Annotated in this window: 115 protein-coding genes and 1 tRNA gene (2 of these 116 running past the window's edge); 51 read left to right on the top strand and 65 right to left on the bottom strand. The window is 63.4% G+C overall.

Going from position 1 to position 108595, the window contains the following annotated elements:
• On the top strand, positions 1 to 490 hold the 3' portion of the coding sequence (locus tag BM269_RS09550; RefSeq protein WP_090436787.1) for a nucleotidyl transferase AbiEii/AbiGii toxin family protein. 422 nt of this gene lie to the left of the window's left edge; only the last 490 of its 912 coding nucleotides appear in the window; its start codon lies off the left edge, out of view; its stop codon occupies positions 488 to 490.
• A gap of 406 nt (positions 491 to 896) precedes the next feature.
• On the opposite strand, the gene BM269_RS09545 is transcribed toward BM269_RS09550, so the two are convergent.
• The 8 genes from BM269_RS09545 to BM269_RS09510 all read right to left on the bottom strand — a co-directional run bounded on the left by BM269_RS09545 (position 897) and on the right by BM269_RS09510 (position 8607).
• Positions 897 to 986: transfer RNA gene (locus BM269_RS09545), tRNA-Ser, on the bottom strand.
• 82 nt (positions 987 to 1068) lie between these two features.
• Positions 1069 to 2358, bottom strand: a complete 1290-nt coding sequence (serS, locus tag BM269_RS09540) for a serine--tRNA ligase (RefSeq protein ID WP_090436786.1) — start codon at positions 2356 to 2358, stop codon at positions 1069 to 1071.
• 97 nt (positions 2359 to 2455) lie between these two features.
• On the bottom strand, positions 2456 to 2653 hold the full coding sequence (locus tag BM269_RS09535; protein WP_090436785.1) for a hypothetical protein: 198 nt from the start codon (positions 2651 to 2653) through the stop codon (positions 2456 to 2458).
• A 155-nt stretch (positions 2654 to 2808) separates the two neighbouring features.
• A complete protein-coding gene (locus BM269_RS09530) occupies positions 2809 to 3327 on the bottom strand; it encodes a hypothetical protein (RefSeq protein ID WP_139232701.1) in 519 nt (172 codons plus the stop codon).
• Positions 3328 to 3404: 77 nt separating this feature from the next.
• Complete coding sequence (locus BM269_RS09525) at positions 3405 to 4145, bottom strand: alpha/beta fold hydrolase (protein ID WP_090436783.1); 741 nt, start codon at positions 4143 to 4145, stop codon at positions 3405 to 3407.
• A 128-nt stretch (positions 4146 to 4273) separates the two neighbouring features.
• On the bottom strand, positions 4274 to 5584 hold the full coding sequence (locus tag BM269_RS09520) for a replication-associated recombination protein A (RefSeq protein WP_373994386.1): 1311 nt from the start codon (positions 5582 to 5584) through the stop codon (positions 4274 to 4276).
• A gap of 3 nt (positions 5585 to 5587) precedes the next feature.
• The gene (gene lolA / locus BM269_RS09515) at positions 5588 to 6205 is read right to left on the bottom strand and encodes an outer membrane lipoprotein chaperone LolA (RefSeq protein WP_090436782.1); all 618 of its coding nucleotides are present in this window, start codon (positions 6203 to 6205) and stop codon (positions 5588 to 5590) included.
• Positions 6206 to 6213: 8 nt separating this feature from the next.
• Positions 6214 to 8607 carry a DNA translocase FtsK gene (locus BM269_RS09510; RefSeq protein ID WP_090436781.1) on the bottom strand — a complete coding sequence of 798 codons (2394 nt, stop codon included), beginning with the start codon at positions 8605 to 8607 and terminating at the stop codon, positions 6214 to 6216.
• 178 nt (positions 8608 to 8785) lie between these two features.
• Here BM269_RS09510 and trxB point away from each other — a divergent pair, with 178 nt between their 5' ends.
• From trxB to BM269_RS09485, 5 genes are all read left to right on the top strand, one after another.
• A complete protein-coding gene (gene trxB, locus BM269_RS09505; protein WP_090436780.1) occupies positions 8786 to 9736 on the top strand; it encodes a thioredoxin-disulfide reductase in 951 nt (316 codons plus the stop codon).
• Positions 9733 to 10422: a Smr/MutS family protein gene (locus BM269_RS09500; RefSeq protein WP_090436779.1), complete on the top strand. Its 690-nt coding sequence runs from the start codon at positions 9733 to 9735 to the stop codon at positions 10420 to 10422. Before trxB ends, BM269_RS09500 begins: the two co-directional genes overlap by 4 nt.
• Positions 10423 to 10498: 76 nt before the next feature.
• Complete coding sequence (locus tag BM269_RS09495) at positions 10499 to 11125, top strand: trimeric intracellular cation channel family protein (protein ID WP_090436778.1); 627 nt, start codon at positions 10499 to 10501, stop codon at positions 11123 to 11125.
• Between the two features lie 95 nt (positions 11126 to 11220).
• Positions 11221 to 12447 carry a GGDEF domain-containing protein gene (locus BM269_RS09490; RefSeq protein WP_090436777.1) on the top strand — a complete coding sequence of 409 codons (1227 nt, stop codon included), beginning with the start codon at positions 11221 to 11223 and terminating at the stop codon, positions 12445 to 12447.
• A complete protein-coding gene (locus BM269_RS09485) occupies positions 12444 to 13616 on the top strand; it encodes a GGDEF domain-containing protein (RefSeq protein WP_090436776.1) in 1173 nt (390 codons plus the stop codon). The genes BM269_RS09490 and BM269_RS09485 overlap by 4 nt, the downstream gene beginning before the upstream one ends.
• Here the strand turns inward: BM269_RS09485 and BM269_RS09480 are convergent, their stop codons facing one another.
• Positions 13617 to 13955 (bottom strand): P-II family nitrogen regulator, encoded by a 339-nt coding sequence (locus BM269_RS09480; protein WP_090436775.1) that lies wholly within the window; start codon positions 13953 to 13955, stop codon positions 13617 to 13619.
• Positions 13956 to 13975: 20 nt separating this feature from the next.
• Positions 13976 to 16030 (bottom strand): NAD(+) synthase, encoded by a 2055-nt coding sequence (locus BM269_RS09475; RefSeq protein ID WP_090436774.1) that lies wholly within the window; start codon positions 16028 to 16030, stop codon positions 13976 to 13978.
• A gap of 136 nt (positions 16031 to 16166) precedes the next feature.
• Between BM269_RS09475 and BM269_RS09470 the strand changes: the two genes are divergently transcribed.
• Positions 16167 to 17285 (top strand): GNAT family N-acetyltransferase, encoded by a 1119-nt coding sequence (locus BM269_RS09470; RefSeq protein ID WP_090436773.1) that lies wholly within the window; start codon positions 16167 to 16169, stop codon positions 17283 to 17285.
• Here the strand turns inward: BM269_RS09470 and BM269_RS09465 are convergent.
• From BM269_RS09465 to hemC, 6 genes are all read right to left on the bottom strand, one after another.
• A complete protein-coding gene (locus tag BM269_RS09465) occupies positions 17282 to 18859 on the bottom strand; it encodes an FAD-dependent oxidoreductase (RefSeq protein WP_090436772.1) in 1578 nt (525 codons plus the stop codon). The genes BM269_RS09470 and BM269_RS09465 overlap by 4 nt on opposite strands.
• Positions 18860 to 18942: 83 nt before the next feature.
• Positions 18943 to 19479 carry an inorganic diphosphatase gene (ppa, locus tag BM269_RS09460; RefSeq protein WP_090436771.1) on the bottom strand — a complete coding sequence of 179 codons (537 nt, stop codon included), beginning with the start codon at positions 19477 to 19479 and terminating at the stop codon, positions 18943 to 18945.
• 84 nt (positions 19480 to 19563) lie between these two features.
• A complete protein-coding gene (locus BM269_RS09455) occupies positions 19564 to 20760 on the bottom strand; it encodes a heme biosynthesis protein HemY (protein WP_090436770.1) in 1197 nt (398 codons plus the stop codon).
• The gene (locus BM269_RS09450; RefSeq protein WP_090436769.1) at positions 20760 to 21941 is read right to left on the bottom strand and encodes a uroporphyrinogen-III C-methyltransferase; all 1182 of its coding nucleotides are present in this window, start codon (positions 21939 to 21941) and stop codon (positions 20760 to 20762) included. The genes BM269_RS09455 and BM269_RS09450 overlap by 1 nt, the downstream gene beginning before the upstream one ends.
• The gene (locus BM269_RS09445) at positions 21938 to 22702 is read right to left on the bottom strand and encodes a uroporphyrinogen-III synthase (RefSeq protein WP_090436768.1); all 765 of its coding nucleotides are present in this window, start codon (positions 22700 to 22702) and stop codon (positions 21938 to 21940) included. The genes BM269_RS09450 and BM269_RS09445 overlap by 4 nt, the downstream gene beginning before the upstream one ends.
• Positions 22703 to 22796: 94 nt before the next feature.
• Positions 22797 to 23780 (bottom strand): hydroxymethylbilane synthase, encoded by a 984-nt coding sequence (gene hemC, locus BM269_RS09440; RefSeq protein WP_090436949.1) that lies wholly within the window; start codon positions 23778 to 23780, stop codon positions 22797 to 22799.
• Positions 23781 to 23946: 166 nt separating this feature from the next.
• On the opposite strand from hemC, the gene ppc reads away from it, so the two are divergent.
• Positions 23947 to 26775 carry a phosphoenolpyruvate carboxylase gene (gene ppc / locus BM269_RS09435; RefSeq protein WP_090436767.1) on the top strand — a complete coding sequence of 943 codons (2829 nt, stop codon included), beginning with the start codon at positions 23947 to 23949 and terminating at the stop codon, positions 26773 to 26775.
• 95 nt (positions 26776 to 26870) lie between these two features.
• The gene (locus BM269_RS09430) at positions 26871 to 27497 is read left to right on the top strand and encodes a head GIN domain-containing protein (protein WP_090436766.1); all 627 of its coding nucleotides are present in this window, start codon (positions 26871 to 26873) and stop codon (positions 27495 to 27497) included.
• Here BM269_RS09430 and BM269_RS09425 read toward each other — a convergent pair.
• Positions 27481 to 28152 (bottom strand): GNAT family N-acetyltransferase, encoded by a 672-nt coding sequence (locus BM269_RS09425; protein ID WP_090436765.1) that lies wholly within the window; start codon positions 28150 to 28152, stop codon positions 27481 to 27483. The two genes, BM269_RS09430 and BM269_RS09425, sit on opposite strands and share 17 nt — an antisense overlap.
• Before the next feature lie 10 nt (positions 28153 to 28162).
• Between BM269_RS09425 and BM269_RS09420 the strand changes: the two genes are divergently transcribed.
• From BM269_RS09420 to BM269_RS09410, 3 genes are all read left to right on the top strand, one after another.
• Complete coding sequence (locus BM269_RS09420; protein ID WP_090436764.1) at positions 28163 to 28504, top strand: zinc ribbon domain-containing protein YjdM; 342 nt, start codon at positions 28163 to 28165, stop codon at positions 28502 to 28504.
• A 73-nt stretch (positions 28505 to 28577) separates the two neighbouring features.
• Positions 28578 to 29690 (top strand): hypothetical protein, encoded by a 1113-nt coding sequence (locus tag BM269_RS09415; protein ID WP_090436763.1) that lies wholly within the window; start codon positions 28578 to 28580, stop codon positions 29688 to 29690.
• A gap of 73 nt (positions 29691 to 29763) precedes the next feature.
• Positions 29764 to 31314 carry a S10 family peptidase gene (locus BM269_RS09410; RefSeq protein ID WP_090436762.1) on the top strand — a complete coding sequence of 517 codons (1551 nt, stop codon included), beginning with the start codon at positions 29764 to 29766 and terminating at the stop codon, positions 31312 to 31314.
• 44 nt (positions 31315 to 31358) lie between these two features.
• On the opposite strand, the gene rpoD is transcribed toward BM269_RS09410, so the two are convergent.
• Positions 31359 to 33827: an RNA polymerase sigma factor RpoD gene (rpoD, locus tag BM269_RS09405; protein ID WP_090436761.1), complete on the bottom strand. Its 2469-nt coding sequence runs from the start codon at positions 33825 to 33827 to the stop codon at positions 31359 to 31361.
• Between the two features lie 350 nt (positions 33828 to 34177).
• Here rpoD and BM269_RS09400 point away from each other — a divergent pair, with 350 nt between their 5' ends.
• Together BM269_RS09400 and BM269_RS09395 are read left to right on the top strand one after the other, a co-directional pair.
• Positions 34178 to 34654: a ProQ/FINO family protein gene (locus tag BM269_RS09400; RefSeq protein ID WP_090436760.1), complete on the top strand. Its 477-nt coding sequence runs from the start codon at positions 34178 to 34180 to the stop codon at positions 34652 to 34654.
• On the top strand, positions 34654 to 35304 hold the full coding sequence (locus BM269_RS09395) for a 3'-5' exonuclease (RefSeq protein WP_090436759.1): 651 nt from the start codon (positions 34654 to 34656) through the stop codon (positions 35302 to 35304). Before BM269_RS09400 ends, BM269_RS09395 begins: the two co-directional genes overlap by 1 nt.
• On the opposite strand, the gene BM269_RS09390 is transcribed toward BM269_RS09395, so the two are convergent.
• A complete protein-coding gene (locus BM269_RS09390) occupies positions 35273 to 36682 on the bottom strand; it encodes an aminotransferase-like domain-containing protein (protein WP_090436758.1) in 1410 nt (469 codons plus the stop codon). The two genes, BM269_RS09395 and BM269_RS09390, sit on opposite strands and share 32 nt — an antisense overlap.
• 91 nt (positions 36683 to 36773) lie before the next feature.
• Between BM269_RS09390 and BM269_RS09385 the strand changes: the two genes are divergently transcribed.
• Positions 36774 to 37466 (top strand): c-type cytochrome, encoded by a 693-nt coding sequence (locus BM269_RS09385; RefSeq protein WP_090436948.1) that lies wholly within the window; start codon positions 36774 to 36776, stop codon positions 37464 to 37466.
• A 12-nt stretch (positions 37467 to 37478) separates the two neighbouring features.
• The gene (locus BM269_RS09380) at positions 37479 to 38762 is read left to right on the top strand and encodes a c-type cytochrome (RefSeq protein ID WP_090436757.1); all 1284 of its coding nucleotides are present in this window, start codon (positions 37479 to 37481) and stop codon (positions 38760 to 38762) included.
• 132 nt (positions 38763 to 38894) lie between these two features.
• Here BM269_RS09380 and BM269_RS09375 read toward each other — a convergent pair whose 3' ends face one another.
• Both BM269_RS09375 and BM269_RS09370 read right to left on the bottom strand, forming a co-directional pair.
• Positions 38895 to 40007 carry a type IV pilus twitching motility protein PilT gene (locus BM269_RS09375; RefSeq protein WP_090436756.1) on the bottom strand — a complete coding sequence of 371 codons (1113 nt, stop codon included), beginning with the start codon at positions 40005 to 40007 and terminating at the stop codon, positions 38895 to 38897.
• A gap of 78 nt (positions 40008 to 40085) precedes the next feature.
• Positions 40086 to 40721, bottom strand: coding sequence for a class I SAM-dependent rRNA methyltransferase (locus tag BM269_RS09370; protein ID WP_090436755.1), 636 nt, complete (start codon positions 40719 to 40721; stop codon positions 40086 to 40088).
• A gap of 139 nt (positions 40722 to 40860) precedes the next feature.
• On the opposite strand from BM269_RS09370, the gene BM269_RS09365 reads away from it, so the two are divergent.
• A complete protein-coding gene (locus BM269_RS09365) occupies positions 40861 to 41631 on the top strand; it encodes a head GIN domain-containing protein (RefSeq protein WP_229204566.1) in 771 nt (256 codons plus the stop codon).
• A 35-nt stretch (positions 41632 to 41666) separates the two neighbouring features.
• Here the strand turns inward: BM269_RS09365 and BM269_RS09360 are convergent, their stop codons facing one another.
• From BM269_RS09360 to purU, 8 genes are all read right to left on the bottom strand, one after another.
• Entirely contained in the window at positions 41667 to 42725 is a 1059-nt protein-coding gene (locus BM269_RS09360) for an Rpn family recombination-promoting nuclease/putative transposase (RefSeq protein WP_090436754.1), read from the bottom strand.
• A 90-nt stretch (positions 42726 to 42815) separates the two neighbouring features.
• Positions 42816 to 45050 carry a TonB-dependent receptor gene (locus BM269_RS09355; protein WP_090436753.1) on the bottom strand — a complete coding sequence of 745 codons (2235 nt, stop codon included), beginning with the start codon at positions 45048 to 45050 and terminating at the stop codon, positions 42816 to 42818.
• Positions 45051 to 45059: 9 nt separating this feature from the next.
• Entirely contained in the window at positions 45060 to 45446 is a 387-nt protein-coding gene (locus tag BM269_RS09350) for a YcnI family protein (protein WP_090436752.1), read from the bottom strand.
• 10 nt (positions 45447 to 45456) lie between these two features.
• Entirely contained in the window at positions 45457 to 45903 is a 447-nt protein-coding gene (locus tag BM269_RS09345; RefSeq protein WP_090436751.1) for a copper chaperone PCu(A)C, read from the bottom strand.
• Between the two features lie 35 nt (positions 45904 to 45938).
• The gene (locus tag BM269_RS09340) at positions 45939 to 46352 is read right to left on the bottom strand and encodes a DUF2946 domain-containing protein (protein ID WP_090436946.1); all 414 of its coding nucleotides are present in this window, start codon (positions 46350 to 46352) and stop codon (positions 45939 to 45941) included.
• Between the two features lie 21 nt (positions 46353 to 46373).
• Positions 46374 to 47093 carry a M48 family metalloprotease gene (locus tag BM269_RS09335; protein ID WP_090436750.1) on the bottom strand — a complete coding sequence of 240 codons (720 nt, stop codon included), beginning with the start codon at positions 47091 to 47093 and terminating at the stop codon, positions 46374 to 46376.
• A 31-nt stretch (positions 47094 to 47124) separates the two neighbouring features.
• A complete protein-coding gene (locus BM269_RS09330) occupies positions 47125 to 47661 on the bottom strand; it encodes a YaeQ family protein (protein WP_090436749.1) in 537 nt (178 codons plus the stop codon).
• 17 nt (positions 47662 to 47678) lie between these two features.
• Positions 47679 to 48548, bottom strand: a complete 870-nt coding sequence (gene purU / locus BM269_RS09325; protein WP_090436748.1) for a formyltetrahydrofolate deformylase — start codon at positions 48546 to 48548, stop codon at positions 47679 to 47681.
• A 104-nt stretch (positions 48549 to 48652) separates the two neighbouring features.
• On the opposite strand from purU, the gene BM269_RS09320 reads away from it, so the two are divergent.
• From BM269_RS09320 to BM269_RS09310, 3 genes are all read left to right on the top strand, one after another.
• Positions 48653 to 49663, top strand: coding sequence for an NADP-dependent oxidoreductase (locus BM269_RS09320; protein WP_090436747.1), 1011 nt, complete (start codon positions 48653 to 48655; stop codon positions 49661 to 49663).
• A gap of 55 nt (positions 49664 to 49718) precedes the next feature.
• A complete protein-coding gene (locus BM269_RS09315; protein ID WP_090436746.1) occupies positions 49719 to 50264 on the top strand; it encodes a hemerythrin domain-containing protein in 546 nt (181 codons plus the stop codon).
• Between the two features lie 120 nt (positions 50265 to 50384).
• Complete coding sequence (locus BM269_RS09310; RefSeq protein ID WP_229204565.1) at positions 50385 to 50672, top strand: KGG domain-containing protein; 288 nt, start codon at positions 50385 to 50387, stop codon at positions 50670 to 50672.
• A gap of 11 nt (positions 50673 to 50683) precedes the next feature.
• Here BM269_RS09310 and BM269_RS09305 read toward each other — a convergent pair whose 3' ends face one another.
• The 8 genes from BM269_RS09305 to modA all read right to left on the bottom strand — a co-directional run bounded on the left by BM269_RS09305 (position 50684) and on the right by modA (position 58243).
• Positions 50684 to 51688, bottom strand: coding sequence for an alpha/beta fold hydrolase (locus tag BM269_RS09305; protein ID WP_090436745.1), 1005 nt, complete (start codon positions 51686 to 51688; stop codon positions 50684 to 50686).
• Positions 51678 to 52697 carry a hypothetical protein gene (locus tag BM269_RS09300; RefSeq protein WP_090436744.1) on the bottom strand — a complete coding sequence of 340 codons (1020 nt, stop codon included), beginning with the start codon at positions 52695 to 52697 and terminating at the stop codon, positions 51678 to 51680. Before BM269_RS09300 ends, BM269_RS09305 begins: the two co-directional genes overlap by 11 nt.
• Before the next feature lies 1 nt (position 52698).
• On the bottom strand, positions 52699 to 54897 hold the full coding sequence (locus BM269_RS09295) for an FAD-binding protein (RefSeq protein ID WP_090436743.1): 2199 nt from the start codon (positions 54895 to 54897) through the stop codon (positions 52699 to 52701).
• A gap of 4 nt (positions 54898 to 54901) precedes the next feature.
• Positions 54902 to 55264 (bottom strand): DUF805 domain-containing protein, encoded by a 363-nt coding sequence (locus BM269_RS09290; RefSeq protein WP_090436742.1) that lies wholly within the window; start codon positions 55262 to 55264, stop codon positions 54902 to 54904.
• 77 nt (positions 55265 to 55341) lie between these two features.
• Positions 55342 to 56154, bottom strand: a complete 813-nt coding sequence (locus BM269_RS09285) for a TOBE domain-containing protein (protein ID WP_229204564.1) — start codon at positions 56152 to 56154, stop codon at positions 55342 to 55344.
• Complete coding sequence (locus BM269_RS09280; RefSeq protein WP_090436740.1) at positions 56147 to 56827, bottom strand: sulfate/molybdate ABC transporter ATP-binding protein; 681 nt, start codon at positions 56825 to 56827, stop codon at positions 56147 to 56149. Before BM269_RS09280 ends, BM269_RS09285 begins: the two co-directional genes overlap by 8 nt.
• Positions 56824 to 57498, bottom strand: coding sequence for a molybdate ABC transporter permease subunit (gene modB / locus BM269_RS09275; RefSeq protein ID WP_090436739.1), 675 nt, complete (start codon positions 57496 to 57498; stop codon positions 56824 to 56826). Before modB ends, BM269_RS09280 begins: the two co-directional genes overlap by 4 nt.
• Before the next feature lie 4 nt (positions 57499 to 57502).
• On the bottom strand, positions 57503 to 58243 hold the full coding sequence (modA, locus tag BM269_RS09270) for a molybdate ABC transporter substrate-binding protein (RefSeq protein ID WP_090436738.1): 741 nt from the start codon (positions 58241 to 58243) through the stop codon (positions 57503 to 57505).
• 110 nt (positions 58244 to 58353) lie between these two features.
• On the opposite strand from modA, the gene BM269_RS09265 reads away from it, so the two are divergent.
• Genes BM269_RS09265 through cydX form a run of 5 tightly spaced genes read left to right on the top strand, consistent with a single transcriptional unit; the run spans position 58354 to position 61988 of the window.
• Positions 58354 to 58938: a GbsR/MarR family transcriptional regulator gene (locus BM269_RS09265; protein WP_090436737.1), complete on the top strand. Its 585-nt coding sequence runs from the start codon at positions 58354 to 58356 to the stop codon at positions 58936 to 58938.
• The gene (gene cydP / locus BM269_RS09260; protein ID WP_090436736.1) at positions 58935 to 59144 is read left to right on the top strand and encodes a cytochrome oxidase putative small subunit CydP; all 210 of its coding nucleotides are present in this window, start codon (positions 58935 to 58937) and stop codon (positions 59142 to 59144) included. The genes BM269_RS09265 and cydP overlap by 4 nt, the downstream gene beginning before the upstream one ends.
• A complete protein-coding gene (locus BM269_RS09255) occupies positions 59128 to 60684 on the top strand; it encodes a cytochrome ubiquinol oxidase subunit I (protein WP_090436944.1) in 1557 nt (518 codons plus the stop codon). The genes cydP and BM269_RS09255 overlap by 17 nt, the downstream gene beginning before the upstream one ends.
• On the top strand, positions 60681 to 61823 hold the full coding sequence (gene cydB, locus BM269_RS09250; RefSeq protein ID WP_090436735.1) for a cytochrome d ubiquinol oxidase subunit II: 1143 nt from the start codon (positions 60681 to 60683) through the stop codon (positions 61821 to 61823). The genes BM269_RS09255 and cydB overlap by 4 nt, the downstream gene beginning before the upstream one ends.
• A 12-nt stretch (positions 61824 to 61835) precedes the next feature.
• On the top strand, positions 61836 to 61988 hold the full coding sequence (gene cydX, locus BM269_RS09245; RefSeq protein WP_090436734.1) for a cytochrome bd-I oxidase subunit CydX: 153 nt from the start codon (positions 61836 to 61838) through the stop codon (positions 61986 to 61988).
• A gap of 6 nt (positions 61989 to 61994) precedes the next feature.
• On the opposite strand, the gene BM269_RS09240 is transcribed toward cydX, so the two are convergent.
• Both BM269_RS09240 and BM269_RS09235 read right to left on the bottom strand, forming a co-directional pair.
• Positions 61995 to 62210 (bottom strand): DUF7661 family protein, encoded by a 216-nt coding sequence (locus tag BM269_RS09240; protein ID WP_090436733.1) that lies wholly within the window; start codon positions 62208 to 62210, stop codon positions 61995 to 61997.
• A complete protein-coding gene (locus BM269_RS09235; protein ID WP_090436732.1) occupies positions 62211 to 63056 on the bottom strand; it encodes a hypothetical protein in 846 nt (281 codons plus the stop codon).
• A 26-nt stretch (positions 63057 to 63082) separates the two neighbouring features.
• Here BM269_RS09235 and BM269_RS09230 point away from each other — a divergent pair, with 26 nt between their 5' ends.
• Entirely contained in the window at positions 63083 to 63583 is a 501-nt protein-coding gene (locus BM269_RS09230; RefSeq protein ID WP_090436731.1) for a YgjP-like metallopeptidase domain-containing protein, read from the top strand.
• On the opposite strand, the gene BM269_RS09225 is transcribed toward BM269_RS09230, so the two are convergent.
• The 3 genes from BM269_RS09225 to BM269_RS09215 are packed head-to-tail and all read right to left on the bottom strand — an operon-like array spanning position 63580 to position 65185.
• Positions 63580 to 64116 carry an LOG family protein gene (locus BM269_RS09225; protein WP_090436730.1) on the bottom strand — a complete coding sequence of 179 codons (537 nt, stop codon included), beginning with the start codon at positions 64114 to 64116 and terminating at the stop codon, positions 63580 to 63582. The two genes, BM269_RS09230 and BM269_RS09225, sit on opposite strands and share 4 nt — an antisense overlap.
• Entirely contained in the window at positions 64113 to 64778 is a 666-nt protein-coding gene (locus BM269_RS09220) for a TetR/AcrR family transcriptional regulator (protein WP_057263337.1), read from the bottom strand. Before BM269_RS09220 ends, BM269_RS09225 begins: the two co-directional genes overlap by 4 nt.
• Before the next feature lie 59 nt (positions 64779 to 64837).
• On the bottom strand, positions 64838 to 65185 hold the full coding sequence (locus BM269_RS09215) for a phasin family protein (protein WP_090436729.1): 348 nt from the start codon (positions 65183 to 65185) through the stop codon (positions 64838 to 64840).
• Positions 65186 to 65269: 84 nt separating this feature from the next.
• Here BM269_RS09215 and BM269_RS09210 point away from each other — a divergent pair, with 84 nt between their 5' ends.
• Positions 65270 to 67198 carry a SagB/ThcOx family dehydrogenase gene (locus tag BM269_RS09210; protein WP_090436728.1) on the top strand — a complete coding sequence of 643 codons (1929 nt, stop codon included), beginning with the start codon at positions 65270 to 65272 and terminating at the stop codon, positions 67196 to 67198.
• On the opposite strand, the gene BM269_RS09205 is transcribed toward BM269_RS09210, so the two are convergent.
• The 6 genes from BM269_RS09205 to BM269_RS09180 all read right to left on the bottom strand — a co-directional run bounded on the left by BM269_RS09205 (position 67195) and on the right by BM269_RS09180 (position 75718).
• On the bottom strand, positions 67195 to 70815 hold the full coding sequence (locus BM269_RS09205) for an EAL domain-containing protein (RefSeq protein WP_090436727.1): 3621 nt from the start codon (positions 70813 to 70815) through the stop codon (positions 67195 to 67197). The two genes, BM269_RS09210 and BM269_RS09205, sit on opposite strands and share 4 nt — an antisense overlap.
• 35 nt (positions 70816 to 70850) lie before the next feature.
• Positions 70851 to 71825, bottom strand: coding sequence for a sensor histidine kinase (locus BM269_RS09200; protein WP_090436726.1), 975 nt, complete (start codon positions 71823 to 71825; stop codon positions 70851 to 70853).
• A gap of 70 nt (positions 71826 to 71895) precedes the next feature.
• Complete coding sequence (locus BM269_RS09195; RefSeq protein ID WP_229204563.1) at positions 71896 to 72771, bottom strand: esterase/lipase family protein; 876 nt, start codon at positions 72769 to 72771, stop codon at positions 71896 to 71898.
• Positions 72772 to 72786: 15 nt separating this feature from the next.
• Positions 72787 to 74394, bottom strand: coding sequence for a GMC family oxidoreductase (locus BM269_RS09190; protein ID WP_090436724.1), 1608 nt, complete (start codon positions 74392 to 74394; stop codon positions 72787 to 72789).
• Positions 74391 to 74888 (bottom strand): hypothetical protein, encoded by a 498-nt coding sequence (locus tag BM269_RS09185; protein WP_090436723.1) that lies wholly within the window; start codon positions 74886 to 74888, stop codon positions 74391 to 74393. The genes BM269_RS09190 and BM269_RS09185 overlap by 4 nt, the downstream gene beginning before the upstream one ends.
• A gap of 68 nt (positions 74889 to 74956) precedes the next feature.
• Complete coding sequence (locus BM269_RS09180; RefSeq protein ID WP_090436722.1) at positions 74957 to 75718, bottom strand: RNA methyltransferase; 762 nt, start codon at positions 75716 to 75718, stop codon at positions 74957 to 74959.
• A 151-nt stretch (positions 75719 to 75869) separates the two neighbouring features.
• Here BM269_RS09180 and BM269_RS09175 point away from each other — a divergent pair, with 151 nt between their 5' ends.
• The 7 genes from BM269_RS09175 to BM269_RS09145 all read left to right on the top strand — a co-directional run bounded on the left by BM269_RS09175 (position 75870) and on the right by BM269_RS09145 (position 81831).
• Positions 75870 to 76652 carry an inositol monophosphatase family protein gene (locus BM269_RS09175; protein WP_090436721.1) on the top strand — a complete coding sequence of 261 codons (783 nt, stop codon included), beginning with the start codon at positions 75870 to 75872 and terminating at the stop codon, positions 76650 to 76652.
• Between the two features lie 152 nt (positions 76653 to 76804).
• Positions 76805 to 78226 carry a DEAD/DEAH box helicase gene (locus BM269_RS09170; RefSeq protein WP_090436720.1) on the top strand — a complete coding sequence of 474 codons (1422 nt, stop codon included), beginning with the start codon at positions 76805 to 76807 and terminating at the stop codon, positions 78224 to 78226.
• 111 nt (positions 78227 to 78337) lie between these two features.
• Entirely contained in the window at positions 78338 to 79120 is a 783-nt protein-coding gene (gene otnI, locus BM269_RS09165) for a 2-oxo-tetronate isomerase (protein ID WP_090436719.1), read from the top strand.
• A 71-nt stretch (positions 79121 to 79191) separates the two neighbouring features.
• Positions 79192 to 80028, top strand: a complete 837-nt coding sequence (locus tag BM269_RS29390) for a hypothetical protein (protein WP_170860330.1) — start codon at positions 79192 to 79194, stop codon at positions 80026 to 80028.
• On the top strand, positions 80025 to 80489 hold the full coding sequence (locus BM269_RS09155) for a hypothetical protein (protein WP_090436718.1): 465 nt from the start codon (positions 80025 to 80027) through the stop codon (positions 80487 to 80489). The genes BM269_RS29390 and BM269_RS09155 overlap by 4 nt, the downstream gene beginning before the upstream one ends.
• A gap of 54 nt (positions 80490 to 80543) precedes the next feature.
• Positions 80544 to 80921, top strand: a complete 378-nt coding sequence (locus BM269_RS09150; protein WP_055934865.1) for a TraR/DksA family transcriptional regulator — start codon at positions 80544 to 80546, stop codon at positions 80919 to 80921.
• Between the two features lie 10 nt (positions 80922 to 80931).
• Complete coding sequence (locus tag BM269_RS09145) at positions 80932 to 81831, top strand: universal stress protein (protein WP_090436717.1); 900 nt, start codon at positions 80932 to 80934, stop codon at positions 81829 to 81831.
• An 8-nt stretch (positions 81832 to 81839) separates the two neighbouring features.
• Here the strand turns inward: BM269_RS09145 and BM269_RS09140 are convergent, their stop codons facing one another.
• Together BM269_RS09140 and BM269_RS09135 are read right to left on the bottom strand one after the other, a co-directional pair.
• Entirely contained in the window at positions 81840 to 82199 is a 360-nt protein-coding gene (locus BM269_RS09140) for a hypothetical protein (RefSeq protein ID WP_090436716.1), read from the bottom strand.
• Positions 82200 to 82365: 166 nt separating this feature from the next.
• On the bottom strand, positions 82366 to 82896 hold the full coding sequence (locus BM269_RS09135; protein ID WP_090436715.1) for a hypothetical protein: 531 nt from the start codon (positions 82894 to 82896) through the stop codon (positions 82366 to 82368).
• A 122-nt stretch (positions 82897 to 83018) separates the two neighbouring features.
• On the opposite strand from BM269_RS09135, the gene BM269_RS09130 reads away from it, so the two are divergent.
• Both BM269_RS09130 and BM269_RS09125 read left to right on the top strand, forming a co-directional pair.
• Entirely contained in the window at positions 83019 to 84449 is a 1431-nt protein-coding gene (locus BM269_RS09130) for an ATP-binding protein (protein WP_090436714.1), read from the top strand.
• A complete protein-coding gene (locus tag BM269_RS09125; RefSeq protein WP_090436713.1) occupies positions 84446 to 85708 on the top strand; it encodes a response regulator c-di-GMP phosphodiesterase, NosR family in 1263 nt (420 codons plus the stop codon). Before BM269_RS09130 ends, BM269_RS09125 begins: the two co-directional genes overlap by 4 nt.
• Here BM269_RS09125 and BM269_RS09120 read toward each other — a convergent pair.
• The 3 genes from BM269_RS09120 to BM269_RS09110 all read right to left on the bottom strand — a co-directional run bounded on the left by BM269_RS09120 (position 85668) and on the right by BM269_RS09110 (position 88385).
• Positions 85668 to 86861 (bottom strand): ATP-binding protein, encoded by a 1194-nt coding sequence (locus BM269_RS09120; protein ID WP_090436712.1) that lies wholly within the window; start codon positions 86859 to 86861, stop codon positions 85668 to 85670. The two genes, BM269_RS09125 and BM269_RS09120, sit on opposite strands and share 41 nt — an antisense overlap.
• Before the next feature lie 18 nt (positions 86862 to 86879).
• Positions 86880 to 87776 carry a M90 family metallopeptidase gene (locus BM269_RS09115; protein ID WP_090436943.1) on the bottom strand — a complete coding sequence of 299 codons (897 nt, stop codon included), beginning with the start codon at positions 87774 to 87776 and terminating at the stop codon, positions 86880 to 86882.
• A 93-nt stretch (positions 87777 to 87869) separates the two neighbouring features.
• Entirely contained in the window at positions 87870 to 88385 is a 516-nt protein-coding gene (locus BM269_RS09110; protein ID WP_090436942.1) for a winged helix-turn-helix domain-containing protein, read from the bottom strand.
• A gap of 351 nt (positions 88386 to 88736) precedes the next feature.
• On the opposite strand from BM269_RS09110, the gene BM269_RS29385 reads away from it, so the two are divergent.
• From BM269_RS29385 to BM269_RS09095, 3 genes are all read left to right on the top strand, one after another.
• A complete protein-coding gene (locus BM269_RS29385) occupies positions 88737 to 88994 on the top strand; it encodes a hypothetical protein (protein WP_170860329.1) in 258 nt (85 codons plus the stop codon).
• A gap of 250 nt (positions 88995 to 89244) precedes the next feature.
• Positions 89245 to 90297: an OmpA family protein gene (locus BM269_RS09100; protein WP_090436711.1), complete on the top strand. Its 1053-nt coding sequence runs from the start codon at positions 89245 to 89247 to the stop codon at positions 90295 to 90297.
• 97 nt (positions 90298 to 90394) lie between these two features.
• Positions 90395 to 91270 carry a YihY/virulence factor BrkB family protein gene (locus BM269_RS09095; RefSeq protein ID WP_090436710.1) on the top strand — a complete coding sequence of 292 codons (876 nt, stop codon included), beginning with the start codon at positions 90395 to 90397 and terminating at the stop codon, positions 91268 to 91270.
• Between the two features lie 2 nt (positions 91271 to 91272).
• Here the strand turns inward: BM269_RS09095 and BM269_RS09090 are convergent, their stop codons facing one another.
• Both BM269_RS09090 and BM269_RS09085 read right to left on the bottom strand, forming a co-directional pair.
• The gene (locus BM269_RS09090; protein ID WP_090436709.1) at positions 91273 to 92343 is read right to left on the bottom strand and encodes an AI-2E family transporter; all 1071 of its coding nucleotides are present in this window, start codon (positions 92341 to 92343) and stop codon (positions 91273 to 91275) included.
• Positions 92344 to 92361: 18 nt separating this feature from the next.
• A complete protein-coding gene (locus BM269_RS09085) occupies positions 92362 to 92673 on the bottom strand; it encodes a BON domain-containing protein (RefSeq protein ID WP_090436708.1) in 312 nt (103 codons plus the stop codon).
• A gap of 156 nt (positions 92674 to 92829) precedes the next feature.
• Between BM269_RS09085 and BM269_RS09080 the strand changes: the two genes are divergently transcribed.
• From BM269_RS09080 to BM269_RS09065, 4 genes are all read left to right on the top strand, one after another.
• The gene (locus BM269_RS09080; RefSeq protein ID WP_090436707.1) at positions 92830 to 93279 is read left to right on the top strand and encodes a glycine zipper 2TM domain-containing protein; all 450 of its coding nucleotides are present in this window, start codon (positions 92830 to 92832) and stop codon (positions 93277 to 93279) included.
• Between the two features lie 12 nt (positions 93280 to 93291).
• Positions 93292 to 93444 (top strand): DUF3309 domain-containing protein, encoded by a 153-nt coding sequence (locus BM269_RS09075; RefSeq protein WP_090436706.1) that lies wholly within the window; start codon positions 93292 to 93294, stop codon positions 93442 to 93444.
• Between the two features lie 14 nt (positions 93445 to 93458).
• On the top strand, positions 93459 to 93806 hold the full coding sequence (locus BM269_RS09070) for a hypothetical protein (RefSeq protein ID WP_090436705.1): 348 nt from the start codon (positions 93459 to 93461) through the stop codon (positions 93804 to 93806).
• 66 nt (positions 93807 to 93872) lie between these two features.
• Positions 93873 to 94484: a Crp/Fnr family transcriptional regulator gene (locus BM269_RS09065; protein WP_139232700.1), complete on the top strand. Its 612-nt coding sequence runs from the start codon at positions 93873 to 93875 to the stop codon at positions 94482 to 94484.
• On the opposite strand, the gene BM269_RS09060 is transcribed toward BM269_RS09065, so the two are convergent.
• Genes BM269_RS09060 through BM269_RS09035 form a run of 6 tightly spaced genes read right to left on the bottom strand, consistent with a single transcriptional unit; the run spans position 94481 to position 97388 of the window.
• On the bottom strand, positions 94481 to 94840 hold the full coding sequence (locus BM269_RS09060) for a hypothetical protein (protein ID WP_090436703.1): 360 nt from the start codon (positions 94838 to 94840) through the stop codon (positions 94481 to 94483). The two genes, BM269_RS09065 and BM269_RS09060, sit on opposite strands and share 4 nt — an antisense overlap.
• Positions 94841 to 94850: 10 nt before the next feature.
• The gene (locus tag BM269_RS09055; RefSeq protein WP_090436702.1) at positions 94851 to 95237 is read right to left on the bottom strand and encodes a phage holin family protein; all 387 of its coding nucleotides are present in this window, start codon (positions 95235 to 95237) and stop codon (positions 94851 to 94853) included.
• A 3-nt stretch (positions 95238 to 95240) separates the two neighbouring features.
• On the bottom strand, positions 95241 to 95543 hold the full coding sequence (locus BM269_RS09050) for an ElaB/YgaM/YqjD family protein (protein ID WP_057263365.1): 303 nt from the start codon (positions 95541 to 95543) through the stop codon (positions 95241 to 95243).
• A 26-nt stretch (positions 95544 to 95569) separates the two neighbouring features.
• Entirely contained in the window at positions 95570 to 96076 is a 507-nt protein-coding gene (locus BM269_RS09045; protein ID WP_090436701.1) for a ferritin-like domain-containing protein, read from the bottom strand.
• Between the two features lie 12 nt (positions 96077 to 96088).
• The gene (locus BM269_RS09040) at positions 96089 to 96982 is read right to left on the bottom strand and encodes an OmpA family protein (protein ID WP_090436700.1); all 894 of its coding nucleotides are present in this window, start codon (positions 96980 to 96982) and stop codon (positions 96089 to 96091) included.
• A 13-nt stretch (positions 96983 to 96995) separates the two neighbouring features.
• Positions 96996 to 97388 (bottom strand): DUF4398 domain-containing protein, encoded by a 393-nt coding sequence (locus BM269_RS09035; RefSeq protein ID WP_090436699.1) that lies wholly within the window; start codon positions 97386 to 97388, stop codon positions 96996 to 96998.
• A 109-nt stretch (positions 97389 to 97497) separates the two neighbouring features.
• Between BM269_RS09035 and BM269_RS09030 the strand changes: the two genes are divergently transcribed.
• Both BM269_RS09030 and BM269_RS09025 read left to right on the top strand, forming a co-directional pair.
• Positions 97498 to 99516, top strand: a complete 2019-nt coding sequence (locus tag BM269_RS09030) for an AsmA family protein (RefSeq protein ID WP_090436698.1) — start codon at positions 97498 to 97500, stop codon at positions 99514 to 99516.
• An 89-nt stretch (positions 99517 to 99605) separates the two neighbouring features.
• Positions 99606 to 99827: an osmotically-inducible lipoprotein OsmB gene (locus tag BM269_RS09025; protein ID WP_090436697.1), complete on the top strand. Its 222-nt coding sequence runs from the start codon at positions 99606 to 99608 to the stop codon at positions 99825 to 99827.
• Here the strand turns inward: BM269_RS09025 and BM269_RS09020 are convergent.
• Positions 99824 to 100543: a Crp/Fnr family transcriptional regulator gene (locus tag BM269_RS09020; RefSeq protein ID WP_090436696.1), complete on the bottom strand. Its 720-nt coding sequence runs from the start codon at positions 100541 to 100543 to the stop codon at positions 99824 to 99826. The two genes, BM269_RS09025 and BM269_RS09020, sit on opposite strands and share 4 nt — an antisense overlap.
• A gap of 128 nt (positions 100544 to 100671) precedes the next feature.
• Here BM269_RS09020 and BM269_RS09015 point away from each other — a divergent pair, with 128 nt between their 5' ends.
• The 4 genes from BM269_RS09015 to BM269_RS09005 all read left to right on the top strand — a co-directional run bounded on the left by BM269_RS09015 (position 100672) and on the right by BM269_RS09005 (position 103010).
• The gene (locus tag BM269_RS09015; RefSeq protein WP_090436695.1) at positions 100672 to 101367 is read left to right on the top strand and encodes a glycine zipper 2TM domain-containing protein; all 696 of its coding nucleotides are present in this window, start codon (positions 100672 to 100674) and stop codon (positions 101365 to 101367) included.
• Between the two features lie 78 nt (positions 101368 to 101445).
• A complete protein-coding gene (locus BM269_RS29020) occupies positions 101446 to 101592 on the top strand; it encodes a lmo0937 family membrane protein (RefSeq protein WP_139232699.1) in 147 nt (48 codons plus the stop codon).
• A gap of 97 nt (positions 101593 to 101689) precedes the next feature.
• Positions 101690 to 102355 carry a YiaD family glycine zipper/OmpA-like lipoprotein gene (locus BM269_RS09010; RefSeq protein WP_090436694.1) on the top strand — a complete coding sequence of 222 codons (666 nt, stop codon included), beginning with the start codon at positions 101690 to 101692 and terminating at the stop codon, positions 102353 to 102355.
• Between the two features lie 61 nt (positions 102356 to 102416).
• Entirely contained in the window at positions 102417 to 103010 is a 594-nt protein-coding gene (locus tag BM269_RS09005; RefSeq protein WP_090436693.1) for a DUF3617 domain-containing protein, read from the top strand.
• Here the strand turns inward: BM269_RS09005 and BM269_RS09000 are convergent.
• Together BM269_RS09000 and BM269_RS08995 are read right to left on the bottom strand one after the other, a co-directional pair.
• Positions 102991 to 103830 carry a branched-chain amino acid aminotransferase gene (locus BM269_RS09000; protein WP_090436692.1) on the bottom strand — a complete coding sequence of 280 codons (840 nt, stop codon included), beginning with the start codon at positions 103828 to 103830 and terminating at the stop codon, positions 102991 to 102993. The two genes, BM269_RS09005 and BM269_RS09000, sit on opposite strands and share 20 nt — an antisense overlap.
• A 42-nt stretch (positions 103831 to 103872) precedes the next feature.
• The gene (locus BM269_RS08995) at positions 103873 to 104958 is read right to left on the bottom strand and encodes a porin (RefSeq protein ID WP_090436691.1); all 1086 of its coding nucleotides are present in this window, start codon (positions 104956 to 104958) and stop codon (positions 103873 to 103875) included.
• Positions 104959 to 105029: 71 nt separating this feature from the next.
• Between BM269_RS08995 and BM269_RS08990 the strand changes: the two genes are divergently transcribed.
• Together BM269_RS08990 and BM269_RS08985 are read left to right on the top strand one after the other, a co-directional pair.
• Positions 105030 to 106307, top strand: a complete 1278-nt coding sequence (locus BM269_RS08990) for an acetyl-CoA hydrolase/transferase family protein (RefSeq protein ID WP_090436690.1) — start codon at positions 105030 to 105032, stop codon at positions 106305 to 106307.
• A 64-nt stretch (positions 106308 to 106371) separates the two neighbouring features.
• The gene (locus BM269_RS08985) at positions 106372 to 107796 is read left to right on the top strand and encodes a phospholipase D-like domain-containing protein (protein ID WP_090436689.1); all 1425 of its coding nucleotides are present in this window, start codon (positions 106372 to 106374) and stop codon (positions 107794 to 107796) included.
• 19 nt (positions 107797 to 107815) lie between these two features.
• Here the strand turns inward: BM269_RS08985 and BM269_RS08980 are convergent, their stop codons facing one another.
• Positions 107816 to 108595 carry the 3' portion of a metallophosphoesterase family protein gene (locus tag BM269_RS08980; protein WP_090436688.1) on the bottom strand. Its footprint extends 30 nt past the window's final position, so 780 of the gene's 810 nt are visible here — the last part of the coding sequence; its start codon lies off the right edge, out of view; the stop codon is at positions 107816 to 107818.

The following is a 108595-nucleotide window of genomic DNA, read 5'->3' as shown; positions in this document are numbered from 1 at the left end:
CGGGTTTGGCGACGCTGTAACACCGGCGCCGGAAGATGTGTCTTTCCCAGTCATCCTGTCAGGCTTTTCTGCGCCGCAGCTTCGAGCTTATCCGCGATATACGGTAGTTGCCGAGAAATTGGAAGCGCTAGTTTCACTTGGCATGGCAAACACCAGGCTGAAAGACTTCTTCGATCTATGGGTCTTGGCTAAATACACTGCATTCGAAGGCGACACACTGTTACAAGCGATCCACGCGACGTTCTCACGCAGGGGCACAGCCTTTCCCACCTCGACGCCACTGGGACTCACGGAAACGTTTGCGACGGATTCCGCTAAACAGGCGCAATGGTCTGCCTTCCTTAGAAAGAACAAACTTGAAGCACTTCCCCTTGAGGCTGTCGTAAGCATACTGCATGATTTCCTAATGCCGCTCATCGACTCAGCACGACAACAAAAAACAAACTACTCGCAGCAATGGAATGACGGAGGACCGTGGGCTACACAGTGATCTGGCGCAGCTAGTCAGAAATCTCGCGGGCAACCAGCCGATTCAAGGCACTCTTCGGAAACGACAATTTCGAATCGAATGGAGAGACAGCTTATGCGCTTTTCGGCATTGGCCTCATAGAAGTAAAGGGACGAACGTAATTTGACGATGGCCCTAGCCAGCACGGAACGGTTCAACGGCAAACAAATAATTCCATTAGCTCGACAGTCCCGAGTATTCGCCACAGCCATGGCTATTCACCTCGAGGAACGTGGATCGATAGATCCTCGTGCATGAGCCAGAAATACTTTGGCGGAGAATCCGGAATTCGAACTGCACTACACTGCACTGAAAGGTCGATAGGCGCTCGAATCTGGAAGAAGAAAAAAGAAAAAGCCCTTGATCTACAAGGGCTTTTTCAGTGTTCTGGCGGAGAGGGTGGGATTCGAACCCACGGTACGATTTAACGTACGCCTGATTTCGAGTCAGGTACATTCGACCACTCTGCCACCTCTCCAGGTACTGCTAGCAACGGTGGTCGCCGTTGAGAGCCAAGATTATAGCAGCCCTTTTAAAAAAAGGAAGGGCTATTTTCAACTTTATGCTACGAGCTTGGTCAGGCCGCCCATATAAGGCTGCAGCGCTGCTGGAATCTCCACCGAACCGTCAGCCTGCTGGTAGTTTTCCAGCACGGCGACCAGGGTGCGGCCCACGGCCAGGCCGGAGCCGTTCAGTGTGTGCAGCAGTTCTGGCTTGCCCGCGGCATTGCGGAAGCGCGCCTGCATGCGGCGGGCCTGGAAGGCTTCACAATTCGACAGCGAAGAAATTTCGCGGTAGGTGTTCTGCGCCGGCAGCCACACTTCCAGGTCATAGGTCTTGGCAGCGCCAAAGCCCATGTCGCCGGTGCACAGTTGCATCACGCGGTATGGCAGGCCCAGCGCCTGCAGGATGGTTTCGGCGTGGCCGACCATTTCTTCCAGCGCTTCGTACGACTTCTCAGGGTGCACCACCTGGACCAGTTCAACCTTGTCGAACTGGTGCTGGCGAATCATGCCCTTGGTATCGCGGCCGGCAGAACCAGCTTCGGAACGGAAGCATGGGGTGTGCGCGGTAACCTTGATCGGCAGCGTTTCGACAGCCACGATCTCGTCGCGCACCATATTGGTCAACGACACTTCCGAAGTCGGGATCAGGTAGAAGGTCTGTCCTTCGCCTTCCGCGCCGCCCTTCTTCACCGAGAACAGGTCGGCTTCGAACTTCGGCAGCTGGCCGGTGCCCATCAGCGATTCGGCGTTGACCATGTACGGCGTGTAGCACTCGGTGTAGCCGTGCTTGTCGGTGTGGGTGTCCAGCATGAACTGCGCCAGTGCACGGTGCAGGCGTGCGATGCCGCCTTTCATGACGCTGAAGCGGGAACCGGTGAGTTTGGTGGCGGTCTCGAAATCCAGGCCCAGTGCGGCGCCTACGTCCGCATGGTCTTTTACTTCGAAGTCAAAGCTGCGCGGGGTGCCGAATTTTCGGACTTCCACGTTGCCCGTTTCATCGGCGCCTGCTGGCACGGATTCGTGCGGCAGGTTCGGCACTGCCTGCAGGAAGGTATTCATCTTCAACTGCACGTCGGCCAGCTTGATCTCGTTGGCCTTCAATTCATCGCCCAGGCCGCCTACTTCGGCCATCACGGCGGTGGTGTCTTCCCCTTTGCCCTTCATCATGCCGATCTGCTTGGACAGCGAATTGCGCTTGCTTTGCAGTTCTTCGGTACGCATCTGGATGGCTTTGCGCTCGCCTTCCAGGGCATTGAAGCCAGCCACGTCGAGCTGGAACTTGCGGGTCGCCAGTTTGGCGGCGACAGTATCAATGTCTTTACGGAGAAGTTGGATGTCAATCATGTTGTTATTGCTGCCGCTGCGAGGTTTAGTCGAAAGGAGCAATTGTACCAAGATGACAGCACAACAACCGAGTTTTACGCCCTCCGGCGTTGTGCTGTCAGATCAGTGCTGCTTTTTCAGCCGCGGTCAGGCGCTTGGCGGCGACCACCACGGTTGGAATGCTGGTATCCACTTTGGCGACGACCGGGGCGGCGGCTACGTGCAGCACTGGAGGGGTGGCGGTTGCAAAGCTGGTGACGGTGGCCAGGGCTGCTGCGATAACGAAGATCGCTTCCATGTGTTTCAGGGCTTTCATGATGTTCTCCTTCAGGTCAGTGTTGAACTACTTCCGTGCTTCCATGGTTACACTGTACCTAAAGCCTCCCTGCCCTGCCTTGCACTTGCGACGAAGCGCAAAAATCACGGGATGAAATGCAGATTTACCGACCTGCAGCCGCCGTGCGGCCCGCCTTATTCAGCCGGCTTCCGGGCGTCTTCCCCCTTGACGGGCTTGGATGGCGCGCCCTCGTTCAGCCAATCGGCCACGTCCTCGCCCAGTTCCCTGGTCACTTTATGGAACATCTCGCAGGTACCGCGGAACAAGCCGACATTCGTCGTGCGCCGGAATGTGGCGGACGACAGCGTGGCGCCGCTTTGCTTGAGCTCCGCAAGCACCTCCAACGACTTGGGACCCGACCATTTACCGCCTCCAGCGCCCCAGGCGTTGGTGATCGTGATCTTGACCACTTTGTCGTTGCCGACATCGTCGTTGGCGGTAGCCAACTCAACACGGCCGTATTCCTTGGTAATCTTGGCCGAGGCATCCTCGACCAGATGGCTCTCAAGCTCGCATTCGTTGCGCACGGCTTGAGGGACGAACGAACCGGGAGCAATCTGCACCGGTGTCTGAAGATAGAGGCGCTCGGCGGCCGAAGCACTGAAAGATGCTGCCAACGCGGACAGCAGAAGAGTGGTCTTGAAGAGTTTCATGTAAAGGTTTTATTGCGCCAACGCAAAATTGCGAACCCGGCACTATAGGGCCGAACGCGCCGTGGCGCAACCGAACTTCACAGCGGACGGATCTGCTCCAGCCACCCCTTCACGGCACTATTGAAGGCTTCCGGTTCTTCGCGCATCACCCAATGCCCGCTGCGGAAAGCAATCACCCGGCTGTCCGGCTTGGACTGCACGGCCGCCTCGAAACTGCGGGTGTGGAAGGAGAACGGCTTGCGCTTGCCGTAGATGTACAGCATGGGCCAGCGCAGCTTGAACGGCAGCGTCCCCGCGGCGGGCGTGCTGGCGCGCAGCCAGCTGACCGCGTGGGGCAATTGCAGGCGCGCGCAGGCTTCGCGCGCCGCGCGGCTGCTGCCGCTGGACGCTTTCAGGCGGCGGTGGGCAAACGCCAGGCGCAGCCGGGTTTTCCAGTCCAGCGAGGCGCGGTAAGTCATCTGGCTGGAGCCGCCAATCCCGACGCTGATCATCCGGCTCACCAAGTCCGGATAACGCAGCGCGAACTGGTAACCGAAGACGCAGCCCCAATCGCTCAGCATCAGGATAACGGGACGGCCCCCATTCACGGCATGCACGGTATCGGCGTAGAGTTTTGATACTTCGTCAATGGTATGGCTACCCTTGGCGCCTTGATTGGGGAAGCTGAACCGAACGCAGCGATAGCTTGGCGAAAAAGCGGCAACCTGGGCATCCCACAGGCTGCGGTCGTAGGGCCAGCCATGGATCATCATGATGGCTTCTTCCCCCTCGCCATCCACATGGACTGTCACCCCATCGACTGTCAGACGCTGCGCCATTCCGCCCTCCGTTAGAATATTTACAACATCGTAACGGTAGGCAATAAGAATGTAAAGTCCCGTAGGGGTTTGCACTAGTTTGCTTACAAATAATAGGAAAATTCCTACAATTGCAAGCTGATAACGACTTAAGCTTTGCGGGCTTCTTCGTCCAGTTTGCGCAGGAAGGCCAGCTTGTCCGCGATCTTGGATTCCAGGCCGCGCGGTACGGGCTGGTACCAGCCTGGTTCGGCCATGCCGTCGGGCAGATAGGTTTCGCCGGCGGCGTAGGCATCCGGCTCATCGTGGGCGTAGCGGTATTCGTGGCCGTAGCCCAGCTCTTTCATCAACTTGGTGGGGGCGTTGCGCAGGTGGACCGGCACTTCGCGCGACTTGTCGCGGCGGACGAAGGCCATGGCGGCGTTGTAAGCGTTGTAGCCGGCGTTGCTCTTGGCCGCGACCGCGAGATAGATCACGGCCTGGGCCAGCGCCAGCTCCCCTTCCGGCGACCCGAGCCGCTCATAGGTTTCGGCGGCATCGTTCACCATGGTGAGCGCGCGCGGATCGGCCAGGCCGATGTCTTCCCAGGCCATGCGCACGATGCGGCGCGCCAGGTAGCGCGGATCGGCGCCGCCATCGATCATGCGGCAGAACCAGTACAGCGCGCCGTCCGGATTGGAACCACGCACCGATTTGTGCAGTGCCGAAATCTGGTCGTAGAAATTGTCGCCGCCCTTGTCGAAGCGGCGCGCATTCAGGGTCAACGCGTTCTGCACGAATTCGCCGGTGACCTGCTTGGTGCGCGCGGTGGCGGCGGCCGTCTTGGTCTGCTCCAGCAGGTTCAGGAAACGGCGCGCGTCGCCGTCGGCATAGCCGACCAGGGTGTCGATGGCCAGTTCGTCGAAGTCCAGGTCCGGCATGGCGCGCTCCCTGGCGCGGGCCAGCAACTGGCGCATCTCCTCTTCCGTCAGCGCCTTCAGCACATAGACCTGGGCGCGCGACAACAACGCGGAGTTGACTTCGAACGAAGGGTTTTCGGTAGTGGCGCCAATCAACGTCACCAGGCCCGATTCGACGAACGGCAGCAAGGCATCCTGCTGCGCCTTGTTAAAGCGGTGGATCTCGTCGATGAACAGGATGGTCTGCTTGCCGTTGGCGACAAACTGCTCCGCCTGTTCAATCGCGGCGCGGATATCCTTCACCCCGCCCAGCACGGCCGAAATGGCAATGAACTCGCAGTCGAAGGCGCGCGCCGACAGGCGGGCCAGCGTGGTCTTGCCGACGCCCGGCGGCCCCCACAGGATCATCGAATGCGGCTTGCCGGACTTGAACAGCAGGTTCAGCGGCTTGCCTTCGCCCAGCAGGTGACTCTGGCCGATCACGTCCGCCACGCTGTGCGGGCGCATCGCTTCGGCCAGCGGCGGGGTGGGCTCGGGGGCGAACAGGTCTTGCGTCATCATGCCCTAATTGTTGATGACGTCCGCGCCCTTGGGCATGACAAATTTAAAGGACGTTGCATTCAGCGCTGGATTTTTTTCAAACTTCTTAAACGACAGGATGGAGGTCTGGCCAAAGCTGTCTTTCAGCTCCATCGCTTCCGGCACACCGTTTTTCAGGCCGATCTGGATCTGCTCGAAGCTGGCGTCCTTGGCTTTTGGTGTGGCTTTCAGCCATTCCAGGCCGTCGCGGCTACCGGCTTCGGACAGGGCAAAGTTCTTTTCCAGGTCGTTGGAGCCGAACAGGATGGCCGCCGGGGATGACCCCAGCGCGTCGCCCAGCTTGCGCACGGTAACCTGGTTCAGGTCCTTGTCGAAGATATAGAGCTGCTCGCCATCGGCCTGCAGCACCTGGTCATAGGGCTTGGTGTAAGTCCAGATGAACTTGCCCGGGCGGGCGAAGCTGAAGCTGCCGGACGACAGTTTGTCCTTGCTGCCCTGCGCCACCACCTTCTGCGTGAACTCGCCCTTGGCAGCCTTGGTGCTGCCCACGAAAGCCTTGAACTGGTCCAGCGCCGTGGCGCTGGCGGAACCTGCAAACAGCAGGCCGGCGGCCAGGGCCGCCATCAACTTGTTGTACTTCATAGAATTCCTTATTCCGCCGACGCGGTAGGTGCGATGATTTCGCGGTTGCCGTTCGACTGCATGGCCGATACCACGCCGCTGTTTTCCATCTGTTCCAGCAGGCGCGCAGCCCGGTTGTAGCCAATGCGCAGGTGGCGCTGCACCAGCGAGATCGAAGCCTTGCGATGCTTCAACACGACCTGCACGGCCTGGTCATACATCGGGTCGGACTCGCTGTCCCCGCCGCCGCCGGCGCCGGCCAGCGCATCGCCGCCGCCCTCTTCCAGCGTGCCGCCTTCCAGGATGCCCTCGATGTAATTCGGCTCACCCTGGGCCTTCAAATGTTTCACCACACGGTGCACTTCATCATCCGATACGAAGGCGCCGTGCACGCGGACCGGCAAGCCGGTGCCGGGCGGCATGTACAACATGTCGCCCATGCCAAGCAGCGCCTCCGCCCCCATCTGGTCAAGAATGGTGCGCGAGTCGATCTTGGACGATACCTGGAACGCAATACGCGTCGGGATATTGGCCTTGATCAGGCCAGTGATCACGTCTACAGATGGGCGCTGGGTCGCCAGGATCAAGTGCAGGCCGGCCGCACGGGCTTTCTGCGCGATACGGGCGATCAGTTCTTCCACCTTTTTGCCGACCACCATCATCAGGTCGGCCAGCTCGTCGATGATGATGACGATGGTTGGCAGTTTTTCCAGCGGTTCCGGCGCGTCCGGGGTAATCGAGAACGGGTTCGGAATCTTCTCTTCGCGCTTCTCCGCCTCGGCAATCTTGGCGTTGTAGCCGGCCAGGTTACGCACGCCCAGCTTGGACATCAGCTTGTAGCGGCGCTCCATCTCGTTCACCGCCCAGTTCAGGGCGTGGCCGGCCTGGCGCATATCGGTCACCACCGGCGCCAGCAGGTGCGGAATGCCTTCGTACACCGACATCTCCAGCATCTTCGGGTCGATCAGGATCATGCGCACATCGTGCGGGTCGGCCTTGTACAGCAGCGACAGGATGGTGGCGTTGATACCCACCGACTTGCCGGAGCCGGTGGTACCGGCCACCAGCAAGTGCGGCATCTTGGCCAGGTCGGCCACCACCGGCTTGCCGGCAATGTCCTTGCCCAGCGCCACGGTCAGCGGCGAGTGATTGTCGTTATAGACCTTGGAACCGAGGATCTCCGTCAGGCGCACGATCTGGCGCTTGGGATTCGGCAGCTCCAGCGCCATGTAGTTCTTGCCAGGGATGGTTTCCACCACGCGGATCGAGGTCAGCGACAGCGAACGCGCCAGGTCGCGCGCCAGGTTGACGATCTGGCTGCCCTTTACGCCGGTGGCAGGCTCGATTTCGTAGCGGGTGACGACCGGGCCCGGGTAGGCGGCCACCACCTTGGCCTCCACGCCAAAGTCGGACAGTTTCTTCTCGATCAGGCGGCTGGTGAATTCCAGCGTTTCCACGGCCACGGTTTCCTGCTGCGGCGGAGCATCGTCCAGCAGCGACAGCGGCGGCAGCGTGGTGTTCTCGATTTCCTGGAACAGGGTGCCCTGCTTTTCCTTGATCACGCGCTCGGACTGCACCACCTGGGTGATCTGCGGCTCGATCTTGACGATAGGCGCCGGCGGCGCATCCGGCGGCAGGTCGGCCGGCTTCGGATGCTTCTCTTCGTGCTTGACGCGTTCCTTGACCACCTTCTCTTCGCGCTTGACCACCGCCACGTCGCCCTGGCGACGGTCTTCGCGGTCTTCCATGCGGGCGCGGACCCAGTCGATGCCCATCTCGATGACTTCACCGATGCGTTCGGCCACCGACATCCACGACACGTGGAAGAACAGGCTGAAGCCGGTGCCGAACAACAGCAGCAACAGCAGCGTGGCACCGGTAAAGCCCAGGCCCACATGGGCGCCATGGCCGATCAATTCACCCAGCACGCCGCCCGGCACGCGCGGCAACTGCACCTTCATGCTGTACAGGCGCAGGAACTCCAGGCCCATCGAACCAACCAGCATCAGGCCGAAGCCGATCACGCGGATGATACCTTCCTGCTTATGTTCCGGGTCTTCTTCCTTCTCCAGCACGAACTTGCGGGTCAGGCGGCGATAGCCCTGCCACACCACGCGCAGCATGTAGACGCACCACCACCAGGCCGAAAAACCGAAGATGAACAGCATCAGGTCGGACAGCCAGGCGCCGCCGCGCCCGCCCAGGTTGAACACCTTGGGCACCACGTTATTGTGCGACCAGCCCGGGTCCAGTCGGTTGTAGCTGGCCAGGATCAGGATGAAATAGACGCAGACGACAAACAGCGCGAAAAAGCGCGCCTCCGACAGCAGTCGCACCAGCCGATTGGGTAAAGGCTGGCGTTCGGTGACATTGCGAGTGTAACCAGAAGTTGTCGATTGACTCTTTTGACTCTTCTTACTCATTGCTTGGAGGCAAAAATTCCATAATTGCGCTTATTCTAAGGCATATCAAGGTAAAGCGGCCCCACGGTACATGTGAAATGCACGCTTCGCATATAATTTCGGTTTGCTTGGGGCCGGACTTGTAGCATTCCTGTCCGCACCCATATTCAAGACATATTAACTAGGTAAAGAATCCGCCATGACTACTACCAAACACGCCAAAGTCCTGATTCTTGGCTCCGGTCCTGCAGGCTACAGCGCCGCGATTTACGCCGCACGCGCCAACCTGAACCCAATGCTGGTGACCGGCGTCGAGCAAGGCGGCCAATTGATGACCACCACCGACGTGGAAAACTGGCCGGCCGACCCGATGGGCGTCCAGGGTCCGGACCTGATGCAGCGCTTCCTGCAGCACGCCGAACGCTTCAAGACCGAGATCGTGTTTGACCACATCCACACCACGCACCTGAACGAAAAGCCGATCCGCCTGGTCGGCGACAGCAGCACCTACACCTGCGACACCCTGATCATCGCCACCGGCGCCTCGGCCCAGTACCTGGGCCTGCCGACCGAGCAGGAATTCATGGGCCGCGGCGTCTCCGCCTGCGCCACCTGCGACGGTTTCTTCTACCGTGGCCAGGAAGTGGCCGTGGTCGGCGGCGGCAATACCGCTGTCGAAGAAGCCCTGTACCTGTCGAACATCGCCACCAAGGTCACCCTGGTGCACCGCCGCGAGAAGTTCCGCGCCGAGCCTATCCTGGTGGACCGCCTGATGGCCAAGGTCGCCGAAGGCAAGATCGAGCTGAAACTGAACGCGACCCTGCACGAAGTGAAGGGCGACCAGTCCGGCGTCAACGCCATCACCGTCAAACACAATAACGGCGAATTGACCGACGTGGCCGTGCACGGCCTGTTCATCGCCATCGGCCACAAGCCGAACACCGGCATCTTCGAAGGCCAGCTGGAAATGAAGGACGGCTATATCAAGACCCGCACCGGCACCGAAGGCATGGCGACCGCCACCTCCGTGCCAGGAGTGTTCGCCGCCGGCGACGTGCAAGACCACATCTACCGCCAGGCCATCACCTCGGCCGGCACCGGCTGCATGGCCGCCCTGGACGCGCAACGCTACCTGGAAGCGCAAGAGTGAAAAGCTTCGCCGACCTGAAGGGACTGGGCAAGCAGCTCAAGGAGCAGGAAGAGCAGCGCGCGGCCGAGCAGAAGGAGCGCGCCAAACAGGCGACGGCCGCTGCCGCCGCTGCCAATGTGTTCCAGTCCTCCATGGCCGGCGTACAGAAGATGAAACCGTCCGACCGCTACCTGCCGCCGCCTTCCAAGGGCGCTGCAGTCACGGGCCGCCCTGCCCCGTCCGGCGCGCGCAAGCCGCAAACGGCCGAGGAGCAGGCGGCGGACGACGCGGCCGTGCTGCGCGAGTCGATGCTGTCGGATATGTTCGACGTCGACCATTACATGGAAGAAGACCCTGCGCTGAACTACAGCGCGCCCGGCATCGGCCCGGACGTGATGAAGAAAATGCGCAAGGGCCACTGGCCGGTACAGGATGAACTGGACCTGCACGGCAAGCGCCGCGACGAGGCGCGCCAGGCGGTGGACGACTTCCTGCTCAAGGCCAGGCAGCGCAACTACCGCTGCGTGTGCGTGATCTACGGCCGCGGCTTCGGTTCGCGCGGCGGCGAGCCGGTACTGAAATCCATGGTCCATTCCTGGCTGGTGCAGACCGACGGCGTGATTGCCTTCTGCCAGGCCCGCGCCGAAGAGGGCGGCGAAGGCGCCATCATGGTGCTGCTACGCTCCGCCCTGGCGCCGCAGCGCTGATCCACGCCACGGCCCCGACGCCGGCGCGACACGCCCGGCTTGCAGGTTCGGTAATCAGGATGCTAATCTGCGGCTCATGAAAATCGTCCCCGCCGTCTCCCTAATTACCATCATTGAGGTCGTCGCAATCCTGGTCGGGGCCTTCTCCGGGTTCATCGAGGCGCGCCGCAAACGGATGGACATTGTCGGCGTGTTCATCGTCGCCTTCATCACCGCATTCGGCGGCGGCACCGTGCGCGACATCCTGCTCGACAAACGCCCCCTGTTCTGGGTGGCGCACCAGGAATATACCATCCTGCTGTTCGTGGTCGCCCTGGTGGCGGCGCCCTTCGTCAGGCATATCCGCCACATCGTATCCGAGCGCCTGATCGTGATCGCCGACGCCGTCGGCCTTGGCCTGTTCGCCGTCGCCAGCGTGGCGCAAGCGTTGGCGGCCGACATGCCGATCTTCGTGGCAGTGATGATGGGGGTGGTCACCGGTATTTTCGGCGGCGTGCTGCGCGACATTATCTGCAACGAGGTGCCGATGGTGTTCCGCGACGGCAAACCGTATGCGATCTGCGCCTTCTTCGGTTGCTGGTTCTACATCGCGCTGCAATACACCCAGGTGTCGGACGACGTGGCGCTGTGGTCCAGCGCGGGGCTGATCACCGTGCTGCGCCTGCTGGCCTGGCGTTTCGACCTGAAGATCAGCCGGCCATAGGCTATCGCCAATTAACTTTCAATTGGAAAGTTAAAACTTAACATCTAGTAACAAATGATACAATGGTGCAACTTTCATGATGCGCCTGCCTGTCCGTGTTTACCTTTGATGTCGCTACTGCCACTAGCCTGGTCGGCTTCCTGTCGATCCTGATTGCCTGCGCCTTCAGGGGCTTGCGTGGCCGCGCACTGGCCGGCACACCGGGCGGGCAATGGGCCATGTCGGCCTTGACCGGCGGCGTGGCAGCCCTGCTGGTTGCCAATTCAGCCACCCTTCCTGGCTATATCGGCACCGTCGCCGACAATGCGCTTTCCGTCGTCAGCCTGGTGTTCATCCACCGCGGCACGGCAATGCTGGTCGGGGCACGCTACAGCGATCGCTATTACCTCTTGTGCATCGTTGCGGCGGTCGCGGGCTTTGCCTGGTTCAGTTACGGCCAAGCCAGCCTGCAGGCACGTATCGCCCTGGTGTCCGCCTACCGCGCCGCCTTTTACTGCGCCACCTTGTTGATGCTGGTCAAGCGCCCCGGCCTGCCCGCCGGCACCCGCTACCTGGTCGACATCCTGGCGCTGGCCGCCATCTGGAGCGTGCTGCGCCTGGGCGCCGCCGTGTTTTCCGGCGACCACGTCGACAGCTTCCTGGCCGGCGGCTCCTCCTTTGCCGTCATGGTCTCGGTGGGCGGCATCCTGCATGTGCTGGTCAACGCCTTCCAGTTCCGGCTGGAGAGCGAAAAGATTCGCGACGAACTGGCAGCCCACGCCGGCCGCCTGCAGCAAAAGCGCGACATGCTGAAGTCCGTGGTAGTCGAACGCACGGCGGAACTGACCAGGCAAGCCAGCACCGACAGCATGACGGGCATCGCCAACCGCCGCCACTTCATGGAACGCGGCAACGACGAAATCGAGCGTGCCCGCCGCTATCACCTGCCGTTGACGCTCCTGCTGCTGGACATCGACCACTTCAAGCAGATCAACGACCGCTTCGGTCATCCTGCGGGAGACAAGCTGCTGCAGGTGATCGCGCAAGCCTGCCAGTCCAATGCACGCAACGTCGACCTGCCCGGCCGGCTGGGCGGCGAAGAATTTGCCTTGCTGATGCCTGAAACCAGCGCGATTGCAGCCCGCCTGGCGGCCGAGCGCCTGCGGCGCGCCATCACCGCCATCCCGCCAGCGCTATCAGGCGTGCCGCACCAGGTCACCGCCAGCTTCGGCGTCGCCACGCTCAAATCCTACGATACCTCGATGGACAGTCTGGTTGCACGCGCCGACACGGCGCTGTATCGCGCCAAAAACGGTGGCCGCAACCGCGTGGAGGCAGCTTGACTCCCCTGCACCTCGGCACCTGCCACCTGACCCTCGGCATTGCATGCCTCGCGATCGGCATCGCCTTCATCGGCCTGCACGCGGTACGCGATGGACGTTCGGCCGGTTCGAACTGGAGCCTGGCGGCCATTTGCCAGGGCGTGGCCTGGATACTGGCTGGCATGCGCGGCAACTTGCCGGCGGCGCTTTCGATCATGCTGCCACACGTGCTGATGGCGGCAAACGCCGTACTGTTGCTGCGCGGCGCGGCGTGCTACATGCCGGCCCCGCCGCCATGCCTGCACAAGTCCCAGCCGTGGATGGGGCTGCTGCTGGCGGCGGCCCTGCTCTCCCTCATCCTCGGTGCTGCGGTTCGCGTTCCATTGCTGCTGGCCGCCGGCGTACTGCTTTTCCTCCATGCGCCGCGCAATGGCCGCGCCATCTTGTGCGCATTGTTCGGCATCGACGCCGCCTGGCATTTGCTGCCCGCCATCGCAGGCACGTCCGCCATGTCCCCGGCCGGCGAACTGCTGCGCGGCGCCCTCCCCATCCTCGTGATCGCCGCCCAATTCCGCATCGAGAGCGACAATGCGCGCGCCGCGCTCCATGCGTTGGCCGATGCGCTTGAACTGGAAAGCCTGCAGCTGGAACAAACCATCGACGACCGCAACCGCGCGCTGCACGAGATCGCGACCACCGATTTCCTGACCGGCATCGCCAACCGCCGCCAGTTCATGGCACGCACCGAAATGGAAATTGAACGCTCGCGGCGCTATGGGCACGAGCTCTCGCTGCTGATGATCGACATCGACCATTTCAAGGCGATCAACGACAGCTTTGGCCACCCCACCGGCGACCAGGCGATCGCCGCCATCGGACGCCACTGCGCCACCGCCTGCAGGCGCAGCGACCTGGCGGCACGCCTCGGCGGCGAGGAGTTTGCGGTCGTGCTGCCATCTACAGGCATCAAGGAAGCCCAGGTGGTTGCGGAGCGCCTGCGCGCCGGCACCCTGGCGCTGCAAATCAGGCATGAAGGCCGGGCCGTGCCGCTCAGCTTGAGCATCGGCATTGCCTGCCTGGGGGCGGAAGATACCGGGCCGGACACGCTGCTGGCGCGTGCCGATCGGGCGTTGTATGCGGCCAAGAATGCAGGCCGCGACTGTGTACGCGTCGCTGAAACTGCGGCCTGATCAGACCGCCTCGGCACCGGTTTCGCCGGTGCGGATGCGGATCACCTGCTCGATGTTCTGCACGAAGATCTTGCCGTCGCCGATCTTGCCGGTACGGGCCGCCTTGATGATCGCATCGACAGCGCTATCGACCACGCCGTCGTCCACCACCACTTCCACCTTCACCTTCGGCAGGAAGTCGACCACGTATTCCGCGCCGCGATACAGCTCGGTGTGGCCTTTCTGGCGGCCGAAGCCTTTCACCTCGGTCACGGTCAGGCCGGTCACGTTCACTTCGGCCAGCGATTCGCGCACTTCGTCCAGCTTGAATGGCTTGATGATGGCGGTAATTTGCTTCATTGCGTTCTCCTTATAGTGGTTTAAGCGTCAGGCACGGTCTTCAGGTTTTCCAGCCAGGCAGCTGCTTCCGAATCGCTCGGCGCGCGCCAGTCGCCGCGCGGCGACAACGAGCCGCCGGAACCGACTTTCGGCGCGTTCGGCACACAGGTGCGCTTGAACTGGGAAGTCTGGAAGAAGCGCTTCAGGAAGATGCCCAGGTTGTGTTTGATGTCTTTCAATTCGTACTGGTTGCGTGCCACGTGCTCGTCTTCCGGCCACTGGCCGACGTCGCGGTCGCGCCAGGCGTGGTGCGCCAGGAAGGCCACCTTGGCCGGCGAAAAGCCGAAGCGCAGCGTGTAGTACAGGTTGAAATCCTGCAGTTCGTACGGGCCGATGAAGTCCTGCGTCACCTGCGCCGGCGCCGTGTCGCCCGACTTGCCGGGCACCAGCTCGGGGCTGATTTCAGTATTCACCACGGCCAGCAGCACGCTCGAATTGACATCGCCGAACTGCTTGCTCTCGGCCACCCAGCGCACCAGGTGGGTGATCAGGGTCTTCGGCACGCTGGCGTTCACGTTGTAGTGCGACATATGGTCGCCCACGCCGTAGGTGCACCAGCCCAGCGCCAGTTCGCTCAGGTCGCCGGTGCCGATCACGATGCCGTTGTGGTGGTTCGCCATCCGGAACAGATGGTTGGTGCGCTCGCCTGCTTGCACGTTTTCGAACGTGATGTCGTATTGTTCCTTGCCCTCGCTGTACGGGTGGCCAAGGTCCTTCAACATCTGGATGCAGCTTGGCCGGATATCCACTTCCATCGCAGTGCAGCCGACGAACTGCATCAATGCGCGCGCCTGGTCCAGCGTGCGGGTGCTGGTGGCAAAGCCCGGCATGGTGGCCGCGATGATATTGGTGCGCGGCAGGCCGAGATGATCCATGGCCTTGGCGCAGACCAGCAGCGCATGGGTCGAATCCAGCCCGCCCGAGACCCCGATCACCACTTTCCTGATGCCGGACGAAGACAGGCGCTGCACCAGCGCGCTGACCTGGATCTGATAGACCTCGTTGCAGCGCTTGTCGCGCAGTTGCGGGTTGGACGGCACGTAAGGGAAGCGCGCCACATGGCGTTCCAGCGGCAATACCCGATGCGACGGCAGCTCGACCGGGAAACGCGCGGTCCGGAACTGCGCCACTTCGGCTTTGTGACGACGGGTGGAGTGGCCGAAGGTGGTGGTACGCATGCGTTCGCGCGACAGGCGCTCGAGGTCCACGTCGGCGAAGATGATGTGCGATTCTTCGGCGAAGCGCTCCGACTCCGCCAGCATTTCGCCGTTCTCGCAAATCAGTGCCTGGCCATCCCAGGCCAGGTCGGTGGTCGACTCGCCGCGGCCGGCCGAGGAATACAGATACGCCGCGAGGCAGCGCGCCGACTGCTGGCCGACCAGTTGGCGGCGGTAATCGGCCTTGCCGACCAGGATATTCGATGCCGACAGGTTGACCAGCACGGTCGCCCCGGCCAGCGCGGCAAAGGACGACGGCGGGATCGGCACCCAGACATCTTCGCAAATCTCGATGTGGAACTTGAACAGCGGCAGGTTCTCCAGCTCGAACAACTGGTTGGCGCCGAACGGCACCTGCTGGCCCAATAGTGAAATCTCGCTGGAAATCGCCTCATCGGCCGCGCTGAACTGGCGCGCCTCGTAGAACTCGCCGTAATTCGGCAGGTAAGACTTCGGCACCACGCCGCGAATCACGCCGCCCGACACCACGATCGCGCAATTGAACAACTGATGATCGACCCGCAGCGGCGCCCCCACCACCAGCGCCGTCGGGATACGGCTCGAAGCCTCCACCACGGACTGCAAGGCCTGCAGCACCCCGTCCAGCAACGCGCGCTGGTGGAACAGATCATCGCAGGAATACGCCGACAGCCCCAGTTCGGGGAACGCCACCAGCAGCGCGCCCTTGGCTGCCGCCTCCTCCGCCAATGCGATCGTCTGCGCCGCGTTAAACAACGGATCAGCCACCCGGCAGCGCGGCACGCCAACCGCCACGCGGGCGAAATCATGGTGGTACAAATTATGGAAGGAATGCGACATAACTCAGCGAGGCCAAAGGTGATGGCGAAGATTTTAACATTGCCCCCGCCCCTGCGTACGGCCCAGCCCGTGTCCCATTTGGGGTGTGACCCCAAGGTGGGACACGGGCTGGGCCGTAATTGGCTAGAATGGCCGGATGACATACCGTACCAGCGTCCTTTCTTCTCTCGCCGACGTCGCCTCTGCCGAATGGGACCGGCTGGCGGCGGGCAATCCCTTCCTGTCGCACGCCTTCCTGCATGCCCTGCACGAATCGGGGAGCGCGTGCGCCGATACGGGGTGGCAGCCGCAATTCCTGGCTGTATGGGAAGGCGACAGCCTGGCCGCCGCCATGCCGCTGTACGTCAAATCCCATTCCTACGGCGAATATGTGTTCGACTGGGCCTGGGCCGACGCCTATCACCGCAACGGCATCGAGTACTACCCCAAGCTGCTGTCGGCCATTCCCTTCACGCCAGTCACCGGCCCGCGCCTGCTGGCGCGCGATGCGGCGGCGCGCCGCGCCCTGCTGGCGTTCCTGCAGGAGCAGCAAGGCGTGGCCGGCATGTCCTCCACCCACATTCTCTACCCACCGGAAGACGAAGCGGAACAGTTGCGCGCGGCGGGCTTCATGCTGCGGACCGGCGTGCAATTCCACTGGCTGAACCAGGGCTACCAGAATTTCGACCAGTTCCTGGACACGCTGGAACACAGGAAGCGCAAGAACATCCGCGCCGAGCGCCGCAAGGTCAGGCAAGCCGGCATCACCATGCGCCAATTGCGCGGTCAGGAAACGGTCGAGCAAGACTGGCGCTTTTTCCACCGTTGCTACAGCAACACCTACGCCGAGCACCGCTCGTCGCCCTACCTGAACCTGGATTTCTGGCTGCGCCTGGCCCGTACCATGCCGCACAACCTGCTGCTGGTAGTGGCCGAGCGCGATGGCCAGCCGCTTGCCTCTTCACTGCTGATCCACACCGCAGACACCCTGTATGGCCGCTACTGGGGCGCGATGGAACACATCCCCTGCCTGCATTTCGAGGCCGCCTACTACCAGCCGCTCGAGTTCTGCATCGCCAACGGCATCAAGACCTTCGAGGGCGGCGCACAGGGCGAGCACAAGATGGCGCGCGGCTTCCTGCCGCAGAAAACCTGGTCCGCCCACTGGCTGGCCCACGCCGCTTTCAGCGACGCGGTGGAACGCTTCCTGGAGCGCGAGGCAGGCGGCATCGATGCCTACCTCGATGAACTGAACGAGCACACGCCCTTCCGCTAGCGCGGCGCGCGGTGGCTGCTGCCAGGCTGGCCCGGCACCGGCTGGATGCCCGCCTCGTCATCGTCCAGTTCTTCCGCCGCCAGCGCCGTATTGGCGGGGCCATGCAGCACCGCGCCTTCGGCGGAGAAGCGCGAACCATGGCACGGGCAGTCCCAGGACCGTTCGGCCGGATTCCAGTTAACCGCGCAGCCAAGGTGGGTGCAGGCAGCCGACATGGCATGCAGTCCGCCGTCGTCGTCGCGGTAGACCGCCAGCTTCCTGGCGCCGCGGTTCAGGATAGCGCCCTGCCCCGGCGCGATCTCCACTGCCGACTCCACTTCCCCGCCGCGCAGCCAATCGCCGTACTGCGCCAGGGTATTGGCCTGCTCCTGCATGAAATCGCGCATGCCCTGGATCGGCTTGCGCGCCGGGTCGTACAACTCGGCCCAGGGATTTTCCCGTCCCATCACCAAGTCGCGCACGATCATCGCGCCAAGCGTGCAGTGCGTCATGCCGGTGCCCGAATCGCCGCTGATGACGTACACCTGGCCGTTGTCCATCGGATTGCGGCCGAGGAAAGGCAGGCCGTCCGCCGGCTCCATCACTTCGCCGGACCAGCGCAAGGTCACCGCTCCGGCCATCGGGAAGCGCTGGCGCACCCAGGCTTCAAGCTGGTCATGGCGGTGGCGCGGGTCATGGTCCTGCCCGACCTTGTGGTCGCATCCGCCGACGATCAGCATTTCGTGGCCCGGGCTGGCCCCGCCCGATTCCAGCCGCACGTAGTAATAAGGGTCGCCGGTATCCCACAGCAGCATGTGCGGCAAGGAGCCGGTGGGCACTTCGACGCCGATCACATAGCTGCGGTAGCCGTTTTGCTTGGTATGCAGGACGACGCGGTTGTTGAACGGCGTATTGGTCGCGACCACCACGGCGTTCGCCAGCACGCGGCCGCTGGCCGTGTTCACATGCAGCTGGTCGCCCACCCGGTCGATGCCGATGGCGCGGCTGTTGCAGAAAATGCGGCCGTCGCGCCGGCGGATGCAGTGCGCCAGTCCGTCGAGGTATTGCAGCGGGTGGAACTGCCCCAACTGGGCGTAGCGCACGCATGAGCCGCTTTCAAACGGCAGTCCCGGCACCTGCGGCAGCAGCTCGACTTCCAGCCCGGCGCGCGTGGCCGCCTCGCTTTCGCGCCGGATCTCATTCGGGTCGCCGCTGGCGGAATACAGGTAGCCATCGAGCCGTTCGAACCCGCAGTCCAGGCCTTCGCTACCGACGATGGTCGCCACCTGGTCGATCGCCGCCATCTGGCCGGCGGCCACCAGCCTTGCGTTGACTGAGCCGAAGTCCTGCTCGATACAGTGGTACCACTCATCCGGCGGCATCAGGTGGGCCGTGGTGCGGCCGGTTTCGCCGCTGCCCAGCTCACGCGCTTCCAGCAAGATCACGCGTTGCCCTTCCAGCGACAGCAGGTAGGCGGTAGTCAGGCCGGCGATGCCGCCGCCGATGATGCAGGTATCTGCCTGCAGTTCGCCGCTCAGATGAGGCGTGGCGGCGACGGGGGCGGTTTTCGCCCAGACCGACAATGATCCTTCCATCTTGCGTCCTCCCTGTCAGGGTTCACGCAAGGACTATACAAAAAAAGCGCCCCGCGGGGCGCTTTCTTCAAACAGGCCGACAATCAGCCTTCTTGTTTGGCGGCTTGTGCTACGCCGTGCATGATTTCTTTCTTGGCTTCTTCCGGGCCGTGCCAGCCATCAACCTTGACCCATTTGCCTGGCTCCAGGTCCTTGTAGTGCTCGAAGAAGTGCTGGATCTGTTGCAGGCGCAGGTCCTGCAGGTCTTCCGGCTTCTGCCAGTGCTTATAGATCGGCAGGATCTTATCGACCGGCACCGCCAGCACTTTGGCGTCCTGGCCGGCTTCGTCGGTCATTTTCAGCACGCCGATGGCGCGGCAACGCACCACCACGCCAGGGATCAGCGGGAACGGGGTGATCACCAGCACGTCGACCGGGTCGCCGTCGTCGGACAGGGTGTTGGGGATGTAGCCGTAGTTGCACGGGTAGTGCATGGCGGTGCCCATGAAACGGTCCACGAAGATGGCGCCGGATTCCTTGTCCACTTCGTACTTGATCGGATCCGCGTTCATCGGGATCTCGATAATCACGTTGAAATCGTTCGGCAGGTCTTTGCCGGCCGGTACTTTATTCAGGCTCATGTTTTTCCTCGGGTTAATGCTTTTTTGAACAGTCTAACCTTGCAATTATAGCGAAGTGGGCGCCGCTTGTGCGGCGCAGCACCGTCACAAGATAGTTGCCAAGGCGCACTGGCGATAGTGGTTCGCCGCTTCTTCGGGCTGGGACAGCGCTTCGTGCAACTGCGCCAGCTTGAGGTGGGATTCGCGCACCATGCGCGATTCGGAGGCATCGGACAGTGCTTGCTCCAGGTAGCGCTGGGCCTTGCCCCACAGTTTTTGCTTCAGGCACAGGGAACCCAGGGTTAGCGCCAGTTCCGCGTCGTTCGGGCGCTCGCGCACCCAGCCTTCGCAATGCTCGATCTGCACCAGCAGCGCGGCGGAACCGACCGGCGCGGCCGCGTCGCGGTAAGCGCGCAGCACGCGTTCATCCCAGTTTGCCGCCAGCGATTCCTCGCACACCACGCGCGCTTCGTCGTGCAGGCCGCGTGCATTCAGGGCGGTGGCGGCGCGGCAGGCGACGTATGGCTTCAGGCGGTCGGCGGCCGGGATGGTACTCCACACGCGTTGCAGCGATTCGGCGTCGTGCGCGTTATCGGACATCAGGTCGTCGTAAGCCAGCTCGCGCAGGCGCGCCGACAGGGCCGGATGCAGGGCCTTGTGCTTGTCCAGCAGGCGCACCAGGCGCAGCACTTCAGGCCAGTTCTTGGCTTGCTGTTCGGCCTTCAACGACCATTGCAGGGCGTGGATATGGCGGGTGCCGCTGGCATTCAGTTCGCGCACGGCTTCCAGCGCAGCCTCCGGTTGATGGTCGTCGACCAGCAGTTCGGTCATGGTCATCAGGCGCGCCGTTTTCATGCCGTTGTCGCTGGCGATGCGGGCCAGCCACTGGTCGCGGCGGGCTTGCTGGCGCATGCGGTGCGCGGCGCGGGCGCCGATCAGGGCGGCGACGCCGGCATTCTCCGGCAATTCGGCAGCACGCAGCGCGGCCTTCTCGGCATGGCCGAAGCGGCCTTCGAACAGGGCTTTCAGCGCATCGCGCAGGCCCTTATTGCCATCGCGTTCACGCTTGTTCTGGCGGTAGGCCGCCACTTTGCGCGGCATGTTGACAGTGGCGTTGAAGGCGCGCACCAGGAAATGCACCAGCAGGAAGGCCGCAACCAGCAGCACCATGAAGAAGTTGAGCGACAGGTCAACGCGGTAAGGCGGATAGAACAGCACCACATTGCCCGGATTGAAGCGTGCCGTCACGGCAATACCGATGGCCGCAGCCATCATCACAACGAGCCAGATAAAGAGACGCATTATGGCTTCGCCTTGTAGTTGCGCACCGCGTTCAGGCTATCGGCCAGCGTCGGCATTTCGATCTGCAGGTTGCTGCCTTGCAGTTGGCGCAGCAGCTGCTGCGCGGTCTTGGTCTGGATGGTCTTGGTGTCGAAGTAGCGCGCCAGCGACTCCTGCGCGGCCAGCAGGTCGGCGCGGAAGGCGGCTTCGTTACGGGACAACAGGGCCATGCGCGCGTTCAGCAGGCGCAGTTTCAGGTTCTCGCGCAGGAAGTAGGCTTCTTCCGGCGCCAGCATGATGGCGTCCGGCGTTTCGACGCGGCGCACGCGGATCAGGGTCGACACTTCCGACCACATATCGCTGCTCCAGTCCTGCCATACGTTTTTCAGGCGGTCGCCCCAGCCTTCTTCGGCTTCCGCCGGCGCGGAAGCCGCGTCCTTGGCTGCCGCGCCCTTGCCTTTTGCCTTGGCCGGTGCATAGGCTTTGCGCTCGGCCGGCGCCGGCGGCGCTGGCTTGGCGTCGGACAGCATCGGCAAGCCATCGACCTGGGCGATCACGTTATCCAGGCGCACGGCCAGGCCGACGTTGTCGACGTTCGGCAGCGCCTTCAGGCGTTCGATGTCCTTGGCGATGGCGCGGCGGATGGTGATGAATTGCGGCTTGTCGGAACGGGACAGGCTGCGGTCGGCGTTTTGCAGCGCGATCAGCGCGCCTGGCACGTTGCCGGCCAGTTGCAGCTGCTGGCTGGCGGTGGACAGCACTTGTTCGATCTCGGCCAGCGCCCATTCGTCGCGGTTCTTCGACATGTCCTGGTACAGCTGCTCCAACGCGAGCTGCTGCGCCTGGGCTTCCTGCTGGCGGTTTTCCAGCACGCCTACCTTGAGCTGGATTTCCTTGGTCGTCTCCTGGACAGTTTTTGCCAACTGGCTGGTCTGCCCGTTCAGCGAATCGCCCTGCTGCAGGCGGCGCGCCATCTCTTCACGCAGGCGGAACACCTGGTTTTTCGAGTAGAAGGCTTGTGCGGCCAGCAGAATGCCAAGCACCACCACCGCGATGGTAAGCGGCTGGCGCAACGCGTCGCGCTCCTGTACCGGCGGGCTCGCTGGCGCAGTCTGGGCGGCATTTGGAGTCTCGACGGCCGGCGCAGTCTGCGGATTTGGCGGGGCGTCTTTGTTGTCTGTTTGGTTAGGCAAATCGTTCATGGACGTGATTGTAACGCGGCGAGGACCCGTTCGTCGCCTGATCCTGTGAGAGTGACATGCAGGAAACCCAAATCCCTTGCCGTTTCAGCAATGCGGGAATGCGGGACAATCAGGTGATGATGTTGCAACAATGCAACGATTGTCGACGTGTTTAATGCATTTAACAGCCCGACCAGGCCGCGCAAGGCTTCGGAACTGGTGACGATCCAGTCCGCTGGCGCGGCGGCCAGCGCGGTCAATCGCTCGGCCAGCGCCGGCGTCAGTTGCGGCACGGCGCGGCGGTAGGCTGGCAGCACCGTGACTTCGGCGCCGGCCGCGCGGAAGGCGTCGGCCATCAGTTCGCGGCCGGACTCGCCGCGCACGATCAGGACCCTGGCGCCGCGCAGGGCCGGCAGGTCGAGGGCTTGCAGCAGGTGTTCGGTGTCGCTGTGGGCGGGGTCGGCGGGGCTGGCGATATGGCTGGCAGGGATGCCTTGGGCCAGCAGGGCCTGGCGGCTGGCCTCGCCCACCACCGCGGCTTGCAGTCCTGGCGGCCATGCCGGGATGTGGCCGAAGGCTGCCTCGATCGCGTTTGGAGAAACGAAGGCGACCAGTTGGTAGCTTGTCAGGCCAGCCAGGGCATCGCGCAACGGCGCCTGGTCGGGCAAGGGGCTGATTTCCAGCAGCGGCAACACCTCGACTTCGCGGCCGAGTGCGCGGATGCGGCCGGCCAGGGGCTCGGCCTGCGCGATGGGGCGGGTGAGGATGACGCGGCGCGGCATTGGAAAACCGGTAAATAGTGTCAGACCCAAGGGCCTGACACTGGTGTGCGGAGGACGTCGGGCATGGCGGGCATGGCAGGCATCCGGGCGGCGCTTATACCGACGGTGCGGCGTTGGGGTTCATGGCGTCGGCCTGCTCCGCGGCGCAGGCGGCGAGGATGGCTTCGGCATCCTGGGCACGCAGTTGCTCGGCGACTTGGGCGCCCAGGGCTTCCGCGTCGGCGGCAAGACCTGTCACTTCGGCGCGGGCGACGCGGGTGCCATCCGGCGTAGCGACCATCGCGCGCAAGTGCATCCGGCCGCCGTCGACGGTGGCGAAGGCCGCCAGCGGCACCTGGCAGGAGCCGCCGAACACCTTGGACACCTTGCGTTCCGCCGTCACGGCTTGCGCGGTCGCCAGGTGGTTCAGGGGGGCCAGGATGGCTTTCATGTCCAGTCCATCGCCACGCTCGGCGATTTCGATCGCCATCGCGCCCTGCCCCGCGGCCGGCAGCGAATCGTCCGGCGCCAGCAGCGATTTGATGCGCTGCGGCAGGCCGAGGCGTTTCAGGCCGGCGGCGGCCAGGATGATGGCCGCATAGTCGCCGCGATCCAGCTTGCCCAGCCGGGTATCCAGGTTGCCGCGCAAAGGCTTGATCACCAGGTGCGGGTAGCGCGCCGAGATCAGCGCCTGGCGGCGCAGGCTGCTGGTGCCGACAATGGCGCCGGCCGGCAGGTCGGCCAGCGAGGAGTAGTCGTTCGAAACGAAGGCATCGCGCGGATCTTCGCGCTCCAGCACGGCCGCCAGCGCGAATCCCGCCGGCAGTTCCATCGGCACATCCTTCAGCGAATGGACCGCCAGGTCAGCGCGGCCCTCTTCCATCGCCACCTCCAGCTCCTTCACGAACAGCCCCTTGCCGCCCACCTTCGACAGCGCGCGATCGAGGATCTGGTCGCCGCGGGTGGTCATGCCCAGGATCTCGATGCTGCACTGCGGATATAATTGAGACAAGCGAGCCTGGACGTGTTCGGCCTGCCACATGGCGAGCCGGCTTTCGCGCGAAGCGATCACCAATTTGGAAGGGAGCTGTTGGGCCATTTCAGGAGTATTCAAGACCAGTTCTTTCGCTGTTGCTAGCGCCAAACCGGCGTTCACCAGTTTATTGCGCATGATTGGGACCACAAATTCTAGCATGCGCGCCCCCATGCAGAGAGCGGGCCACAAGCCTATTGCACGACCATTCTTATCTTTTGACTGATTAACTATGGCAAATCAAGTAAGTGCAACAGACGAACAAAACCAGAGCGCCGATAAAGACGCGCCGTTGAAGGAAGATATTCGCCTGCTGGGCCGCCTGTTGGGCGACGTCCTGCGCGAACAGGAAGGCGAAGAAGTCTTTGCCGTCGTCGAGACGATCCGCCAGACCGCTGTCCGCTTCCGCCGCGAAGCCGACGCCGGCGCCGCCAAGGAACTGGACGGCATGCTGAAGATCCTGACACGCGAGCAGACCATTACGGTGGTGCGCGCCTTCTCCTACTTCTCCCACCTGGCCAATATTGCGGAAGACCAGCACCACATCCGCCGCCGCCGCGCCCACCTGCTGGCCGGTTCGGCACCGCAGAAAGGCAGTATCAGCTTTGCGCTCGACAAGCTGAAAGAATCCGGCGTCGAACTGGACACCGTGACCAGCTTCTTCAAGGAAGCCCTGATCAGCCCCGTCCTGACCGCCCACCCGACCGAGGTGCAGCGCAAGTCCATCCTCGACGCGGAACACGATATCGCCCGCCTGCTGGCCCAGCGCGACCTGCCGTTGACGCCGAAGGAACGCAGCAGCAACCTGCACATGCTGCGCGCCCGCATCGCGACACTGTGGCAGACCCGCATGCTGCGCTACTCCAAGCTGACCGTGGCGGACGAAATCGACAACGCCCTGTCCTATTACCGCATCACCTTCCTGCGCGAACTGCCGGCCCTGTACGACGATATCGAAACCGAGATCGCCGAGCATTTCGGCACCGGTGCGCCTGCCATCGACGCCTCCTATGTGCAAATGGGCAGCTGGATCGGCGGTGACCGCGACGGCAACCCGAACGTCAACGCCGGCACCATGCAGCACGCGCTGGAGCGCCAGGCCACCACCATCCTCGACTTCTACCTCGACGAAACCCACGCCCTGGGCGCCGAGCTGTCAGTGTCGACCCTGATGATCGGCTGCTCGCCTGCGTTGCAAGCCCTGTCCGACGCCTCCACCGACACCTCCGACCACCGCAGCGACGAGCCTTACCGCCGCGCCCTGATCGGCATGTACGCCCGCCTGGCCAGCACCGCGCGCGCCCTGGGCGCCACCAATATCCTGCGCAAGGAAGTGGGCCACGCCGAGCCTTACCCGTGCCCGGCCGACTTCTCGGCCGACCTGCAGGTGTTGATCGCGTCGCTGGACGCCAACCACGGCTCCGTGCTGGCCCGCCCGCGCCTGACCACCCTGAAGCGCGCCGCCGACATCTTCGGCTTCCACCTGGCGTCGCTCGACATGCGCCAGTCGTCCGATATCCATGAACGCGTGCTGGCGGAGCTGTTCGCCAAGGCCGGCGTGCAGTCCGGCTACGGATCGCTCGACGAAGATGCCAAGGTCAAACTGCTGCTGGCGGAGTTAGCGCAACCACGCCTGCTGTATTCGCCGTACATCGCGTACTCGGACGAGACCACCTCCGAGCTGGCCATCCTGCGCACCGCGCACGATATCCGCCAGCGCTACGGCAAGCGCGCCATCCGCAATTACATCATCTCGCACACCGAGACCGTGTCCGACCTGCTGGAAGTGTTCGTTCTGCAGCAGGAAACCGGCCTGCTGCGCCAGGGCGCCGACGGCGAACACACCTCCGACCTGATGGTGATCCCGCTGTTCGAAACCATCCCCGACCTGCAGCGTGCCGCCGGTATCATGGAATCGCTGATGGCGGTGCCGATGGTGCAGAAGCTGATCGCCAAACAGGGCCAGACCCAGGAGGTCATGCTGGGCTACTCGGACTCCAACAAGGACGGCGGCTTCATGACCTCCAATTGGGAGCTGTACAAGGCGGAACTGGCCCTGGTGGAAATCTTCGCCAAGGCCGGCGTCAAGTTGCGCCTGTTCCATGGCCGCGGCGGCACCGTCGGCCGTGGCGGCGGCCCAAGCTACGAAGCGATCCTGGCGCAGCCGAAAGGCACCGTCAACGGCCAACTGCGCTTGACCGAACAGGGCGAGATCATCGCCTCCAAGTTCTCCAACGCCGAAATCGGCCGCCGCAACCTGGAACTGCTGGTCTGCTCGACCCTGGAAGCGAGCCTGATGCCGCCGCCGGCCGATGCCTGCCACGGTCCGCGCCTGGCCGGTTTCGAAGCGGTGATGGCCGAGATCTCCGAGCTGGCCTACAAGGCGTACCGCAACCTGGTGTATGAAACCCCGGGCTTCACCGACTACTTCTTCGCGGCCACCCCGATTGCGGAAATTGCGGAACTGAACCTCGGCTCGCGCCCGGCTTCCCGCAAATCGACGCGCCGCATCGAAGACCTGCGCGCGATTCCATGGGGCTTCAGCTGGGGCCAGTGCCGCCTGCTGCTGCCGGGCTGGTACGGTTTCGGCTCCGCCATCGGCGCCTGGATCAATGCCGGCAGCAAGGAAGAACAGGATGGACGCGTGGCGCAGCTGCGCGACATGTTCCGGCACTGGCCGTTCTTCGCCACCCTGTTGTCGAACATGGACATGGTGCTGGCCAAGACCGACCTGGCGATCGCCTCGCGCTACGCTGAACTGGTGACGGACAAGGAACTGCGTGAGCGCATCTTCAAACGCATCACCGAGGAGTACCACCAGACCCTCGATTGCCTTGAATCGATCACCGGCACCCGCGACCGCCTGGCGGGCAATCCGCTGCTGGCGCGCTCCATCACCAACCGCTTCCCTTACCTTGATCCGCTGAACCACTTGCAGGTGGAACTGATCAAGCGCCGCCGCGCGCTGGGTAATGAGGAAGAACGGGCCGATCCGCGCGTCAACCGCGGCATCCACCTGTCCATCAACGGTGTCGCCGCCGGCCTGCGCAACACCGGCTAAACGCCACTGGCGAACGGGCCCGGGGAAATCCGGGCCCGCTTAGCAAAAAAGCCATAACTACGTCATAATCATGCGCTCTGATATGAGGAGAACGTATGTTCCGTTTGACGCTGTTAGCTGCACTGCTTTTGCCCTCCCTCGCCCTGGCTGACGACCAGGTCCGCAAGTTCGACGCCTTCTACGGCATCAATGTCAAAGGCCCGATCAGCGTCTATGTCGACGTTGGCAAGGAGCAGTCCGTCAAGATCAGTGGACGCAAGGAGTACATCGACAAGGTCAGCACCGTTGTCGAAGGCGGTGTGCTGCGCGTGGTCTACGAAAACACCAACAAAGCCCCGGTGAACGTGAAGGAAGGCGACAAGATCACGGTCACCGTTCCGGCGTTGACCAGCTTCCGCGTGCTGGGCGCCGGCGAGTCGCGCGTCACCAACATCAACGGCGAGCGCATCGACATCAGCTTCGAAGGCGCCGGCGCACTGTACGCCAGCGGCAAGGTCAAGCTGCTGCGCATGAAAGGGCAAGGCGTTGGCCAGGCCGACCTCAAGGACCTGCATGCAGAACGCGCCGACGTCAATTTCACCGGCATGGGCGACATCAGCATCTACGCCAGCGACACCTTGAACCTGATCGTCGAAGGCATGGGCAACTTCACCTATTACGGCGACCCGAAGCACATCAACAAATCGGCCAAGGGAATCGGCAACGTCAGCCGGGGCAAATAAGCCGCGCATGCGGCAGCTCTCGGGTTGCCGCAAATCCCATTGAGCGGTACAAGGCCTGCGCGCGGGCATTGGCCGCTCCCACGTGGAGCATGGGGCGCACGCCTTGTTGCTGCATGCCGTGCATGATGAACTCCACCAGCTGGCGTGCATAGCCGCGCCCCGTGAAGTCGGGATGCGTGCAAACCGCGCTCACCTCGCGCAGATGGCCAAGGTCCATGCGTTCCCCGCTCAGCGCCACCAGCCGGCCCCCATCGTCGTGGATGCCGGCGTACCGGCCCATCTCCCCGGTGCGCGGCCGGAAGTAACCGGGAAAGGCGATATCGGTCAGCGCCACCATCGCCGGATCGTCGGCGGCCAGCACGCGGATCGCCTCGGCATCCGGCGCCACGAGCAGGCCACCTTCATACACCATCTGCAGCACGCCGGATAGCGGCTGCAGCGACCAGCCTTGCGGCAGCGCCGGCATGGCGCCGAGGAAGTAATAGCCTTCGCCAACGCCGTCCAGATCGGCCGCGGACAGTGCCACGCCCTGTTCCGCGACTGCGATGAACGGTGCTACGGCGGCCGGATAGCGGCGGGCAGCACCGGTCGGAATGCTAAAATGTTGCTGCGCGGAGGTCAGCGCAGCCCAGATCGGGTTTTCCAATTCCTGCATACGAGTTCCAATGTCCAATTTCCCAGCCTGCCCAACATGCCAGTCCGAGTATACCTATGAAGACGGCGATAATTACGTTTGTCCTGATTGCGCCCACGAGTGGCCCAGGCAGGCTGCCGAAGCAGCCGGCGAATCCGTACGCGTCTACAAGGATGCCGCCGGCAATATCCTGCAAGATGGCGATACCGTCACCGTGATCAAGGACCTTAAACCAAAAGGTTCGGGCGGCGTGATCAAACAAGGCACCAAGGTAAAAAACATCCGCCTGGTCGACAGCGACCATGACATCGACTGCAAGATCGACGGCTTTGGCGCCATGAGCCTGAAGTCGGAGTTCGTCCGCAAGGTGTGACAATTTGCGAATATTTATTCGCAATTTTCCCGTATAGTCTCCCGGAATAATTCTTATTTACCGGAGACTGCCTATGAAGCCTGCTTCGCTTGCCCTGACCATTGCACTGGCCCTGCCCTTCGCCACCACCCAGGCCGCCGGCCCGATGGGCGAACGAAAAACAGAGTCCAGCAGCATGACCGGCATCAACGCGGCAGGCGAATGGGTGGGCGAGATCAAGGATGAAGATGGCAAGCGCCGCGCCATCCTGATGTCTCAGGGCCGCCGCATCGAGATCGGCACCTTGGGCGGCAGCGACAGCACCGCCAACGCCATCAACAACCAGGGCATGGTCACCGGCGGCGCCCTTACCTCCGGTAACGCGTGGCATGCCTTCCGCTACGACGAATCCCAAGGCATGCGCGACCTGGGCACCCTGGGCGGCAGCAGCAGTGTGGGCACCGCCCTCAATGAAGCCGGCCACATCGTCGGCTACGCCGACACCGCAGACGGCAACTATCACGCCTTCGTCGACACCGGCATCGCCATGCTCGACCTGGGCACTTTCGGCGGCAAGAACAGTTATGCCACCGGCGTCAACGCCAATGGCTACGTGGTGGGCGCTGCGCAGCTGCCGAACGGCTACCGCCGCGCCTTCCTCTACAAGCCGGGCAGCGGCATGATCGAGCTGCCAACGCTGGGCGGCCGCGTCAGCGTCGCAACCGGCGTCAATGACCATGGCGTGGTGGTCGGCGCCTCCGAGATGGAGGACCATAGCTGGCACGCCTTCATGTACCAGAACGGTCGCATGATCGACCTGGGCGCCATGATCGCCCATGGCTCCAGCTTCGCCAACGGCATCAACAACAACGGCGACATCGTCGGCACCGTGCGCATGAAGGACCACGACGCGCCGCACACCTTCATCTACAAAAACGGCCGGATGCAGGTGCGCTCCGGCTACGAAAGCCTGTACCTGACGCGCGACATTACCGAAGACGGCAAGGTGATCGGCTCCAGCTACACAGGCCACGTCTTGAAATCGGGCGCCGTTGATTCGGTCAGGCCGGACCACGGCCTCAAGCCGGTCGACTGGTTGACCATCGGCTTCCTCGCCATCATTGCTGTCGCGGCAGGATTCAAGGCGCGCGAGCATGTCCGCAAAGGTTTCGATTTCAGCAAGCGCCTGATGCTCTCTATCGCATAGCAGCAATGTAACGGCTTGTTTCCCGTGGGCCGCCCGCTGTGGCGGCTTACTTTTTCTATGCAATACTCGCCGGATGAAAACACACATCCGAATCGTCCCAGCCCTGTTGCTGGCGGCAAGCTGCGTGCACGCGCAGGAAAAGCCGGCGGTCGAAGGCGCCGCCAAGGCGCCTGCTGCCGCCGAACGCCCGGCCGAGACCAAGGCTTTCGACCGCACGCTCAAGGCCGAGTCCTCCGTCAGCAAGAACAGCACTGTCACCATCCGGGGCAAGTCCGTACCGTACAAGGTCACGGCCGGCACCCAGCCCGTGTGGGACAAGGACGGCAAGGTGGTGGCTTCGCTGTTCTACACCTACTACCAGCGCAGCGATGTCGGCGACAAATCGCGCCGCCCGCTGGTGCTGTCCTTTAATGGCGGGCCCGGCTCGGCCTCGGTATGGATGCACATCGCCTACACCGGCCCCAAGGTGCTGAACATCGATTCCGAAGGCTACCCGGTCCAACCCTACGGAGTGAAGGACAACCCGAATTCCATTCTCGATGTGGCAGACATCATCTACATCGACCCTGTCAACACCGGCTTCTCGCGCATCCTCGACCCGAAAGCCGACCGCGCGGCATTCTTCGGCGTCAACGCCGACATCAAATACCTGGCCGACTGGCTGCAGGCGTTCGTATCGCGCGAAGGCCGCTGGACATCGCCAAAATTCCTGATCGGCGAAAGCTACGGCACCGCGCGGGTTTCCGGTCTGGCGCTGGAGCTGCAGAACTCGCACTGGATGTACCTGAACGGCGTGGTGCTGGTATCGCCGACTGGCTTGGGCCTGAAGCGTGACGGCCCGGTGGGGCAGGCGCTGTCCCTGCCCTACTACACCGCCGCCGCGTGGTACCAGAAAGCACTGCCGGCCGAACTGCAGAAAAAGGACCTGAAAGAGGTGCTGCCGGAAGCGGAATCGTTCGCGGTGAACGAGTTGATCCCGGCACTGGCCAACGGCGGTTTCCTCGACGCGCAAAGGCGCAATGCCGTCGCGGCAAAAGTGGCGCATTATTCAGGCCTGCCGGAAAAGGTGGTCGTGCAGAACAACCTGAGCGTGCCGGTCGGCACCTTCTGGAAGGAACTGCTGCGCGACAAAGGCTACACGATTGGACGCCTCGATTCGCGCTACCTCGGCATCGACAAGAAGGATGCCGGCGACAAGGTCGATTACAACGCCGAGCTGACCTCGTGGCTGCACTCCTTCACGCCAGCCATCAACTACTACCTGCGCGACGTGCTGGGCTACAAGACCGACCTTACCTATAATATGTTCGGCCCGGTGCACCCCTGGGACAACAAGGACGACAACACCGGCGAGAACCTGCGCCAGGCCATGGCGGCCAATCCCTACCTGAAGCTGCTGGTGCAATCCGGATACTTCGACGGCGCCACCACCTACTTCGACGCCAAGTACACCATGTGGCAGCTCGACCCGAGCGGCCGCATGAAGGACCGCATGCGCTTTGAAGGCTACCGCAGCGGGCACATGATGTACCTGCGCGCGGAAGACCTGGTGAAGTCGAACGACGACCTGCGCGACTTCATCCAGAAGGCGCTGCCCGGCGCAGGCGTGCCCGCCAAGTACTAAAAAAAAGGAGGCCGAGGCCTCCTTTCTTCCTTGCTGACGAGCGATTACTTCTCGGTCAGGAATGTCTTCAGCTTGTCCGAACGCGAAGGCTGGCGCAGCTTGCTCATTGCCTTGGCTTCGATCTGGCGGATACGTTCGCGGGTCACGTCGAACTGCTTGCCCACTTCTTCCAGGGTGTGGTCGTTCGACATTTCGACGCCATAGCGCATGCGCAGCACCTTGGCTTCGCGCGGGGTCAGGGAGTCCAGCACTTCCTTGATCACGTTGCGCATCGAAGCGTGCAGCGCGGCGTCCAGCGGCGCCAGCGTGGTGTTGTCTTCGATGAAATCGCCCAGCTGGGAATCGCCATCCTCGCCCATCGGGGTTTCCATGGAAATCGGCTCCTTGGCAATCTTCATGATCTCGCGCACCTTGGACTCCGGCATTTCCATCTTCTGCGCCAGGGTTGCCATATCCGGCTCGGAGCCGGTTTCCTGCATGATCTGGCGCGAAATGCGGTTCATCTTGTTGATGGTCTCGATCATGTGCACCGGCACGCGGATGGTACGGGCCATGTCCGCGATGGAACGGGTGATCGCCTGGCGGATCCACCAGGTCGCGTAGGTAGAGAACTTGTAGCCGCGGCGGTACTCGAACTTGTCGACCGCTTTCAGCAGGCCGATATTGCCTTCCTGGATCAGGTCCAGGAACTGCAGGCCGCGGTTGATGTACTTCTTCGCGATGGAAATCACCAGGCGCAGGTTGGCCACGGTCATTTCACGCTTTGCGGTACGCGCGCGCTTTTCGCCGGCAGCCATCTGCTTGTTGATCTTGCGCAGGTCGGCCAGCGGCAGCGCCACGCGCTCCTGCAGGTCGATCATCTTGTTCTGCAGTTCCTTGATGGCAGGCACGTTACGGCCCAGCACCGCGCTGTACGGATAGCCGGCTGCCACTTCGCCGTCCACCCAATCCAGATCGGTTTCATTGCCCGGGAAGACCTTGATGAAGTGCGCGCGCGGCATGCCGCAACGGTTCACGCACAGTTCCAGCACGGCGCGCTCGATCGAACGCACCTGCTCCATTTGGCCGCGCAGGGTGTCGCACAGCTTTTCCACCACTTTCGCGGTGAAGCGGATGCCCAGCAGCTCGTTGGAGATGATGTCCTGCGCCTTCACATATGCGGCATTGCCGTAAGCAGCCTTGCGCATCTTGTCGAACTGGCTCGAGATCAGGGAGAACTTGGCCAGCGCATCTTCCTTCAGTTGCGCCAGTTGCTCGGTCGAATAGCCGGCAGCGCCGCCATTGACGTCGCCGTCTTCCTCCTCCTCGTCCAGCTCTTCGTCTTCCTCGTCTTCGTCGGCAGTAGCGGCGGCGACTTTGGAAGGCGCCGGAGTCGGCGCGTCTTCGTTCAGGTCGACAAAACCGTCCACCACGTCATCCACCTTCATCTCGTCCTTTTCGATCTTCTCGGCCAGGGCCAGGATCTCGGAGATGGTGGTCGGGCAGGCGGAAATCGCCTGGATCATGTCGCGCAGGCCGCCTTCGATACGCTTGGCGATCTCGATCTCCCCTTCGCGGGTCAGCAGCGCCACGGCGCCCATTTCACGCATGTACATGCGGACCGGGTCGGTGGTGCGGCCGAAGTCGGAATCGACGGTCGACAGCGCGGTGGCGGCGGCAGCTTCCACCTCATCGTCGCTGGCGGCGGTCGGCACGTTATCGGACAGCAGCAACGCTTCCGCATCCGGCGCGCGTTCGTAGACGGCGATGCCCATGTCGTTGAAGGTCGCGATGATGCCTTCGATCGCTTCCGGATCGACGATGTTTTCCGGCAGGTGGTCGTTGATCTCGGCGTAAGTCAGGTAGCCGCGGTCCTTGCCCAGGTTGATCAGGTTCTTGAACTGGGTGCGGCGCTTTTCCAGTTCCTCCGCATTGGCGCCGTCGGTCATGCCGAAAGCGTCGATACCCTTGGCCTTGCGCTCGCGCGCCTTGGACGCTGCCTTCAGTTCGGCGCGTTCCACGGCGTTCAGTGCCGCCACTTCATCGTTTTCCGGCGTGAATTCGCTTGGTTTGCGGCCGCGACGGCCTGGTACCTTCACTTGCGGCAGCAGGTAGCCCGAGGTGTCGATCGATGCCAGCACGGCGGCGTCGCGCACTTCAGTCACGGCGGCCGGGCCGGCAGTCACGGTCACCGGCGCAGGTTCGGCAGCCTTGGGCTTGCGGCCGCGCTTTGCAGGCGCCGCGGCTGGCGCTTCCTCGGCGACGACTGCCAGCGACACCGGCTTGGCGGCAGCGGTCTTGCGCGCACGGGTCTTCACCACCGCCTCGTCGGCCACGGCTTCCAGCGGCGCTTCCTCGACCGGCACGGCGGCCAGGCGGCGGGATTTCTTTACTACGGTGACTTTGCCTGCTTCCTCTTGAGCGTTGTCGATCACATACGAAAGGCTGGTCTTTGGCACGGCCAACGAGGCGCTGGTAGTGGAGGAGCCAGTGGACTTCTTGGCGGACAACGTCAGGGTCTTAGGTTTGGTCATTCAATATCTCTCTCAGCGCACCCAAAAGTACACTTATCGAAGGCTCGCGATGGCCCGGGTTCAGGGATAATCGGGAAAAGAAAAAGCCCGCTTGACCGGGCTCGATTCCGATGATTCAGTGATTAGAGAGGGCACATGCCCTGGAACTGGACTTCACAGGGCGGCGCGGCCCCGGCCGAAAACTCTTTACCAAACTGAATTCGCACCGTACTGCATTTGGCGCGTCTGCCATTATACAAGGTTTCGGACCGGACTGCACCCATTAATTCGATATCAAAACCACATCATGAGCGAAAACACAATGCGCCCTGGACCTGCGTCGTGGTATGCTGGCGGCTCTTGAGTAACCTATGAAGTCGATGAACACTAGCACTACCCCACAGCAGCCGGCCGAAGGCCAAGCCGCCGCACCTGCCGCTCCCAATTCCGCACGCGCGCTGCTCAAGCAATTGCAGCAACAGTACGCCCCGTTCCGCGACAGCCTGCCGCTGTCGATCGGCATCGACAAACAGCTCATCGCCGCAATGCCGGAGCTGAACCGCAAGCTGATGCGCGCGGCCCTGGGCATCCACACTTCGTCGCAGCGCTACCTGCGCGTGATGGAGAAAGCCACTGTCCGCTACAACCTGGATGGCAGCTCGGGCGCCGAAGTCACCGACGAACATCGCAAGCACGCCAAGGAAACCCTGGCGGAACGCTACAAGAAAGAAGTGGATCGCCGCAAGGCCGAACGTGCCGCCGAACGCGAAGCTGCCGCCGCCGAAGAGGCCGATCGCCGCCGCACGGAGAAGCTGCAGGCGCTGACCGCCAAATTCTCCAAGAAGTAATGAGCGACGCGCCAGAAGCCATCACCGGGCTGCCTCCCTATGAAGGCATCCGGCTGGCTGACGTCAGGCTCGTGAAAACCGCCGCCGATGCGGAGGCTGCGAAAGCGGCCTTGCTGGCGGCGGACGCTATCGGATTCGACACCGAATCCAAGCCCACTTTCGTCAAGGGCGAGAGCTCGGATGGCCCGCACCTGATCCAGTTTGCCGACGACCGGAAGGCCTGGCTGTTCCAGGTAGGCGATGCATTCCCCCACCTCGCGGCGGTCAAGGCCATTCTGGAATCCGACCTGACGCTGAAAATCGGCTTCGGCCTGTCCGACGACGTCAAGCGCGTGCGCGCCAAGCTAGGGATCGAGCCGTTGAAAGTGGTTGACCTGGGCGTGGTACTGCGCGTGCCGGGACAGAAGAACGACTTGGGCGCCAAGAGCGCTGTTGCCAAGTATTTCGGGCAGGCGTTGACCAAGTCGAAGAAGATCTCGACCACCAACTGGGCCACGCCGCGGCTGAACGAAAAACAGATTCTCTACGCAGCCGACGATGCGCAAGTAGCGCTGCGCGTGTACCGCCACTGGATCGGCATCGGCAACGTGCTGCCCCCGATCAAGCCGCCCAAACGCCCTAGGATCGGCAAGCCAGCATCCCCAGCGTAGCAAGCGCGCTCGCCTGCCGCTCATCCCAGGCGTGCCCGTAATTGAGCCGGATACAATTGCGAAACGCCCGCTTCGCACTGAACATCGGCCCCGGCGCAATGCTGATCCCCAGCGCCAACGCCTGCCGGTGCAACTCCAGCGCATCAACCGACTCCGGCAACACCACCCAGAGGAAATAACCGCCCTGCGGCTGCGTCACCCGCGTCCCGTGCGGGAAGTGCGCCGCAATCGCCGCCAGCATCTGTTGCTGCTGCCCCGCCAACGCACTGCGCAGCTGCCGCAAATGCCGCTCGTATCCGCCCTGCCCCAGGTACGCCGCCAGCGCCAGCTGTGATGGCATTGCCGCCGCCAGGCTGGTGGTCAATTTGAGCCGCTCCACCTGCCGCGCAAAACGCCCCGCCGCCGCCCAACCGACACGGAATCCCGGCGCCAGGCACTTTGAAAACGAGCTGCAATGCATGACAATGCCCTTGCTGTCGAAACGCTTGGCCAGCGCCGGCCGCTGCGCACCGAAATACAGCTCGCCATACACATCGTCCTCGATCAACGGCACTTCGTGCGCCGCCAACAACTCGACCAAGGCCTGCTTTTTCTCTGGCGGCATCAGGCTGCCCAGCGGATTCTGGAAGCTCGTCATCAGCCAGCACGCAGCAGGCTTGTGCTGCGCAATCGCCATCGACAATGCGCCCAGGTCGATCCCCTCGCGCGGATGCGTCGCCACCTCGACCGCTTTCAAACCGATGCGCTCCAGCGCCTGCAAGGCCGCGTAAAAGCTCGGCGACTCCACCAGTACCGTGTCGCCCGGCCGCACCACCGCCTGCAGGCACAGGTTCAAGGCTTCCAGCGCACCATTGGTGATGACGATATCGTCCGGCGACACCTGCAGGCCATCCAGTTGGTAGCGCAAGGCGATCTGTCGCCGCAGCTCCGCATTCCCCGGCGGCAGGTCGGCAATCGTGCTCCATGGGTCGATATGGCGCATGCTGGCCGTGACCGCGCGGCCCAGCTTATCGAGCGGGAACAAGAAAGGGCTGGGGAAGGCTGATCCGAGCGGCACATTGCCCGGCGCCCGGCTGGCCTCCAGCACCTGGAACACCAGTTCACTGACGTCGACCAGCGTGGAGGCCGCATCCGGACGCGACACCTCCGGTTCCGGCGTGGCGGCAAAGCGCCGCGCGGCCACGTAATAGCCCGAGCGCGGACGCGACTCGATCAAGCCGCGCGCCTCGAGCTGGTAATACGCCTGGAACACCGTGGACGGGCTGACGCCACGGCGCTCCTGCTGCTGCCGCACCGAAGGCAGTTTCTCGCCCGGCCGCAACACGCCGGACGCCATCAACTCCGCCAATTCGTCGGCTAGCGCCTCGTAAAGCTTCAAACTGATACCCTCTTTCCGCGGCCATTCTGAGCCTGTTATTCTCTGCCTCGCAGGCGTATCCTTGACCCATCACAAGAAAAACGGATTCATCATGCGACTCTTCCTCCGCATTCTCTCATCTAGCGCGGCGCTTGTGGCCACCACCGCCCTGGCCGCGCCAGCCAGCTTGCCGGACACCGTCGAGCAGCGCGTCGCGGCCTGCATCACCTGCCACAAGGCCAATGAGCAAGGCGACGCCTTCTTCCCGCGCATCGCCGGCAAGCCCGCAGCTTACCTGTACAACCAGCTCCTGAACTTCAAGGAAGGCCGCCGCCAATACCCGATGATGACTTATATGGTCGAACAACTGCCGGACGCCTACCTGCGCGAGATCGCGCAGTACTTCTCCGAACAGCACGCCCCCTATCCGCCGCCGGCCGCCACCAGCGCCACGGCGCCAATGATCGAGCGAGGCCGCGTGCTGGCGCACCAGGGCGATCCGGCGCGCAAAGTGCCGGCCTGCGTAGCCTGCCATGGCGACGCGATGACCGGCGTCGCACCCGCCATCCCCGGCCTGATTGGCCTGCCGCGCGACTACATCAACGCGCAGTTCGGCGCCTGGCGCAACCAGAAGCGCAAGGCACACGCGCCCGACTGCATGGCCGACGTGGCCAACCGCCTGAGCGAATCCGATGTCGCAGCCGTCTCCGGTTGGCTGGCCACACAACCGGCCGACCAGAGCGCACGTCCCGCGACTTCCCTGCCCAAGCCGCTGCCGATGGAATGCGGCGGCGTCCCGAAATAACCAGAGCGGATCATGAACCGTAATACGAAAATCGCCGTCGCCGTGCCGCTTCTGCTGGTCATTGCAGTGGTAGCCTTCATCTGGCCCAAACACGATACCGGCCCGGCACCAAGCGCCGCCTCGAAAGCCATGCCGATCGCCGAGAAGGTCGCGCGTGGCGCCTACCTTGCCAGGGCGGCCGACTGCATGGCCTGCCACACTACGCGCGGCGGCGCCGCTTTTGCCGGCGGGCGCGCCCTGCAAACACCGTTCGGCAATGTGATCTCGCCCAACATCACCGCCGACCAGGAAACCGGCATCGGCAACTGGAGCGCCGACGATTTCTGGAACGCCTTGCATAACGGTAAAGCCAAGGACGGGCGCCTGCTCTACCCCGCTTTCCCGTACACCAACTACACGGCGATGACGCGCGACGACTCGGACGCGATGTACGCCTATTTCCAGACCATCGCACCGGTCAAGCAGGCCAGCGCGCCGCACACGCTGCGCTTCCCGTACAACCAGCAAGCCATGCTGGCGGTGTGGCGCGCCCTGTACTTCAAGCCCGCCGTGTACGCGCCGGATGCCGGCAAATCGGCCGAATGGAACCGCGGCGCCTACCTGGTGCAAGGCCCCGGCCATTGCATCGCTTGCCACAGCGAACGCAATGCGCTTGGCGCCAGCGACAAAGGCTTGTCAGGCGGCCTGATTCCCGTGCTGGGCTGGTACGCCCCCTCGCTCACATCCGACCGCGAGGCAGGCCTGGGTGACTGGGACGTGAAAGACATCACCGACCTGCTGAAGACCGGCATCTCGCAGCGCGCGACCGTGTTCGGCCCGATGGCGGAAGTGGTGCGCGAGAGCCTGCAGCACCTGAGCGATGAGGATGCACGCGCCATGGCCGTGTACCTGAAATCGCTGCCGAACGAAAGCGGCAAGCGCGAGCCGTATGAACGCTCGAAAGAACCCGAAGCCGCAGCCTGGCTGGCTGCCGGCGCGAAGATCTACAACAAGCAATGCCTGGACTGCCACGGCAAAAATGGGGAAGGCATCGCCCCGCATTACCCGCCCCTGGCCGGCAACCGCGCGCTGACGATGGATGAAGCGGTGAATCCGATCCGCCTTGTGCTGAATGGCGGCTTCGCCCCCGGAACGGCAGGCAACCCGCGCCCATACGGCATGCCACCGTTCAGCCATTCATTGAATGATGTGGAAGTAGCACAAGTAGTGTCCTACCTGCGCGCCGCATGGGGCAACAACGCCCCACCGGTAGAAAGCACGACGGTGAACCGCTACCGCAATGTGCCCCTGGAATAATTCCGGTTCAGCTCAGTTCGTGTCCCACCTTGGGGTCACACCCCAATCGGGACACGAGCTCATGCATGCTGCAGTCGAGGCCGTGTCTCGTTTCGGGTGTGACCCCAAGGTGGGACACGGGCTCGGCTATTCTTAAGCCATGTCGGCGAAGCCGAGGCGGTCGGTGGTGGCGTGGCGGGCGTCTTCGATGCTGACCTTTTTCTCGGCCAGCAGCTTGCGCAGGCATTCGTTCATCGTGTAGCAGCCTGGTGCGGTTTTGTGCTCCATGACATTGCGCAGGTCGGCCACGTTGCCGTTTTCGATCACGGCCGCCACTTCCGGATTGACGGTCAGGCTTTCGGTGCCCAGGTAGTAGCGGTCGCCGTCCATCGCCGGCATCAGCGCCTGGCAAAGCACGCCGCGCAGCGCGTGGGCCAGGGCCTGGCGTTGCGGTTCGGTGTTGCCCAGCAGGCGGATCATCTTTTGCAGGCCCAGTTCGGTCGAGCGTGCATGCAAGGAGGCCAGCACCAGCGGACCCGATTCGGCCAGCGCCAGCGCTTCGTGCGCGGTCTCGGCATCGCGGATCTCGCCGATCACGATCACGTCAGGACGTTCGCGCAGCGCATCTTTGGCGCCCAGGTCGAAGGTTTCGACGTCGCCGTCAAAGCCCACTTCACGCTGGGTGATCACGCATTTGCGTTGCGGGATCAGGGTCTCGACCGGGTCTTCAATGGTGATGATGTGGCCCGAACGGTTCTTATTGATATCGTCCAGCATCGATGCGATGGTGGTCGACTTGCCCTGGCAGGTATCGCCTATGATCAGCACCAGGCCGCTCGACAGCTGGGCGAACTTCTCTTCGGACGGGCGCAGGCCCAGGCCGGACAGCAGCAACGGTTCCTTCGGGAAGCGGCGAATCACGCAACCGAGGCGCTTCTTGCCCTGGAAGCTGAAGCAGTTGGCACGGATGCGTGCGGTATGCAGGTCGATGGCGCGGTCGAACGCGCGGTCCTGGATGCGTTCGCGCCAGTTCGGCTCCACCACTTCAAAGAACTCTTCCAGCTCTTCACGCGTGATGGGCGAATCCGACACGGCCACCAGACCTTTTGGCTGGCGCAGCAGCAAAGGACTGTTCTGGTGGATCAGGATGTCCGAAAAGACCAGTTTGGAATTCAGCAGGTGCAGGATTTGCTCGACGAGTGTGCCAAAGACCGGGTGGTCTTCGTTCTCGATATACGTCAGGGTGCGAATTTGCGAGTATTCCATAATGCCTGTGTTCTCCAGTTGGTACGCATGATTCTATTGCATTTGTTCCACGGAATGTAAGTGGCTGGTGAACAACATTTATTTCGGATACTCAAATCCAGTGCGAATATCGCAAGGAAAACTGCGGCCACGTTCGGTGACCATCAGCCGTTGCGGCGGTTCGTCGCCAGCCAGTGCGCGCGATTTCACGTGCAAGCCCTCGCCTTCGCGGATCAGCTTGTCAGCACGCTCGTAAACATTTTGACAACCAGTTTCCGCGATCAGGGCCTGCACGATGCCGATTTTCCAGGCCTCTACCGCAGCCGACTGGAATTGGCACACCAGGTAACCATCCTTGCCGCCATAACTCTGTACCAGCAGGCCGGACAGGCCGTCTTCATCGCCGAGCACGATTGGCACCAATTCATCGGACCGGGCCGATTGCAGGGAATGGATGCGGCGCGCGATGGCGGCGCGTACCCGGCGCTTCACCAGGGCGTGGTCGACTGGCTCGTCTTCGCGCAGGGTCCAGACGCGGGCGGCGATCTGCGATTTGGCGTTATAGGCGGCGCGGGCCAGGAATTTGCGGGAGGACGTCAGCACCGTGGCGGTAACGCCAGGCTTGTTCTTCTCAGCGGGGCGCCCATCGACGCGCTCGATGGCGGACAGGTAGATATACGGGTCGCCGGCCAGGATGGACTTTTCCTTGCCCTGTTTGATGATGATTGTAAGCATGGGCGAAATGATACAGGAGCGACGCCCTGTCCCTGACATTTGCATTCTGTTCCTGCGAGGAAGCGTCCTGTCGCAACGAGCGGGCGCAGTAGCGCCGCCTTCGATACGATGCATCTCATTCAAATTGAGGAGAAACACGATGAAAATGTCTGCTGCAGTGCGCAACGCCCTGATCGCCGCTTCCGTATTTGCTGTTGCAGCCCCAGTCGCCGTGGTATCGGCCGCTCCGCTGGGCTGGTTTGCCGGCGAACGTGTCCAGGGCAATGGCAAGATCTCCAAGCAGGCACGCGAAGCGGCCAACTTCACCGGCCTCGGCCTGGGCCTGCCAGGCAGCGTGGAAGTGCGCATCGGCAGCGCGGAAAGCGTGAGCATTGAGACGGATGACAACATCCTGCCATTGATCGAAACCGTGGTCGAAGACGGCACCCTGCAAGTTCGCCCTATCCGCCCTAACCTGCAGTTCGATACGCGCAACCTGAAGGTGGTGATCACCGCTAAGAAGCTGGAGCGCATTTCGGTCGGCGGTTCCGGCTCGGTTGATGCGGAAGGCCTGCGTGGCGGCAAGCTGTCCTTCAATGTCGGCGGCTCGGGTTCCATGAACCTGCGCAATATCGAAGGCGAATCAGTCACCGTGTCCCTGGGCGGCAGTGGCAACCTGAAGGCAACCGGCTCGACCGACAAGCTGAAAGTGTCGATTGGCGGCTCCGGCAAGGTCAGTACCGGACAACTGGCGACACGCGAAGCCGCAGTCAGCATCGGCGGCTCGGGCCAGGCGGTGGTGTGGGCCAAGCAATCGCTGTCCGTCAGCGTGGCCGGCTCGGGCGATGTCAGCTACTACGGCGAGCCGCAACTGACCAAGAGCGTCATGGGTTCCGGCAGCGTGAAACGCCTGGCTGGCGGCCCGAACTGATCAGAGTTTTGTCCCGGCCCGTGTCGCCACAAGCTTCACGGGCCACCCTCCACCAACACCTGCTCCAGCTTTTCACCCGCCATGACGCGCTGCACCCAGCGCTGCAGTTGACACGTCTCTGCATTTGCAATCATTCCCACCTGAATTGGCCGTAAGTAGCCATCTGCTTCGCACGCGCTGCCCAGCAATTCCCTCAGTACGTCGCCCCGTCCTTCTTGCCGTCCTTCTTGCCGTCCTTCTTGCCGTCCTTCTTGCCGTCCCTCTTGCCGCCCTTCTTGCCGCCCTTCTTGCCATCCTTCTTGCCGCCCTGCCTCCGCACCTTCACGCCGCGCCTCGGTCCGAGCTGCCATCAAGCGCTTGACCTCCGGTGCATCTTTCATGACGTCGATAATCATATCGGCCAACTCGGACAATTGCCTCGTTTCCTCAAGCGTCGGCACACGCACACTTTTCGCTTTCGCCCTGTCATCCATAACGCCCTCCCAGTTAGTCCTAAAAACTTCCACACGTTCGTTCGCGATCCTGCAAACTTCCTGCCGCAGCCCCTCACTCGCCATAGGCCAGGCTAGTAATGCATGAGCGGAGCGCACTACTTGTGCCACCGAATCCGCCCGCACCAGGCGAATCAGGTCTCCGATGATTAAATCGCCAGCCGTTTCCTCGTCAATGAGGAAGAAGGCCTTGCCTTCTTGAAATGGCTTAAGCCAAGAAGGGATACCAGTGCGCTGGTTGGGCCATTTCCGGCGACCTGAGTAGACTACGACAGGCAAGATATCCAAAAGTTCCCGCGTTTTATGCTGGGCGCAGAAGTCTTGAGCGAGCAATCCGGCATAAACTTTCATCCGCTGCACCATTTGCCGGTCGACTGAAGATTGAAATTCAATCAAGACATGAAACTCGGCATGCGCGCTCTTCACGCGCCACACCATGTCAGCGTAGCGCTGCCGCTCAGTGCTGCTGGTAAAGCTGCAGTTCACACGGTCGAAGCGGGTTTCAGCTGCCACTGGGCAACCAGGTACAAGTGTTAGCAGCGCGTGCACCACTTCTGGATAAGCGAACAGACGTTTGAATGCCGGATCATGAGAAAGGTGCATGCCTCGATTGTAGAAATCTGGCAGGCCAACGCTTTGGCGCAACGCAAAGGAAAACGCCCCGACGGGCGGGGCGTGGGACGCAGGGGCACGTCAGAGGTCGAATTTGAGGTCGGCGCTGACGGTACGCTGGGCGTACGGGTGGAAGGCCCAGTACTTTTCGCCGTTCAAGTTGTCGATGCCGACCGACGCCGTCCACTGGCGGTTGAAACGATAACGCAAGCGCACGTCGGCAACCAGGTAGTCGGACACGCCCATGTACGTCGAGCCATTCGGATCGCTATTATCGAGCGTGCCGTATTGCTTGCCGCTGTAGCGCACGCCGAACGTCCCGGTCCAATGCTGGCCAACATGGTAGGACGCCAGCATATTTGCGCGCCATTTGGGCACTCGCGGCTGCCGCTTGCCGACACTGGACGGCATGGCGTCGTTCGACACAATCTCCGAATCCGCGTAGGTAAGGCTGCCTTGCAGCGCTAGCCCGTGCGTAAAGACATCATCCGCCTGTTGCGAAAATTCCAGCCCGCGCGTGCGGATCTTGCCAACGTTCTGCACCGTATTGACCGTAGAAGTCAGCGGCTGCGAGTACAGCGCGTCGCGCGTGCCTTCGCTGAACAGTGTGACACGCCTGCTGCCCTTCGCCGTCATATGCTCCGCCGTCAGCTCACTGGTCCACGACTTCTCCGCGTGCAGGTTCGGATCGGTGTTGACGATCTTGTCGTCCACAATCGAGCCCTGGAACAGCTCCGCCGCAGTTGGATTGCGCACCGCGCGACCCGCCGATGCCTTAAGCGTCCAGGCTTCGTCCGCTCGCCACGCCAAAGCGGCCTTGGGTGACCACGCCTGTTCGCGGCGATCGCTGAATGGCAGCAGCTTGCCGGCCGCGCCCGAAATCTCACCGCCATACGCACGCCAGGTTTCATGCCGCAGGCCCAACGTCGCCTTCCATTCAGGCGACAGGCGCCAGGTATCCTGCGCATACAGGCTTTCGAGGCGGGTATTGCCGTTGAAGGTCGACACATGCTTGCCGCCCTCGCCTGCAACCCAATCCGCCAGGCTGGTCACATGTGTGCGCAGCTTGGCGCTCTCACGCTGCGCGCCAAACTCCACCTGATGCGCGATCCCGGCACGCCAGTTGCCGCGCAACGCCAGCGTATTCCAGCCGCTACCGCCCATATCGGTCAAGTTGCCCCGCCCGCCTCCGGTCGGCACGCGCGCCAAGTCGCGCGAGTAGTCGTAGGCACTGCCGGCGATCTCCCAATTGAAACTGCCGCGCCCATGCGTCTTCAGCGACAGCCCGTGCATTACATGCTCAAGGTCGGCGCGCGCGCCGGCAAAATCGGAAGGCAGCAGCGTGAATCGCTTGCCGCCGATATTGATCGCGCCGCTGGACACCTCATTGCCGGCGCTGTCACGCAAGTACGATTCCACGCTGCGCACGACATCGTTCTGCCACCAGCCCATCGTATAGCTGGCACGCAGCGTTGGCGAGACATCGTAAGCCAGCTTCACCTTGGCATGATCCTGCACCGTGTTCACCTGGCCTGTGCTGCCAAGGATGTACCAGTCCTTGCCGGATGGATTGCGGTCCGCGATAGCGCCAGTCACCGGCACGCCGGCCGGCTCACCCGCCTTCGGCGTGACGCCGGACGACAGCAGCTTGTTGGCGAAGCCAATCGGCTGGCCATCGCTATCGAGTCGGGACAGGTTCACCCACCATGACAGCGCTCCCGCGCGGTTGCCCAGCGAGGCGCTGTACTGGCGGCCGGTATGCCGCGAATCGGTCCCATACTGCTCGAAATCCTGGCCGGCCCACGACAGCTTGGCATGCGCCTCCAGCTTGCTCGGCATGCGCGTCTGGAAGTCCACCACGGCGCCCACCGAGTTGCCTGCATACGCCGCCGAAAACGGGCCATACAGCACATCGACGCGTTCAATCTCCTCGGGCGTTACCAGTCCCCAGCGCGGCGTATAGGTCGCGCCGTTCCCCAGCAGGTTGGACAACAGGATGCCATCGGCATACACCAGCGAACGCGCGCTATTCCCAGTGCCGGAAGCGCGGCTGGCCAGCACGGCATGGTCATAGTCGCCAATGAAGCGCTTGCGCACGTTCAGGCTTGGCAGGTATTTCAGCGCGTCCTCGCTGTCGAAGGCATTGATGCGATCTTCAACCTGCGCGCCGGTGATGCCCTCGATCGTGGTCGGGATTTGGGTAGGCAACGATGTCGGGCGGCCGCCGTTGACCGTCACCACGTGGTCCGCTAGCGCCGGGCAAGCGAAGCCCATCGCCGCCAGCATTGCTGCCAGCGGTTTGTATTGGAGTGTCATGACCGGTCCTTAACGCGTTTCGAGAATGACTTCCCAGTTCGCGCTGTCGAACTGGCAGGACTGGACGATCTTGAAGGTATGACGACCCGCTGCCGGCAACTTGCCGAACATGACGAATTCATCGTAGAAGTCGTCAAGCAATGGGCCGCCACGCCAGGTCAGGCTGTCGGGCGTGCGCTCAATGCTCCAGCCGCTCTTCAGCATTGGCCGCATCGGTGCAAATCCTTCCGGCAGGCGGATGCTGACCGCCACTGTCGGACTGCCGTTACAGCCATGGCCGACCCGGAACACCAGCTTCTGGTAGCTTCCCGCCGCGAATTCGCGCTGTTCCAGCGAAATATGGGCGTGCGCGGACGTCGCCGCAAGCAATGCCGCGGCCATCAGGTATTTTTTCATGGTTGGCTCCTTAGTGCTTGGGAGCGGTATAGGACAGGGGCTTGACCGGCACCTGCACTTCCACCGTCTCCTGCTTCTTGCCTTTACCCTGGAAGACCAGCGTCATGGGGACGGTTTCGCCCGCCTTCATCTGCCGCTTCAGGTCCATCATCATGATGTGGTAGCCGCCGGATGCCAGCGCCACGGTTTTGCCCGCTGGCAGGTCGATGCCTTCGACAGCCGACATCATCATGCGGTCGCCCTGCATCGACATCTGGTGGATTTCAATAATACCGGCGGCTGGCGAGCGCACCTCGACCAGGCGCGCGTCCTGTTTGGCGACCAGCTCCATGAAGGCACCGGTCGCCTGTGCGGCCGGCACGGTCGCGCGAATCCATGGCTCGCGCACGGTAACTTGTGCCGCGGCGGATGCGGCGAAGGCGATCGTCATTGCGAACGCGAAGACCTGCTTTTTCATTTTTCACTCCTTGATTCGTTAAATGGGGGACGAGATCAGGCGTGCGCAGGCGGTCCTCGCGGATTGGACGCCGACCACACCGGTAATGGTAGTGGCGACTGGTAGAACAGGGTTGGGCGCAGGGCCGCGCTATCGAGCGGCAGCGGCAAGACAAGGCCGGACGGCGGCAAGCCAAACCAGCCTGCATGCGGCAGGCAGTAGGAACAGTCTTCCATGTCCATCTGCGCCATCGGTTGCGCCGGGGATTGTGCCTTGGCGCGGTCGGTCACGGCGACGAAGGTCGCGTAATCGAGCTCGCCGACGCCGCTCACGCGGGTGCCGTCGTTCAGGCAGATTTCCCAGGTGTGAGGCTTGCCGTTCACTGCATGCGAAATTGCCGGCGCAAGCGCGTTCATCAGGATGGCGAAGCACGCGATCCAGATCCAACGCAGGCGGGTTGACGATTTCATACGCATGGCGGGCATTATAGCTTAGCGCGACGCGTCCATTTGCTTGGCCAGTTCCCGCGCCGCGCGCCAGCGGCTGGCGGGTGAAGGATGGTCGAAGCGATCAAAATTGGGATAGTGGCTTTGCTTTGCGAGCTTGCGGAAATAGGCCGCCAGCGCCTGCGGCGACCAGCCTGCGCGCATCGCAAACAGCAGCCCTTCGCGATCGGCTTCCATTTCCTGCCGCTGGTTGAAAGTCGCCAGCTTGCGCATCAGCGCATGATCGTGGTCGATGTCGTGCTCGAACTCCGGATATGGTTGCGTCGCCCGCGCCGGTTCGAGCCTTAAAGCTTCCTCGAATTCCTTCAGGTTGTGGCGCAACACGGCGTGCATGATTTCATGCGCCAGCAGCATTGCCAGTTCGGCATCGGTCAGCGCCAGCTCGTCGACATGGGCGCGGCTGAGCAGGATTTTGCCGCCTGCCATGGCGAAGGCGTTGGCATCACCGTCGGTCGTGGTATGCAACTCCCAGTCCCATGCGGCAGACTCGGGGAATTCACGCTTGGCCTGCTCGATCAGCGGATGCGCCAGCGCCGCCACCCGGGCGCCAAAGCGCTGGTCGTCGTCAAGGCGGTAGCCCTTGCGCAGTTCATCGATCTGCTCGCGGTATAGCTTGGCCGAGCCAGCCATGACTTCGGCCTGCGTCACCGCCTGGGCCGCGGCGCCATGGACGGTGAATAACAGTGCAATAAGGTAGCGCAGCATGATGAGCACATTCTGCCACCGGTTCGCCGGCTCAGGCCTTCCAGACCTCGCGCAGGACTTCGACGGTGGTGGCGCCGTCGGTCAGCCAGATCTGGCCGTCCTGGATCGTGCACTGCAGCTGCATGGAACGCTGCGCCATTTTCTCCAGCGCGGCGCTGGCCTCGGCATCGATGTTCACCACGCTGACGTTCCTGGCGCGGTCGACCTTGTTGGCGAGCTGCTTCCACCATACGTGCGAAGCGGAGCTGTAGGAATACACCATCACCTTGTCGGAACGGCCGGCCGCCTTCAGGATGCGACGCTCGTCCGGCTGGCCGACTTCGATCCACAGCTGGATCGCGCCGGTCAGGTCCATCTGCCACAGGTCCGGCTCTTCGGTATCGGAGATGCCCTTGGCGTTCACCAGCGCTTCATCGGCGTGGATGGCGAAGGCGACGATGCGTACCATCAGGCGTTCATCCGTTTCGGACGGATGGCGCGCCAGGGTCAGCATATGGGTGGCGTAATAATTGCGGTCCATGTCCGCGATGGACAGTTCCGCCTTGTAGATCGTAGATTTCAGTGCCATTTACTTGGTATGACTGGTTATTTGAAGATGACAGTTCGGTCGCCGTTCAGCAGGATGCGGTGCTCGACGAACCATTTCACAGCGCGCGCCAGCACCACGCACTCGACGTCGCGGCCGATCGCGGTCAGCGCATCCGAATCCATGGCGTGATCGACGCGCTCCACGTCCTGCTCGATGATCGGGCCTTCATCCAGGTCGCCGGTCACGAAGTGGGCGGTGGCGCCGATCAGCTTCACCCCGCGCTTGTGCGCCTGCGCATACGGCTTGGCGCCTTTAAAGCTGGGCAGGAAGGAATGGTGGATATTGATCGCCTTCCCTTTCAGGCGCTCGCACATCGACGGCGACAGGATTTGCATGTAGCGCGCCAGCACCACCAGGTCCACCTTGTGGTTTTCCATCAGTTCAGCGATGCGCGCTTCCTGCGCCAGCTTGGCTTGTTCCGGCGCGCCGCTTGCCAGCGGCAGGTGATGGAAAGGGATGTTGTAGCTGGCCGCCAACTGGTAAAAGTCCATGTGGTTGGACACGATGGCTGGAATCTCGACCGGCAGCAGTCCGCTCTTGTAACGGAACAGCAGGTCGTTCAGGCAGTGTCCGATCTTGGACACCATCAGCATCACCCGCGGCTTGGCGTGCGCATCATGCAGCGCCCATTCCATGCCCATCGACTGTGCGATGTTGGCGAAATCCTGGCGCAACACGGCGTCGCTGACGGCCGCATCCTCGCGCGCAAAGTGCACGCGCATGAAGAAACGTTGCGTTTCCGCGTCACCAAACTGGGCGGAATCGATGATGTTGCAGCCATGTTCAGCCAGGAATCCCGATACACGATGGACGATGCCGCGTTGGTCGTGGCAAGAGAGCGTGAGGATGTATTCTGGGTGATTCATGGCACTTTCAGGTCATGGGCGGGACGGTATTGTCGCATGAACATTGCCACGGCTGGCAAATTCCAGAATAGAATGACCGTACTATTTCTAAAAAAGGAGCAACTATGGAGAACACCCAGTTTCGCCTCGCCGCCCGCCCGGTCGGCTTGCCCAAGGACAGCGACTGGCAAATGACCAAGGAGCCGGTGCGCGAGCTGGCCGACGGTGAAGTGCTGGTCAAGACGCGCTACCTGTCGCTCGACCCCGCCATGCGCGGCTGGATGAACGACGCCAAGTCCTATATCCGCCCGGTCGGTATCGGCGAAGTGATGCGCGCCGGTGGCCTGGGTGAGGTGGTCGCCTCCAGGTCGCCGCGCTTTGCCGTGGGCGACCAGCTTGGCGGCGGCTTCGGCGTGCAGCAATACTGGATCGGCGCCGCCGACGACCGCCATGCCGGCCTGCACAAGATCGACACCCGCCTGGCCCCGCCCACCACCTGGCTCAACACGCTCGGCATGCCCGGCATGACGGCCTACTTCGGCCTGCTGGAAGTGGGCCAGCCGAAAGCCGGCGAAACCGTGGTGGTGTCCGGCGCGGCCGGTGCGGTCGGCCAGACCGTCGGCCAGCTTGCCAAGCAGCTCGGTTGCCGCGTGATCGGCATTGCCGGCGGCAAGGAAAAATGCGACTTCGTGGTCGATGAACTCGGCTTCGACGCCTGCATCGACTACAAGGGCGGCGACGTGCGTGCCGGCCTGAAGGAACACTGTCCAAATGGCGTTGACGTATACTTTGACAACGTTGGTGGCGACATCCTCGACCTCGTTCTCACGCGCATCAACCTGAAGGCCCGCATCGTGGTCTGCGGCGCAATTTCGCAGTACAACAACACGACGGCGGTCAAAGGTCCGGCCAATTACCTGTCCCTGCTGGTGAACCGCGCGCGCATGGAAGGCATGGTCGTGTTCGATTACGCAGACCGTTACCACGTAGCCGTTGCCGCGCTCGGCAAATGGCTGCAGGAAGGCAAGATCAAGAGCCGGGAAGATGTCGTGCAAGGCATCGAAAAATTCCCGCAGGCGCTGACGATGCTGTTCGAAGGCAAGAACTTCGGCAAGCTGGTGCTGCAAGTCGCCTGACGCCCTTCCTGTGGCTCCTTTGGCGCGGCCCAACCGACGCAGCGAAGGAGCCAGCATGAGCCAGCAAAACCAGAACGCCACGGCGAAAGACGCCGTGGCACTCCTCACCTCCGACCACGACAAGGTCAAGAAGCTATTTCGCGAATTTGAAAAATGCGATGCCGCGCACCAGGGCTTGAAGCATGACCTGGCGCAGCAAATTTGCATGGACCTGACCATCCACGCAACGATAGAAGAGGAAATCTTCTATCCTGCCGTGCGCGCCGAAACCGGCGAGCAACAACAAGTCGATGAAGCGCTGGAAGAACACGGCAGCATCAAGGAACTGGTCGAGCACATCCGCGGCATGGCTGCCGGCGACGGCGCGCTCGATGGCGCAGTGCAACAGCTGCGCGCATGCGTGGAACACCACGTTAGCGAAGAAGAACAGGAAATGTTCCCCCAGGTCCGCCAAAGCGATGCCGACCTGGCGGACCTGTGCGCACAGCTGCAAGAGCGCAAGGAAGAACTGGAGCATGACTTCGGCGCTACCCCCGTGCGCGGCAACGACACTGCCGAAGCCGAAGGCGAGCGTTCGGCCACTGGCCAGGCCGGCTCCTGATCGCGCAAAATAGTTTGAACTTTTACCGCAGACCTCCCCTCCAAGCCCAAGAAGCAGCCGCGACGCTGCTTCCGGCCCGGGCCCGCGCCCGGATTCCAAGGCACTGAGGGGAGGTGGATCATGGCGACACAGGACGAGCAGGTCAGGGTCGGCAATGGCAAGCGCGGCTTCGCGGCGATGGATAAGGAAACCCAGCGCATGATTGCCAGCAAGGGTGGCCAGGCCGCGCACCAGAAAGGCACGGCGCATGAATTCACCTCGGAAGAAGCGCGCCGCGCCGGCCAAAAAGGCGGCGAAGTGGTGAGCCGCAACCGCGAGCACATGGCGGAAATCGGGCGCAAAGGCGGCGAGAGCCGGCAGACCGCCCGCCACGGCAACCGGCAAGGGGGGAAAGACGAGCCTGGCTAAGCGCGGAACGCTCAGCGGCCGGGGCCGGGCTGGGCCTCCTGCAGAATGCGCGCCAGCGCTTGCTGGAACAGTTCCGGCTCTTCGATCTGCGGGATATGCCCGGCGCGCGGAATGCGCACGATCTGCGCGCCGGGGATCAGGCGTTGCAGGTTTTCCGCCTGCGACAGGGGTGTGATCGTATCGGTCTCGCCCCACAACAAGGTCACCGGCCAGGTGATCCGGCCATACGCGTCGTGGAAGTCACTGGCGGCATGGCCGCGCCGCGCCAGCAATTCCGGCAGCCAGGCCGCGACGTGCCGGTAGTTGCCTTCCAGCGCCAACGGTTGCCGGTACACCTGCTGCCAGGCAGGCGTGGCTTTCTCTTTTTCGCTGATGAAGTTTTTCAGCAGGGTCTCGGTGTATTCGGGCTTGGTCAGGAATCCGGCCGCCAGCGGCTGGCTGACCCAGCGCCAGCGCAGGATGGACTGCAGCATGCTGTCGCCCTGCTCCTGGGCCTTGTCCAGGCCCAGCGCGGCATCCACCAGCACCAGGGCTTGCACCCTGCCCTCGTCCGGCGTGGACAGCAAGGCTTCCATCAAAGGCGCGGCGCCGAAGGAATGCGCCACGAACACGGCGCGGCGGATGCCGGCATTATCCAGCGCCCTGCGCAATCGTGCCGCCTGCTGCTGCTTGTCATACTCGCCCGATTCCGGCGGAATCGAATAGCCGAACGGCGGCATGTCGAGTGCGACCGCCTGGTAGCCCAGGCTGCTGGCGGTTGCCATCGACGCCCGCCAGGTTTCGCTCCAGGAGCCCGTGCCATGCAGGAAAACCACGGCCGGCGCGTCACGGCTGCCGGAACGCTGCATGAAGATCCGCGCATCGCCGGCATCGACAAACTCGCCGCCTTTCGGAGCCAGCGCTTCGCGATTGCCGGTCTGGCGTGCCTTTGCCTGCCACACGACCAGCGTGCCCCACGCGGCCGAGCCGCCGGCCAGCGCCAGCAGCGCATAGGCCAGCAGGCGCTTAATAGTCATACACGTGTTCGACTTCCACGCCTTGGCGCGGTGCGTCGACCAGGTAGCGTGACAGTGCCGCCACGCGCATCACCAGCGCCACCCGCTTGCGCCCCGGCTCGGTCAGGATCGGCTGTTCGAACAGCACCCGGGTATCCGGCGGCGCCGCGGTGCCCTGCCCCCGCGTCAGCACCGTCACCAGGATCACATCGCTGTTGCCGGCGATATCCTGCAACTGCACGTCCTGCAAACCAAGACGCGTCGCAGCCAGGCGGAAGTCGTAGTAGCGCGGCAGCTCCAGCACCGCACGGCCATCGTCCAGCATGCGCAGCAGCTTGATGTTGGGCTGCTCCGCCAGGTCGTACGGTTCGTGGTCGGCCACCACCTGCGTCGTCATCAAGGCCGGCTCGTAAGCCGCGCGCGTGCCCAGCTTGATCAATTGGCCGTAGACGGCCTTGACCAGGTACTCGGTGGTGAGCGCATAGCGCCGTTCCAGCTTGCGCAGCATGTCGGTGCCGAACAACGGCGTATCCACCCACAGGCCTTTCAGCTTGGCGCCGAAATCGAACAGGTACCACGGTTCCTTGCGGATGAAATCGACGTAGTCCTGCGCCACCCGCGCGCCGTATTCGTCTTCCGGCGTCAGCGCCGAAGCGGTGGCCCAACTGATGCGGCCCAGCGTGTTTTCGTACAGCGAGCGCAGGCTGTACTCCACCGTGGTGCTGCCGCCGATCACGCCGATCATCACGTGATAGCCGGCGTTGCTCGGGTACTTGGCGCGCACCTGTTCCTCGGTCACGGCTGCGTAGCTGGTCCAGATCTGGCCCGCATGCCCGAGGAAGGGGAAATTATGGGCCGGATGTTTCTTCACGTAGCGGGCGTATTCGGCCGGGCTGTGCACCAGGAACCATTCCGGGAACGTCAGGAACGTCTGTTCCACGCTGCGCCGCTGTTCCGGCGCGATCGGGCTCTCGGCCGAACTGGTCAGGCAAGCGGCCAGCAGGCTCAATGCCAGCAAGAGTTTGCGCATATCAGATCCGTTTGAAGGCCATCAGGACGTTCGCCGACGGATCGCCATCCTGCACGATACGTTCACCCGTGTGCTCGAAGCCGGCGGCTTCCACCCGCTTGATCCACTCGTCGACCGATGCGAAGAAGCGCAGCTCCGTCGAATTGACGGCCCATGGCTCGCCCAGGCCGGCGTTGAACACGCAGTGCGCCAGGCTGACGAAATCGTCCATCGTGCGGTCTTTCACGTCGTGGTCGCGCACCACGAAGTAACCGCCGGGGCGCACAATGTTTGCCACCGACGCCAGGAACGGTTCCAGCTTCTGCGGTTCCATATGGTGCAGGCCGACGAAGCAGCTCACCAGGTCGGCGCTTTGTTCCGGCAGTTCGATCGGCGCATAGTCTTTCATGTGCACGAACTTGCCGACCTGCATCAGGCCGCCGCGTTCCACGATGTCCACCGGCGAATAGCCAGGCGCCTTGTCGTGCACCAGCGTCACCTTGCCCCGCAACTTGAGGTGCTTGCGCAGCGCGTTGACGTAACGGCCGGTGGTGCCGATTTCGACGTAATCCCTCAACGGCTGGTCGCCCAGCAGGCGCTTGGCCTGGGTCCCCATCTCTTCCTTCTGCACCACCAGCGAGGGCAGCGCATAGCGCAGCAGCGACAGCGGCGGCGTAATGCCCGGCAGGCCGGCCTGCAAGGCGCGGTAGATCGCTTCCTCGTCGTGGTTTTCGGTGGTCGCCTTGCGGATCAGGGTATGGAATCGGTCTTCCGGGAACAGGTTGAAGATGTTCTGCAGGAAGGCGTAGAACTTGTCCGCCTCGCGCTCGCAGCCATACACGGAATGGAACAGCGAACGGCGCGCGGCTTCGCCGCTCGGGTTCAGGTCCAGCGTCGGCGCATAGTATTTATCCCACAGGGCACCGCGCAGCCGGTAGTCGGGGTCGAGCTCGCGCTTCATTGCAAACAATTCCTTGGCGCGCGGGTAGGCACGGTGGAATTGTTCATGCGTGCCGTGCAGCTGGTATGGCAGGTAGTAGGTGCCGCCGCATTCCAGCACCGCGTCGATCAGTTCGCGCGTCCATACGCCGACACGTTCGCGCGCATTGTCGCGCGTGCGCTGCTTGTGGTACAGCACGAAGGCGAAGGTTTCACCGCGCGCCCACGACAGCAAAGTGCCTGGATCGGACAGCGCATGCCGGATCGAGATATTGATCGTATTGACGCGATGCTTGGCAAGGATGGCCGACATCTTCGGCACGAATTCGTCCATGCGCGTGCAAGGCACGAAATACTCCTGCAGCACATAAGTGCGCTCGGTGCGGCCCAAGGGTTCCAGTTCCGCCGTGTCGTAGCCAGCCTCGTAATTGCGCCAATGGACTTTCTTCTTCCGGTACAGCAGCGGGTCAAGCAGGTATTCGCGGCGCCATTTGCCGAACGGGGATTCGGATACCGACCACAGGAAATACAGTTCCGCCAGGTAGGCGCGGTTCAACGGCTGCAGGCGCGGCTTGTCGGCCGGCAGGTCGGTCACGGTCCAGGTCACGGCGCGCGCACGGTTGTACTGCGGCGGGTACAGGTCCGCATTGTGGAAAGTGATCTCTTTGCGCCCGCGCACATTGACATCGAACCAGGCCGGATAATCCTTGGTCGCCAGCTTCACGCTGCCGCGCTGCACGCGCGTATTCGGCACCAGTTCCAGCTCCGCTTCGGCGATGATGCCGATCGCGCCGTAGCCGCCGATGGCCGCGTAAAACAGTTCGCTGTTCTGCTGCGGGCTCGCTTCGCGCACTTCACCGCTGGCCAGCACCAGCGTGATCGAACGCACCGACAGCACCACCGGGCCCAGCCCCATATAGCGACCGTGGGCATTGACCGACAGCGCGCCGCCAACGGTGAAGTTGGCATAGGTTTGCATGATCTTCACCGACAGCCCGTGCGGGTCGATGAAACTCTGGATATCGCACCAGCGGATGCCGGCCTGCACGCGGATCAGGCGGTCCGCCGGCGAAAACTCGAGCACGCGGTTCATGCCGCGCAGGTCGAGGTGCAGGCTGCCCGGGCTGGCCGTATGGCCGCCCATGCTGAAGTGGCCGCCGCCGATCGAGATCGGCAGGCTGGTCTTGCGCAGTGCGTCCTGCAAATCCGCCGTGGTGCCAGGAGTCGCTACGGCGTAGACATTGATCGGATTGAGCTGGGTAACGTCGTTTACGGTTGGCATAGTCTTACTTTGCGATGTTCACTTGCAGGTAATCGTGGCGCGACAGCGGATCGTCGCCATAACGGTTCTTGCCTTCTCCGCCGCGGCGGCAAAGCAGGAGCAGCACCCAGAGCGGGCCCAGGACAGGGATCAACAGCAAAAGAAGACTCGGGCCGGAGCGGCCGATATCGTGCAGGCGCTGGGTGGAGATGGCCAGCGCGCCCCACGTGAATGCCAGCGCAAACACTGCGGCGCCGGGATCGCCCAGCATCTCGTTGGCGAGCATGCCGAAGGCCAGGCAGACCAGGCCAAGGGCGACGATGCGTGTCAGCCAGGTGCGGCGATTGATGCGCCCCTGGCATCTGAAATATTTTGCTAGCAGTTCCATTTCTTTTCCTACAAAGGACGGGGCGGGCCCGAAAATGGGCTAGCTTAGCAAATCCTCAGAAAGTTGCACAACGGAATTCATATCGGAACACCTATGATCACGCTGGACGCCTTGAACAGGGCGGTCGCCTCGATGCCGGCTTCAAGCTCCATCGACAGTTCGCTGTCGCGCGTGACGGTGGCCGCGATCGTACCGCCGCCGGGCAAGGCCAGCGTCACCTCGGAATTGACGGCCCCAGGCTGCACGCGGCATACGGTGCCGCGCAGTTGATTTCGCGCCGACAGTTTGCCGGTTGCGCCGGTTGCCAGGATGATCGAAGAAGCCTTAACTAAAGCGAAAGCTTCAGTTCCTTCTTGCAAACACAGGCTTTCTGCGCTCTCGTGTGTGATGATTGCAACAATCTCCTGCCCGCCAACAATGCGCAAGACGATTTCGTCGTTGACCGCGCCCGGTTTGATGTTCGCCACGGTTCCCGAGAACTGATTGCGTGCGCTGGTTTTCATTTTCATTGATTGCAACAGGAGGTAATCATCTGCCAACCCTTGCGATTGGCGGCTCAGGTGCTTCATGAACACATTGTGTTCGTATTCGATGCGGCGGAAATTCGCCACCAGTTGCGCGCCGCGCTGCGTGAGCCGCGTGCCGCCACCGCCTTTGCCGCCGGCCGAGCGATCCAGCAGCGGCTCGCCGGCCAGGTTGTTCATCGCATCGATCGCATCCCAGGCAGCCTTGTAGCTCATGCCGATTGCCTTTGCGCCTTGCGTAATCGAGCCATGCTCCGCAATGCTGGCCAGCAGCTCGACACGCTGGTGCCCGCCGAAGTCCTGGCCATCGAGCGTAATCCACACCTCGCCTTGCAGCGCCACCTGCTTTGTCACGGGTTTATTCACTGCTGCCCTCCCCGGCCACGCGGCCATCCGCCATCGTCAATACGTGGCCGCCGAAAGTGGCGGCGTCGTCAGGATCATGCGTAATCAGCAGCATCGGGATATCGAGCCGCCGTTGCAGGCTATCGAGTTCGGCGCGCATGCGTACGCGCAGTGCCGGGTCCAGCGCGGCGAACGGTTCGTCAAGCAGCAGCGCGCCCGGTTCCGCCACCAGTGCGCGCGCCAGCGCCACGCGCTGCCGCTGGCCACCGGACAATTCCGCCGGACGCTGGTGCGCCACTTCGGCCAGGCCGAAAGCTTCCAGCCAATAGCGCACGGCTTCGGACTCCCCGCGCGGGGCCGGATTGAACCAGCCGCGCCGCAGGCCGAAGCCGATGTTCTGCCGCACATTCAGGTGCGGGAACAGCGCATAGTCCTGGAACAAATAGCCGACGCGCCGCTTGCGCGCCGGTACATCGATGCCCGCGCTGCTGTCGAACAGCTTCTGCCCATCCAGTTCAATCACCCCGCTGTCCGGCTTCGACAAGCCGGCAATCGCTTTCAGCAGCTGGCTCTTGCCGGCGCCCGAAGCGCCATAGATCACCACGCGCTTGCTGGCCGACGCGAACTGTACATCAAGCTGGAAGCTGCGCGGACCTGCGTGCAGGGTCTTGCGGATATTCACACTGATCGTCATGCGGCCCCCTGCGCCCGGTTCGGCACCAGCCGGTTCGCCGCCACCAGCACGATCACGCACGTCAGTGAAGTGATGACCACCAGCAGGTTGGCGGTATCGTCCTGCCCTGCCTGCACCGCTTCATACACTGCAATCGACAGCGTCTGCGTCTTGCCCGGAATACTGCCCGCCACCATCAGCGTGGCGCCGAATTCGCCCATCGAGCGGGCGAAGGCCAGCAAGGTGCCGGCCAGTACGCCGCGCCACGCCAGCGGCAGGCTGACGCGCAGGAACACGCCGAGCGGCGGCACGCCAAGCACGCGCGCAGCCTGCTCCAATTGCACGTCAACGGCTTCAAAGGCCGACCGTGCGCCTTTCAGCACCAGCGGGAAAGCCACCACACCCGCCGCAATCACCGCGCCCTGCCAGGTGAAAATCAGGTTGATGCCGAAGTGCTGCTGCAGCCAGTGCCCGATCGGACCATTGCGGCCGATCAGCACCAGCAGGTAATAGCCCAATACCGTCGGCGGCATCACCATCGGCAGGGTGAGCAAGGCATCGAGCAGGTCACGGCCGGGAAAGCGGCCACGCGCCAACAGGTAGCCGAAGCCGACACCCAGCACCAGGTCGATCAAGGTGGCCCACAACGCCACCTTCAGTGACAGGCCAAGGGCAATCAGCGCAGCATCCATCGCTTTATGGTTTTCCGAATCCGAAGCGCGCCAGGATGGCCTGGCCGCCCGGCGACAAGATGAACTCCGCAAAGGCGCGAGCGCCGGCCGCATTCGGTGCATCCTTGATCACTGCCAGCGGATAGGTAATGGGCGTCGTGGTCGGCACCACCATCGCCGCGCGCACCTTTTCCGCCTGCGAGGCGACGTCGGTCTGGTACACCAACCCTGCTTCGACTTCGCCGCGCGCGATGTAATCGAGGCTCTGGCGCACATTGGTGCCGAACACGAACTTCGGCTCCAGCTCACCCCACAGCCCCACTTTTTCCAGTGCCGCCTTGGTGTAGCGGCCTACCGGCACGCTGGCCGGATTGCCTGTGGTCAGGCGCTGGACGGCCGGCTGGCGCAGGTCGGACAGCGTGCGCAAGTCGAGCTTGCTGCCGAATGGCACGGCCACCACCAGGCGATTGCTGGCAAAGTCGCGGCGGCTGCCCGGCGCCACGTGCGGCTGCGCCTTGTCCATCGCCTCCTGGTCGGCGGAGGCGAACACGTCGACCGGTGCGCCTTTGGCAATCTGGGCCACCAGCGCGTCGGAAGCAGCGAAGTTCAGCAGCACCTTGTCGCCCGGATGGGCAGCTTCGAAGGCTGCGGCGGCCTCACGGAAAGCGTTGTTGAGACTGGCTGCGGCGGAGACAGTGATATCAGCGGCAGCGGCGGCGCCAGCGGCGCACAACAGCACGACAGCGGTGATACGTTTCATCAGCATTCCTTTCCAAAAGCGCAATATACACGATTATACAGCGCAAGGTTTTTTGAATAGTCCTATAATTTCAGGAAATACTGAAAATTCAAAAACTCAAGGAAGTAGATCAAGCAATGGTAAACCTGAGCCCTCTCGCGCAAAAATTCATCCTCCACTTTGGCGAAATGGGCAGCCGCTGGGGGATCAACCGCACTGTCGGGCAGATCTATGCCCTGCTCTACGTCAGCAACCGCCCGTTGAACGCCGACGAAATTGCCGAACACCTGGAGTTCTCGCGTTCCAACGTTTCCATGGGACTGAAGGAGCTGCAATCCTGGCGCCTGGTCAAGCTGCTGCACCAGCCGAACGACCGCCGCGAATATTTCGAACCGCCGAAAGACGTATGGGACATCTTCAAGGCCTTGCTGGAAGAGCGCCGCCGCCGCGAAGTGGAACCGACCTTGTCGATGCTGCGCGACGCCATGCTGGAATCCGCCGCCACCGCGGAAGACCGCTATGCCCAGGAACGCATGCGTGAAATGTATGAACTGATCGAGCTTTCCAGCTCCTGGTTCGACGATGTGCAGCGCCTGTCGCCGGACACCCTGGCCTCGCTCATGAAAATGGGCTCCACCGTCAAGAAGCTGCTCGACGTCGGCGACGCCGTGCGCGGCAAGTTCCGCTCCAGCCGCGACGAGGCTGGACAGGATAGCAAGTGAAGCCCCCCGGCCGCCGCAGCCTGGCGTTGGCGCTCACGATCGCGCTGGCAGTGAAGGCCGTGCTGCTGTACGGCCTGTGGTACGCCTTTTTCTCGCATCCCCAAACCAAGAAAATGCGGTTGCCGACCGGGCAGGTGGAGCAGCATCTGCTCGCCGCGCCCGCGCCAACCCTTAACGAAAAGGTGAATGATGGCACCCATCGATGAAGTTGTTGCCCTGTCCCGGCTGCAGTTCGGGCTCACGGCCCTATACCATTTCCTGTTTGTCCCGCTGACGCTGGGACTGTCCTGGATCCTGGTCATCATGGAATCGGTCTATGTGATGACCGGCCGCGAAATCTATCGCGACATGACCAAGTTCTGGGGCAAGCTGTTCGGCATTAACTTTGCCATGGGTGTCACCACCGGCATCACGCTGGAATTCCAGTTCGGCACCAACTGGGCCTACTACTCCCACTACGTGGGCGATATCTTCGGTACGCCGTTGGCGATCGAAGGCATGATGGCCTTCTTCCTCGAATCGACCTTTGTCGGCCTGTTCTTCTTCGGATGGGACAAGCTGTCCAGGCGCCAGCACTTGTTCGTCACCTTCCTGGTGGCGCTAGGCTCCAGCCTGTCCGCGCTGTGGATCCTGATCGCCAACGGCTGGATGAACCACCCGGTCGGCGCGCAATTCAACTACGAGACCATGCGCATGGAGCTGACCAGCATCAGCGAAGTGATCTTCAACCCGGTGGCCCAGGTAAAGTTCGTGCACACCGTGGCGGCGGGCTACGTGACGGCCTCGATGTTCGTGCTTGGCGTCTCGGCCTGGTATTTGCTGAAGGCGCGCGACGTGGCCTTTGCCCTGCGCTCGTTCGCCATTGCCGCCGGCTTTGGCCTGGCCTCGACCCTGTCCGTCATCGTGCTGGGCGACGAATCCGGCTACACGGCGGGTGAAGTGAACAAGGTCAAGCTGGCGGCGATTGAAGCCGAATGGCATACGGAGGCGGCGCCTGCCGGCATCACGGTCTTCGGCCTGCCGAACGACAAGGAGCAGCGCACCGACTATGCCGTGAAAATTCCTTACGTGCTGGGCCTGATCGCAACGCGCTCGGTCGACAAGCAAGTTACCGGCATCAAGGAATTGAAGGACGAGCACGAAATCCGCATCCGCAACGGCATGAAGGCCTACGCCGCGTTGACCCGCCTCAAATCGGGCGACAAGTCGCCGCAAGCGGTGGCAGCCTTCAAGGCCCTGCAGGACGACCTGGGCTACGGCCTGCTGCTGAAGAAATACACGCCGAATGTGATAGACGCCACCGATGCGCAGATCAGGATGGCGGTGGACGATACCATTCCCAAGGTGGCCCCGTTATTCTGGGCTTTCCGCGGCATGGTGGGCTTGGGCATCGCCTTCCTGTTCATCTTCGGCGCCGCGTTCTACTTCCTGGTCCGCCAGCGCCTGGCCCCGCAACGCTGGCTGCTCAAGCTGGCCGTGTTCGCGATTCCACTGCCGTGGATAGCGGCGGAGCTGGGCTGGATAGTGGCGGAATACGGCCGCCAGCCATGGACGATTGCCGGCATCTTGCCGACGCACCTGTCGGCCTCCAACATCCAGCCATCGAACCTGTATTTCAGCCTGGCCGGCTTCGCCCTGTTCTACACGGTGCTGCTTGTCATTGAAATGAAGCTGATGTTCAAGTACGCCCGTCTCGGCCCGAGCGCCCTGCACACCGGCAAATACCACTGGGAGCAGCAATCATGATCTTCGATTACGAAACCTATAAGGTGATCTGGTGGTGCTTCGTCGCCGTGCTGCTGCTCGGCTTTGCGTTGACCGACGGCTTCGACTTCGGCGTCGGCATGTCGCTGCCTTTCCTCGGCAAGGACGACACCGAACGCCGCGTCATCATCAACACCATCGGCCCAACCTGGGAAGGTAACCAGACCTGGTTCATCGCCGCCGGCGGCACGCTGTTTGCGGCCTGGCCGCTGGTCTATGCCGCCGCATTCTCCAGCTTGTACATTGCCCTAATCGTCGCCTTGTTCGCCCTGTTCTTCCGCCCGGTGGGCTTCGATTACCGCAGCAAGATCGCGGACCCACGCTGGCGCAACACCTGGGACTGGGGCCTGTTCATTGGCGGCTTCGTGCCGCCGCTGATCTTCGGTATCGGCATGGGCAATGTGCTGCAAGGCATACCGTTCCGCTATGACGACCTGCTGCGCCTTGAATATACCGGCAACTTCTTCCAGTTGCTGAATCCGTTCGGCCTGCTTTCCGGCGCACTGGCCGTCGCCATGCTGGCCATGCATGGCGCCACCTTCCTGCACCAGAAAACGGAAGGCGTGATCGCCGGCCGCGCGCGCCGCATGGCGATGGCCGCCGCAGCGCTGACCATCGTCTTGTTCGCCGCCGCCGGCGTATGGGCCGCCACCTCCCTGCCCGGCTACCGCATCACCGCCATGCCCGATGCCGGTACTGCCTTCATGCCGCCGGCGAAAACGGTCATCGTTGCCGCCGGCGCCTGGATGGACAATTACTCGCGCTGGCCCCTGACGCTGGCCTTCCCCGCCGCAGCCGTCCTCGGCGCCGCGCTGGCGATCGTGCTCAGTGCCGCGCGCCGCACGATTGCAGCTTTCCTTGCCAGCGGCATAAGCGTGGCCGGCATCCTGCTCACTGCCGGAAGCGCCATGTTCCCCTTTGTGCTGCCATCCTCGCTGATGCCTTCGCACAGCCTGACCGCGTGGGACGCCGTTTCCAGTCACAAGACGCTGGCCGTGATGTTCTGGGTGGTAGTGGTCATGCTGCCGATTATCGTGATGTACACAAGCTGGGTCTACCGGGTGGTGCGCGGCAAAGTGACCGCGGAGCACATCCAGGAAAACCAACACACCGCTTATTGAAAGGAATCAGCCATGTGGTACTTCACCTGGATCCTCGGCATCTGCGTTGCCGTCTTCGCCGCCATCATCAACGTGATGTGGCTGGAAGCCAACTACGCTTTCGGCGAACGCAATGAAGACCTGACCCGCTCGCGCTTCGAGTCCGCCCGCGATGCCGAGAAATAGCCGAGCTCAGGCCAGCCTGAGCACTTCCGGATAAGCCGGCCGCGCCTCTTCGTGGAAAAGATCGCCTAGATAAAGCGCCAGGTCGGCCTCCTCGACATCATGGGGGATGACGAAATCGGCCGGGCGGCGCTTGCCGTCCGAACCTGGATGGAAGGCAGCCCACTGGCCGCCCAGGCGCTCGATATGGATGCGCGTCCCGAATACATTGAACTTCAACGACATTCAAAGCTCCTCGATGTGTAAGGTGCCCGACTGGAGCGGGCGCACGAGGATATTGTACACATCGATGTCGAAACTTACTGCCGCGGCGCGCGGCTTGTCGACGCCGAGATAGCACCAGCGATCGACAATGGCACGCTGGCACAGGCCTGCCGATTCTTCGACGATTGCCAGCGCCCCTGCGAACGGCCAGCGTGTCACGCGCAACGGCTCCAACGCCAGTCTCACTCGCGCCGCGTGGTCGGCTGCCGACTCTTCGCCGGTACAGGCGCCCTTGCAGCGTGCCACTTGCCGCGCAAAACATGGCCGCCCCGGCATGCCCTTCTCCAGCCCCGTCGCCACCGCGCACAGCTCCCGTACGTGCACCACGTCGCGCAGCGCTTCGATGGCAGCCTTCTTGCTGCCGAACAGGCCATAAAGCTGCTCGGCCAGCGCAAAGTCCACCTCGCGCGCGAAGACAATCTCGGGCTGGTCGCCAGCCATGCTGATCGAGCACATCTCCCGCAAGCGTCGCAACTTGGAATTGAAGACCGGCTGATGTTGCTTGACCAGTTCCGATTCGCGCAGCAAGGCGCCAATCTCGCCGCCTGTGCGCTCGAAATCGATGGTGGCGGCGCGCGCCAGCATCTGCATCTCCTCCGCCGTGCGCATATGCGACAGCACCCGCGTGCGGATGTTGACGCTCTTGCCAATGTAGACCGGCTTGCCGGAGGCGTCGCGGAAAATGTATACGCCCGGCAGCGACGGCAAGGCATCGATGCATTCTCTTGGGATGTGGGCGGGATAGCTGAAGTTCAAAACGGGGTCGCTGACCACCAGCAGTCCCACCGAATTGACGTGGGTGCGCATGCGGGCATGATACCATTCGGCCCGCCATGAAATACCTCAGCGCTTACTCAGAACAGACACTCTCCCAAGTCCGCCAGGTGATGGACCAGGGCCGCCTCGGCGACGTGCTGCTGCAACGTTATCCGAAAGCCCACGAAATCCGCAATGACCGCGCGCTGTACGACTACGTCCAGGATTTGCGCAACGAGTTCCTGCGCAATGCAGCGCCGATCGACAAGGTGGCCTTCGACAGCAAGATCCACGTGATCAACCACGCGCTTGGCCTGCACACCTCCGTGTCACGCGTCCAGGGCGGCAAGCTGAAAGCCAAGCACGAGATCCGCGTCGCGACGATGTTCAGGGACGTGCCGCTGGAATTCCTGCGGATGATCGCGGTGCACGAACTGGCCCACGTAAAAGAAAAACAACACGACAAGGCATTCTACAAACTGTGTACCTATATGGAGCCGAACTACCACCAGTACGAGTTCGACACCCGCCTCTACCTGACGCACCTCGACGCGTCGGGAAAAAAGCTCTGGCCCTAGCCGCGCAGGCTTTGTACCAGCGCCACTGGAGAAGCGTTCACGCGCACCAGGGCCGCATGCTGAGGCTTGATGAAGCCTTCGTCACGGGCGTGTTCGATGAATCCCACCAGCTTGTCGTAGAAACCGTCCACGTTCAACAGGCCTACCGGCTTGCTGTGGATGCCGAGCTGCGACCAGGTCAGCATCTCGAACAGTTCTTCCAGCGTGCCCATGCCGCCCGGCATGGCGATAAAGCCATCCGACAACTGCGCCATCATGGCTTTGCGCTCGTGCATATCCTTGACGATGAACTGGCGGGTCAGGCCGGTGTGGCCGACTTCGCGCTCGACCAGCGCGGTCGGGATCACGCCCGTTACCTCGCCGCCCAGGCGCAGCACCTCGTCGGCGATCACGCCCATCAGGCCCACATTGCCGCCGCCGTACACCAGCGCCAGGTTCTGCTCCACCAGCGCCGCTGCCAGCGCGCGCGCCTGTTCGGCGTAACGAGGGGAAGCGCCGGCATTGGCGCCGCAATACACGCAAATCGATTTCATTTGAGCTTCTTCAGGTATTCTTCGGACAGTTTCTGGAACAGCAGATGGGTCTCGCCGCGCAGGTATGGACCGATCTGGGACAGCACCTGGTAGCAGCCACGCGCCAGCGCATCGGCCATCGATTGCTGCTCGGAGTACTTGCGCGGGTTGCGCACGTATTCGTAGGACAGCCAATACGTCGCCACCACCACCATATTCACCGACATCGCATCGATCGCCATGTCGCTGGCTTCCAGCGAGCCTTCGCTGCGCAGGTCCAGGCACAGGTTGCGCGCCACCTTGATCTTGTGCGCCAGCAGTTCCTTGAATTCCAGTTCCAGCTTGCGGTTGCGCGACAGCAGGTCGTTCAGGTCGCGGTAAAAGAAGCGGTAGCGCCAGATCAATTCAAACATCAGGTGCAGGTACAGCCACACGTCCTCGACGTTCGAACGGCGCCCGCTCGGCACCTGCAGCATGCGCTCCGCTTCGGCCTTGAACTGGACGAAGATGGAATTGACGATGTCGTCCTTGTTCCTGAAATGGTAATAGAGGTTCCCCGGGGAGATATTCATCTCCTCGGCGATAACGGTGGTCGTGATATTTGGCTCGCCGAACTCGTTAAACAAGCGCAGCGAGAGTTCCAGGATGCGTTCGCGGGTTCGTCTTGGCGCTTTTTGTAGCATAACAGGGGGGCTCTATTGTTTCCCCTGCAAGGATATCACTATTAGAAGTTTTCCAGAAGTTACGCTTTTTTCGTTGTGGCCTTTTTGACTGGCTTTTTCACCAACGCTTTCAATTCTTCGACCTGGCGGCTCAGTTCCTCCATCCGTTCGATCAGGGCGTTGATGTCCTGCCGCATCGGCACGCCGATCGAATCCAGTGCACGGGTTACCCGCTCTTCGAACACTTTTTCCAGTGAATTGACTGTTTCGCGCACATGGACGGCACGGTCGCCTTCGACGGCGCGGGCGCGTTTTTGCAGGTCCGTGAAGGCCCCCAGGCCGGCTTTCCAGATTTCCTGCGCCGATTCGCGTACTGCCTTGGTCAGCCGTTCTTCGCTTTCCTCAAACGATTTCGTCTTTTTGCCCATGGCGGCGGCTCCTCTATTTGTTCTCCGGTCATTGTACGGCGCGCACTCTAGAACTGGGCTTCTAATGCGGTCTACAATGCCCGCATGGGCCCGAAAATCCTGTGGGTGCTGCTGCCGTTGGCGGCGTATGCCGCGCTGCTCGCGCTGGCCTGGCGCGGGAAGGCGCCATCGCGCCTGGCCGTCAATATCCACAGCAGCTTGCTGCTGATGGCCTACCTTCTCGCGACCGCCGGACTCGGGCTGTTCTGGGTCGCCAACCAGCAGTTGCCGGTGTTCGATTGGCACTACCTGTTTGGATATGCGACGCTGCTGCTGGTGTCGCTGCACTTGTTTTTCAACTTGCCGACGGCCTGGCGCTGGCTGCGGCAGCGGCGTGTTGCGGCAGCGCCTGCGCCCAAGCCCGCCCCCGCCGGCAGCGGCGTCGCATGGCGCGGCGTGGCGCGCTTAGCCGGCGCGGCAGGAGCCTTGGTGCTGGCATTCGCGCTTGGGGCGCATTGGGGCAGCCGCGGCATACAGTCAGCACCGGACGCATCGCACGCATCGCACGCATCGGCCAGTGCCGGCGGCGCGGCGTCAGCGGCGATAGCAACCGTGCTGCGCTATCACGCAGCGTCATCGTCCTCGCGCAGCGGCGTATTGCTTCGCGCTCCGGCAGTGGACTGGGGTTCGCAACCCGGCCCTTTCAAGGTCTACCCAACGGCGCCGCATATCGCACTCCCACGTGCGGTAGCGGACCATGCCGGTGTGCGCAGCCTTGCTGCAATGCTGCGCGGCTCGGCGCCTGCAGTCCCGATGCGGGCCCTTGATCTTGCGGCCGTGGGTCAGTTGTTGCACCTGACCGCGGGCGTCACCGCACGGCGCGGCGGCGTGGCACTGCGCGCTGCGCCCTCTTCCGGCGCCCTCTTTCCCGCCGAACTCTACCTGCTGGTCCGGCGGGTCGACGGCGTTCAGCCGGGGCTGTACCACTTCGACCCCGACCGGCACCGGCTGGCATGGCTCGGCGCGCTGCCGGCCGGGCTGCCTGCGATCGATGCGGACCTGTTGATGGTGGTATCGGCGGTGTTCCAGCGGACGGGCTACAAGTACCGTGACCGCGCCTACCGTTATGTCGCGGCCGATCTTGGCCACCTGCTTGAGAACGCACGGTTGGCGGGACATTATGTCCACGCACGCGTCGCCCTGCTCGAACAGTTTGATGAAGCGGCGCTGGAGGCGCTGTTCGACCTGGATGGCTCGCAGGAAGGCGTGATCGCTGCGGCGGCTTTCAGCGCCGGCCCGGCGCCCCCACCCGCCGTGCCGATAATCCGCCCAAGGAGCGCGGAAAGCGCTGCTTCAGCGCGTGTCGCCGCCCTCGGCATTACCGGCCAGGTCCACACCGCCACTTCTCTCGCCGGACTCCAGGCGAGCGGCAGCGGCGGCACAACCTTGGACAGCGCCGGGCGCAGCGAGGAAGGCCTGGTTTCCTTGCCGGCCGGTGATGCGGCCGAAGCTGACCTGGCACGTACGATCTTGCAGCGCCGCAGCCAGCGGCGCTTCTCGGACCAGCCGGTCGAACTCCAGCAACTGGCCTCGATCCTGGCGGACATGGCACAGGCACCGCTCCTGTCAGGCGCCCTGCATGCGGACCTGGTGGTCAATCGCGTCACCGGGCTGAAACCCGGCGTGTACCGCTACCGGCCTGCCCGGCACGCGCTGCAGCCAGTGCAACTCGGCGACTTCGCCGCGCAAGCCCGCAGTGCGGCGCTGGACCAGGATGTGATCGGCGACGCCGCCGTAGTCCTCATCCTCTCCACCGACAGCGCGAAAGCGTTGGGCAGCGGCGCCCGCGGCTACCGCATGGCCTTCCTGGAAGCCGGTTTGATGGGCGAACGCTGGCTGCTTGCGGCCGTCGCCAGGGGGCTCGGTGCCTGCCCCGTTGGCGCGTTCTACGATGAAGAGGCGGCAGCCCTGGTCAATGCGCAAAAGGGCCGATGGGTCCTGCACTTCGCGGCGCTCGGCCGCGCGCAAGACTAATTGAGATATTGCGGCGCCCTGATCTGCGAGTGCAGCCGGAATCCTTCGCGGATATTCTCCCGCAGTACCGCCCCTTTCCAGGGCTTGGTATAAAAGCGGTCGATCGCGCCATGGTTGATGGCCGCCATGATCGGCGTCAGGTCGGCATACGCCGACAGCATGATCCGGAAGGTATCGGGCGCCAGGTTCTTGACGCGCTCCATGAATTCGGTCCCGGTCATCATCGGCATGCACTGGTCGCACAGGATCACCTGCACGCGGTGCCGCGCCAGCACGTCAAAGCCTTCCGCCGCCGTCTGCGCGGTCAGGATCCGGTAGCCGTCCTGCGCCAGGAAGTCGCTCAGCACATCAAGCATGAAAGCGTCATCGTCGACAATTAGCAGGGTCTGCTGGTCGACGATGCTTTCGTCGGACGGCGTTTGCAGGTGCCGTCCTTCGCGCAGCATCTGCACGAAGTCGGGCTCCGGCAAGGGACGGCTGAAATAATAGCCCTGCATCTCATCGCAATCATGGCGCCGCAGGTACGATAGTTGCGCGTCCTTTTCCACGCCTTCCGCAATCACCTTCAGCTTCAGGCTGTGCGCCATATTGATAATGGCCAGCACAATCGCCGCATCGTCCGGATTGCTGGTCACTTCGCGCACGAAGGCAATGTCGATCTTCAGCTTATCGATCGGGAACCGTTTCAAGTAGGCCAGCGACGAGTAGCCGGTGCCGAAATCATCGATCGAGATCTTCACCCCGAGCGCCTTCAGGTTCTGCAGCACGGTGATGGTCTCTTCGGCATTGGACATCAGCGAGCTTTCGGTCAGTTCCAGCTCCAGCAACTCCGGCGAGATATCGTTCTCCTTGATGGCCCGCATCACCTCTTCTTCCAGCCCGCCGACAAAGAACTGGATGCCCGACACGTTGACCGACAAGTGCACCGGTCCAACGTCCCCCTTGGCCCACTCCGCAATCTTGCGGCAGGATTCGTGGATCACCCAGCTCCCGACCCGCACGATCAGCCCGGTTTCTTCCAGCAGCGGGATGAACAGCGCCGGCGACACCATGCCATGGCCCGGCCGCTCCCAGCGCAGCAGCACCTCGGCCCCGCTGATGCGGCCCGAAGCGATATGCACCTTGGGCTGGTAGAACAGCCGGAATTCATTGTTGTCGATGGCGCGGCGCAGCGCGTTCTCCATGTCCAGCCGCGCCAGCGATTGCGCATTCATCTCCGCCGTGAAGAAGCGGAAGGCATCGCGCCCCGCTTCCTTGGCCCGGTACATGGCCGTATCGGCATACTGGATCAGGGTATCGGGATCGCTGCCATCGTCCGGGAACACGGAAATGCCGATACTGGCCGTGACCGTCACCTCATGCCCCTTCAAATCGAAGGGCTGGCGCATCGCCTCGCGGATTTTATCGACCACCGCGATGGCATTCTGCGCGCCTTCGGGCAGCATCAGGATCGCCGCGAATTCGTCGCCGCCGAAGCGCCCGATGGTATCGCGCACGCGCAGGCATTCCACCAGGCGGCTCGAGAACTGCCGCAGCAGCTCGTCGCCGATGGTATGGCCGAGCGTGTCGTTGATGTTCTTGAAGCGGTCCATATCGAGGAACAGCACCGCCAGCGCCCAGTTATGCTCGGCCGCCTGCTTCAGCGACAGCATCAGCGAATCGTAGAACTGGCTGCGGTTCGGCAAGCCGGTCAGGGTATCGAAATGGGCCAGCTTGAGCAGGCGGCGCTCGGCCTCCTTGCGCTCCGTGATATCGCGCGCAACGGCCACCAGGATCCAGTTCTGGCCCGAACGCAGCGTGCGGCGCTGCACTTCCACCGACAGCGGCGAGCCGTCCTTACATTCAAGCAGCAGTTCGGCCATCGCCCCGCTCTGGTCGCCCGCCAGCAGCTTGTCGTACAGGTCCTGCAGCGGTTGCAGGCCCGGTTCGGGCTCGCGTTCCGGGCCCACTTTCAGGAATTCCTCGCGCGCGAAGCCCAGCATGCGGCAGGCCGTCACGTTGACGTCGATGAAGCAGGAATTGGCGCGGTCGACCAGGAAGATCGCGTCGGCCGTCGCATCCATCGCCAGGCGGAAGCGGCGCAGGTCTTCGTCCAGGCGGATGCGCGCGTTCATGTCCAGTTGCAGCTGGGCGTGGTGGCGGCTGATTTCCTCGTACAGCAGCAAGTTCTCATAGGCGACCGAAATCTGGGCTGCCACGGTCACCGCCACACGTTCATCCACCTCATTGAATTCGTCGGCGCCGAGTTTATCCACCAGGTACAGCCAGCCATGCACGCGCTCGCGCGATGCGATCGGCACGCCCAGGAAGGAATGCACGGGCGGGTGCCCGTTCGGCAGGCCGATCTCGCGCGGGTCGCCGCTCAGGCGGCTCATGCGCACCGGCTGGCGTTGCTGCAGCAGGCTGTCGAGGATGCCGGCGCGCGCCTGGCTCGCCACCACCTTGGCGTGCTCGCCCAGGCCGCAAGTGGCGAAATAGCTGGTCTCCTTAGCGTCCTGCTCCAGCACACCGATGCAGGCGAAGCGCGACACGCAGATATTCTGCGCCACGCGCACGCCGATTTCGATCAGGCCCTGCGCATCGCGTTCGGCGCCAAGTTCGATCCCCAGCTCGATCAGGGCCGTCAGGCGCAGGCTGACAGCCTGCAGGCTGGAAAGGGAGCGCGACAGCCGCTCGGTCATCTGGCTCAGGTGCTCCGGCTCTTCATGCGAATCGCCATTGTTGGCCATGCGCGTAATGTGCTGGCTGCTCGACTCCAGTTCGTCGATATATTCGGCGACCTTGTGCTCGATATCGAACAAGCGCCCCTGGCTGGGCGGCTCCGGCGCAAACGCCGGCAATACCTCGCCCTGCTCCGCCATGCCCAACGCCTGGTGCACCGTCTTCAGGATCACGTCCGGGTCGGACGGCTTGGGCAGCACCCAACGCACGCCGCAAGCCTCGGCGACCGCCATCGCCTCGCGTTCGCGGTAGGTGGCGGTATAGAAAATGATCGGCACGTCCGCCAGCTCCGGCTTGCTGCGGATGCGGTTGACGAACTCATAGCCGTCCATGTTCGGCATCAGGATGTCGGAAATAACCAGGTCCGGCCGCTCCGACTCCATCACCTTCAAGCCTTCCATGCCGCTGGACGCCTCCAGCAGCCGGTGGCCGCTGTAGCCCAGGAGCGTCATCAGAAACTCGCGGTTCAGCACATGGTCGTCGACGATCAGGATCGTCGCGATGTCGTTTTCATCCCGGGGCGACATCTCCCCCGGCAAAAAAGACTCGATTTGCGTGACGAAAGTATCGGGTTCGATCGGCTTGCCGATGTAGCCGTCAAAGCCGGCCGCCAGCAGCTTTTCGCGGTCGCCGACCATGGCCAGCGCGGTCACCGCCAGCGCCGGGATATCTTTCAGCTTGGGGTCCTGCTTCAGTTGCGCCACCACGCCGTAGCCATCGAGCTTGGGCAGGTGCACATCGCAGATGATCAGGTCGGGCACTTCGCGGCGCGCCACCTCCACGCCTTCCTCGCCGTTGTGGGCCAGGAGCGGCTGGTAGCCGAAGGCGCGGAGCAGGTACACCATCAGCTCCATATTCGTCGGGTTATCTTCGATAATCAGGATGCGTGCTGACATTGGTACTCCTGTCAATGTATCGCCTCTAGTATCCGCTATTCCAAGGGCAATGTGAGCACAAATATGCTGCCGTTGCCCGGCTTGTCGAAATGCCGGATCGAACCGTTCAACAATGCCGCCAATTTCTGGCTCAGGCGAATACCAAGTTGCTGCATGATGTCCTCCGTGACGCCGGTCCCGGTATCGCTGACACTGACTTGCACAACGGCTTTGCCATCTGCCATGCTGCGTTCCAGAGCGATACTGACCTCGCCCCGTTCGGTAAATTTGATCGCATTGTTCAACAGGTTGCCCAGGATTTGCTGCAGGGCGCGGCGGTCGGTGCGCAGCATCACGGCTTGCGCCGGCGCACGCAAACGCAGCACCAGGCCTTTCTGCCTGGCTTGCGGCCGGCATACCAGCGCCAGCTCTTCGACAACGGCGCGGCAGTTCAGCGGCTCGGGATGCAGCTCCACCTTGCCGGAACCGATCTTGGCAAAGTCCAGCAGGTCGTTGATCAGGGACAGCAGATGGCGTGCGCTGGCTTGCACTGTGCGCAGTTGCTTGTCCTGGTCCGCGTTCAAGGGGCCGGGCAACTGCATCAGCAAGGTGCCGGTAAAGCCGATGATGGCATTCAGCGGCGTGCGCAACTCATGCGACATGCTGCCCAGGAAGCGCTCCTTGGCCTGGCTGGCCTTGGCCAGCTCGCTGATATCGCGTACCGCATGAACTTGCAGCTGCTTGTCGCCGTCACGCAGCTGGCTGCTGCGCACATCGGCCGGGAACTTGTCGCCCCCCTTGCGCACCGCGCAGGCTTCCGGTCCTTTGGGCAGCAGCGCTTCGAGGGCCAGGCCGGACAGCTCTCCCGGCAGGTAGTCGAACAAGTCTTCCGCCAGGCAGTTGGCCAGCACGATGCGGCCAGCTTGGTTGGCCACCACCATGGCATCCGGCATGGATTCAAGCAGGCTGCCGAAGCGCTCTTCGGCCTCCAGGGTGTCCGCATGTTCGGTCTTGCCGAAGTCTGTCGCCATCGTCCCGCTTTCTGATTGAAACCAACTCGGATCAAAAATTGCAGCGTTTCTTGCTTGGCCTCAAGACAGTCTAAGTGATCCCCATAATCTCCGCAAGAATGTGGCTGGCGATTTCGGGGTGGCGGCCCATCCCGACGTGGCCGATGCCGGGCAACCCGATATTGCGGGCGCCAGGCAGGTGGCAGGAATCCTGCGGCGCGATGATGTTGTCGTGCCAGGAGTAGATGGAAGTGAACAGGCCGCGCTGGCCGCGGTCGGCCGCATCGAGTTGCGCCAGCCATTCGGCGTCGCGCCGCATCTGGCGCGCGTTGTGCCCCGGCCCCATATGCGCCAGGTCGGTGCCGTGGTGCGGCGTGGCCAGCGTGATGATGCGCGCCGCACGGGAAGCGCCAAACCGGCGCAGCCAGGCGCGTGCCACCAGGCCGCCCATGCTGTGGGCCACGATGACGACTTTTTCGCTGCGGCTGGCGGCCAGCAGCGCTTGTACGCCCTGCTCCAGCTGCACCGCAAAGTCTTCGATGTCGCCGAACACCGGCTCCAGGTCGACGGTGGCATGGCTATAGCCGCGCTGTTCCAGTTGCGCGGCAAGATGCACCCAGAAGCCGCCATTGGCGCCGTAACCGTGCACCAGCAGCACCGGCACGCCGCGCGGCACCCTTGCAATATGCATGCGCGGCTGGTGGCGCAGCATATGCCAGGACGTCACCGCCATGGTGGACGCATACTCGTGAAAGAATAGCCGCACGCGTTGCGACAGCCCGATCTGCGCGCCTTCCGGCACCGGCCGCAGCGTCATGCGGAAATTGTTGGCCGTGATCGCCAGGCGTACCAACAGCACAACGAGCACCGCCAGCAGCAGCGCCACATCGGCCGGAACCAGGCGCGACAGGCCCCATGCGATGCCGATCGCAACGGCCACCTGCAGGGCCATGATCATCAGCAGCATGCGTTTTACCACGGGTCAGCCCTTTCGCGACAGCCGTTCGGCCAGGCCGCTTGCCAGGCGGGCCGTGACGCCATAAATCGACAATTGCGGGTTGGCGCCCAGCGAAGTCGGGAACAGCGAGCCGTCATGCACCGACAGGTTGCCGATGCCGCGATACAGGCCGTCCGGCGCCACCACGCCGCTGGCGGCATCGCCCGTCATGGCGCAGCCGCCCATCACGTGGGCCGACACCACCCGCGTCAACAGCTTTTGCATCGGCAGCGCGGCGATCGCCTGGCGCGCTTCATCCCAGTTCTTGTACGGCTGCACCACCAGTTCATGCACCGGGCTCACGCCATCGGCGCCGGCGGCGAACTGGATTTCCGCCATCGTCAGCAGGGCACGGCGCGCGCCTTCCCAGAAATACGGAGTCAGCGGGTAATCCAGCTGCGGCGAGCCGTCGCTGCGCAGCGTGACGCGGCCGCCGGCGGCCTCCGGGTGGAAGCCGTCGCGCAGCAGCGCCAGCATGCCTTGCACCTGCGCGAAGCGCTTCATCAGGTTGGCGTGGGCCGCGCCATAGGCCGACAAGGTGGTGGCGCCGAGCACCGGGTGCAGCGGAGCGACTTCCAGCTTGTAGCCCATCGGCCCATCGACCGCTTGCGTATGCAGGAAATGGTCGGAGTACACGGTCTGCGGCGCGCCGCTGAACGCTTCCACCGCCTGCGGGTACAGACCCATGGAAATCACGACCGGGTGCAGGAAGGTGCGCTGGCCAAGCAGTTGCTGCGGATCGGGCGCGCCGGAGCGCAGCAGCAGCGCCGGCGAGTTGATGGCGCCGCCGGCCACCACGAAGTGGCGCGCCTTGAGCGTCAGGCGGCGGCCGGTCGGCTCCATGCCGTCGGCGCTCAGCGCCACGCACTCCAGCGCCGTGGCCTGGCCGCCCGCCAGCGTGAAGCGCTCGGCGCGGGCGCGCGTCAGCAGCACGGCGCCCTTTTCCAGCGCCGCAGGAATGGTGGTGACCAGCATCGACTGCTTGGCATTGGTCGGGCAGCCCATGCCGCAGTAACCGAGGTTCCAGCAACCGTTGACGTTGCGGCGGATCAGCGCGGTCTTGATGCCGAGTTTTTCGGCGCCGCTTCGCAGCAGGTCGTTGTTGGCGTTCGGCGGGGTCGGCCAGTCGTTGATGTGCAGCCGCTCTTCCATCTTCTGGAACCAGGGCGCCATGTCTGCCACGCTGTAGTCGCGCAGGCCGTATTTCGACTGCCACCAGCCCAGGGTGTCGGCCGGGGTGCGGAAGCTGGAAGTCCAGTTGACCACCGTGGTGCCGCCCACGGTGCGGCCCTGCAGGATGTTGATCGCCTTGTCGGCCGTCTTGCGGGCAGCGGAATCCTGGTACAGCGAAGGATAGGCGTCGGCCTCGCGCATCTTGAAATCCTTCGACGATTTCAGCGCGCCCTCTTCCACCATCAGCACGGTCAGGCCGGCCTGGGCCAGGATTTCCGCCGTGACGCCGCCGCCGGCGCCGGTGCCGACCACCACCACATCGGCGTCGAAATGGCGGTCCTGCTGCAGGGTGGAAGCGTCGATGACTTGCCAGCCGGCGGCGATGCCGGCCTGGATCGGGTCCGGGATCGGGCTGCTCATGCGCCCAACTCCTTCATCGGGCCGGCATAGCCGATGGCGGCCCAGGCCGACGGCTCGGCGTACCAGCCGCCAAGCACCAGGTCATGTAGGCCGTGGTAAGCCGTTTGCAGCATGTCCGTGCGGTGCGTGCGCCAGCTTTGCAGGAAGGCCGCCACTTCGGCCGGGGTCGCCTCCGGCCAGGCCGGTACCCCGGCCAGCAGGCGCCGCGTGGGCGCCATATTGAGCAAGCCGAACAGGTCGCTGATTTCCTTCTGCACCCGCAATGGCAGGCCGCCGATCGCCGCGCTGACGCGGTCGATGGCCGCCGCCAGCGCCGGCGCATCGGGCGTGACGCCGGTCATGGCGGGTATCAGCGCGGCCAGCATGGCGCGGCCCTGGTCATCGAGCGCAAAACGCTGCGCGGTGGCCGGGCGCAGTTGCCGGTACACGGCCCCGCCCGCGACAAGCGCCAGGCCGCCCAGCAGCCCGGCTTTCAAAAACGATCTGCGTTGCATCAAGTCCCCTCTTAATAGTTATACGGGGATTCTAAGGACGCCATCGCGCCCCGACTAGAGAAAGGCCTCTAATCCTTGCGGCTGCGGGCCTGCATCTGGCGCGCAATGCCGCGCAGGATATTGACTTCTTCCGTTTCCAGCCCGGCGCGCGCGAACAGGCGCTTCAGGCGCGGCATCAGCTTGCGCGGGTTATGCGCATCGAGAAAGCCGACCTCCACCAGCGCCTGTTCCAGGTGCTGGTACATGCCCTCGATCTGCGCCGCGCTGGCCGCCTCGCCGTGGAAGCCGACCGGACTGGCCGCGCGCTGGCCATCCAGGGCCGCCATGCGGCATTCATACACCAGGACCTGGGCCGCTTGCGCCAGGTTGAGGGAAGAATAGTCGGGATTGGCGGGAATATTCACCAGTACATTGCAAGGCTCGACAATCTCGTTGGGCAGGCCGAAGCGCTCATTGCCGAAGATCAGGGCCGCGCGCAGTTCGGCAGCGGCAGCCAGTTGCCCGGCAAAGTCGCGCGGCGTCACCACCGGCGGCGAAAACTCGCGCAAGCGCGCCGACACGGCCGCCGTGAAATTGATGCCTTCCAGTGCCTCGGCCATGCTGCCCACCACCCGCGCCGAGGACAGGATGTCTTGCGCGCCGGAGGCAAAGGCCGCCGCCTCCTCGTGTTCGCACGCCCCGTCAAAGCGCGGATTGACCAGCACCAGGTCGGAAAAACCCATGGTTTTCATGGCGCGCGCCACCGATCCGATATTGCCAGGACGGCTGGTTTGCACCAGGATCACCCTAAGTCGGTGGAAGGCGGAGGATGCGGTTTCGGTCTGCTTCATTTACAATAGCGGGATTCTGCGTTGGGCCGCATTTTACCTTGCCCGCACAACGCGCCGCTCTTTTTCAATCTTGTCATCATTTCCGCTGCCGGATGCGCGAAGCGTTTCCGTGGGCGGCAATGGCTATTTTACGGAAGCTAGTATGCACCCAATGCTGAATACGGCCATCAAGGCCGCGCGCCGTGGCGCCGCTGTGATCAACCGCGCATCGTTCGACCTGGACCGCGTGAACGTAACTGAAAAACAACACAATGACTTCGTCACTGATGTTGACCAAGCCGCCGAACAGGCCATCATCGAGGTGCTGCTGAAAGCCTACCCTGAGCATGCCATCTTCGCCGAAGAATCCGGCATCACCGGCACCGTAAATGACGAGAGTGAATACGTGTGGATCATCGATCCACTGGACGGCACCACCAACTTCATGCACGGCTTCCCCCAGTACTGCATCTCCATCGCCCTGCAGCAAAAAGGCGTGGTGACCCAGGCCGTGGTCTACGACCCGGTGCACAACGACCTGTTCACCGCCACCAAGGGCGCCGGCGCCTACCTCAACGAAAAGCGCATCCGCGTCAACAAGCTCGACCGCATTAGCGGCGCCCTGCTCGCTTCCGGCTACAAGCCAGGCAGCCCGGCCGCCATCGCAGAATTTGCCAAGATGTTCACCATCATGGCCGAGCGCTCGCACGGCATCCGCCGCGCCGGCTCCGCCGCCCTCGACCTGGCCTACGTGGCGTGCGGCCGCCTGGACGGCTACTACGAGAAAAACCTGAAACCTTGGGATATCGCAGCCGGCGCCCTGCTGGTCACCGAAGCGGGCGGCATCGCCGGCGAGTTCAACGGCGAATCCAACCATATGAATACCGGCCACATCATCGCCGCCTCGCCAAAAGTGTTCGGCCAGATGGTTGGCCTCTTGGCAGAGTTTGCATAAAGATCAGCGCAAAATCGCCACAAAAGAGGCCCTGCGGGGCCTCTTTTGTTATTGCCGTGCGTCAACGATTCTGACTTACTGTTATACTTCGCTCAGGGCCGACGTTTCCGTATGGCAATAATTTCCACATAATTTATATAATAACCACACTTATGTCATTCTCCGATCTCGGCTTGTCTGATGCCATCGTGCGCGCGGTCGCCGAAACCGGCTACACAGCCCCCACCCCGATCCAGAGCCAGGCGATTCCAGCCGTGCTGAACGGCGGCGACCTGCTGGCAGGCGCCCAGACCGGCACCGGCAAGACCGCCGGTTTCACCTTGCCGATCCTGCATCGCCTGTCCACCGACGCCTTCGGCAGCAAGCTGGCGAACAATACGTCGCCGCGCCCGATCCGCGCGCTGATCCTGACCCCGACCCGCGAACTGGCGGCCCAGGTGGAAGAAAGCGTCAAGACCTATGGCAAATACACCAAGCTGAACTCGGCCGTGATCTTTGGCGGCGTCAGCATCAACCCGCAGATCAAGCTGCTCAAGCACGGGGTCGACATCCTGGTCGCCACCCCGGGCCGCCTGCTGGACCACATGGGCCAGGGCACCGTCAACCTGGACAAGATCGAAATCCTGATCCTGGACGAAGCCGACCGCATGCTGGACATGGGCTTCATCCGCGACATCCGCAAAGTGCTGGCCGCGCTGCCGCCGAAGCGCCAGAACCTGCTGTTCTCGGCCACCTTCTCCGACGAGATCAAGGCGCTGGCCGACGGCCTGCTGGACAACCCGAAGACCATCGAAGTGGCGCGCCGCAATTCGACGGTGGAAATCATTTCGCAGAAAATCCACCCGGTCGACCGCGACAAGAAGCACCCGATGCTGTCGCACCTGATCCGCACCCACGCCTGGACCCAGGTGCTGGTGTTCACCCGCACCAAGCACGGCGCCAACAAGCTGGTCGAACAGCTGGGCCGCGACGGCGTGAAAGCCATGGCGATCCACGGCAACAAGAGCCAGACCGCGCGCACCCGCGCCCTGGCCGAGTTCAAGGACGGCACCTTGCAATGCCTGGTCGCCACCGATATCGCCGCGCGCGGCATCGACATCGACCAGCTGCCGCACGTGGTCAACTACGACCTGCCGAACGTGCCGGAAGACTATGTGCACCGGATCGGCCGTACCGGCCGCGCCGGCGCCAAGGGCGAAGCGGTGTCGCTGGTATGCGTCGACGAGCACGCCATGCTGCGCGACATCGAGCGCCTGATCAAGCAAACCCTGCCGCGCGAAGTGATCGCAGGTTTCGAGCCGGACCCGAATGCCAAGGCACAGCCGATCCAGCTGCGCAGCGGCGTCGGCCGCCACACCAACCGACCACCACGCCAAGGCGGCAACGGCAATGGCGGTAACGGCGGCGGCAACCGCAACCAGAACGGCCAAGGCAAGCCGCGCGTCGCCGCCACCGGCAACGCCAGCGCGCCACGCGGCGCCGCTCCGGCCGGCATCCGCCGCGACGCCCGCCCGGGCGCCAGCCCCAGCGGCTCCCGCCCCGCCAACGCCCCGCGCAACCGCCCACCCCGTTAAGCAACAAATGTCCACTTGGGGTCAGGAACAAAGTGGACATTCTTTTCGACAGCGCAAAAACTGTCTTCCCCGTTCCTGACCCCGGGCGGACATTTATTTATAATCTGCAGCATGCCGAAATTTGCTGCCAACTTGTCCATGCTGTTCACCGAAGCGCCGTTCATCGAGCGCTTCGGGCTGGCGCATGCGGCTGGTTTCACGGGCGTGGAATTCCTGTTCCCTTACGCCTTCGATGCCGACGATATCAAGGACCGCCTGCTGCGCCACCAGCTGCAACTGGTGCTGCATAACCTGCCGCCGGGCGACTGGCAGGCGGGCGAGCGCGGCATGGCCTGCGATCCGCGCCGCTTCGCCGAATTCCAGGATGGCGTCGGCCTCGCGCTGGAATACGCCAGGGAACTGGGCACGCCGCGCGTGCACTGCATGGCCGGTATCCTGCCCGGCGGCCTGGCGCCGGAACGCGCGCGCGAAGCGTATATCCACGCCGTGCAGTACGCCGCCGACCAGTTTGCACCGCATGGCATTGAAGTCTTGATCGAGCCGATCAACCACTTCGACCTGCCCGGCTACTTCCTGAACCATAGCCGGCAGGCGCTCGAGATCATCGCCGACGCGGCCCGCGCCAACCTGTTCCTGCAGTACGACATCTACCATATGCAGCGCATGGAAGGCGAGCTGGCCAACACCATCCGCGCCTGCCTGCCCCAGATTCGCCACATGCAGCTGGCCGACACGCCGGGCCGCCACGAACCGGGCAGCGGCGAGATCAACTACCCTTTCCTGTTCCGCCTGCTCGACGAACTGGCCTACCAGGGCTGGATCGGCTGCGAATACCTGCCGCGCGCGCGCACCGAAGACAGCCTGGCCTGGGCCGAGCCTTACCTTCGCGCCTGACCTTTGCGCTGGCGCAAACGCGCCGCCTGCGCCCAGGTGCAAGATGGTTGTGCCGCCCCAGGAGACCCATCATGAAACGCTACCTGTGCATTCTGTTGTGCCTGCTTCTGGCCGCCTGCGCCAGCAACCCGCGCATGAAGCAAGTACGCGCCCTCGCCGACGACGCTCCCAAACTGGCCGGCTTCAACGACCTCAGCCAGCGCTTTCGCGACACTTACCAGCGCGAACAACCCTACCTCAGTGCCGCGGCAGTCCAGCGCGAAGAAGCGATCGACCGCAAGCGCCGCGACGCCTATCCCGACTTCATCGCCCTGCAAAACGCCGCCACCACCTACCTGCGCGCGCTGGGCGCCCTGGCCGGCGGCGACACCTTCAACTATGGCGACCAGGTCAAGCAGATGGCGCAAGGCATCAAGGCCTGGCCCGATACCGGCTTGACCGACCGCCACGTCAACGCCTACGCCGGCCTGGTGCGCCTGCTGCTGCGCACGGCCACTGCGCGCGCACAGGACAAGGCGGTGCAAGCCATGCTGCGCGAAGGCTACGAGCCGCTGCAAGGTACGCTCGATGCGATGGTCACCTTGCTGCGCTACTTCAATAAGCACCACGACAACGAACAGCGCATGGTGCTTGGCATGCTGGAAGTGGAAATCCCGTATGCCGATACGCCGCGCGATCGCCTGCTGGCCGCCCTGGCCCGGGCGCACCAGCAGGAAAAGCTGCGCGAGTACCGCTTGCTCGGCCTGCGCCACACGCTGGCGGCGCAGCACGTCGACGCCCTCCGTGAACGCCATGCCGCGCTGTACCGCAGCCTCGACCCGCTGCCGGCTGTCGACGCCGGCGGCGCCGCTGCGCCCGCCTTGCCCTTCATTGTGCCAACCGCCATTGCCAAAGGAGCCCAGCCATGAGCCTGACCGCCGCCCTGCCGCACGACCTGGAGCAACTGGCCGACAGCCTGTCCGCCAGCGCCGACGAACTGCACCAGCGCATCATGCGCGGCATCCGCCAGCAACAGCGGCTGGAGGGCGGCAACGGCAAAGCCGATGCCGCGCCCCTGACCCACGGCGCCGCCCAGGCCCTGTTCGAAAACGAAGTCGCGTTGCGCCAGCAAGCCAACAGCCTGTACGTCGATGCTGCCAGCCATTCGCTGGAAGCCATGGGCGTCACCCTGCCCGAGCTGCTGCACCTGGCCGCCGAAGCACGCGCCACCATCGGCCGCATCGAGCGCGTCAAGGAACTGGCCGGCATCAGCGCCGACTTGCTGGCGGTGGCCGCAGCGATCGCGGCCGCCAAGCCGGAACACTTGCTGGCGCCGCTGGAAAGCCTGAAAAAACAGCTCGCCGCACGCCATGCACGCGAGAGTGCGTAAATAGCGCAGCAGGCATACAATGGTCTTCCGAACAACGAATTCGTGGAGACCGCCATGGGCCTGTCGCCGGATCAGCTTGCATCGCTGCAAGCCGCGCTGGAGCAACGCAAGCTGGCTCTGTTGCAGCAGCTTGCCGGCCGCATGGACGGCGAGCTGGCGCGTGTTCCGGCAGTCGAGGAAATCGAAACCTCGCCGGCCGACAGCGCCAGCAATCGCACCCTGAACCAGCTCGAACTGGAAGCCGACGAGCACAAGCAGGCTCAGCTCAGCAGTATTCGCCATGCCCTGGCCAAGATCGATGAAGGCAGCTACGGCCTGTGCGACAACTGCGGCAACGAGATCCCCTTCTCGCGCCTGAACGCACGGCCCGAAGCGCCGCTGTGCATCGCCTGCCAGACGCGGCTGGAGAAAGCGACGGCGGCCCTGCGCTGAGACCCTAGCCATGGCCTATAAAACTATCCTGGTGCATGTGGATGAAGCCCCCCATAGCGCAGCGCGCATCCTGCTGGCGGGCGAACTGGCGCTGCAGGAAGGCGCCCACGTGGTGGGTGTCGCCACCACCGGCATTTCGCGCTTCCTGTACCAGAACGAAACGGTGGACGACAACGATCCCAACCTGGCGCGCCACCTCGACATCTTGCGCGAGCGCGCCGGCCATGCGCTGGCCGACTTCGCACCGCGCCTGCAGGCACTGGGCGTGCAATCGTTCGAACAGCGCATCCTCGACGATGAACCGGCCGCCGGCCTGAGCCTGATGGCGCGCCATGCCGACCTGCTCATTGTCGGCCAGCTCGATCCGCGCGGACGCGGCCCCGACGTGCCGGCCGAAGTGCTGGCCGGCAGCGGCAAACCGGTACTGGTGATGCCGTTCGCGGCGCGCACCTGGTCGGCCATTGCCGTCGGCAGCGATGGCGTGGCCAGCCCGGGTGGCCCGGCGCCGGCGCGCCACATCCTGGTCGGCTGGAATGCCAGCCGTGAAGCCGGCCGGGCGCTGCAGGATGCCCTGCCGCTGCTGCGCCGCGCCGACAGCGTGACCGTGGCCATCTATGACGCCGAGGCCCGCCCCGGCGTATTCGGCGAGCCGCCCGGCACCGACGTGCTGGCCTGGCTGGAGCGGCATGGCGTGATGGCGCAACTGGTACTGGGGCAAAGCGAGCGCCAGGGCATCCTGAAGCGCCCCGGCGATGTGGGCGGACAATTGCTGGCCCTGGCCGGTGAGCGCGCTTGCGATTTACTGGTGATGGGGGCCTACGGCCATTCGCGCTTCCGCGAAACGCTGCTGGGCGGCGTCACGCGCAGCGTGCTCGATGCGGCCACCCTGCCGCTGCTGATGTCGCACTAGGCGCGGCTTCACTCGCCAGCCAGCCACGCCTGGTTGCGGATCTTGGACACCTGGCGCATGGCCAGCCACTTCCAGATCTGCAGCGCATCTTCCTGCTTGCAGCTCATCTGGCGCGGCGTGGCAAGGGCAATCTCGCAATCGCGGTCCGACCACTCCTCGTAGCGCACCGCGCCGTCCTGGCCGACTTCGACCTGGTACATCAGGCCGTCGTCATAGCCGAACTTCAGGGTGGCGCTGCCGGGAATGCCGTCGGGGCCGTGGATCTTGCCGCCGTACACGTCCGACAGTGCCGCCACCAGTTGGGCTTCGGTCGGTGCCGAAACATCGCGGCGGTCCGGCCGCGAAAGGACTACCCATGCCTGTGTCATTGGCCCTCTCCCCCTCAGAACAAAGCGAAAGCTCTTGTGGCAGATGATGTACTGGACGGCACGCCGTGGTCATGATCCACGTCTAGTTCGCTGCTTTTATTGTAGCAACTATCATTCCGAAAATTACTTTTCGCACAGGGGGCGTTTGCTTTCCGCAACAAGCCGGTCAGACAAATTGCGGGGACGATAAGGGATTGAAATCTTTCCAGTCACCGTTCTCGATGATGCCTTCCGCCCGCTCGACTTGTTCGGCGCCCTGCTGGCGCATCAGCGTGAGGGCGCGCGCTTCTTCCGCACCGTCCACCGCCACGGCGACCATCATGCCGGAATGGCGCGGCGGCGGTCCCGACTCATCTTTTTCCTTCATCTCTGAAAAACTGTACAGCGAGCCCACATGCGCCCCGACCAGGCCGCCCAGCACCGGTCCCAGCGGTCCGGTCAGCGGGATGGCCGCCGCCCCGGCGGCCGCGCCGATGGCGGCACCGGTCACCTCGCCCTTGGCCACCGCCGCCGGCGTTTGCTTGGCCCCGGGCGACTCGGCGCGGTCGCCGCCGGTCGGGATCACATTGTGCTGCCCGGGCGGGTTGTTGAAGAAGGTGGTGACGCGACCGGCGTCGAAACCGGCCGCCTTGAACGCTTCGCAAACATCGAGCGCGGTTTCCTGCAATTGGAAATGTCCTGCAATGATCGTGGCCATGGTGTCCTCCCAAAAGCTCCAGCGTGCCGAAGCCTGGCGCTTATGACAGTTAGCTATCGCACGCGCACCTTTTCTATTTCCCGCCGTATAATCACTTCGTCCACACCAGATGCCACTTTGACATGAGTAGCTTCTACAACGAAAGGACTGTCGAGCGCACGGCCATAGCACTGTCCGAACTGCTGGACGGTCACCCCGTTGCGACCTTTGTCATCGACGTCGACCATGTCATCACGCACTGGAACAAGGCTTGCGAACATCTGCTGGGCTGGGGTACGCATGAAATGGTCGGCACGCGCCAGCACTGGCAAGCCTTCTACACCAAGCCGCGCCCGCTGCTGGCCGACTTGATCGTCGACAACATCGACCCCGCCACCGACCGCAATTTCCGCGACAAGTACAAGCCCTCCTCGCTGATCGACGGCGCTTACGAGGAGGAAGACTTCTTCCCCAACCTGGGCGCGGCCGGGCACTGGCTGCAATCGACGGCGGCGCCGTTGCGCGGCAACGACGGCAAGCTGGTCGGCGCGATCCAGAGCCTGCGCGACGTGACCGAGCGGCGCGTGGCGGAAAACGCCCTGCGCCGCGCACACGACAACCTGGAGCAGACCGTGCGCCAGCGCACCGCCCAATTGGCGGAAGACATCCGCCAGCGCCAGAGCGCCGAAGAGGAACTGCGGCGGCGCAATATCGAACTGACCGAGCTCAATGAAACCCTGAGCCGCACCCAGCAGCAACTGGTGCAGTCCGACAAGCTGGCCTCGATCGGCCAGCTGGCGGCCGGCGTGGCGCACGAAATCAATAATCCGATCGGCTATATCTTCTCCAATTTCGGCACCCTGCAAAGCTACCTGGACAGCCTGTTCTGCATGCTGGACGCTTACCAGGAAGCCGAGGCGGCGATCGTCGACCCGGTGGTGGCGGCCCGCCTGCGCGCCATGCGCGACCAGGTCGAACTGGGTTTCCTGCGCACCGATATCCCGACCCTGATGCAGGAGTCAAAGGAAGGCATCGTGCGCGTACGCCACATCGTGCAAGACCTGAAGGACTTCTCGCGCGTCGACAGCCAGCAGGAATGGGTCTGGGCCGACCTGCGCCATGGCATCGACTCCACCCTCAACATCGTCAGCAACGAGATCAAGTACAAGGCCGACGTGGTGCGCGAGTATGGCGAGATCCCGGACATCGAGTGCCTGCCGCTGCAAATCAACCAGGTGGCGATGAACCTGCTGGTCAACGCCGCGCACGCCATCGGCTCGATGCGCGGCCGCATCGAGATCCGCACCGGCTGCGACGGCGAACAGGTCTGGTTCAGCGTTTCCGACAACGGCAGCGGCATCGCGCCGGACAACCTGGGCCGCATCTTCGATCCCTTCTTCACCACCAAGGAAGTCGGCAAGGGTACCGGCCTCGGACTGTCCCTGTCGTATGGCATCGTGCAAAAGCACCATGGCCGGATCGAGGTCGAATCGGTGCTCGGCCAGGGCACCACATTCCGCGTCACCCTCCCCAAGAAGCGTCCTCCCAACGAGCAGAAGGAAGCCACCTCATGATGACCATCCTGTGTGTCGACGACGAGCCGAACATCCTCTCATCGCTGCGCCGCCTGTTCCGCGGCAAAGGCTACGAGGTGCTGACAGCCATCAGCGGCGCACAGGGGCTGGATTTGCTGGAGCAGCAGCCGGTCGACCTGGTGATCTCCGACATGCGCATGCCCGAGATGGATGGCGCCCGCTTCCTGGCCCAGGTGCGCGAACGCTGGCCGAATACCGTGCGCCTGCTGCTGACCGGCTATTCCGACGTGCAGTCGATCCAGGATGCCATCAATTGCGGCGAGATTTACCGCTACATCACCAAGCCCTGGGATGACAACGACATCCTGCTGATCGTGCGCCACGCGCTGGAACGGCACCAGCTCGAACTGGAAAAGCAGCGCCTGGAAGCGCTGACCTTGCAGCAGAACGAGGAGCTGAAGTCGCTCAATACCGGCCTGGAACAGAAGGTCGAAGAGCGCACGCGCCAGCTGAAGGCCAACTTCCTCACCACCATCAAGATCCTGTCCAGCATCGCCGAATCGCGCGGCACCGGCCAGACCGGCCAGACGCGCCAGGTGGCCGACCTGGCGCGCAAAATGGCGACCCAGCTCAAGCTCGACATGAACGAGGTGCAGGACATTTTCATTGCGGCCCTGCTGCACGACCTGGGCCGCATCGGTTTTTCCGATGAAATGCTGCGCACGCCGATGACCATGCTGCAAGGCGCCGACCTGGCGCTGTTCCGCAAGCACCCGGTGTCCGGCGCGCAGCTGCTGATGCCGCTGACCGACATGGCCGGCGTCGCCGCCATCGTGCGCCACCAGATGGAGCGCTTTGACGGCCAGGGCTATCCGGACCGGATGGCCGGCTTTGCGATTCCGATCGGCTCGCGCATCCTGACCCTGGCGATCGACTACTACAACCTGCAGCAAGGCGCCCTGGTGCAGCGCCACCTGCGCCCGGAAGAAGCCAAGTCACTGGTGATGGACGGCAGCGGCAAGCGCTACGACCCGGCGGTGGTGCAAGCCTTCCGCCAGGTGGTCGACGGCGGCGTGCGCGGCGCGGCCGAGAGCAGCGACGTCGAACTGCTGTCCGGCGAACTGGTGCCCGGCATGGTGCTGTCGCGCGACGTGGTCAGCCGCGACGGCCTGATGCTGCTGGCCTCCGACCACGTGCTGAATGACCGCATGATCCAGCAGCTGCAGGATTTCGAAAAGAAGAGCGGCCACCGCCTGCCTATCTGGGTTCAGCGGAGCGCAGCGGCAGCACCACGGTAAACGCCGAACCCTTGCCGGGCCCGGAAATCACATTGATACGGCCGCCGTGCTTGCTGACGGTGCCATACGCCAGGTACAGACCCAGTCCGGTGCCGCTGCCCACCGGCTTGGTGGTGAAGAAGGGGTCGAAGATGCGGCCCAGGTTGTCCGGCGCGATGCCGACGCCATTGTCCTGGATGCGTACCTGTACGGCCTCGCGGTCGGAGCTGGTGACGATGCGGATGATGCCCTGGCCCGGAATGGCCTGGACCGCGTTCAGCAGGAGGTTGCGGAACACCTGGTTCAACTGGCCCGGCAGGACGCGCATCGGCGGCAGCTTGCCGTAATGCTTGTCCACCTTGACCTTGAAGCGCAGTTCGCTGGCCAGCGCGTGCAGCGCGCCGTCCAGGATTTCATGCAGGTCGGCCTGCTGCCATTGGCTGTCGCCCGCTTCGGAAAAGTCTTTCAGCGCCTGCACGATATCGCGCACGCGGCGCAAGCCATCCATCGATTCGCGCAGCAAGGCTGCGGTATCTACCTTCATGAAGTCGAAATCGGCCTGGCTGCGCTGCTCCGCCGTGGCGCTGTGTTCGACCAGTTCGAACAGGGTGTCGGCATAGCTTTTCAGGGTGCCGATATTCGAGGTGACAAAGCCCACCGGGTTGTTGATTTCGTGCGCCACCCCGGCGGCGAGCTGGCCGATCGACGCCATGTTTTGCGCCTGCAGCAGGGTATCTTCCATCTGCTTGCGGTCGGTGATATCGGTCAGTGAACCAATCACCTCCACCGGCGCGCCCTGCTCGTCGCGGATCAGGCGCAGCTGGTCGTGCATCCACAGATAGCGGCCGTCGGCAGTGCGGAAGCGGTATTCATAGGCCTTCTCGCCTTCGGTGAAGATCTGCGCCAGGCTGGAAAAGATGTTCGGCGCGTCGTCGGGATGGATATGGTCGAACCAGAAGTTGGGGTCGGCCACCATGTCTGCCGGCCGGTAGCCCAGCACGTTCAAGGCGTTGGCGCTGACGAAGGTCATCTTGAAGTCGCCGCTCGGCACGGTGCTGTAGATGATGGCCGGGGTGTTGTCGACCAGGTATTTGAGGCGCTGCAGTGGATCGGCCGGTTCGCTGACGCGGGCCGGCGCTTCGCTGGTGATGAAATCGAAGTCTTCGAATTCCATGGCGCTGGGTGGTCCCCCTTACCAATCGGCCCGCGCGAAGGCGCGTACCGGCAAGGACATCGACAGGAAGGCCGGTTCGGGCTCGGGCGGCGGCGGTGCCGGCAGCCAGGCGCGCGGATCGACCCGGTAGTATTTCTGCAGTTCGCCATACAGGGCCGCATGGCGTTCGGCCAGTTGCCAGGGCCGGGTGAAGAAGGTTTCCGTCACCACCGCAAAGAACTCGGCCGGACTGGTCGCGCCGTAGTGGTCCAGCACCCCGTCCTGGCGGCCCAGCCAGGCGGCGTGGCGCAGGTTGGCGTAGTCGCGCGACAGCACTTCCGACCAGCTGCGGTAGCTGTCCGGGCTGCCCAGGTAGGGGGCGCCGTTGGTGCTGCCCGACTCGCTGTCGAGCTGATGGGCAAATTCATGCAGCACGACGTTGTTGGCGCCCTGCCAGTCCAGCGTGCCGCGCTCGACATCGTCCCAGGACAGCACGATGCGGCCGTCGCTCCACGATTCGCCCAGCATCTGCTGGCGCGCCGGCGTGATGACGCCGCCCGCCCCCATTTCGTCGCGCTGGGCGATGAAGGCGCCGGGATAGACCAGGATGGTGTGCAGCGCGCGGTACACCTTGCTCGGCTTGTTCAGCAACAGCAGGCAGGCCTGGGCGGCGATGGTGACGCGCATCTCGTCGCTCACCTCGAGGCCGGCGCAACCGACGAATTTTTTCTGGTGCAGGAATTGCACCACCATGCGCTGTAACTGGCGCTGCAAGTCCGGCGCCAGCTTGCGATAAAACGGAATACCGCGTTCAAGCGCAGCCTGCCCGGCGGCGGCGAGCGGCTTGGCAAGCGCCCGTCGCAAGGCCCAGCGCGGATACACGATCGGCGCCGCGATACCCAGCGCCGTCAAGATAAGCAAAACCCAAGCGTCCATGATGCCGTCCATAACAGAACTCGTTCCGCCACAGATGGGGCTGGTTAATGGCATTTCAACATGCCATCAATGCAAGCTTATCACTGATACGGCTTAGGGCATTGCCTTTTGCATGGAGCCGGGGGCGCCGAACAGGGCCGCTACCAGCGGGTCGCGCTGCACCGGGCCGCGGTTGACGCGGATGGCGTAATGGGTGTCGTCTGCCAGGATATGGAAATGACGGCCATTGCCGGCCATGCTCTGCTCGCGCAGGCTGGGGCGTTCCTTGCGCGGCGGCGCGCCTTCACGCTTGGGCTGGGCGATCGCGGCCAGGAAGGCTTGCACGCGTTCGGCGTCCGGGGTCAGCTGGTAGACAGCCTTGCCCAGGTAAGTCGCCGTGCCTTCTATATAGCGCGCCAGTTCGATCACGCCGGCCTCGCGCAGGTCGCGGATGTATTTACGGGCGCCGGAGGGCGAAAATTTGAGGAACCAGGCGATCTCGTCGGCCAGCATTTCATGGTTTTGCAGTTCCGCCACCAGTTTCTGCATATTTTCGATGCGGCGCAGGGTCGCCGAGGTGGATCGGACGCGCTCGATCGGCGCTAGCGACAGGGCTTTGCGCTCCGTCATAGGACCGGGGCGCTCGACCAGCGCCAGGCGTGGACGGGACGGTACCGCCGGCAATGGTGCCGGCAGCTCTGCGGTAGCTTCGATTTCGAGGCCATGGGACGATTCTCTGATAGCGTGCATTTGAACACTCCTTGTAGATGCCAGGGTGGATTCGCAGGCTCCAGAGTGCCCGCCTGCGACTCATCGGTCTGTGCGGCAACGAACATACAAACGCACAAATATTGGCAGACTGCCAATTTTCATTGCGTCACAGGCTTAGACCAGGGTTTCCTGTGTGTGTTCCCGAACAGAGCGCACACCCGACAGCGACCTATGCTGGAGCCGGCATCAACCAACCAGAGAGGAACGACCATGAAATATCCAGTCCTGCTTGCAGCCCTGGCCCTGGTGGGCCTGACCGCCTGCGAAAAGACCGTCACCAACAACCCGCCGCCGGCCGTCGAGCCGGCACCGCCACCCGCCGTCGTGCCAGGGCCTCCGGGGCCGGCCGGCCCAGCGGGTGAACCGGGTACGCCCGGCGCCCCCGGCCCGCAAGGCGAGCCCGGCAAGGCCGGCGACACCGTGATCGTGCAGCCGCAGACCCCGCCACCCGAGCCTGAAAAGAAATAGTCAGCTTGTCAACCAAGCGCCGCCTATGCCCGTTTAGGTGGCGCTTGAGCAAAATTTCAATAGTGAATTAAGCTTCATGTTGCAGAAATGCCACATACTTGCTACACTTCCAAGCAAAATGTGCGCTAGCGCACTGATACTGGCGAGTAACACCGCCTAAACTGAACCCACAGCAATGCATCACCGCTGGGAAAGAGAGTCGCGCAACTTTTTTTTTGCGACTTGCTACTCAAACAACGGGAGTTTTCTAGTGAATAAGATTAAGAATATCGCCATCGCCGCTGCGATGTTGTCGGCTTCGTTCGCCGCTTCGGCGCAGGACACCCTGCTCAACCAAAACTGGTACGTCGGCGCTGGCGCTGGCGTGATCCGCCCTGACAGCGCTTGGGGCATCGACAAGGACGACGCCGCCTACGGCCTGAAATTGGGCAAGGCCCTGAACGACAAGTGGGACCTGCAATTCAACGCCACCCAGGGCTCGGTCAAGGAAAACGGCGCGCGCTACGGGCAGAAAACCCTGGGCGTTGACGGCCTGTACCTGTTCTCCCGCAAATCCGTGCGTCCATTCCTGCTGGTCGGTACCGGCGTGGAACGCGACGTGTTCACCGCAGCCAACAGCGTAGCCGAGCCGAAGCGCAATTCGCCATTCGTCTCCGTCGGCCTGGGCGTGCAAGCGAACATCACCGAGCGCCTGTTCCTGCAAGCTGACCTGCGCAATGTGCACGGCTTCATCCGCGGCAACGAGTTCAACAACTCGAAAGCGGACAACAAGTACCTGATGTTCTCGTTGAACTACCTGCTGGGCGCCGCGCCTCAGCCGGCACCAGCGCCGGTGGTCGCGCCAGTGGTCGCACCTGAGCCAGCGCCAGTCGCGCCGGTGGTCGCGCCAGTGGCTCCGCCGCCACCAGCACCGAAGTTCGAAAAAGTGACCATGGCCGCCAACGAACTGTTCGCCTTCGACAGCGCCAACCTGGCACCGGATCAGCCTAAGCTGGACGACATGGCCAAGCTGCTCAACGAAGACAAATCGGTCAACAACGTGGTCATCACCGGCCACACCGACCGCCTGGGTTCCGACAAGTACAACCAGAAGCTGTCCGAGCGCCGTGCCGAAGCCGTCAAGGCTTACCTGGTCAGCAAAGGTGTGGACGGTTCCCGCCTGAGCGCACAAGGCAAGGGCAAGTCCCAGCCAGTGGTCCAGTGCAACGACAAGAAGATGAAGCGTCCAGACCTGATCAAGTGCCTGGAACCAAATCGTCGCGTCGATATCGACCAGGTGACCGCGGAACGCCGCGTCAAGTAATCCCTGCCAGCGCAGTCTGAAAAGGAGCCTTCGGGCTCCTTTTGTATTTGTGGCCCGGCGCACGGTCAGCCTGGCGGCACTGGCGTAAGCTGAACCCATGAGTTGGAGACGTTTTCCCCACATCGCCAAAAAGCTGCCCGCCGTTGGCTGGTGCGCCATCACCGAATGGCTCGAGCACCGCGCCAGCAGCAAGGGCGCGGCCCTCGCCTTCTACACCCTGTTTTCGCTGGCGCCGATCCTGGTGCTGGTGATCGCCATTGCCGGCCTGTTCTACGGCAAAGAGGCGGCGCAGGGCGAATTGTTCTTCCAGTTGCGCGGCCTGGTCGGCAGCCAGGGCGCGCAAGCGATCCAGTTGATCCTGTCCGGCGCCACCAATGAAACGCAGGGCGTGATCGCCACCATCATCGCCGGCGCCCTGCTGTTGTTCGGCGCCACCAGCGTGTTTACCGAACTGAAAGGCAGCCTCGACGAAATCTGGCAACTGCCGCCCTCGGCCAGCAGCGGCATCTGGGATACCGTGCGCACGCGCCTGCTGTCGTTCGGCATGGTGCTGGTGCTGGGCTTCCTGCTGCTGGTATCGCTGGTGGTCAGCGCCGCCCTCGCTTTCGTCGAGAAACGAATGGGCGCCTATTGGCAGGATGCCGCGTTGCTGCTGACCATCCTCAACCAGGTGATCAGCTTCTGCGTGATTTCCGCCCTGTTTGGGGTGATCTACAAGATGCTGCCGCGCGTCAAACTGTCCTGGCGCGACGTGGTGATCGGCGCCTTGGGCACCGCCGCCCTGTTCACGCTCGGTAAGTACGCGATCGGCGTCTACATCGGCAACAGCGGCGTGACCGACAGCTTCGGTGCCGCCGGTTCCCTGATCGCCGTGCTGCTGTGGGTTTACTACTCGGCCCAGGTATTCTTCCTCGGCGCCGAATTCGCGCGCCAATATGCGCTGCAGCTGGGCAGCCTGCGGCACCGGCACTAGTCTCACTCGCCAAGCAGTTCGGCGACCACCTCCATGCCTTCCACTTTTTCGGCGACGACCTTGACGATCACCACCACCGGCACGCCCAGCAGCAAGCCCCACACGCCCCACAGCCAGCCCCAGAACAGCAGGCTGACGAACACGGCGGCGGCATTCATGCGCGCGATGCGGCCAGTCATCCAGGTGGCGATGACGGTGCCGACCAGGGTGGCAATGGCGATCGAGGCGAGCGACACCAGCGCCACCATCTGCAGCGATTCCGATTGCAGGTAAGAGGCGACGCTGAGCGCGCACACGATCAGCAGCGGCCCGAAATACGGCATCAGGTGCAGCAGGCCGGCCACGATGGCCCAGGCCCCCGCGTTTTCCAGGCCGATGAAATGCAGGGCCAGCCACATCAGCAGCGCCAGCAGCACATTGGTCACCAGCAGCATGAACATATAGCCCTGGATCGAGCTGTTGATCTCGTCGAGGATTTGCAGCGTGACCTTCTTGCGCGTGAGCGAGGGGCCGGCCAGCTTGACCAGCTTGCGTTTGAAGGTGTCGCCGGAGAGCAACAGGAAAAACACCAGGAACACCACCATGGTGGCCTGGCTCAGGAAGGACAGCAGGCCGCGCGAGCCGGCCCAGACCCAGTCGATCACCTTGATGTGGCCGCCCTCCTGCGTCACCACCGCCACCGATTTGCGCGGCGGCGTGGCCGGCCGGCCGGCGGTGGCTTGCTCGATCTGGGTGGCGACGTCCTGGATGCGCTTCAGCGTGCTGTCCTTGCCGCCGGTGGTGCTGGCCACCAGGCGCGACAGCTTGCGGCCGGCATCCGGCAGTTCTTCGATGATGTTGGAAAATTCGAGATGCACCTGTTCCGCCGTCACCGCACCGCCCAGCAGGATGGCGAAGGTGACCAGCGCGGTGCCCAGCGCACGCCGTATACGCACGCGCTCCAGCCAGGCCACCAGCGGATTGAGCGTGTAGGCCAGCAGGATGCCGAGCAGCAGGGGCACGAGGAAGCCCCGGCCCCACTGCAAGGCGTACAGGAAGGCGACGGTGGCAATGATGGTCTGCGCCAGGCGCATGAACCTTGCCAGCCGCGTTTATTTGACGCGGATGTCGTTCTTGACTTCTTTGACACCTTTCACGCCGCGCGCGATTTCACCGGCGCGGGTGATGTCGGCAGGCTGGGCGACGAAGCCGCTCAGCTGCACGGTGCCTTTGAAGGTTTCGACATTGATTTCAGTCGACTTCAGCGTTGGCTCGTTGAAGATGCTGGCCTTGACCTTGGTGGTCAGCGCGGCATCGTCGATGTACTCGCCGGCACTTTCCTTGGTGGGAGTCGAGGCGCAGCCAGCCAGGCTGAGGGTGGATGCAACGAACACGGCAGTAGCGAATTGTTGTGCGAATTTCATGGCGCTTCTCCTATGTGTGGTGGGTGTTCCGGGCACTAGTGTCCAGCTAACAAGCCCGGCGTTCTGTTCGCTGGCGAACATTGTGCGGGATCGCACAGACGAGCACGGGGGGCCAGCCCTAAGCTGCGCCTAATCCCACCCACAGGAGGATCTGTTATGAAACCGACTGTATCCCTTGCAGCGATGATGGTGGCAGTGGCCGCTCTGACGGCCGGCTGCGCCAGCAATTCATCCTATCCCCAGTCCACCGATTATTCCTCGCAGGCTGATATCTCGACGTATGGCACGGTGGACTCGATCCGCGTGGTGCGCGTCGACCCGGCCACCAGCGGGGCCGGCGCGGTCGCCGGCGGCTTGCTGGGCGCCCTGGCCGGCAGCCAGATCGGCTCCGGTTCCGGCCGTACCGCGGCGACCGCCGCCGGTGCGATTGGCGGTGCCGTGATCGGCAACCGCGTCGAAGACAGCCGCAACATGCCACGCGACGTGTACCAGGTCAGCGTGCGCCTGGATAACGGCGACTACCGTACCGTCAACCAGGACAGCGCGTACGACCTGCGGGTCGGCACGCGCGTGCGCGTGGTCGATGGCCGGGTCTATCGTTATTAACGGGAGGCTGCCATGTCCACCATCCTGCTGATCGTGCTGGTGCTGCTGGTGATTGGCGCCCTGCCGACCTGGCCGCATAGCCGCAACTGGGGCTACGCCCCGAGCGGCGTGGCCGGCCTGATTGTTGTCGTTCTGCTCATCCTGCTGCTGACCGGCAGGCTGTAGCGAAGGAGCCCATCATGAAAATGTTGATTGGTGCTGCCGCGCTGGCCCTGTGCGGGCTGGCCGCTGCCCAGGTCACGCCGCCTGAAGTGGCACGGCAGCAACAGCAAGAACTGCGGCGCGGCGATCCGCCGCGCTGGACCAGGCCGGACCGCACCGAAGCGGCCCAGCTAGCCACGCTGCGCAAGGAAATCAATGCAGCCCTGCGGGAAGCCCTGGAAGCCTGCAAGCAGCAAGGGGCTGGCGCAACCAGCGACTGCGCGCAGGACGCGCACAGCATCGCCCGCGCGGACCTGGCCAACGCCCGCCAGATCCACCTGGCCACGCGCGACATGTCGCGTACCTACGAAACCAGTGGCAAATAGGCAAGCGGCCTGCCCTCGCATCATAAAAAATCATCCTGACCTGTGCAGGTCAGGTATGATGCGAGCATGCCACATGCATACCAATTACAAAGAGAGCAACACCGGGCCAGCACCGTCCAACGGTTGGGCATCGGCCTTGAGCTCTACGACCGCTATACCGCACTGAGCGCCCCGCACGTGACCCCGGTCCACGTGCGCAAGGGCACGATGCTGCAGGAGGCCGGCACGCGCGCCACCCACTACTACTGGATTGCCAGCGGCGTGGCGCGGCGCGGCCATATTTCCTTGGCCGGCGAAGACTTGACGCTGGGCTTCATCACCGAAGGCGAAAACACCGGTTCGCACAGCGATATGATGGGCGGCCTGCAGGGTGAACCCGCGCTGGAATTCTTTGTGGCGGAAACCGCGGTCGCGGCCTGGCGCATCGACTGGATGGCCATGCAGCGCCACAAGGCCGAGCATGGCTTCGTGCACGAGTATTACCTGAAGATTATCGAGTGCAGCATCCGCCGCTATGCGGCCAACCTGCAGATCCGCAGCCACACTACGGCGGAAGCGCGGCTGGAAGCGTTCCGCGGCCAGTTCCCCGGCCTGGAGCAACGCATTACCCAGCGCGCGCTGGCTTCTTACCTCGGCATTACCACGCAGTACATGTCGCGCCTGCGCAAGACGCCCTAAGCTTCCGGCTTGCGGCGCATCAGCCACCAGGCGCCGAGCGCTGCCAGCACCCCGGCCGCCGCGGCCGGCTTCCATAGGCGCTTGCGGGCAAGCCACGAACCCAGCGTCACCGCATACGGCAGCACCGTCTTGAAGTTGATGCCGGACAAGCCGCCGCCCTGGCCGATGAAAGCGCCCAGGCGCGACTGCAGCGTACCGATCGCCTGGTCCACGGCGCCATGCAGCAAGGCTTGCGGCTGCAGGGCGTGGATCACTTCATGCTTGGCGCGCAGCGCGCTGAGGCGGTACAACTCCCCTTCCCGCACCAGCCTTTCCTTGGCCACGGCGAGCGCCTGTAATTCCTGTCTGGACGCCATGTTCTCCCTTTCAAAGCAGCATGTCGCGGTCGGACTTGAGTTCCGCCATGGTCGCCGACAAGCCGAGTTTGCCTTGCCGCACCAGGCTGCGGCCCCACAGCACCAGGCCGATCGCCACCACCGCAAAGGCAATCGCCAGCACCAGCAGGATTTTCCAGCCCATCGCTTCCCAACAAAGATAAATCAGGGTGGCCGTGCCGAACGCGATAGCGAACCAGGCAGCCAGCAAGGCCACGGCAAACACGATGGACAATTGCAGCACGGTGTCGCGCACCTCGGTCAGCTCGAGGGCTGCCAATTCCAGGCGCGACAGTAAAAGGTGCAGGCAGTTTTTGGCAAGCCCGGCCACTGAGGCGATCAGGCCGGGCGGTGGTGGTACCTGGTTCTCGGCCGACATCGCTTATTTGCGGCCGAGGATCACGCCGACCAGCAAGCCCACGCCGGCGGCCACGGCAATCGAACGCCATGGATTTTCCTTGACGTAGGCATCGGTCGACGCGGCGGCCTGCTTGGCGCCGGCGATCGCGCTGGCCTGGGCTTCATGGGCCTTGGCCAGCGCGGAGTCGAGCGCCTTCATGCCGCGGCCACGCAACTCGTCCGCTTTTTCGCCGGTCAGCGCAGTGGCGGCAGTGAACAAAGCCTGCGCATCCTTGACCAGCGTTTTTACATCGTTGTTGACGGTACTGATATTCTGTTCCAGCATGATAGGACTCCTCTTTCGTAAGGGGTTTACGCCAATAGGTCTCGCATATCGTCGGCGTGTTCTTCTTCCACCGCCATGATTTGCGTCAAGAGTTGCTTGGTCGTCGGGTCGCTGTCACCAATCAGTTCGATCATCTGGCGATAGCTCTCGATTGCCACCCGTTCTGCCACCAGGTTGGCCCGCACCATCGCTTGCACCTCCCTTGAGTCATCATACTCGGCATGGCTCCTGTCGAGCAACGTTGCTGGATTGAAATCGGGCTCGCCATTGAGCTGGACGATGCGTTCGGCCAGCCAGTCGGCATGCTCCTGCTCTTGCGTCGCATGTTCCAGGAACTCGGCCTTGATCGAGGCATTCGACAGGCCGGTCACCATGTAGTAGTGGCGCTTGTAGCGGTTGATGCAGACCAGTTCGGTGGCCAGCGCTTCGTTCAGCATTTGCAGCACCATCGCGCGGTTGCCCTTATAGCCTTCGGTCACCGGACCGTCGGCCATATTGCGGGCCGCCGCGCGGATCGCATTTTTATCGATCATGAAAACTCCTCGTTAGCGGCGATAGGTGACCGGGCGGCCCGCTTCGGACAGCACGATTTCCACCCGCCGGTTCATCTGGCGCTCGCCAGCCGTGGCATTGCCGGCCACTGGGTATGCTTCGCCATAGCCGCGCGTTTCGATGCGCGAGCGCTCCACCCCCATCTGGCCCAGGGCGCTGCGGATGGCTTCGGCGCGCCGCTGCGACAGTTGCAGGTTGTAGGCATCGCTGCCGGTGCTGTCGGTGAAGCCTTCGACCAGCACGGTACGGTCAGGATTGTCGCGCAACACGTCGGCCAGGCGCTGCGCCGTCGCCATGCCTTGCGACGTCAGCACCGCCTGGTCGACGTTGAACAGCACGTCGCCAAAGGTGATCACGATGCCGCGCTCGGTCTGCTTGGCTTGCAGTTCGGACAGCGCAGCGGCCAAGGCGGCGGCGCGCGCTTGGGCATCGCGCGTCGCCGCTTCGGCGCTGGCGGCCTGGTTCTGCGCGTTCTCGGCCTCCATGCGGGCCTGGTCGGCGCGCTGCTTGGCCGCCTCGGCTTCCGCCGTGCGGGCTTGCAGGCGCACCTGGTCACGTTGCGAAGCCGCATCTTTCAACTGGTCCTCGGCCGACTTGGCGCGCGCGATTTCTTCCGCGCTGGCGGTCTTCTGCCTGGCGATATAGGCCAGCTTGTCGATCGTTTGCAGGCTCTCGTTGCGCGCTGCGGCGGTATTCGCCTGGTCCAGCGCGCGGGTGGCGGCGGCCAGTTCGGCGCTGGCGTACTTGGCGACCATCGGATTGCCCTGGGCTTGCGCATAATTGGCGCGCGCGGTTTCCAGCTCGCCGGTGGTGGTCGGGGTGGTGCTGCAGGCTGCCAGGGCCAGGGCCGCTGCCAGGGCAACAGGTGTCAGGAATGGCTTGAACATGATGGCTCCTTTCTCAGCGCGTCATGGTGCTGTTGGCGCGATCGAGTTCTTCGCGCAGCACCCGGATGTCTTCTTGCAGTTGATTGGCGGCAGCGGTGGCTTTCGCGCTGCTGGCCTTGCTTTGCGCCAGCTTGGCGTCGGCCTGGGCCTGTTGTGCCAGGTCCTGCGCCGTGCGGTAATCCTTGGCTGCCAGCGCCTGGTTGGCGCGCAGCATCTTGTCACGCGCTGCCGCCATCTCGGCCGGAGCCAGTTCCGGTGCGCCGGTCGAGGCCGCGGCTTCCACCGCGGTGCGGGACGATGCCACTTCGGCCGTGGCCGGGGTCTTCATGCTGCTGCAACCCGCCAAGGCGATCACGCAGGCAGCGCAGGCGGTCCGCAACAGCGGTAGGCGATTCAGCGAATCCATTGTTGTTCTCCTCAAAGCGATTGGGGTATGGCAGTTATATAAGTTGTCCCCGCTGGGTTCAGTACGGTGCCGCACATTGCAGTCGGGCTGCCGGGTGTAACCTGTCGCCATGGCATATACAATTTCTCGCCGCGCAAAGATTAGCCTGGCTGTGCTGGGCTTCGTGCTGGCCATTCCGGCGGTGGCCCTGATCATCCTGTTGAACTATGACTGGAACCGCGCCCGCCCCTGGCTCGGTGCGCGCGCCACGGAAGCGCTGCAAAGGCCGGTGGAGTTGCGCGGCAATTTGTCGCTGACCTGGCAACAGCAGCCGCTGCCGCCGCAGGCGCGCAGTTGGCGCGATCACATTCCCTGGCCCCACCTGGTGGCGCAGGATGTGCACGTCGGCAACCCGGCCGGCCTGCCTGCCGGCGACACCGCTGCGGCGCAACAGCTGGCATTCTCGCTGAGCCCGTTTGCCCTGCTGGGCCGCAAGATCGCCATCCCGGAACTGCGTTTCGACCAGCCGCAGCTTGCCCTGCTGCGCCAGGCCGACGGCAAGAACAACTGGACCTTGCCCAAGCGCCCGCCCTCGGCCTGGCGCATGGAGCTGGACCGGGTAGTGTTCACGCGCGGCACCATCAAGCTTGACGATGCGCAGCAGAAGATCGCCGCCACCGCCCACGTCGATACGCTCGACAACGATGCGCGCTATGGCGTGCAATGGACGCTGGCCGGCAAGTGGAACCAGCAGGACATCCGCGGCAAGGGCAAGACTGGCGCCGTGCTGGCCTTGCGCGACACCGGCCTGCCCTTCCCGATCCAGGCCGACGCCAAGGTCGGCCTGGTCAGCGTGGCAGCGGAAGGCACGCTGACCAACCCGGCCCAGCTGGCCGCCATCGATTTGCAGCTCAAGGTGGCCGGCGCCTCGGCTGCGCGGCTGTATGCATTGACCGGGCTGCTGTTGCCGGAAACCCCGCCCTTCACCACCACCGGCCGCCTGCGCGGCCACCTGGCCGAAGGCGCCAGCCAGTGGACCTATGAGAAATTCACCGGCCGCGTCGGCGACAGCGACATTGCCGGCACCCTGTCGTTCCAGCAGCGCCAGCCGCGCGGCGTGCTGAGCGGCGCGGTGCATTCGCGCCTGCTGCAATTTGCCGACCTGGGCCCGCTGATCGGCGCCGACTCCAACGCCAAAAAAGAAGCACGCGGCGTGGCCGCGGTGCAGCCGGCCGGCAAGCTGTTGCCAGTGGAAACCTTCAAGACCGAACGCTGGACCGCCATCGATGCCAACGTCAGCTTCCGCGCCGAGCGCATCGTGCGCACCAAGGAGCTGCCGCTCAGCAAGCTGCAAACGGAATTCCACCTGAAGGATGGCGTGCTGCGCCTGACCCCGCTCAATTTCGAATTTGCCGGCGGCCAGGTCGCCTCCAAGGCCACGCTGGACGGCAGCAGTGGCGATGCCGTGGCCGCCACGCTCGATGCCAGCGCGCGCCATATCAAGCTGCGGCAACTGCTGCCCAAGCTGCCCGAACTCAAGCAGGCCACCATCGGTGAAATCAATGCCAATGCCAAGCTGACCGCCAAAGGCAACTCGATTGCCACCCTGCTGGCCCATTCGAATGGCGAACTGAAAACCCTGGTCAACGACGGCACCGTCAGCAAGCTGCTGCTGGAGCAGATGGGCCTGAACATCGGCAATATCGTGCTGACCAAGCTGTTCGGCGACAAGCCGGTGCACCTGAATTGCCTGGCCGGCGATTTCGGCGTGCGCGACGGCCTGGCGCAGACGCGTTATTTCATTGCCGACACGGAAGACGCGACGGTGCGCATCACCGGCACGGTCAACCTGGGCAGCGAAAAAATCGACATGACCCTGAAGCCGGAAAGCAAGGGCTTGCGCATCATCTCGCTGCGCGCGCCGATCTACGTGCGCGGCTCGCTCAAGGAGCCCGACGTCGACATCGACAAGGGGGTGATTGCCATGCGGGCCGGCGGCGCCCTGGCCCTGGGCGCGATTGCGGCCCCGGTGGCCGCACTGGCGCCGCTGATCAGCGCCGGCGGCGAAGGCGACAACCAGTGCGCCGCCCTGCTGGCAGCCGCCCGCGAAAAGCCGAAGGCGCCGCCGCCCGGCAAGACGCAAAGGTAACAAGGCGTTACACCGTGAAATGGCGAACAGAGCACTTTCGCCCCTCCCCGTAAGCTAGGGACTGTATTCCAAGAAACGGAGGAAACATCATGAATACCAAACAGATCGCAGCCCGCCTTGCTATCGCTACTGCCATGCTGGGCCTGGGTGCATGCTCCTCGATGTCGCAGCAGGATAAGAACACGGCCATTGGTGCCGGGGTCGGCGCGGTTGCCGGTTCCGTGCTGACCGGCGGCTCGACCACCGGTGCGGTGGGCGGTGCCGTGGTGGGCGGCGTGATCGGTAACCAGGTCGACAAACCACGCCGCTAAGCCGGCATGCGGACCTGCTGGTAGCAATGGCAGGACACCGCTTCCAAACCAGCCGGGTCCAATATTTCGATATTGCCCCGGCTATAGCTGATCAACCCCTGCCCCTGCAGCGCACTGGCCGCCTTGGTGACACCGACGCGGCGTACGCCCAGCGCATGGGCCAGGAACTCGTGGGTCATGTGGAAGCGGTCCGATTGCAGGCGGTCGCGCGTCACCAGCAGCGAGCGCGCCAGGCGCGCCTCCAGCACATGGAAGCGGCTGCACACGGCGATCTGGATGGCTTGTGCCAGCAGGCTGTCGGTATACCGGTGCAGCAAGTGCTGCAGTGATGCCATTTCCGCGAACTCGGCGATGAAGTCTTCCGCTTCCATGCGCAGCGCATGGCCGCTGCGCTGGACCACGGCACGTACCTGGGCGCAGCGCTGGCCCAGCGCCACCGAGGCGCCGACCATGCCTTCGCGCCCGGCCGAGCCGACCTCCAGCGTCATCCGGCCTTCGGCCACGGCCAGCAGCGATACCAGCGTATCGAAGGGGAAGTAGATGTAGTCGATGGGTTGGCCGGCTTCGAACAGGATGTCGCCGGCCTCGAGGTCCACCAGCTCGCACAAACCCTCGAGGTGCTCGATGTCGTCTTCCGGCAAGCTTGCCAGCAAGCGGTTGCCGATGCGGGGTGGTGGCGATTCACTGCTTGGAACGGTATGAAGATTCAGGGTCATTGCCGTTGGCCTGGTGGAGTTTAGGCGGAGCGTATCGGCAATTAAAAAGACTGTATGTACGCTGACGCACGGAACCAGGCCGGCGCGGCCGCGACAATGCATCTATCCAAAAGGAAAGGAATTTCAGCATGGAACGAGAACCCAACATCATGCGCTATACCACCCATCCGCTGCTGCTGATCGCCGCCATCGCCGTGGTGCTGTTTTGCGGTGTCGGCATTGCCGCGGTGATGGGCTGGCTGCCGCAATCGGGCGCGAAGATGGGGCCGCCGGTTGCCGAAGCACCGCTGCCGGTGGCTGCCCACGAGATGGGGCCGCCACCGGCACCGGCCGGCTATGCGCCGCTCAACCGCGTGGCCGATACTTCCGGCTACTCCGGCGGCGGCGCCAACGCCGGCAGCTACGGCGGCGGCGCGGCGCCATCCGAACGCAACGCGCCGGAAGCGCGCTACGCGGAAGCGCAGGCGCCGGCGCCTGCGCCTGCACCGGCCGCCTGCCATAGCTGCGGCGTGGTGGAAGCGGTGAAAGCCGTCACCCAGCGCGGCCAGGGCAGCGGCCTGGGCGCGGCAGGCGGCGCGCTGGTCGGCGGCCTGCTGGGCAACCAGGTCGGCGGCGGCAACGGCCGCAAGCTGGCCACCGTCGCCGGCGCCGTGGGCGGCGCCGTGGTTGGCAACCAGGTGGAAGGCAATATGAAGTCGACCACCACCTACCAGGTACGCGTACGCATGGACGATGGCAAGGTGCGCACCGTCAGCAGCAGCTCGGCCAATTGGCAAGCCGGGGACCACGTAAAAGTCGTAAAGGGACGTTTGCAACGGCGCTGATGTTCGACAACGTACAGATGGCGCGCTCGGACGCAGCAATAATGCATCCAGGATTACGGACTATGAGAGGAAAACATCATGCTCTATACGATCGCTGTTGTACTCATCATCTTGTGGCTGCTCGGCCTGGTGACCTCCTACACGGTGGGCGGTTTCATCCATATCTTGCTGGTCGTGGCCGTCATCATGATCCTGCTGCGCCTGATCAGTGGGCGCGGCATTTAGTTAAGCCGGCCAAGCCGGCGTACACTAGCGGGGCGGGGACTGCGGCGCAGGACCCGTCCCGCTTTTTTTCGCGCATTTTTTAATGAAGGAGAAGCTCATGCCCAATAAAACCCTTGCTGCCCTGCTGATTGCCGTGCTTGTCACGACCGGCTGTGCGGATATGAACGCGACCCAGCGCGGTACTGCCACCGGCGCCGGTGTCGGGGCCGGCATTGGCGCCGTGCTCGGCGCCGCCACCGGTCCAGGCGGCGGCAAACGGGCTGCCGGTGGTGCCGTGCTGGGCGCGGCGGTAGGCGCGGTGGTCGGCAACGTCTGGTCCAAGCGCATGGAAGCGCAGAAGCAGCAGATGGAACAGGCCACCCAGGGCACCGGCGTGCAAGTCTCGCAGACCGGCGACAACCGCCTGAAGCTGGAAATCCCGAGCGACATTTCGTTCGATACCGGCCGCTCCGACATCAAGCCGGACTTCCGCCCGATCCTGGACCGCTTCGCCAGCACCCTGAATGAGAACCCGGCCACCAGCGTGAGCATCGTCGGCCACACCGACAGCACCGGCAGCACCAGCGTCAACCAGCCGCTGTCGGTCGACCGCGCCGCCCATACCCGCGATTACCTGGCAACGCGCGGCGTCTCGCCAACCCGTATCGTGATCGAAGGCCGCGGCGAGCAGGAACCGGTCGCGTCGAACGACGACGCCGCCGGCCGCGCGCGCAACCGCCGCGTGGAAATCTACGTGGCCGAGCCGCGCCCGCCACAAGGCTAAGCCAGCCTGAACGGCCCGCGGCATGGTGCGGCGGGCCGTCTTACCCATTCCAGGAGCCCCCATGAAAATCCGATCCTTCCTCCTGCTTTGCCTGGCCGCCGCGCCGGCCATGGCGCAGACCTTGAAACCAGGACTGTGGGAGCTGGATAACCGCATTGCCTCCGCCAGCCCCGAGATGATGGCCATGATGGCGGCAGCCCAGCAACAGATGGCGAATATGGCGCCGGAACAGCGCAAGGCGATGGAACAGATGATGGCGCGCCACGGCGTCAACCTGGGCCTGGGTGACAACGGCGGCGTCAAACTCAGCTATTGCCTGACCAAGGAGATGGCCGAGAAGCAAGACCTGCCGGCCGGCCAGCCCGGCCAGTGCACCACCACCCGCACCCCGGTGCCGGGCGGCCTGAACGTGACCTTCCATTGCACCCGCCCGCCGTCCAGCGGCAATGGCCAGGTGATCTTCAACGGCAATACGGCCTACAGCATGCGCATGAACGTGAACAGTTCAGCGCAGGGCAAGCCGCAAAACATGGTGGTGGAAGGCAGCGGCCGCTGGCTTGGCGCCGACTGCGGGAGCGTGGCGGCGCCGGCACCCGCCGCCCCGCCCAGCAAGCCGGGGCCGGAGGTGCAGCCCCCTACTCGCCGCGCTCAATAAAGGCCCAGTACAGCTCACGGGCCTTGGCCGCGACAGGACCGGCCGGCAGATCGCGGCCGTTATAGCGCACGCACGGCGTGACCTTGCCGAAGTTGCCGGTGTTGAAGATCTCGCTGGCGCGCTCGAGTTCTTCCGGCTGGACGGTGCGCTGCTCGACGTCAATGCCGGCTTCGGCCAGCAGCTTGATCACGCGGGCGCGGGTAATCCCGGCCAGGAAGGTGCCGTTCAGCGCCGGCGTGACGACTTTGCCCTCGGGGGTCACGAAGAACAGGTTGGCGGTGGCGAACTCCGCCACGTTGCCCTGGCTGTCGCACATCACGGCATTGTCATAGCCGCGCGCTTTCGCTTCACGCAGCACGCGGGTGGAATTGGCGTACAGCGCGGAAGCCTTGGCATCGGTCGGGGCCATGTCGGCGTCGGGACGGCGCATGGCCGACAGGCAGGCCGAGAAGCCGGTGAATGGCGGCACCGGCGCATCGAACAGGGTCAGCGCAAAGGCCGACTTGTCGGAAACCGGAATCAGCAAGCCATCGGTGGCGAAGACCAGCGGGCGGATATACAGCTCGGCGTCGGCCGGGAAACGGGACACGCCCTGTTTCACCAGCTGTTCCATTTCATCCACGCTGAGCGGGCATTCCAGGCCCAGGCTGCGCGCCGAGCGGATCACGCGCTCCAGGTGCGGCCGCAGGTCCGGCAGCTTGCCGCGCATGGCGCGCGCGCCGTCGAATACGGACGAGCCGAGCCAGACGCTGTGGTCCATCGCACCGAACAGCGGCGCATTGCCTTCCGCCCAGTTTCCATTGAAGTAAGTCAGATACATAAGTGTTCCCCGCTGAAAGTTCCAGCCTGGGAATGTAGCACATCAGAAAGCGTGGCGCAGGCCGAAGGTGATGGCGCGGTTGCCCTTGCCGTTTTCGGTCGCGGTGCCGGCGGCATACGGCGCGCCGTTGCGGTTGCGGATGTGGGCGAAGGAGGCATGCAGCGCGCTGCGCTTGGACAGCGAGTACACCATGCCGATGGCCGCCTGGTCGGCATCCTGGTTGGGCGGGCTGCGGTCATCCTTGTGGATGAAGGACACCATGTAGGTCGCGCGCCCGCTGGTATAGGACAGGCCGGCCAGCGTATCGTGGCTGTACAGCGAAGGCGTGGTCAGGGCCAGGGCGCCATACGGATTCGACGGGTCCCATGGCGAACTGCCGAGGCCGCGGTTAATGCCATACGCGGCAAACACGGTGGCGGCGCCAAAGTTGAGGTTGGCCGCCACCAGCGTGTTGCGCGCGGACAGGTCCACCGGCTGTGTGGTGCCGACCGCCTCGATCGGATTGCGCTTGCGCTGGTGGGCAATGCGGATATCGAACATGCCATTGGCAAAGCCCAACGTCGCACCATATGCCCGGTTGCGGGAAGTGCTGAAGGTCGATTCGCCGAAGCTGTAGATGGCGCCGGCGCTCCATTGATGCCCGGAGGGCGTGCGGTATTTGACGGCATTGTCATAGCGCTTGGTGGTAAAGCCCATGAGGTTGGTGGCGGTACCCGCCAGCCCGCCATGGAAGGGATCGGCCACCTCGGCCAGCGTCTCGTATTGCAGGTTGTACTGGCGGCCCAGGGTCAGCATGCCCCACGGCCCATCGAGCCCGACCCAGGCCTGGCGCCCCAGCAAGCGCCCTTCTTCGGAGCGCCCGGTATCGTTCTCGACGCCGCCTTCCAGCGTGAAGACAGCCGAGCTGCCATGACTGCCCAACGGTTCGCGCCCTGTGATGCCGATGCGTGAACCTTCCGATATACCCGGAGAAACCTTGCTGCGCGCACAGTCCTGCTTGCAGCCGCGTTCCAGCACCACGCCGGCATCGACGACGCCATACGGTTGGACGCCCTGTCCCGCCGGCGGTTCCCTGGTCTGCGCCAGCGCCAGTGCGGGCAAAGTAAGCAGGATGGCAAGAGCTTTCATGCCTGTCAGCTTAGGGTAAGCAGTGTCATGCAATCTGTGCGCACACCCACAAAACGATTCGGAGACCCCGTATGTCCAGCAAGCGCTGCAGCGCCGCCGACGCCATCCGCCTGGTGCGCGATGGCGACATGATCATCGTTCCCACCGGCGCCGGCGAGCCGCCTGTCCTGTTGCGGGAACTGTCGGCGCAGCGCCGGAATTTCACCGGCGTGCAGGTGGCGCAAATCCTGGCCATGCGCAAGTACGATTACTTCGATCCGGAGACGGCACATCATGTGCGGCATTGCGCGCTATTCTTTGGCGGGGCCTCGCGGCCTGCGGGACAGGCGGGCTGGGCCGATTTCATTCCAGCGTATTTTTCGGAAATCCCATCCTTGATCGAACAGGGGCAGATGCCGGCCGAGGTGGTGTTTGCGCTGGCCTCGGCAATGGACGCGCACGGCAACTTCTCGCTCAGCCTGGGAGCCGACTACACCATGGCGGCATTGAAGAAAGCACGCGTGATCGTGCTGGAAACCAATCCCAACGTACCGTTCGCGCATGGCCAATGCCACATCCATATTTCGCAGGTAACGGCGGTGGTCGAGAGCGATGAGCCGGTGATCGAAGTCGGGCTGCCGAAGATCGGCCCGGTGCAGGAAGCGATTGCCGCCCATGTGGCACCGATGATTGACGATGGTTCGACCTTGCAGATCGGCTATGGCGGCATTCCCGATGCCGTGGTGATGCAGCTCACCGGCAAGCAAGACCTGGGCATCCATACGGAAATGATTGGCGACGGCATCCTCAAGCTGGTGGAGTGCGGCGCCGTGACCAACCGCCGCAAATCCTTCATGCCGGGACGCATGGTGGCAACTTTCGCGCTGGGCTCGCGCAAGCTGTACGACTTCATGCACCACAACCCACTGCTGGAAATGCATCCGGTCAGCTTTACCAACGACCCGTATATCGCCGGCCAGAACGACAAGCTGGTATCGATCAATGCCAGCCTGCAGATCGACTTGCTGGGGCAATGCGGCTCGGAAAGCCTGGCCCACCTGCCCTACTCCGGCACCGGCGGCCAGGCGGATTTTGTGCGGGCGGCGAATCGTTCGCGCGGGGGCAAGTCGTTTATCGTGCTGCCATCCACCGCCAGGGAAGGCAGCATTTCGCGCATCGTGCCGACGCTGTGCGCCGGGACACATGTGACGACCAGCAAGAACGACATCAATTATGTGGTGACCGAATATGGCGTGGCCCAACTGCGCGGCAAATCGGCCAAGCAGCGGGCCGACGCATTAATTTCCATTGCGCATCCAGACTTCCGGGGCGAATTGCGGCGCGAGGCAGCCCGGCTGAACTACAGCTAGCTATGTTCGGCAGCGAACATTCAAGCGTTCGCCGCTGTCATAGACTGGCCTCCGGAGGTCACTCATGAAGGCTTGGCTGGTGGTTTTCCTTGCGGGTTGGACATTGCTGGCCTGCGCATCGTTGCCGGAGGTCGACGCCGACCAGGCCAAGGCGCGCGCCAAAGCGGTGCCCGCAGTCGTTACCGCCAAAGGCAAGCTGCCGCGCCAGACTACCGAACAGTTGCTGAAGAAGCGCTGGGCCAAGTCCACCCTGGATTTGAAGGGCCAGGCGGCACTGGAGGAAGCGGCGACCGGCGTGCCGCTGATCGCCGGCAACAAGGTGCAATTGCTGTTCGACGGCCCGCAAACCATGGCGGAGATGATGAAGGCCATCGCGGCGGCCAAGGACCATATCAATTTCGAAACGTATATCTTCGACCAGGATGAGCTGGGCATGCAGTTCGCCGACCTGCTGATCCAGAAGCAGAAGGAAGGCGTGGTCGTCAATGTGATCTATGACAGCGTCGGCACGATCGGCGTGCCGCAGGAATTCTTCGACCACATGAAGGAAGGCGGCGTGAAGCTGCTGGCCTTTAATCCGGTGAATCCGGCCAAGGCACGCGGCAATGGATGGAAGCTGAATGCGCGCGACCACCGCAAGATGCTGATCGTGGATGGCAAGGTCGGCTTTACAGGCGGGATCAATATCAGCGATACCTATTCGAAGAGCTCGCCATTTCGCGGCGGCTCCGGCGGCTCTGGCGGCATTGGGTCGGGATCGGGCGGCGGCTCCAGCCCGGCCCGTGAAAAAGGCGAGAATGACGTCGGCTGGCGCGACACCCATGTCCGCATCGAAGGGCCGGCGGTACAGGCCATGCAATGGCTGTTCGTGCAGACCTGGATCGAGCAGGATGCGGATGATTTGCGCGACGCCAAGTACTTCACGCAGGTGGGGCCGGCGGGCGACAAGGTGATGCGGGTACTGGGCTCACGGCCCGAGGGGCACTTCGAGATCTACAAGGCGCTGCTGCTGGCGATGCAGGAAGCGAAGAAGTCGATCCACATCACCTGCGCCTATTTCGTGCCGGATGACCAGACCATGGAAGCGTTGACCAATGCGGCGCGGCGCGGTGTCGAGGTGCAACTGGTGCTGCCCAGCGTGTCGGACAGCGGACTGGTGTTTCATGCGGGGCGGGCGTTCTACCAGCCTTTGCTGGAGGCCGGCGTGAAGATCTACGAGCTCAAGCTGTCGGTGCTGCATGCCAAGACGGTGGTGATCGATGGCGTGTGGTCCACCGTCGGTTCCACCAACCTCGACCGGCGCAGCTTCCTCCACAACAGCGAAGTCAACGTGATCGTGATGGGCGATGTGTTCGGGCTCGAAATGGAAAACGCGTTCAAGGAAGACCTGCACAATTCCAAAGAGGTCACGCTGGTGGAGTGGAACAAGCGGCCCATTTCCAACCGCCTCAAAGAATGGCTTGCCCGGGTGTGGGACTACTGGCTCTGAGCTTTGATACCGCTGTTTTTTAGCTTGCCGGACGCCAGATGTCGCCTTGGCGGCGGAAGACGTCGGTACAGGCGAGCATGAACCCGTTGCCTTCAGTCCAGCTGTAACGCTCGACCTGGATTTCGTCGTGCTGTACGCGCAGGACATTGAAAGAGTTCGTTTCGCCCCGGCTGCGGGTGGAGGTGGCCGTGCCGGCCTGCACCACCAGTGCGGCGAAGCCGTCTATCTCGTAGCGTTCGGAGGTGTTGTGAGAGTGACTGGTGTGCAGGTGCCCTGCCAGCAACAGATCCACACCGCAGCGCGAGAACACTTCCATAGCCATCGGCGCCCGGTCGACGATATCGTCGTGGTCCTTGTGCGGCGGCAGGTCGAACGGGTGGTGGGTCACCACAATCCGCGTGATGCTGCGCGGCAGGTGCGAGAAGCGTTGCCGCAGGTATTCGACCTGGCGGCGATTGACACGGCCGTCCTTGAAGGTCAAGGAGCGCGCCGTGTTCAGGCCCAGCACGGCAATTTCATCGTCCACGAATTCCGGCGCCAGGTCGCGCGTGATATAGCGGCGGTACTTGACCAGCGGCTGGAAGAAACGCGCAGCCACGTTGTAGAGCGGGATGTCGTGATTGCCCGGTACCACGATCTGCGGCTTGGGCAAGCTGTCAAGGTAATGGCGCGCCTGGCGGAACTGCGCGCTGCGGGCGCGCTGCGTCAGGTCGCCCGAGGCCACCACCACATCCGGGCGCAGATCCCCGATCAACTCCCGCAAGGGCGCCAGCAGCGTATTGTCGACACGGCCGAAGTG

The organism is Duganella sp. CF458 (assembly GCF_900113115.1).
Classification (GTDB): domain Bacteria; phylum Pseudomonadota; class Gammaproteobacteria; order Burkholderiales; family Burkholderiaceae_D; genus Rugamonas.
The sequence above is the reverse complement of the archived record's forward strand: the minus strand, read 5'-3'. Positions and strand labels throughout refer to the sequence as shown.

What these genes read in the sequence shown, in the direction of transcription:
- serS (WP_090436786.1), bottom strand. Translation starts at nt 2,358, where the DNA reads ATGATTGACATCCAACTTCTCCGTAAAGACATTGATACTGTCGCCGCC.
- BM269_RS09535 (WP_090436785.1), bottom strand. Translation starts at nt 2,653, where the DNA reads ATGAAAGCCCTGAAACACATGGAAGCGATCTTCGTTATCGCAGCAGCC.
- BM269_RS09530 (WP_139232701.1), bottom strand. Translation starts at nt 3,327, where the DNA reads ATGAAACTCTTCAAGACCACTCTTCTGCTGTCCGCGTTGGCAGCATCT.
- BM269_RS09525 (WP_090436783.1), bottom strand. Translation starts at nt 4,145, where the DNA reads ATGGCGCAGCGTCTGACAGTCGATGGGGTGACAGTCCATGTGGATGGC.
- BM269_RS09520 (WP_373994386.1), bottom strand. Translation starts at nt 5,584, where the DNA reads ATGATGACGCAAGACCTGTTCGCCCCCGAGCCCACCCCGCCGCTGGCC.
- lolA (WP_090436782.1), bottom strand. Translation starts at nt 6,205, where the DNA reads ATGAAGTACAACAAGTTGATGGCGGCCCTGGCCGCCGGCCTGCTGTTT.
- BM269_RS09510 (WP_090436781.1), bottom strand. Translation starts at nt 8,607, where the DNA reads ATGAGTAAGAAGAGTCAAAAGAGTCAATCGACAACTTCTGGTTACACT.
- trxB (WP_090436780.1), top strand. Translation starts at nt 8,786, where the DNA reads ATGACTACTACCAAACACGCCAAAGTCCTGATTCTTGGCTCCGGTCCT.
- BM269_RS09495 (WP_090436778.1), top strand. Translation starts at nt 10,499, where the DNA reads ATGAAAATCGTCCCCGCCGTCTCCCTAATTACCATCATTGAGGTCGTC.
- BM269_RS09480 (WP_090436775.1), bottom strand. Translation starts at nt 13,955, where the DNA reads ATGAAGCAAATTACCGCCATCATCAAGCCATTCAAGCTGGACGAAGTG.
- BM269_RS09475 (WP_090436774.1), bottom strand. Translation starts at nt 16,030, where the DNA reads ATGTCGCATTCCTTCCATAATTTGTACCACCATGATTTCGCCCGCGTG.
- BM269_RS09470 (WP_090436773.1), top strand. Translation starts at nt 16,167, where the DNA reads ATGACATACCGTACCAGCGTCCTTTCTTCTCTCGCCGACGTCGCCTCT.
- BM269_RS09465 (WP_090436772.1), bottom strand. Translation starts at nt 18,859, where the DNA reads ATGGAAGGATCATTGTCGGTCTGGGCGAAAACCGCCCCCGTCGCCGCC.
- ppa (WP_090436771.1), bottom strand. Translation starts at nt 19,479, where the DNA reads ATGAGCCTGAATAAAGTACCGGCCGGCAAAGACCTGCCGAACGATTTC.
- BM269_RS09455 (WP_090436770.1), bottom strand. Translation starts at nt 20,760, where the DNA reads ATGCGTCTCTTTATCTGGCTCGTTGTGATGATGGCTGCGGCCATCGGT.
- BM269_RS09450 (WP_090436769.1), bottom strand. Translation starts at nt 21,941, where the DNA reads ATGAACGATTTGCCTAACCAAACAGACAACAAAGACGCCCCGCCAAAT.
- BM269_RS09445 (WP_090436768.1), bottom strand. Translation starts at nt 22,702, where the DNA reads ATGCCGCGCCGCGTCATCCTCACCCGCCCCATCGCGCAGGCCGAGCCC.
- hemC (WP_090436949.1), bottom strand. Translation starts at nt 23,780, where the DNA reads ATGGCCCAACAGCTCCCTTCCAAATTGGTGATCGCTTCGCGCGAAAGC.
- ppc (WP_090436767.1), top strand. Translation starts at nt 23,947, where the DNA reads ATGGCAAATCAAGTAAGTGCAACAGACGAACAAAACCAGAGCGCCGAT.
- BM269_RS09430 (WP_090436766.1), top strand. Translation starts at nt 26,871, where the DNA reads ATGTTCCGTTTGACGCTGTTAGCTGCACTGCTTTTGCCCTCCCTCGCC.
- BM269_RS09425 (WP_090436765.1), bottom strand. Translation starts at nt 28,152, where the DNA reads ATGCAGGAATTGGAAAACCCGATCTGGGCTGCGCTGACCTCCGCGCAG.
- BM269_RS09420 (WP_090436764.1), top strand. Translation starts at nt 28,163, where the DNA reads ATGTCCAATTTCCCAGCCTGCCCAACATGCCAGTCCGAGTATACCTAT.
- BM269_RS09415 (WP_090436763.1), top strand. Translation starts at nt 28,578, where the DNA reads ATGAAGCCTGCTTCGCTTGCCCTGACCATTGCACTGGCCCTGCCCTTC.
- BM269_RS09410 (WP_090436762.1), top strand. Translation starts at nt 29,764, where the DNA reads ATGAAAACACACATCCGAATCGTCCCAGCCCTGTTGCTGGCGGCAAGC.
- rpoD (WP_090436761.1), bottom strand. Translation starts at nt 33,827, where the DNA reads ATGACCAAACCTAAGACCCTGACGTTGTCCGCCAAGAAGTCCACTGGC.
- BM269_RS09400 (WP_090436760.1), top strand. Translation starts at nt 34,178, where the DNA reads ATGAAGTCGATGAACACTAGCACTACCCCACAGCAGCCGGCCGAAGGC.
- BM269_RS09395 (WP_090436759.1), top strand. Translation starts at nt 34,654, where the DNA reads ATGAGCGACGCGCCAGAAGCCATCACCGGGCTGCCTCCCTATGAAGGC.
- BM269_RS09385 (WP_090436948.1), top strand. Translation starts at nt 36,774, where the DNA reads ATGCGACTCTTCCTCCGCATTCTCTCATCTAGCGCGGCGCTTGTGGCC.
- BM269_RS09380 (WP_090436757.1), top strand. Translation starts at nt 37,479, where the DNA reads ATGAACCGTAATACGAAAATCGCCGTCGCCGTGCCGCTTCTGCTGGTC.
- BM269_RS09375 (WP_090436756.1), bottom strand. Translation starts at nt 40,007, where the DNA reads ATGGAATACTCGCAAATTCGCACCCTGACGTATATCGAGAACGAAGAC.
- BM269_RS09370 (WP_090436755.1), bottom strand. Translation starts at nt 40,721, where the DNA reads ATGCTTACAATCATCATCAAACAGGGCAAGGAAAAGTCCATCCTGGCC.
- BM269_RS09365 (WP_229204566.1), top strand. Translation starts at nt 40,861, where the DNA reads ATGAAAATGTCTGCTGCAGTGCGCAACGCCCTGATCGCCGCTTCCGTA.
- BM269_RS09360 (WP_090436754.1), bottom strand. Translation starts at nt 42,725, where the DNA reads ATGCACCTTTCTCATGATCCGGCATTCAAACGTCTGTTCGCTTATCCA.
- BM269_RS09355 (WP_090436753.1), bottom strand. Translation starts at nt 45,050, where the DNA reads ATGACACTCCAATACAAACCGCTGGCAGCAATGCTGGCGGCGATGGGC.
- BM269_RS09350 (WP_090436752.1), bottom strand. Translation starts at nt 45,446, where the DNA reads ATGAAAAAATACCTGATGGCCGCGGCATTGCTTGCGGCGACGTCCGCG.
- BM269_RS09345 (WP_090436751.1), bottom strand. Translation starts at nt 45,903, where the DNA reads ATGAAAAAGCAGGTCTTCGCGTTCGCAATGACGATCGCCTTCGCCGCA.
- BM269_RS09340 (WP_090436946.1), bottom strand. Translation starts at nt 46,352, where the DNA reads ATGAAATCGTCAACCCGCCTGCGTTGGATCTGGATCGCGTGCTTCGCC.
- BM269_RS09335 (WP_090436750.1), bottom strand. Translation starts at nt 47,093, where the DNA reads ATGCTGCGCTACCTTATTGCACTGTTATTCACCGTCCATGGCGCCGCG.
- BM269_RS09330 (WP_090436749.1), bottom strand. Translation starts at nt 47,661, where the DNA reads ATGGCACTGAAATCTACGATCTACAAGGCGGAACTGTCCATCGCGGAC.
- purU (WP_090436748.1), bottom strand. Translation starts at nt 48,548, where the DNA reads ATGAATCACCCAGAATACATCCTCACGCTCTCTTGCCACGACCAACGC.
- BM269_RS09320 (WP_090436747.1), top strand. Translation starts at nt 48,653, where the DNA reads ATGGAGAACACCCAGTTTCGCCTCGCCGCCCGCCCGGTCGGCTTGCCC.
- BM269_RS09315 (WP_090436746.1), top strand. Translation starts at nt 49,719, where the DNA reads ATGAGCCAGCAAAACCAGAACGCCACGGCGAAAGACGCCGTGGCACTC.
- BM269_RS09310 (WP_229204565.1), top strand. Translation starts at nt 50,385, where the DNA reads ATGGCGACACAGGACGAGCAGGTCAGGGTCGGCAATGGCAAGCGCGGC.
- BM269_RS09305 (WP_090436745.1), bottom strand. Translation starts at nt 51,688, where the DNA reads ATGACTATTAAGCGCCTGCTGGCCTATGCGCTGCTGGCGCTGGCCGGC.
- BM269_RS09300 (WP_090436744.1), bottom strand. Translation starts at nt 52,697, where the DNA reads ATGCGCAAACTCTTGCTGGCATTGAGCCTGCTGGCCGCTTGCCTGACC.
- BM269_RS09295 (WP_090436743.1), bottom strand. Translation starts at nt 54,897, where the DNA reads ATGCCAACCGTAAACGACGTTACCCAGCTCAATCCGATCAATGTCTAC.
- BM269_RS09290 (WP_090436742.1), bottom strand. Translation starts at nt 55,264, where the DNA reads ATGGAACTGCTAGCAAAATATTTCAGATGCCAGGGGCGCATCAATCGC.
- BM269_RS09280 (WP_090436740.1), bottom strand. Translation starts at nt 56,827, where the DNA reads ATGACGATCAGTGTGAATATCCGCAAGACCCTGCACGCAGGTCCGCGC.
- modB (WP_090436739.1), bottom strand. Translation starts at nt 57,498, where the DNA reads ATGGATGCTGCGCTGATTGCCCTTGGCCTGTCACTGAAGGTGGCGTTG.
- modA (WP_090436738.1), bottom strand. Translation starts at nt 58,243, where the DNA reads ATGCTGATGAAACGTATCACCGCTGTCGTGCTGTTGTGCGCCGCTGGC.
- BM269_RS09265 (WP_090436737.1), top strand. Translation starts at nt 58,354, where the DNA reads ATGGTAAACCTGAGCCCTCTCGCGCAAAAATTCATCCTCCACTTTGGC.
- BM269_RS09255 (WP_090436944.1), top strand. Translation starts at nt 59,128, where the DNA reads ATGGCACCCATCGATGAAGTTGTTGCCCTGTCCCGGCTGCAGTTCGGG.
- cydB (WP_090436735.1), top strand. Translation starts at nt 60,681, where the DNA reads ATGATCTTCGATTACGAAACCTATAAGGTGATCTGGTGGTGCTTCGTC.
- cydX (WP_090436734.1), top strand. Translation starts at nt 61,836, where the DNA reads ATGTGGTACTTCACCTGGATCCTCGGCATCTGCGTTGCCGTCTTCGCC.
- BM269_RS09240 (WP_090436733.1), bottom strand. Translation starts at nt 62,210, where the DNA reads ATGTCGTTGAAGTTCAATGTATTCGGGACGCGCATCCATATCGAGCGC.
- BM269_RS09235 (WP_090436732.1), bottom strand. Translation starts at nt 63,056, where the DNA reads ATGCGCACCCACGTCAATTCGGTGGGACTGCTGGTGGTCAGCGACCCC.
- BM269_RS09230 (WP_090436731.1), top strand. Translation starts at nt 63,083, where the DNA reads ATGAAATACCTCAGCGCTTACTCAGAACAGACACTCTCCCAAGTCCGC.
- BM269_RS09225 (WP_090436730.1), bottom strand. Translation starts at nt 64,116, where the DNA reads ATGAAATCGATTTGCGTGTATTGCGGCGCCAATGCCGGCGCTTCCCCT.
- BM269_RS09220 (WP_057263337.1), bottom strand. Translation starts at nt 64,778, where the DNA reads ATGCTACAAAAAGCGCCAAGACGAACCCGCGAACGCATCCTGGAACTC.
- BM269_RS09215 (WP_090436729.1), bottom strand. Translation starts at nt 65,185, where the DNA reads ATGGGCAAAAAGACGAAATCGTTTGAGGAAAGCGAAGAACGGCTGACC.
- BM269_RS09210 (WP_090436728.1), top strand. Translation starts at nt 65,270, where the DNA reads ATGGGCCCGAAAATCCTGTGGGTGCTGCTGCCGTTGGCGGCGTATGCC.
- BM269_RS09205 (WP_090436727.1), bottom strand. Translation starts at nt 70,815, where the DNA reads ATGTCAGCACGCATCCTGATTATCGAAGATAACCCGACGAATATGGAG.
- BM269_RS09200 (WP_090436726.1), bottom strand. Translation starts at nt 71,825, where the DNA reads ATGGCGACAGACTTCGGCAAGACCGAACATGCGGACACCCTGGAGGCC.
- BM269_RS09195 (WP_229204563.1), bottom strand. Translation starts at nt 72,771, where the DNA reads ATGCTGCTGATGATCATGGCCCTGCAGGTGGCCGTTGCGATCGGCATC.
- BM269_RS09190 (WP_090436724.1), bottom strand. Translation starts at nt 74,394, where the DNA reads ATGAGCAGCCCGATCCCGGACCCGATCCAGGCCGGCATCGCCGCCGGC.
- BM269_RS09185 (WP_090436723.1), bottom strand. Translation starts at nt 74,888, where the DNA reads ATGCAACGCAGATCGTTTTTGAAAGCCGGGCTGCTGGGCGGCCTGGCG.
- BM269_RS09180 (WP_090436722.1), bottom strand. Translation starts at nt 75,718, where the DNA reads ATGAAGCAGACCGAAACCGCATCCTCCGCCTTCCACCGACTTAGGGTG.
- BM269_RS09175 (WP_090436721.1), top strand. Translation starts at nt 75,870, where the DNA reads ATGCTGAATACGGCCATCAAGGCCGCGCGCCGTGGCGCCGCTGTGATC.
- BM269_RS09170 (WP_090436720.1), top strand. Translation starts at nt 76,805, where the DNA reads ATGTCATTCTCCGATCTCGGCTTGTCTGATGCCATCGTGCGCGCGGTC.
- otnI (WP_090436719.1), top strand. Translation starts at nt 78,338, where the DNA reads ATGCCGAAATTTGCTGCCAACTTGTCCATGCTGTTCACCGAAGCGCCG.
- BM269_RS29390 (WP_170860330.1), top strand. Translation starts at nt 79,192, where the DNA reads ATGAAACGCTACCTGTGCATTCTGTTGTGCCTGCTTCTGGCCGCCTGC.
- BM269_RS09155 (WP_090436718.1), top strand. Translation starts at nt 80,025, where the DNA reads ATGAGCCTGACCGCCGCCCTGCCGCACGACCTGGAGCAACTGGCCGAC.
- BM269_RS09150 (WP_055934865.1), top strand. Translation starts at nt 80,544, where the DNA reads ATGGGCCTGTCGCCGGATCAGCTTGCATCGCTGCAAGCCGCGCTGGAG.
- BM269_RS09145 (WP_090436717.1), top strand. Translation starts at nt 80,932, where the DNA reads ATGGCCTATAAAACTATCCTGGTGCATGTGGATGAAGCCCCCCATAGC.
- BM269_RS09140 (WP_090436716.1), bottom strand. Translation starts at nt 82,199, where the DNA reads ATGACACAGGCATGGGTAGTCCTTTCGCGGCCGGACCGCCGCGATGTT.
- BM269_RS09135 (WP_090436715.1), bottom strand. Translation starts at nt 82,896, where the DNA reads ATGGCCACGATCATTGCAGGACATTTCCAATTGCAGGAAACCGCGCTC.
- BM269_RS09130 (WP_090436714.1), top strand. Translation starts at nt 83,019, where the DNA reads ATGAGTAGCTTCTACAACGAAAGGACTGTCGAGCGCACGGCCATAGCA.
- BM269_RS09125 (WP_090436713.1), top strand. Translation starts at nt 84,446, where the DNA reads ATGATGACCATCCTGTGTGTCGACGACGAGCCGAACATCCTCTCATCG.
- BM269_RS09120 (WP_090436712.1), bottom strand. Translation starts at nt 86,861, where the DNA reads ATGGAATTCGAAGACTTCGATTTCATCACCAGCGAAGCGCCGGCCCGC.
- BM269_RS09115 (WP_090436943.1), bottom strand. Translation starts at nt 87,776, where the DNA reads ATGGACGCTTGGGTTTTGCTTATCTTGACGGCGCTGGGTATCGCGGCG.
- BM269_RS09110 (WP_090436942.1), bottom strand. Translation starts at nt 88,385, where the DNA reads ATGACGGAGCGCAAAGCCCTGTCGCTAGCGCCGATCGAGCGCGTCCGA.
- BM269_RS29385 (WP_170860329.1), top strand. Translation starts at nt 88,737, where the DNA reads ATGAAATATCCAGTCCTGCTTGCAGCCCTGGCCCTGGTGGGCCTGACC.
- BM269_RS09095 (WP_090436710.1), top strand. Translation starts at nt 90,395, where the DNA reads ATGAGTTGGAGACGTTTTCCCCACATCGCCAAAAAGCTGCCCGCCGTT.
- BM269_RS09090 (WP_090436709.1), bottom strand. Translation starts at nt 92,343, where the DNA reads ATGCGCCTGGCGCAGACCATCATTGCCACCGTCGCCTTCCTGTACGCC.
- BM269_RS09085 (WP_090436708.1), bottom strand. Translation starts at nt 92,673, where the DNA reads ATGAAATTCGCACAACAATTCGCTACTGCCGTGTTCGTTGCATCCACC.
- BM269_RS09080 (WP_090436707.1), top strand. Translation starts at nt 92,830, where the DNA reads ATGAAACCGACTGTATCCCTTGCAGCGATGATGGTGGCAGTGGCCGCT.
- BM269_RS09075 (WP_090436706.1), top strand. Translation starts at nt 93,292, where the DNA reads ATGTCCACCATCCTGCTGATCGTGCTGGTGCTGCTGGTGATTGGCGCC.
- BM269_RS09070 (WP_090436705.1), top strand. Translation starts at nt 93,459, where the DNA reads ATGAAAATGTTGATTGGTGCTGCCGCGCTGGCCCTGTGCGGGCTGGCC.
- BM269_RS09065 (WP_139232700.1), top strand. Translation starts at nt 93,873, where the DNA reads ATGCCACATGCATACCAATTACAAAGAGAGCAACACCGGGCCAGCACC.
- BM269_RS09060 (WP_090436703.1), bottom strand. Translation starts at nt 94,840, where the DNA reads ATGGCGTCCAGACAGGAATTACAGGCGCTCGCCGTGGCCAAGGAAAGG.
- BM269_RS09055 (WP_090436702.1), bottom strand. Translation starts at nt 95,237, where the DNA reads ATGTCGGCCGAGAACCAGGTACCACCACCGCCCGGCCTGATCGCCTCA.
- BM269_RS09050 (WP_057263365.1), bottom strand. Translation starts at nt 95,543, where the DNA reads ATGCTGGAACAGAATATCAGTACCGTCAACAACGATGTAAAAACGCTG.
- BM269_RS09045 (WP_090436701.1), bottom strand. Translation starts at nt 96,076, where the DNA reads ATGATCGATAAAAATGCGATCCGCGCGGCGGCCCGCAATATGGCCGAC.
- BM269_RS09040 (WP_090436700.1), bottom strand. Translation starts at nt 96,982, where the DNA reads ATGTTCAAGCCATTCCTGACACCTGTTGCCCTGGCAGCGGCCCTGGCC.
- BM269_RS09035 (WP_090436699.1), bottom strand. Translation starts at nt 97,388, where the DNA reads ATGGATTCGCTGAATCGCCTACCGCTGTTGCGGACCGCCTGCGCTGCC.
- BM269_RS09030 (WP_090436698.1), top strand. Translation starts at nt 97,498, where the DNA reads ATGGCATATACAATTTCTCGCCGCGCAAAGATTAGCCTGGCTGTGCTG.
- BM269_RS09025 (WP_090436697.1), top strand. Translation starts at nt 99,606, where the DNA reads ATGAATACCAAACAGATCGCAGCCCGCCTTGCTATCGCTACTGCCATG.
- BM269_RS09020 (WP_090436696.1), bottom strand. Translation starts at nt 100,543, where the DNA reads ATGACCCTGAATCTTCATACCGTTCCAAGCAGTGAATCGCCACCACCC.
- BM269_RS09015 (WP_090436695.1), top strand. Translation starts at nt 100,672, where the DNA reads ATGGAACGAGAACCCAACATCATGCGCTATACCACCCATCCGCTGCTG.
- BM269_RS29020 (WP_139232699.1), top strand. Translation starts at nt 101,446, where the DNA reads ATGCTCTATACGATCGCTGTTGTACTCATCATCTTGTGGCTGCTCGGC.
- BM269_RS09010 (WP_090436694.1), top strand. Translation starts at nt 101,690, where the DNA reads ATGCCCAATAAAACCCTTGCTGCCCTGCTGATTGCCGTGCTTGTCACG.
- BM269_RS09005 (WP_090436693.1), top strand. Translation starts at nt 102,417, where the DNA reads ATGAAAATCCGATCCTTCCTCCTGCTTTGCCTGGCCGCCGCGCCGGCC.
- BM269_RS09000 (WP_090436692.1), bottom strand. Translation starts at nt 103,830, where the DNA reads ATGTATCTGACTTACTTCAATGGAAACTGGGCGGAAGGCAATGCGCCG.
- BM269_RS08995 (WP_090436691.1), bottom strand. Translation starts at nt 104,958, where the DNA reads ATGAAAGCTCTTGCCATCCTGCTTACTTTGCCCGCACTGGCGCTGGCG.
- BM269_RS08990 (WP_090436690.1), top strand. Translation starts at nt 105,030, where the DNA reads ATGTCCAGCAAGCGCTGCAGCGCCGCCGACGCCATCCGCCTGGTGCGC.
- BM269_RS08985 (WP_090436689.1), top strand. Translation starts at nt 106,372, where the DNA reads ATGAAGGCTTGGCTGGTGGTTTTCCTTGCGGGTTGGACATTGCTGGCC.